Consider the following 106,996-nt stretch of genomic DNA (forward strand, 5'->3'; position numbering starts at 1 on the left):
GGTGATGCGGTGAAGATGGAGTCGCTAACGCTCGCCTTCGCCCAGATGTCTTCGACTGGCAAGTTGACTGGTCAGGATTTGAACCAGATGATTAACGCCGGTTTCAACCCTTTAGAGGAGATTTCCCGTAAGACCGGTAAAAGTATCGGTGAGCTCAAAGAAGAAATGGCTAAGGGCGCGATCAGCGCTGACATGGTCGCTGACGCATTCGCCAGTGCTACTGCTGAGGGTGGGCGGTTTTATGGGGCGATGGATGCCCAGTCCAAAACCTTCTCTGGTCAGCTCGCTACGCTCAAAGACGGGGTCGATAACCTAAAAGGTCTATTGGCTGGAGGTTTGACCACGGCTTTGGCTGGCACGGTTATGCCGATGGTTAATGGTTGGGTCGATGAGCTCACGAGCGCTTTCGAGACCGGTGGCGCGCCAGCCCTGATCGAGGCCTTCGGGCAAATCCTGAAAGAAGCACTGGCATTTATCGCCGAACAGCTCCCACAGGTGGTTGAGACCGGCATGAGCATTTTGACCGCGCTCCTTGATGGGATTATCAAGGTGTTGCCACAAGTAGCTGAGACGGCGGTGACGCTGATTATCGCGCTGGTCGAGGCAATCATCGAAGCGTTGCCGTCTTTGTTGGAGGCGGCGATTCAGATCATCGCCACCCTCGTCTCTGGGATTGGCGAAGCGCTACCTGAGTTGATTCCTGCGGCGGTGGAGATGCTTATGGCTTTGGTGCAGGGCCTGGTCGATAACCTCCCGTTGCTTCTTGATGCGGCGTTGCAGCTCATCACCGGACTTACCGAAGGTTTGATCGCAGCCATCCCCGTCATTATCGAAGCCCTCCCGCAGATCATCACCGGCATAGTGACCTTCCTCGTCGGGGCGATCCCGCAAATCATCGAAGCAGGAATCCAGCTACTGACCGCGTTGATTGGCGCGCTGCCTCAGATCATCACAGCGATTGTGGCGGCTTTGCCCCAGGTTATTACCGCAATCGTGGGCGGTGTGGTCGGCGCGATCCCACAGCTCATCGAAGCAGGAATCCAGCTACTGACGGCGTTAATTGGGGCGTTGCCGCAAATCATTACAACGATCGTTGCCGCGTTGCCGCAGATCATCGGCGCGATTGTGTCGGCGATTGGTGGGGCGATTCCGCAACTCGTCAAAGCAGGCATCCAACTCTTGACCGCGTTGGTGCGAAACCTTCCGCAGATCATCTCCACGATCGTCGCCGCAATCCCATCGATTATTTCTGGGATTCTGTCTGCTGTTGGTCAGGGCGTGTGGCAGATGGTGGAGGCGGGCCAGAACCTCGTCTACGGCCTGTGGAATGGCATCCAAGGCTTGGCGGGCTGGTTGTGGAATCGGGTCTCGAACTGGGCAAGCGGGATTTGGGACTCCATCACCGGTTTCTTCGGCATCCACTCACCGTCTCGCAAGATGGCGTGGGCAGGACGGATGCTCGTCGAAGGCCTCGCCGGCTCGATCAAAACCGATGGCAACAAAGCCGTCACCGCAGCTACTGGTTTGGCTAGGGACACGATGGATGCCTTTGCCGATCTCGAAGACGGGCTGAGCATCCCGATCGAGGCGGTGGCGGATCTGCAGGTACCGGCCGTTGATCTCACCCCACAACCCATAGCTATCAATCGCGATACTAGTGGCGGTGCTGATAGTGAGCGTGTGGATGTCGCGAGCATCGTCGATGCCACAGCAAAGCACATCCTGTCCTCGCTGGACATTAGCGTGACGCTCTCGGATGGGACGCTGGTTGGCAAACTCGCACCTGCTCTCGACAAACAACTCGCGCGCCTTGATCGGCGGCAGGCCGTGATGGCAGGAGGCTACTGATCATGTTTGGCTTCACTCTGAACAACACAGTGACTTCCGTATCGCTTGGGCTGCGACTCGTCGCGCCGGTGGCGATTCCCGCTGCTGTCCGTGCGGTGGATGATATTGAGGTCGAAGGCCGAGCCGGGACCCTGACCAGGTTCACGGGCTGGGAGGATACCGAGATCGAGCTTGAGCTCGCCGTTCCTATCCGTGACGGGCTCCACCAGTATCGAAAAGCCGCTCACGAGCTGACGGGCGCTTCGACGATCGCGTTGACTGCCGAGCCTGGTGTTTACCGCAAGGTCAAACACTGCGAAGTGAGCGAACTACGGCGTGAGTTGTCGGGGTGGGGTTTCTTCACTGCGCGCCTGACCTGCCAGCCCTTCAGCTATTTGTCTGAGGGCTTGAAGCCGGTAACGATGTCGGAGTCGGGGACGATCACTAACCCCGGCCTACTCGATGCGGATCCGATCATCACGGTTACTGGTACCGGGGCGTTGTCTTTGACGATCAATGCGCGTGTCTATCACGTGAATTCGCCAGCAGGCTCTATCACGCTCGACAGCGCGCGTCTCGTCGCACACGTATCTGGTCGTGTGCAGACGGATGCGCTCAGTGAAGCATTCCCAACCTTCAAACCTGGGGTCAATCGGATCACGCTCGGTGCGGGTATCTCACAAGTGGCCATTGTGCCGAATTGGCGCAACCCCTAAACCGCTCTCACTCATCTCACTTTGATGGCCGCCCCTTTGTATGGGGTGGTCATTGTCTTGTCTGGAAGGCACCCTCATGATTACGGTTCACGACCGCACCGCCACGACATTTACCACCACCGGGCTAGGAGTCTTGGATCGGGAGATCATCAGCCCGATCGTGGTCGAAGAACTAGGTGGCGAATTCTCCCTGACCTTCACCTACCCGGCAGACGACCCTTCAGCCGCGTACCTCGTAGTGGAAAACATTGTGGCCGCACCCGTGCCAAGGCTGGAGCAACGTCAGGGTTTCCGCATCAATGAGGTTGTCACTACGCTCGACGGCTTTCTCGAAGTCACCGCGTTTCACGTGTTCTATGATCTGGCGGCGAACCTCATCGCCGACACCTACGTGGTCAACAAAACCGCGAAAGGTGCACTCACGCAGATCCTTGGGGCGGCAAACACTAAGCACGGGTTTACTGCCACCAGTTCGGATACGGTGACGCGATCATCGGCGCGAATGGTGCGCATGCCCATCGCCGTCGCGCTCATGGATGCGGGTGAGGATAATTCGTTCGCTTCGCGTTGGGGCGGCGAACTGGCCCGCGATAATTTCCATATCCATCACGCGTCCATGCGCGGAGCCAACCACGGGGTGGTCATCCGTGACCGCAAGAACCTCACTGGCTTCGAATCATCCATTGATTTTTCGACGGTGGTGACGCGGATTTTGCCGGTCGGCTACGACGGCCTCTTACTTCCTGAACTCTATGTGGATTCGCCTAAGCTCAGCGATTATGTGGTGCCTCGTATCCGCGTCATCCGCTACGGACAAGTCAAAGCCATCACGGATAAAGACAACCCGCGTGAAGGCGGGCTTCCGCTCGACCAAGCACACGCGCAGTTGCGCCATCTGGCAGCAGCAGAATTCAGCGCCAAGCATGTGGATGAGCCGTCCGCTTCGTACAAGATACGCTTCACTGACCTTTCACAAACCCGTGAATACGCTGATCTCGCACGCCTGGAAACCGTCGAACTCGGTGACACCGTGACCGTCCGCCACGCTGATCTTGGTGTCGCGCTTACGGCACGGGTAGTGGCATACGAATACAACCCGCTCACAGGCCAGTACATCTCGGTCGAACTGGGTTCTACTGCTCGGAAGTTCACGTCCGTCACCCGGCAAGTCAAAACCGCCACCGATACGGCGGTGGCTGCATCGGATACGGCAGGGTTCGCGTTGGCTAGTGCGGATGGGAAGAACACCAACCACTACGGCACCACCCAGCCCGCCAATGCCAGGCTGGGTGACACATGGTTCAAGAGCAACGGCGAAACAACCGAAATCTGGATCTACCGGCTCACCGACACCGGGCAGCCTGGCTGGGTGGCACTCGCTACTGACCTGAACCATGCCCAGATCAGCGCGGAACTCGACGCCGCCCGCGCAGAGGTCGACCACGCCCTCGCCGCTGCACACGACGCACAAACCGCCGCCGATGCTGTCGCCACTCAGATGGCTTCGGCGCAGGTGGAGATCGACCAGGCCAAGACCGCTGCCGCTGGTGCTACCCAGTTGGCGCAGGATGCCCACGACGTTGCGATGACTTCGGATGGGCGGCTCACGGTTGCCGTTGTTGACCCGAGCGTGGCGGACGCGGCTGGCCGACCGGAGGGCGCGCTATGGCAAGTGCGTGTAGACGGCGTGATTGCCCGCCAATACATCCTCACCAACCACCAATGGGAACAGACACCGGTGGGTGCTGCGATGATCGGGTCGAAAGCGATCAGCCAAGCACACATTGCAGACGCCGCCATCGGCACCGCACACATCGCGGACGCCGCGATCACCGACGCGAAAATCGGGTCGCTCTCGGCCTCGAAGATCACCTCCGGGTATTTAGCTGCTGGGCGGATTGCCGCCGGATCGATCACGTCCGACAAGTTGACGATCGCCAACGGGTTTATTACGAATGCGATGATCAAGGACGCGGCGGTCACGTCGGCGAAGATAGCTGCGCTGGATGCTGGCAAGATCACCACCGGCTACCTCAACGCCGCTCGGATTGGGGCGCGGTCGATTACGGCCGACAAGCTCGCGACCAACGCCATCCAAGTAGGCCTGGCAGGTTGGACGCAATCTATCCGCATCACGCCCACGCAGATCGCTTGGTATGACGGGACCACCCTGGAGGGCAAGATTACGAGCGCTGGTATGCAGTTTTGGTACGGCACTAGGTATATCGGTGAGTTCGCGCGACGGGCTCATAAGGACAAGCCGAATGTGCAAGGCATCGTGAACCAGCTTGCTTACAAAGGCGACTACGTGGCCTGGACCTACCAGAAGGCAGACGGCGGCACCTACTACACCTGCCTGACGTTGGATCCGAAGGGATTGTTTTACGGGCAGGCAGGTATCCACCTCGGCTCCGATCTGCGTACTGGTGGCTATAAGTTCTACACGACCGGCTCACGATATGTGACCTTGCAGGACTGCACGCTGACGGGCAAGGGAACCTATTCGGGCTGGGTGGGACAAAGCGGGCTGTCGAAAATCGTCTTCCACACCTATGACCTGATGGTGGTCACTAACGGCTCGTATTACAACATGACCCGTCTCTTTGATCGCACTAAGGATTTGATGTCGCGAATGAACGCGATCCTGAGCCTGCTCAATCAAGGCTGGATCACATCCATCTCCGGAACCGGGTCGAACATCACGTGGCGGTACTTCTCCAACACTGGCTTATCGGCCATGTCCACCAACCTCGCATAGAAAAGGAAACACTGATGAAGATCATGCTCGCCAACCAGTATTTGCAACCCATCGCAGACCTACTCACCAATATGCCGCTCAAGGCCGCTCAGTCCCGTGCTCGCTCCAAACTCCTCACGCTAGTGAAGGAAGCGATTGCACGGTTCGGGGAAGACGAATACGACCTCGTCACTCACTACGCGACCCTCGGCGAGAACGGCCGCCCCGTCTTTGCGGACGATGGCACGTTCGTCCTCGCTGACCCTGACAAGGCCAGTGAATTCCTTGACGCACGTACCGAGTTGCTGGCCTCGGTTGCGGAAGTCTCCGGCCCAACCTACGACGGCCACGAAGCAGACATCCGCCAGCTTCTTGATGGCTATGAGGGTGAGCTTTCTGGCGAAGCGGCTGAAGCCTACGACGTCCTTTACGACGCCATCACCAAGGACAACCAATGAGCATTGAAAACGAGAAAACAGAGCTGACCCAACCCTCCGCTCATGAATCCTCTTCCGGTGATGAGGTTCAGCTTCCGATCGTCCCAGTTGAGTCAGATGCCACGCCCTCACCACCAGCAGAGACCATCGAAGCCCAAGAACTCCCAGCGCCCAAGGCGGCGTCCTTCGACTTGAGCCTGCCAATTCTCGAGGTCCTCACCGACCCGACCATGTAGCCCAGTACTACACCAATTTTTAGATGCCTTCACCCCAGATGGGTGTGGGCAATTTTTTATGCCCACGAAAGGAATCATTCCCATGTCTCTTCACGCCATCTGGCACGCCATCCAAACCGGGATCGCTGGTATTGGTGCCTGGCTCGCCGCTTATCTTGGAGGCCTCGACGGCCTCGTCTATGCGCTGATCGTCTTCGCGATCGCCGACTACATCACCGGGGTGCTCGCCGCCATCAACGAACGCCGCCTCAGCTCATCGGTTGGTTTTAGGGGTATCAGCCGAAAGATCCTCATCTTCACCCTCGTCGGACTAGCCCATTTGATCGACGTCCACATCCTCGGTGCACCCGGCGTGCTACGTGCGGCGGTCATCTTCTTCTACCTATCCAACGAAGGCATCTCACTGGTCGAAAACGCCACCCGCCTCGGCCTACCCGTCCCATCCCAAATGCGCGGCGCGCTCGATGCGATCGCCAACCGCGCCGAAACCAGACCCTCACTGACCGAACCACCAACCACTGAAAAGGAGATTCACTGATGAAGAATTGGAACACGCTTGAGGCCGACATCGACCTCATCATGAACACACACTACACACCCGGCCGCAACGGCAGGCGGATCGATAAGGTCATCATCCACCACAACGCAGGCAACCTCACCATCAGGGGCTGCTACGACGTGTGGCAGTCCCGTCCTGCTTCCGCCCACTACCAAGTCCAAACCGACGGCACAATCGGCCAGCTCGTATGGGACCGCGACACCGCTTGGCATGCGGGCAACTTTGCCGCCAACACCACCAGTATCGGCATCGAACACGCCGACATGGCCAGTGATCCATGGACTGTATCCGAGGCCTGCCTTGATAACGGAGCGCACCTCGTCGCGGCCGTTTGCAAGTTCTACGGTCTTGGCCGACCGGCCTGGGGTAAGAACGTGTTCGGACACAAGGACTTCTCTGCAACTGCTTGCCCAGCGTCTCTTGCTGGTTCCCAGCATGCCGCCTACATGGCCCGCGCACAGTCTTGGTATGACCAGATGACCGGCACTGCTACTACACCTGTACCTGCGCCTGCACCCGCTCCTGCAGCACCGAACATCGACGCTCTCGCCGATGCAGTGATTCGCGGCGAGTACGGCAACGGTGATGAACGTAAGCGACGTCTCGGAACCAACTATGCCGCTGTTCAGGCTCGCGTGAACGAAAAGCTCTTAGGCAACGCGCCCGCCCCGAAGCCAGCAGGGCCCAACATTGATGCCCTCGCTGACGCCGTGATCCGCGGCGACTATGGCAATGGTGAGGAACGTAAGCGCCGCTTGGGCAACCTCTACAGCGCCGTCCAGGCACGAGTCAACGCCAAGCTCGGCTATTAACCCCACGTTGCTCCGGCGAAACTTAGCCCCGCTGCTACCCGTCATGGGCGGTGGCGGGGCTTTTCGTCGTCTCTGGGGAGGTTGCTCTCAGCCGTCCGGATTCGGCGGGTGTCGGGGGCGTATGGGTGAGCAGGTGTTCGCGGCCCGTCCGGCTTCACGGCCGCTGGTGCCTGACAGATGAAGCCGCCCGCCTGGGTGGTTCGGATGGAAAGGAGCCAGCCAATGACTGCAGTGACATCAACCCAGCAGGAACGGATCACGATGATGCGCCGAGCCGGGGTGACTTACGCGAACATCGCCACTCACATCGGTATAAACCCCAACACGGTCAAGACGTGGTGTCGCCGTGCCGGAATTACCCCCGACACGTCTGTTCCGCAGGTCGTTGATCCAGTCGGGGTGTGGTGCCTGTCGTGCGGGGCACCGATTGCGTCTGCCCGTCCGGCGAAGTTCTGCTGTGAGGCGTGTCGGCGTTCGTGGTGGCACGCTCACCCCGAAGCAGGGCAACGGAGCGCGTTCTATGAGTTCACCTGCCCCGAGTGCGGGCAGGGATTCGCCGCCTACGGCAACAAGACACGCGTGTACTGCTCTCACGCTTGCTACATCCGCCACAGGTTCGGCACCCGAGGTGGCCGCCGATGACACCTACCCAACTTCGTGCCGAAACGACAACGGCACTCGCGCTCGCCCGACTCGACAACCTCACACGATCCGGTGTCCTCACGCCAGCGCAGGCGGCCAGTGTCGCGACCAGGATCGCTGCTGATGCGGGTGCGGAAATCGGGGCGTTGAAGGCACAAACCTTGGTTGACTTCGCGGTCGATCAGAGTGATGTATAGATGTGCAAAGGATACAAAATCCCTAGTCAGACAAGGAAAAGCAGTCCATGGTGATGATGGAGCGGGTGACCCCGCCACCCCAGAGAGCAGGGACACGAAAGGTCGCGGCGTATGCCCGGATTTCGATGGAAACCGACCGGACCCCGAAATCACTGTCGGCACAGATCTCCCACTACTCCGAACTGATCCAATCGACACCCGGCTGGGAGTATGCCGGCGTGTTCGCCGACTCCGGCATCTCGGGCACCACCACCAACCGACCCCAATTCCAGTCCATGCTCGACTGTGCCCGCACCGGAGAGATCGACCTGATCCTCACAAAGTCAATCTCTCGGTTCGCCCGCAACACCGTCGACCTGTTGGAAACCATCCGCGAGTTGAAAACCCTCGGCGTGGAAGTCAGGTTCGAAAAGGAGAACATCTCCACGTTCTCCGCCGACGGGGAACTCGTGCTCACCCTGCTCGCCTCCTTCGCGCAAGCCGAATCCGAGCAGATCAGCCAGAACGTGAAATGGCGGGTGCGCAAAGGCTTCGAGCAAGGCAAAGCCAACGGCTTCCACCTCTACGGCTACACAGACTCCGCCGACGCCACCGATGTGGAGATCGTCGAGGCCGAGGCCGAGGTGGTGCGTCTGGTCTACCGCAACTACCTAGCCAACATTTCCTGCGAACAAACCGCCGCTCAACTCGAGGCTGACGGTGTGCGCTCGCGCGCCGGTGAGCCCATCAGGCCTGAAACATTGCGTTCGTGGCTGCGCATGGAAACCTACACCGGAACCCTCACCTTGGGCAGATGGGTCAAAGGACGACTGGGAGAACACTCCAAACCCAACACCGGTGAAGCCGACATGTACCGGGTCGAAAATGCCATCCCAGCGATCATCGACCACGAGACCTTCCAAGCCGTCCAGGAAGAACGCACCCGCAGACGCTCCCTCGGCGCACGAGCAAATAAAGCGATCCCCACGACTACTTTCACCCACATGGTGTACTGCCTAGCATGCGAGAAGTACTACCGTTCCTCGGTCAATGTTGCCTATGACGGGTCGCGCCGACGTAAATGGGTGTGCGCGACGAACCGAGAAAAAGGGCACGGATGCGCCTCTAAACGCATCCCGCAACCCTCACTCGAACAAGTCGTCTGCGAAGCCCTCAACCTCGAAGCCTTCAACGAGGACGTGTTCGCCAAGCTGGTCCAGCGCATCGATGTTCCCGATTCGGACACCGCAATCGTGGTCTTGAAAAACGGCACCACCTCCACGCACACGCTGCATTACCCGTCGTATCGCAAAGACCACTGGAACACTCCCGGCTACAGAGAACGCCACAGCCAAAAACTACGCGCATACTGGGCAAACCTCACCGATGAAGAGCGCGCCACCATCAGTAAGCAGCGCTCCAAAACCAGGCAAGCAGAACCCGCCGAAAAGAAAACCTCACGGTCAAACAGGGCGAAGGCTGCATGGACGCCCGAGCGTCGCGCACGACAATCCGAGATCGCGAAACGGGTCAACGCCCAGCTGGGAGAAGAAGGCCGCCGGGAACGCTCACGCAAAGCCCAGCAAGCCATCGCTGCTGATCCTTCCGTGGCTGAGCGCAAACGACGGAAAATGCTCGACCACTGGGCCAATCCCGACTATCGCGCCTCAACCACAGAGGCGATGAAAGGCTCCAGGCGCACAACCAAGGTAGGAGAATAAGACGTGGTACGAACGATCACCACGATCCCAGCAACCCGCAAGCTCTACAGCGGAGCCAGCCTGAACGCACCAGCGATCAAACGCGTCGCAGGCTACGCTCGCGTGTCCACCGACCACGAAGACCAGGTCACCTCCTATGCGGCGCAAGTCGATTACTACACCCGCTACATCACCGAACACGCTGGCTGGAAGCTCGCCGGGATCTACACCGACGAAGGCATCACCGGCACCTCCACCAAACGCCGCGTCGGATTCCAAACCATGATCGCCGACGCACTCGCGGGCAAGATCGACCTCATCATCACCAAGTCCGTCTCTCGGTTCGCCCGCAATACCGTCGACTCGCTCACCACCGTGCGCCAGTTGAAGGACGCCGGAGTGGAGGTGTACTTCGAAAAGGAGAACATCTGGACATTCGACGCCAAAGGCGAGTTGCTGATTACGATCATGAGCTCGCTCGCGCAGGAGGAAGCCCGTTCCATTTCCGAGAACGTCACGTGGGGGCACCGGAAACGGTTCGCGGATGGGAAAGTGACCGTTCCATTCAGCCGGTTCCTCGGCTACGACCGGGGTGAGGACGGCAACCTCGTCATCAACGAGGAACAAGCCAAGCTCGTGCGCTACATCTACACCCTCTACCTCGACGGCGGCTCCCTCACGGGAATCGCCAAACAACTCCAAGCAGAGGGACACAAGACCGCGTCCGGGAACCCGAACTGGTCAGCCCGCCAGGTGCGCAGCATCCTCACCAACGAGAAATACAAAGGTGACGCGCTGCTGCAGAAGTCCTACATCGCCGACTTCCTCACCAAGAAGCTGGTCAAGAACGAAGGCGAAGTACCCCAGTACTACGTCACCGGCAACCATGAGCCGATCATCGCCCCAGCCGTGTGGGACTTCGTCCAAGCAGAACTGACTGCCCCCGCCACGGGCAGGCGCTCCACATCCCGGCAGCGGACGTTCTCGGGCAAGATCAGGTGCGGGCAATGCGGCGCCTGGTACGGGTCGAAAACCTGGCATGCAGGCTCGAAATACGAGAAACGCATCTGGCGGTGCAACCACAAATACGCAGGCCGCATCCCATGCGCCACGCCGCACGTCAGTGACGAGCAGATCACAACAGCGTTCCTCGACGCCGTCCACCACCTCCTCGCCAACCGGGACCAGGTCGACGAGCTGGTCGACAAGGCCGTGCGCGCCGAGCTCGACACCACCGACCTGCACATCGAAGCCGACCAACTCTTCGCCCGTGTCGGTGCCGCCGCCGAAGCGATCGACGCGCTGATCGCCCGCAACGCCCGCGTCGCCCAAGACCAGACTGAATACCAGCGCCGCTTCGACAAACTCAACACCGAACATGCCCGGCTACTCGCCGACTACGACAAACTCCTAACCCAGATTAGCGACCTTGAGAGCCGGCAAGCCGCCTACCGCCACTACCGGGAAGAACTCGACAAACTCGACATCGACCACATCGAGTTCACCCCATACCTATGGCACACCCTCCTCGACCACGCCGAAATGGGAACCGCCGGCGCAATCATGTTCACGTTCAGGGACGGGACGACCACGCACTGCTGAGAACTCGGCTCGATCCTCTGGGGAACGAGCCGGACTACGGGGCTAACTCTTGCTCGTGATCTTTTGGCTCGGCCATGATCTTCAGAAATTGAACCCCGCCCTGGTTAATGAGATCGCGCGCAAGATCGTTCACATGAGGGAGCATCTCTAGGGGCGCGGCGAGCGGGTCAAATTCGACAGTGACAGGTTGGAACATCGAAATGGGTTCTGCATACTCTTCCGACAGGAGAAGGTTTGTTCTGCCCTCCGTGGTTCGGATGCAGATTGGTTCATCGCTGGCACCAACAAGTCCAGCTCGGATTCTGAACCCTCCGTTGGCTTGGCGTTCCTCAGCATGCCCTCGAAGCAGTGTGATGAAGCTGATGACCGCCGACTCAACGTCCCGAGACATGCAGTGGTTTGGTAGCCCCACCGGGTAATAGGGTTTGGCACCTTCGCCATCCGAAAGGTTGCCGAGCCTGTATGCCGCAAGGACAGTGGAATCGTCGTATAGATAAGTCCGATACTGAGCGCGCTCATCCGGGTAGCTACGAACAATCCATTGACGCATGCCGATCTTTACCTGCCCTCGCTCCCACGTGCGAGGCTGGTTCTGGCCGAACACCAACTCGGGGATAGGTTGCCGAGTGGTGAGCTGGTAGATGGTCTCTTGTGTGGGAGACTTTGCGTGCATCGTAGGTTGCAGAGGTAGGGCGGCAATTGCGATAAACACACCGTCGCCTGGCGTCAAAGCCTGTGATGCACGCACGAACTTTTCTTGAAGGTTTCGTTCTTGATCATCGGCGTATTGAAAACGTTCGCGGAACCCACGTTCTATTTCGCGGTCGCTCATGAATACCGTGTGCGGACCATTACGACGCGGTGCGATGAACGCATCGTCGCCTTTTCGGGCGAAGTGAGGGGCGTCCGGCGAGTCGGGAACTCGCATAGCTACCACATTGCCACTCTCCGTGGCGAGGGCGTGGAACTCCAGCCCCAGGACAGGTGGGCCGATCTTTGCGTATGCAACCCGCAGAATTCGCTGCTGGATGTCAGCGGACCAGGGCACCGGCGTGAGTTCAGATGCAGCGTTGCGCTCTCCGTCTTCGGCAACCCCGAAAACGATCCAGCCACCACCGCTATTTGCCATAGCGGCGATGTCCTTCGCGGCTTCCTCGTCCCATTTGGGCTTCCTAGGATCGTAGAGCTGCTGCTTCCAGTCGAGATCGACGCTCTCCTCAACCCCGCTCTTAATTGCTTGTTCGATGAGGGGGAGCGAGAATTCACCAGACGGAAGGCCCAATGCACGGTGGATCGGCGAAAATACCATACTCATCCCTCCTGATCACGTGGCCGACGGCGCTGGAAGGTGCGACCGTGTGGGATGAACCAATCATCTCTCATTTGAACCACTCACGCAGCCAACGCGAGTGTGCCGCCATTTTGTATCCAAGTCGGGTTGAAAGCTTCAAGCACAACATCGTCAATTTTAATATCCAAAAGCTCACACATTAGATCTGTAATATGACGGGGTGTCAAAATGATACCGAGAGTCTGACCGTCACCGCCTGAATAGCTCATAAACTCGCCATAAAAGCGCCCTATGAAATCCTCTGAGGTTTTCTGGTACTTGATATTTTTGAAGACGCGCTCATAAAGGAACTCCGTGTAAAATCTTAACGGCGTCTTCTTGCCTAACGCGTCGTTTTTTTCGTTAAGCCTGAAACTAGTCTTTAGGATAGAAAACTCAGAAAGTAGTTTGTCCTTCTTTGCATCCGGCCCCACGTTGGAGCGGGTCAGACGTGTACGAATAGCCCTTATCAGCTTATCACCATCCCGATTGTCTGAAACCTCGTCACCCTTTAAAGAGTCAATACTGAATCCACCAAACTCGATTTCGTCAAGAGCTAGTAGAATACCGGCTACAACAAGTGGCTTGTCCTGGTCTTTAAGCGTACCGTACGTACGAAGGTATTCATGCAGCTCCGCTGCATCTTTGAGAATCTGTTCTGTAGTCTTCTCGACATCTGTTGCCTCTTCAAGCACATATCGCGTATAATATTCTCTAATGTTCTGTGATGAGAACGATACGAACGACTCGATGTCTGGCAATTGCTTGTATCCCTCGCGGTCATCTACCCAAAGCGGGGTGATTATATGGTGCTTCTCGTCTCCGGAAATGCCTAATGCGAACACTTTCTTAAACGAGCTGTTTTGCGCAATGCGTTTACCATAGAAAAACGCACCATTCACAGCGTAGTCTGTGATTGCCTTCGAATCCGTAGCGATAACACCATCGTCAGTAAGGCTCATATGCTTGCCAGTATCTGCCTTATCTTCGATGACTAGGACGAAATCCTCAACCACAGCCACATATTCGGGAAATCCGACCCTACCAGTTCCTCGCTTCGATGCACTTTTAAGTGCCTCTTTAATTCCCTTAATTTCACTACCCTGTGGTTCGTATTCAATCCCGCACTCGTCGAGCTGCGAAGCAACCCACAAATCAAGCTTAGCTTCTTTCTTTGCCATTTATCCCCTTACTTCCTTACCTAACATTCATGGTTCACAATGCGCCCTGCGACGATGGAACGGAAGAACACGCTGAGCCTTAGCACGAACAGCTTCCAACCACCATCTAGTGCTCCTTTTTTCTTTTCATCATAGAAAAACGAGATAGCAGCATAACCCTATCTTCGGCAGATTAATATGCTAAGGCTTATGCTTGTCTCACTTCATGCTCTCACCGCAACAGCGCAAAGCCGTCTAGCCTCGCCGCCGTACTCGATTTCTTCCGAGTCAGATTTGAATCATTTTAGAGACTCGCGCAACAGTTCTACGATAGCCACAAATTTACGTTCTATGGGAACCACACTCCTCTCTCACTCGCGACCCCCTGCCAGGCCCCAAGAACTACATTGGATGGCTTTTGCCTGCCTTGGGTCACCTTTTGATTCACTCCCTGTTTAGTATCCAATTTCCTGCAATGACTACAGATTTGCGACCCCTACGGTGTTTCATCTCGCCTCGTCAAGGCGTTCGCATGCCTCCAGGGCTTTGGCAGCGAACTTGTCGAAGTCGGACTGATAGCTGGCGTCTTGGATGACGCGGTATTTCTTTAGTTCATCTTTGGCGGTCTGCTCAGCGATTTTTTGAGATACTTTCCCGGCATTTGCCAATAGTTCTCGGCTATCGAGGGTGAGGACTTGATCCAGGAATTCCGCCCACTGTTCCATGGTGGTCGGAATCTGTCGTTTCGCCCGTGATTCCGCGAGATTTAGATAGGCCTCCACGATTCGCCCCAGGTCGGATAACTCCTCTTTGGTGAGGTAGTTCTTGGCGACAGTCGCGTCACTGGTCAGCACTTTCCCATCCGGCGAGTTCTTCCAGGTTTTCAGCCCCATGTGCGGCTTAGCGGCATCGGCGCGCTCCGCGATGAGCTCGGCAGCGGTATGCCCGTGCACAGCGTAATGCAGCTTATTTTGCACAGTGGCAAAGAACGTCTTGGTAGTGGGGACAGCGGGATTGTAATCTACAGCAGTGGCGTAAATGTCAGTAATCTTTTGGTAAAACCGGCGTTCGGAAAGCCGAATCTCGCGGACTTCTTCGAGCAGTTCCTCGAAATAGTCCTGTCCCAAGACTTCGCCCGATTCCATGCGGGCACGATCAATGACATATCCGCGCAGGGTAAAGTCGCGCAGAATCCCGGTGGCCCACTGGCGGAACTGAGTGGCGCGAATGGAATTCACGCGGTAGCCCACCGAGATAATCGCGTCCAGGTTGTAGTGCTGAATCTGCCGCGCGACCTGGCGAGAGCCTTCTTGGCGAACTATTGGAAAAATTCCAATAGTTGCTTCTTCGGTCAGTTCTTTAGACTCAAAAATCTGTTGCAGATGGTAGTTAATAGTGCTCACATCCACATCAAACAGCTGTGCCATCAGCTTTTGCGTCAGCCAAATCGTGCCGTCTTGGTAACGCACTTCAATGCCCTCGCCCGCCTCAACCGTGAAGACCAGGAACTGCCCGGAATCATGCTTTATCATTGTCTGAAACTCGGCGTTTCCCAAGCTCGTTTGAAGTTTAGTCGTCTGCACCATCGCGCTTCTCTCGGTCGTTCTTTGGTGGGGTTTTCCGCACTCAACGCATCACTCATGAGTCTAAACCAAACCCCTCACACAAAAAGAGACCCTCTTAACCCGAACGGCAGCTACAAGAAGTGATCCGCAGCAGGTTTGCGCATGATTAGAATTAAAACCCGCATTGAATAGCGCAACGGAGGGGCAACGATGGTCTTACAAATTGTCTTAGAAGGGCTCGTTTTGGGCGCGCTACTGGTTCTGGTCTGCGTCGTCGGCATCCGCAAAAGCCCGGTGGATATGGTGTATCTTTACCCTCCCAAAGTGCGGGAACGGTGCGTGAAGTTGGGACTGACCACGCCCGAGAGAATCAAGCGCGACCGCGTGATTTTCAACGCAACCTGTATTCCCGGCTACATCATTTACGCGCTGGTCTGCGTTTATGCAATCAACGGCGCCAGAGGGTTTCTGGCAGGATTCTGGCAGATAGCGGCAATATTGTTCATCATGGGCCTCATCGACCGTTTCTTTATCGATGAATACTGGGTGGGGCGTACCGATGCGTGGGTCATCCCCGGTACGGAGGATTTGAAGCCCTACATTAGCGCCCGCGACAAGTGCAAAAAGTGGCTGCTCAGCACGGTATGGGTAGTGTTTTTGGCGTCTGTCCTGTCCGGTATCGCCACACTCTTCACTCGCTGAAGCGGGGACCACACAGAACACCGAGAAAACCGTCGCGTACCTTTAATCGAATGTTGGCGACAAAATGGTCTCGCCAAACCAGCACAACATTTGATGATTGATGACGTGGTTCAGCTCGGGATTTAGTGGTTGAGGACGAAGTTGGCGATCAGGGAGTCAATACGGCGGACATCAATTTTCTTGCCGAGTTTGATTTTGATGTGTCCTGCACGTGTCCATAGTTCAACTTCAGAAGTTAAATCGAGAAGTTTTCCAGCGTTCTCGGTTGACCACATATTGATTACGCTATAAGGCAAGGAGTAAATCTCTACTTTCTTGCCTGTCATCCCCTGAGCATCTCGAACGATTAACCGCTTTGAAGTAAAGATTGCCGAATCTCTAAAGGTCTTAAATGCCGCATAAGGCTGTTCTCCTTGAATAAGCAGTTCGCCTACATCGGCGGGAATCGGCACTTCTTCAATGAACATCCACTCAGTAATCGCAGCAGTCTCCATCGGGCATCTCCTTAGTGTAAAAAGTGCTATTTATCAACCTGCATTTTCTCATAATCACGCAGGTAAAGTAGGGTAAAAACCATGGCTGAGGGTTTTGGTTTGAAGATTGGTCTGGATGGCGAGCGGGAGTTCATGTGCGCGATTACGGATATTAACCGTAAACGGGGTTAGGGCTAGAACGGCACACCAGTGCCGATTTCGATGTGGCGCGTAAGAGTATGAAGGGCTGCGGTGTCACTTTAGGAGCGTGGGGTATTGCTCACGTGCTTTCATGGCGTGAATAATCGGTTCGTTGCCGCTGCCGAAAGTCAAAACAACGACTTCCAAAACGCGCCCTTTGGTGTCGAAACCGAGGCGCAGTTTCCGCTGCGGGTTTTCCTCATCGAGGGGCTAAATCCCGTGTGGAAACGTGGCGACTTGCAGGATGTCATCGTCGTTGGTGCGCTGCTTTTTGGCGTGTTTGCGAGCGGTTTTCCAAATATTGAGGCTCACGCCAAGGCTGCCTCGCGAATCAGAGACGAACGAGTCACATGCCTGGCTTCGGCGCGGGCATCAAGCCTCGCCAGTTCTTCGGGTGTGAATCGAACCGCAACCACCAGACTCGGGGCTTCACCGAGCCCGGACGTCCCCGCCCCGGCTACTTCACCGTTCGCTTCATCGTGAGAGAAGCGAGAAAAAGAACGGCAAGCGAGACCACAAAGAGCCCTCCCAGGCGAATCCATTCCCCCCAGGCGAGAGCGTCGTCTTCAATGACGGTATTTACCACGTCAGCAGCCCAGGTCATCGGCAAGCACCGGGCAATCACCTCCAACACATCGGGCATGGAGTCCACGGGGGCAAACAGTCCGCAGAGCAGCAGTTGCGGACCGATGAAAACCGGCATGAACTGCACTGCCTGGAACTCGGTGGTGGCAAAAGAGCTCGCCAACAGACCGAACGACACGCCAAGCAGAGCGTCACCCACCGCTACCAGGAGCAACGTCCACCAGCTGCCTTCAATCTCCACCCCGAACGTGCCGAGAATCAACACCTCGAGAATAACCGCTTGCGCCAACGCCAGCAGCGAAAATACCAGCGCATACGAGCCTATTAGATTCCACCTGCTCACCGGCGTGGTCAGCAATCGTTCCAAAGTACCCATGGTGCGTTCCCGCAGCATCACCACCGAAGTGATGATGAACATCATCAACATGGGAAGCACTGCGAGCATAATCGACCCAATCCGATCAAACGGTGCTGGCGCTCCCGGGGGCACTTGAACATCGACAAACACGAAATATAGCAACGTCAAGAGGAGTGCGGGTACGACCAGCACAAGCGCGACAGTGCGCGGGTCATGACGCAACTGGGCGTTAATCCTCGAAACGGTAGCGAGTTTCATCGGTTTGCCTCCTCGTGGTCTTGCTGTTTCACCAGCGCCAAGAAGGCGTCCTCCGCGTTGGTTGTTCGGGTTCGTTCTTGCAGGTGAGCAATAGGTTCGTGGGCGAGGAACTCCCCATCGCGCATCAGCAACACGCTGTCGCAATGCCGCGCTTCGTCCATCACGTGGCTCGAAACCAGCAAGGTCACCCCGCGATTGGCAAGATTGCGAAGCGTGGTCCACAGGGATTCACGAGTGAGCGGATCGAGGCCAACAGTCGGCTCGTCCAAGACTAACAGCTGCGGCTTTCCCACCAGGGCGCATGCCAGGGAAGTGCGCGAGGCTTGACCGCCCGAAAGCGTGGACACCAGCTGGTCGCGTTGCTCGTCGAGCCCCACCGTTTCGATAGCCTCAGTCACGCTGGAGCTGCCCGCCCCCGCCAGCCGGGCAAAATACGTGACATTATCGGCTACCGAGATATCCGGATAAATCGAGAGATTTTGACTCGTATAGGAAACCAGACGGCGCAGCCTAGGGGTGCCGGCAGACTCGCCCAGAACCCTCACGCTGCCCGAAGTGATGTGCTGGGCACCGACAACCGTGCGAATCAACGTCGTTTTGCCGCACCCTGACGGACCGAGCAGCCCCGTTATCGACCCGGTTGGCAGCTCACAAGAGATGCCGTGCAAAATTTCTTTGCGAGCTTTGCCTTTGCCGCGGGTAACCACTAAGTCATCCACGACCACAGCTGACACGACAGGTGTTTCACCGGTTTTCATTGCTGTCCTCCCCGGAATTAGCGCGTAATGCCCCAGCTAGTGCGCGCACTACGCCGCGCACACGGAAGTTTTCAAGTTCAGCGAGTGTGGCTCTGAGCGACACCAAAACCTCCATTGCAGACACGGAACGTTTCTTACTAATCATAACAGATTTAGAAACGATGCGTATCTATGTAGAAAAATCACCTACAATCGAGGTATGCAATCCAAACGCCGCACCGGAGAGGAACTGCTTGACGCGCTAGCCGCAGCAATCATGGCAGAACTTACCGAACACGGTTACCAAAACCTCACCTTCGAGGGAGTGGCACGCCGCGCGAAAACCAGCAAACCCGTCCTCTATCGGCGATTCACTACACGGTCGGAAATGGTGACATTTGCAGCAGTTCGCACCGCACCCACCTTTCTGACCGAATTACAGGGTTCTACATCGCTGCGCAAGGACTTCCAAAATCTAGTCAACGTTTTACAGCGCTGGATGGAACATATTGAAATCGTCACCGTGCTGGGCGTTCTTTCGGAGGCAAGCCCGCAACAACGTGAGCATTTCTCTGCCGTAACAGTTCACCCCGGATTAGTAGCTGTCACCCGTCTCTATCGGGCAGCAATAGCGCGCGGCGAACTGAGCGAAGCGGTGTTGGATCCGTTTTACGTTCGATTCCCGATGCTGTTGCTGCTGGCGGACATCCTGACGCGCGGCAAAGTCGACAAAACCGAGTTGATGAAACTGGTAGACCGCGTCATCATCCCCCGGCTCACAACTCTTTGACTGCACCCAGCGGCACCGCACAAGGATAACTAGGAGCAACCGAGCGGCGCGCTCCTCTACAACCGGAACTGGTCGAAAAGGGCATAAAAATCCCTGCTGAAGTTGTTTTGACTTCAACAGGGGCGTGGTGGAGGTGGGGGAACGAGCGCGCAAGCACGCTTAGAGGCGCTCTGGCGGTGAAGGCAAATCGTTGCCTTCGCTTAATCGCCTCCGCACTGTTGCGCGGTGGCTCACGCGGCTTACCGCCACTGCCATCGCGCTACGGGGGTTCAATTCCCCGAACTAAAACGTTCAAAACCTCAGCAAACGCTGAGGTTTTGAACGTTGTTACTTAGACGTTCATTTTGATACAAGTTCAGTTTTGGGTGCAGAGATGCAGTTTTGGGTGCAGGGGCATCTTTTTGGGTGCAAATTGTGTGGGCGTGGGTGCAGCTGAAAGTTCAGTTTAGTTGCATATTGATTTCCCAAATGCTCAGCTGGCGCTCTTCGCTCTTGGAGAGTACAGAAGACGCTAATCGCGCGTGTCTAGTAGTCCGGCTTTCACGAAGTGTTTTTTGAGTAGGCGTAGGGCGAATAGAGATCCGATGAGTGCGGTTATTGTGGTCAGTGCCACCATTGCGCCGTAGAGCGGCCATGAGAACAGGTTGAGGTATTGGTTGAGCATTTCCTCAGATAGGTGCAGCATTTCTTTTCGGTCGGTTAGGTATTCAACACTCGAGTAGTACATGGGGAAGGTGAAGCCGGCCGATTGGATGGTGCAACCTACGGTGTAGGCTGCCACTAGGGTTTTGGTGCTTGCATATTTTCCTGCTGTGGCTACTGCTTCTGCTATGACCCATCCAGCAATGCAAAGGACCACACCAATCAAGTTTCCTACCATGAGTCCGGGCAACACGTTTATTGTCCCCATGATTAGGAAAGTGCCCTTCTTTTTTACTTTGCCTGCGAGCAGCAGGTAGGGAATGGCTGTGAAAAGGCAGACGATGGGGATATTGGCTACGGTTCCGAAGATGGTCATGCCTGCGATGCCACCTATGATGATGAATATTGCTAGTGAGATTGCGGCGAAAACACCTACGGTGACTAAATCTTTGACACCTATGAAAGCTGTAGTTTCATTGTTGTCTGGCATTATTTCCTCTTTTCATTGGGTTATTTTGTTGTGTTAACTGGATTGCATTTGCAGCCACCCGACAGCAGCTGTCACTAGCAGGACGCAGGTTGATAGGGCAAGGTCCGCGATGGTGAAACCCATCGAGTAGATGATTGCGGGATTTTTGGTTTTCCCTAGTCCTCGGGTGAGTGCGGACGCGGTGAGTTCGTCGGAAATCTTGGTTGCGCGCATCAGTAGAGGGACAGCGACTAGTTCTATCCATCGCAGTGGATGGATAAATAACTTCAGCGGTGAATCGATGATTGCGCGGGTTTTGAGGCTGTCCGTTAGTGCGCGTATGTCGCTGCGGATGGTTGGCAGGAAACGGAACATTACCATCAGCGGCAAGGTGATTGTTCTAGGTGTTTTCATTTTCGCCAATGCTGCCCCGATACCTTCCAGGGTGGTTGTTTTAGATACAAACGATCCCAGTAGGACCAGTACTAAGAGTTTTTGTGTCATGTAGGCCAGCATGACAAGGGCTACGGACGCGGGGCCTCCCAGAAGCCAGGCAGCGTGTGAAAGGGATTGTGCCACGAGGTAGATTACTGCTGTGATGAGCGCGGTACGCCAGGTACCAAAAGCGAGCGCTAGCAGTGTTGCGAAAGCGAAAGTTATGTGAGCCGAGGTGGGGTGATTAGCGAAAACGGATAGGCTGCCGATAATGGCTGCGACGATTAGAACTGTGCGCGGATCGAGGGTTTTAGTCACGACAGCCCTCCTGTTTTCACTTTTTCGTTCCACTGCCCACGAAGCACAGCCATGGCCTGGTCACTCATAGATTGGTCTTTTATGATTTTTCCCTCGTGCATGACCCAGATTCTGGTTGCGCACGCGCAGAGGAACTCAAAGTCGTGAGATATCAGGAACACTAGGCGTCCGCTACTGGCCATGTCTTTGACCAGTTGTGCCACTACTGTCATGTTGTGTTTGTCTAGTCCACTGGTGGGTTCATCCAGGAAAAGGATTTGCGCCTGGCTGGCTATTGCGCACGCAATAGTAAGGCGTTGTTTTTGGCCACGAGAAAGCGCTTGCGGGTGGGTGTCGGTAAATTGTTCTAGGCCGAGCTGAGCCAGGATTTCTTGCCGGGTCTTTGTTAGTTTCTGCGTTCCCATAGATAATTCATCAGCAACAGAATCTGAGAATAGTTGGTAGTCGGAGTCTTGAACTACCAGTGTGGCTTTCCCTAGCCGATGGGTGGGAGTGTGGTGTTTGCCGTTGATGAGTATTTTTCCGTCGGATTCTTTTTCTAGACCGCAGCAGATTCTTGCCAGTGTTGTTTTCCCGGCTCCGTTATCACCAACAATGGCAATGACCTCACCGCTCACTGCTTTAGCGTTTATCGGCCCGAGTGTGAACGCTCTTGGTTTGTTGCTTCGCTGGGCGCGAGAAAAACGTAGATTGTCAATTCCGATGCCGTTTGCTTCGCTTGATAGTTGTGAAGTACCGGTCTGGGATTTAGAGGTTTTACAAGATAGTTTCCGAAGGTCAAAAATCCGCAATCCGTGATTCGCTAAGGATTGTTCGTCTAATGCGTGAGTCTGGGTGCGGGTATAGGTGGCTGAGATACCTCCGTGGTTAAACACGATGAACCTATCGAGCAGGTCAGTGAGATAAAACAGACGGTGCTCGATGACGATTATGGTTTTGCCTCTGTTTTTTAGGGTGCGTAAAACTTCGGTCAGTTTCTTTGTCGCCCCAAGATCAAGGTTGGCTGAAGGCTCATCAAACAGGTAAATATCCGGATTGGTTGCGTAGCAAGACCCGATAGCGATTTTTTGTAGCTGCCCACTGGAGAGCGTGAACAGGCTACGGTTTTTGAGATCTTCCATTGCCATTGTCTGATAGGCGGCGGCAACCCGCGTCAGCGTTTGTTCCCGGCTCATGCCCTGGTTCGCGCAGCCGAACGCGATTTCGCTGTCTGTGTTGGTCATGAAGAATTGCGAGCGCGGATCTTGGAACACTGTGGCTAACCTGGCACCAATTGTTCCAATATCTAAACTCGCGATCTCGTGCCCGTTGAGGCTAATGGTGCCAGAGATTTCACCTTCCCAGAAACGGGGAGCTAAACCGTTCAGGCAGCGGGCAAACGTGGTTTTTCCTGACCCGCTAGGCCCGGATATGACAATGAATTCACCTTTTTTGATGTCCAGGTTTATTCCTGAAATAGTGCTGGTCGATGAGTTTGCGTAACGAAACTCCAAGTCTTTACATGAAATTGCCAAAGCCTCGCTCATCGGGCACTCCCCAAGTTTTGGGGTTCTAAGGGTGCATGCTTGCCTGTGCGGGTTTTGTCCCACAGAAGACGGTAGGGTCCGTTGGGTGAGGCTAGGAGTTGTTGATGGGTGCCTTTTTGTATGATGCGTCCATCGTGAAGAACCAGTATCTGGTCTGCTGACTGAACAGTGGAAAGACGATGGGTGATGACAAGAACGGTTCGGTTTTTTGTTAAAGCAGTAATCGCTTCTTGCATCAAGGCTTCATTGATTGGGTCGACGTTGGCTGTGGGTTCGTCTAATACAACTATGGGAGCGTCTTTCAAGAAGGCTCTGGCCACGGACAGGCGTTGTCGTTGACCACCGGAAAGCCCCACCCCGTTTTCACCCAGAACCGTGTCATAGCCGTCAGGTAGGGTTGTAATGAAGTCATGTAGCCGAGCTGCCTTTGCTGCCTTGACAATATCCTCATCGCTTGCATCCGCCCTGCCGATACGAATATTGCCTGCCACCGTGTCGGCGAAAAGTTTCACGTCTTGCATGACAATGCTGGTCTGTTCAAGCAGGTCGTCATAGCGCATATTTCTCACGTCTACGCCACCTATTTTGATTGCACCAGCATCGACATCCCAGAAACGAAGCAGCAGATTCGTTATTGTTGTTTTCCCTGCCCCAGACTCACCAACCAAGGCGCACAGGCTTCCTTCCGGCACCGTGAAGCTCACGTCTGCTAATGTCGGAAGATTCTTTCCGTCGTAAGAAAACGTGACGTGGTCAAATTCGATATCGAAACTGTGTGGTTTAGTCGGGTTTTCAACCTCGCTCACGGCTGGAGCCTCTGTTACTTTCAAGATTCTTGTAAAAGAGTCAACAGCTTTCAGATAGTTCATCCAATGGCCTTCTAAGGCAAAGAACGGTTTGTACAGTTCAGGTGCCACAACGACGAAAACCAAGAAAGAAAAAATATCCAGTTTCCCCGCTAGTGCCATAAATAACCCGCCTGTGATGGCGATAACGAAGGATACGTCAACAATAAGGTTGTAGATGGAGAGCACGAAGACCCGATTACGTGCCGCACGGGTGCTGGCCACCCCGAAATCGGTTACAGAACTCGATAGCAGCTCATCCAAGCTACGGCTTCGTGAAAATGCTTTCAGCACGGGCATACCCCGCACGTATTCAACGAACAGACTAGCTACGTTTGCCCCAGCGTTGCCCACTTCTTTTTCCAAACGTCGTGCATGATGCAGCCCGACCACTAGCCAGACTATGCCCACCGGCAGCGCCGCAATCATAAGTAGCGTCATGCGCCAGTCAAAATAGCTAAGACCGGCAAGAATGGTTATGAAGACGATAATGTCGGCAAACATTCGCGTCCATAAATGCCCGACGACTAACTCCATATTGTCCACATCTTTGTGGATGATTTCGCTGATTTCTCCTAGTCTGCTTTTCGTGTAATACCCCAGGGAGAGTTTTTTGAGTTTAGCGACGATACGGCAGCGAATTTGGAAAGTTAAATCGAACCCAGCCTGATGTTTTTGCTTATCTGCAACGATTCCAGCACCTGTTTTTATTACAAGTAATCCCGCTATAATTGCGCTAATTATGGCAAGATTCATGGTGTCATCTAATGCTGATTTGATGGCGATAAGAGCGGTGAGCATAATCGCTACACCACACCATGCATAAATCACAAAACCTAAAACACTGCGGATGATCATTGCTCGTCCGCTGGCACTCATTGTTTGGAATATGCGTCTGACCATCATCGCACCTGCTTAATGTCCCAGGTATCAACAAGATGCTGAGCGGAAACCAGTTTTCGGTATTGCCCACAGTGCGCCAACAAATCTATATGAGTACCCGTAGCAAGTACCCGCCCAGCATCCATGACAACTATCTGATCTGCTGTTGCTACCGTGTCCAGATGGTGAGCGATGGTTATAATCGTTTTCTGTTTACCTAATTCGTCGATAGCCTCACGAACCAATGCCTCGTTATCGCAGTCAAGGGCGCTGGTTGCTTCATCTAAGATGATGATTGGGCAGTCTTTCAGTATCGCCCTAGCAATAGACAACCGCTGTTTTTGCCCACCAGAAAATCTGTTTCCTGCCTCACCTGCCAAGGTGGCATATCCCTTAGGCAAGCTTTCAATGAACTCATGAATCCGGGCCTTTTTAGCTGCCGCAACAATCTGGTCAAAAGTTGCTGCCTGATTGCCGATACGAATGTTGTCCTCCAAAGAGAGGTTAAACATGAACACGTCCTGCTGCACGATAGCGAAAAGAGCCGACCAATCCTGCTGACTGGTTTGAGTACAATCGACTCCACCGAGCGTGATTCTCCCCTGGGTTGGATCCCAAAAGCCCATTAAAAGATGAGCTAACGTGGTTTTCCCAGACCCGGACGCCCCCACCAAAGCCGTGGTGGTTTTACTAGGAAAAACCAGGTTCACGTCACTCAAGGATTCAACGTCTTTGTTCGGGTAAGTAAAACTCACTCCATCAACAACCAGATCACCGTAGCAAGCAATCTTGGTTACTGTGGGGCGTTGACCGACAGGTGCCTCCACTATGGAGCTAATCGCTGACATCGCCTGGTTGTACATCACCCTATAATGCTGAAGCGTGGCCGTTTTAGCCACAGAGGAAGTGAAGGCACCAGCAAGCATTATCGCAACAATCAGGCTCTCCACACCAATGTGACCGTTTTGTAACAGCCAGGCACCTACAGCCACCACAGCCGCCAGCCCCGATTCCATACACAAACCAATAAGCCCCATCGGAACGGAAATCGTGTTCATAGACCTGGTCACCCAAGTCACGTAATCATCTGAAGCCTCAATAACCTTTGTTGTCTTATCCTCACTCTTAGAAAACGCCTTAATGACCGGGATGGTAGAAACGTATTCGGTTAAACGTTCTTGCAAGGTGGTGTTATATTTAGCAACTATTTCAAACCCTTTAGCCCACTTCGCAGCCGAAACCTTCTTGATGAACATCATGATTGGCAGACCACACACCATCGCTAGTGCTAACCGCAGGTCCAGCACCAACATCGCAATAGTCACCGCCACCGGAACAGCCATGGCCGACGCTGTCTCAGGCAGACCGTGAGCTAGATAAACCTCGACCTGTTCAACATCATTTTTCATCACAGTGGCAAGATCGCCGACTTTTCTAGTCTGGAAAAACCCCAGCGGCAACCGACGAAGATGCGAAAGAATCTCTTGTCGCAAATCAGTCAAACACCCATATGCAACCCGGTGTGCCTGCCACGTGGCCACAAACGTCACCAGCGCTTTTACCAGCAACACAAGTAGCAACACTCCAGCAGCCATCCACAGGTCAGGCGTGCTTAACTGCGCGCGCCAAAGCCTACCAATCAAATACACAACCGCAACTGCCGGGACAAGACCAAGAACCGTACTGACACAGGTCAGCAAGTTAGACAAAAGACTCTCAGAGCGAACCCTGTCAACTAATTTCTTGCTAGCAGACATACCCCACCCCTCAATAATGAATTAATATTCAGTTTTGAGGCAAAAAAATAAATCCTCCCACCATAGACAAGAGTTAAACACTTCAAAGGGAGTTCACCCCTTTGTAATAGCAGCCAATAACCAGCCCTAAAAGTTCTCTCGCCTGCTCAGGACTCTCGTAATGCCGAGCAATCTCTAGCAGCCCTGCAACAAAATTGCTAGCTAATATGTGGGGTAGCAGCGCCGGATAAGGCCCCTTTTTATTCTTTATGAACTCACGCTCAATATGTGACTGCACAGAAGCAATTAAAGATTCTTTAGCACCCTCGTAAGCCGTGCCCTGACTTTTGTCAATCAAAATTACAAACTCTCGATGGTGACGAAGAATAGTCTCGATATACCCTGCGGCTACCTCTTTATATTTATCGAAGGGTGAACCTTTTTCAATGGCTTCTTCCTCATGTGCTATTGCCTCAAAATCAAGCGGCAGCGGTGAGATAACAGTTTGGAACAGCGCCTCTTTATTCTTAAAATAAGAATAAGCCAGCCCTGTCGAAACTCCAGCCCTACTCGCAATGTCAGCAAGGCGCGCCCTAGCGAAACCTTTGGCGAAAAAGACTTCAGAGGCAGCAGCAACCAAGCCGTCACGCACCTCTTCCTTCAACACCTGTGGCACATACACCTCCTGACAATCTTGAATCATCGTTCAGTATTATAAGGCACGCCTTACCTAACTTGTCAAGGCGTAATAGCCACCGACACAACCTCAACATTTACGAGCACCACAAATGGCGATCTGTGCTTTGAACTGGAACTCACTATCCAAAGCCGCATAAACCGACGCGAGGATGCGAAACTACCGCCACAACCCCGTCAAACACCCCGAAACACGCTACAGTGACGCGCCGAACAGCACCCTAACAAGCACAAACACCGCTAACACAACAAAAGACGCCCACCTCGATACTTTGTATCAAAATGAGCGTCCTAATGGTGGAGGTGGGGGGAACGAGCGCAAGCGCGCTTAGAGGTGCTCCGGCTAAAACGGCACACCAGTGCCGTTTTCACGCCTCCGCACTGTTGCGCGGTGGCTCACGCGGCTTACCGCCGCTGCCATCGCGCTACGGGGGTTCAATTCTCCGCTGCCCTCACCTTAAACGGCTAAACCCGCAGGTCTTTGACCTGCAGGTTTAGCCGCTCGTGGAGGTGGGGGGAATTGAACCCCCGTCCGATCGGGAATACTTGCTTCTTCTCCGGGTGCAGTCTGTATTAGATTCTCGACCCCATGCCGCCCACAGACCGGGCTACATCGGGCTAAAGTTACCTAAAAATCTCGAATCAACCTAAGTAACCCAGGCGATTCCAGTGGCTCTAAAAACGACGCCAGGATCCGCAGCTAGAGCAACTGCGGGCTGACGGAATCAGTTCCCTTGGGTTAAGCAGCCAAGGCGAAGGATTCAGTACTGTTACGTTCAGCACTTATTGTTTCGTATCCGTCGTTTACGAGATGAGGACACCTCCTCGACCCGCTTCTCTCAAGACACTACCGACCGTCGAAACCGATCACCCCCGCTATTCAGTTATCTCTGCCAAAGGCAAGTATCCCATTGTATCTCCAGCGCGGAATTCTGTCCATCGGTCGGCACACCCGGCGCATATATGCCGCCACGATTCTCTGTATGTGCACGAACGACCGATTTCATTTCCCAGAATTCTCCTATTGTCACTGGCAAAATGCCCCTATCTGCACATACACAATTTGCAATCAGGAAAAATTCTGCCTGAACACTCTAAAATCGGTCACTCGTGCAACCAACTCCACCAAGAAACCCCGGTCAGGCGGCGCCACCAGCGCGAAATGCCCCCAGTGCCGTCTGCATCAGCTAGGCTTTTACCATGAGTTCCGTCACCCGCCTGCACGCTGACCTCGTTGTTATCGGGGGTGGCGCTACCGGTGCGGGGGTGGCTCGCGATGCCGCAATGCGCGGCTACGATGTCATTCTGTTGGAACGAGCCGATATAGGGCAAGGAACGTCTGCCCGTTATCACGGACTACTGCACTCGGGTGGACGCTACGTCATCTCGGACCCCGAATCTGCGACTCAATGCGCCGATGAAAATGCTATTTTGCGACGTATCAATGCTGATGCGCTGGAAGACGTCGGTGGTATGTTCGTGCTGACCCCCGACGACCCCGAAGACTATGCAGACCGTTTCCTACCAGCCGCCCTCAAAGCAGGGGTAACCTGCGAAGAAATCCCACTCAACACCGCTTTTAAGATGGAACCGCGACTCAATCCACAGATTAAACGCGCTTTCCGGGTCAATGATGGCGCAGTTGACGGATGGAAACTCATCTGGGGAGCCCTGGAATCCGCCCGGGAATACGGGGCAAAAATTCTGCCGTACCATCGAGTCCAGACAATCGTCGTTAGAGACGGCGCAGTCTGCGCGGTGTCAGCACGAAACGAAAAGACCGGCGCGGAGGTTCACGTTGATTGTCGCTTCATAATTAACGCCGCCGGTCCCTGGGCTGGTCAGATTGCTAAACTGGCAGGTGCCGATAATATAGAAATTATACCCGGTCGGGGTATAATGATTGGTTTTAATCAACGCTTGGTACATCATGTCATCAACCGTTGTGCCCTCTCCGGTGACGGCGACATCTTGGTGCCAGCTCACCCAATCTGCATCATTGGCACCACCGACCAGCCGGCGGCTAAACCAGATTTCCTGGACATAAAGCCGGAAGAAGTCCAACAAATGCTCGACAAGGGTGAGCAGTTGGTTCCTGGTTTGCGTCAAGCTCGCGCCCTGCACGTCTGGGCAGGAGCTCGCCCGCTGCTGCGTGATAGTCGCGTCAGCGCTAATGACACTCGGCACATGACGCGGGGTATGGCTATCCTCGACCACCAGGAACGCGATGACATCCGCGGTTTCCTGACCATCGCGGGTGGCAAACTCACGACTTACCGCCTGATGGCGGAAAAAGTCGTCAACATTATGTGTCACCAACTGCACGATAATCGGGTCTGCACCACTGCCCAAGAACCAGTTCCCTCCGCCCAAGCGCGCCGCTTCAGTCACCTGTCTGACCGGCTGCAAGCCCGAGAGACAGACCGCCACGACGACCCCATTATTTGTGAATGCGAATTGGTAAACCAGCGGATGATTCTGGAGACCCTGGCTGAAAATCCTTTGGCTAACATCGACGATTTACGCCGCCATCTGCGCATCGGTATGGGACCTTGCCAAGGCAGTTTTTGCGGGGCACGCACCGCGGGCATTATCCACGATTTTCGCTTGCAGAATCTCCCAACACCGCCCACTTCTGCGGTGGCAACTCCCCCAGATTCTCCCACTTCCAATACCGTTATCCCTGCCGCTACCACCTGCCCCGCGGCACTGCGTGCCGACGTCAGCACCACCATGCTGAACCTGTTCCTGTCCAACCGCTTGGGAGGAATTACTCCTATTCTCTACGGAGCATTGGCGCGTGAAATGGCTCTGCAGAGATGGATTATGGGAACCTTAGACTTGGAGCATTTGCCCGGTCCCACCTCGGAGTCTAGTCGAGCCACTGGCGACCTGGCTTTGAATCACGGCACAGATCATGCCGAACCGACAGGAGGTGCCCGATGAAAATCGCAGTAATCGGTGCCGGCTTGGCAGGTTTAAGCGCCGCGCTAATGGCTCGAGAAAAGGGATACCAAGTTACGGTATACACTAAAGGTATCGGCGGAATGGCGCTTTCTGCTGGTACCGGTGACTTATTGGGTTACCTCCCTAATGCCCCCCACTCAATCGTTGACAACCCCTACCAAGCCGTTACGAATCTGCCAGACAACCATCCCTATCACCAAATCGGAACACCGCACTTGCGCGCCGGGATGGAGTGGTATCGTCAAGCCCTGCCCGATTTTTGGGCTGCTGCCAACACCGCGAATGCAAACACGTTCTTAGCTTCTGCCCTCGGTTCCGTCCGACCTACTTACTTGGTTCCCCAAACCTGCGCCGCGGGGGCGCTGCACGACCAGATGAAACTGCTGGTAGTAGGCTTGAAACAGTTCAAAGACTTTCCCGCAACTCTCATCGCAGACAACCTCAATCGTGCTGAGCGGTTCTCACTTTCCGCCCGCGCCGTGACCCTGGACTTCAGCGGTCGCGGAGATGAAGCCGATGTCACTGCCACAGACTATGCCCGAAACTTGGACATCGCTGACCTAGATCCGCAGCGAGCCGGTAAACTGCGTCAAAAATTTGCGACCCTGCTGAATAACACGGTCAAAAGCGGAGAAACAATCCTCATTCCTGCTCTGCTGGGATTGAACCCGCAAACTTTTCGCGAATTTCAAGCCCTGGTTCACGCGCCGGTCGCCGAAGTTCCCACCGTTCCACCGTCTATCTTGGGTCGGCGCGCCTACGACATCCTGGTAAACAGCTGTCGCGAGGCTCGGGTGGACATCCGCACCAACTGCGAGGTTTTGTCAGCAGCCAGTAAGAACGGTACTGTGTCCGCGCTGCGGGTCGCACGCGCCGGGGGCGTGGACGAAGTCAAAATTGACGCGGTTTTGGACGCAGCGGGTGGGCTGACGTCGGGCAACTTTGAGCGAGACTCACACTTAAATATCCAAGAAAAGGTCTTTAATCTTCCTGTATTCACCCCCGTTCCAGAGGCTACCGGCTACATCAATTCCATTCACCAAATTGACCGAATAAATCGCCAGGAGCTAGAGAGAATTCTGATGTCAGGAGTAGCGGTCGACGCCACGATGCGTCCCGTTGACGAATCCGGGCACCGACTTTACGAAAACGTGTTTTGCTTGGGAGAAATGCTAGGAGCCTGCGCTCCGTGGCGCGAGCTGTCCGGGGAAGGTCTCGCCTTAGGCAGTGCCTGGGCAGCTGTGCAAGCTTTGGCGTCCCCTGAGAGGAGCCATTCATGACGCACCACACTGCACTCGACTATGCCAAAGCGAACTTAGCGCGCACTTCTCTGGATCAGTGCCTGAAATGCACCATCTGCGAGACGCAATGCCCGGTCCTGCGGGTTACTCCGAACTTTTCCGGACCCAAGTTCGTGGGTCCGCAAGCGGAACGGTTCCGCAAGGGGCAGTCAGTGGATAAGTCCCTCGATTACTGTTCCGGCTGTTCCATCTGCACCACCGTCTGCCCACAGGGGGTGAAAATTGCCGAGCTCAACGCCCAGGCTCGTGCCGTCATGAAAGCTGATCACATGCCTGTACGCGACCGCCTGATTACCCAAACGGAACTGGAAGGCAAACTGCTAACCCCGCTGGCCCCCCTCGCGAACGCTGCACTAGGGAACCGCCCGATTCGCAAGCTTGTGCAAGCCCTCATTGGGGTTCATGCCGACGCACCCACCCCGGTCGCTCAATCCACCAGCTTCTTGACCTGGTGGAGGAAACATGAAAAGGCGGTCTATGGCGGCCCCTATGTCCCGCATCGTACCCAGTCAACCAGGTACCTGCCTGCTGAAGCCCGGTGGCATCGCGGTCCTATCGTGTTCTTCCATGGTTGCGCCGGAGCGTACTTTGAACTGTCAACTTCCATCGCGACAGTCGAGGTGTTGGAATACCTGGGTTATCGCGTCATCGTCCCGAAACAGGGTTGCTGCGGTCTGGCATCGCAGTCCAACGGACTGTTCAATGAGGCTTCACGCAGCGTCTTGCAGCTGGCACGCCAGCTGCAGCGCGTCGGGAAACACCTGCAAATTGTTTCTTCTTCCGGATCTTGCGCGGGAATGCTGCGCCACGAAGCCCGCGAAATCATGGGACTAAACGATGCCGTGTTACAAGACGTGGGCGCGCGCCTGTTTGAAACTTCCGAATTCATCGCGCACCTGATGGACGAGGGAGAATTCCCGGAAGCAGACTTGCGACCGCTGAATCTGACTCTGACCTATCACCAGCCCTGCCAAGTGAAATCCCAGGGCATCGGCAAACCTGCGATACGGATGCTGGAAACCATTCCCGGTGTACACGTGGTGGACTCTGGACAGCCCTGCTGCGGTATCGCCGGAACCTACGGTCTGAAAAAAGAAAAATTCGCCGTGGCGCAAGCCATCGGCAAGCCGTTATTTGCAAAAATTAAAGCCGTCAATCCCCACCTCGCGGCTTGCGACACCGAGACGTGCCGCTGGCAAATCCGGAAAGGCACCGGTGCCGAAGTCGTTCACCCCATCGAGATTCTCGCACGTGCACTGGGATTGCCGAGTCAGGGCGCAAGCGGTTCTCCCTGAATGCTCCCCCAAAACGCCTCAGTCTGACGAAAAAACAATATGAAAGGAAGACAACGATGTCTCAGAAAAAATATGTGATGGCGATTGACCAGGGCACGACTTCGTCTCGGGCCATTATTTTTGACCACTACGGTCGCATAGTTTCGGTCGGTCAGATGGAGCATGAACAGATTTTTCCATCTCCCGGTTGGGTCGAACACGATGCTTCCGAAATCTGGTTCAACGTGCGGGAAGTCGTGGGGCGTGCCCTGGCTAACGCCACGAAACAAACTGGAATGGAGCTCAACCACCACGACATCGCTGCCCTGGGCATCACGAACCAGCGCGAAACCACGATTGTGTGGGACAAAAACACCGGTCAGCCCATATATAACGCGATTGTGTGGCAGGATACTCGTTCCCAAGACCTGGTGGACCGGTTGGCAGCAAACGGTGGACCGGATCGGTGGCGTCCGATAGTGGGCGAAACCCTGTCCACCTATGCGTCTATCACGAAAATTATGTGGATTTTGGAAAATGTGCCCGAAGCGCGGGAGCGTGCCGAACGAGGCGAGTTGCTGTTCGGCAACCCGGACACCTGGGTCATCTGGAACATGACCGGAGGCATTAACGGCGGTCTGCACGTCACCGACGTGACCAACGCTTCGCGCACCATGCTGATGGACCTTCACACTTTGCATTGGCGCGAGGACATCTGCCAGGAGGCCGGGATTCCCTTGAGCATGTTGCCTGAGATTCGTTCCTCGTCAGAAGTTTACGGTCAGTGCCGTCAGGATGGTTTACTGGCAGGAGTGCCGGTCGCCGGAGATTTGGGGGATCAGCAGGCCGCGACCTTTGGTCAGGCATGTTTCGAACCAGGAATGGCAAAGAATACCTACGGCACCGGTTGTTTCATGCTGATGAATACCGGCACCACCCCGATGCCCTCGGAAAATGGCATGATCACCACGGTTTGCTACAAGATTGGCAACGAGCCGACCGTCTATGCGTTGGAGGGGTCCATCGCCGTGACCGGCTCGCTGATTCAATGGCTGCGCGACAATCTGAACATTATCGCGGCTTCCGATGACGTGGAAGATTTGGCTTCCTCCGTGAAAGACAACGGTGGAGTCTATTTCGTGCCGGCATTTTCCGGGCTGTTCGCGCCTTACTGGAAGGGCGATGCTCGCGGGACGATTGTTGGCATGACTCGCTATAACACGAAAGCACACTTGGCACGTGCCGCCCTGGAAGCCACCGCATTCCAGACCAGGGAAGTCTTGGACGCGATGGAGTCAGATTCTCAAGTGCGCCTCGGCGAGTTGCGTGTTGACGGCGGGATGACGGCAAACAACCTGCTGATGCAGTTTCAGTCCGATATTTTGGGCGTACCGGTGGTGTTGCCCACAGTCGCCGAAACAACGGCTCTCGGAGCAGCCTACGCCGCCGGTATCGCCGTCGGCTTTTGGAGTGGTACCGCGGACGTCACCAATAACTGGCAGGAACACTACCGGTGGAACCCCACTATGGACCCGACAGAACGAGACCGCACCCTGCGCTTGTGGAAGAAAGCCGTGACCCGGACTTTTGACTGGGTTGACGAGGACGCTCGGTAAACCTCGACGGCTACCGAAAGAATCGCTTACCAGTAGTAACGCTGGACGATGGCGTCCACGAAGTTGTCCACGGCTTCGCTCGTTGATTCCAGATACAGGTTGCCTTCTACCAGCGATATTTCCATGACATAGTAGGAGCCTTTGCCGTCTGCTACCAGGTCAACACGACCATAAAGTACTTGAGTATCGTGCTCTGAGGTATGCTTAATGTAGTCGTGGACATAACGGCGCACCCGTTCGCCCCATCCCCATTCTTCCTGACTGGGATAACGAGCGGTGACAATCTGTTCCGGTTCGGGACCATCGCAGGCGGCGTGCAACATAGCCGTCTTTTGTACGGTGTGAGAAATGACCCCGTTGTAGTACACCAGGGAGACTTCGCCTTGCGTATCGACTTGCTCCAAGTAGCGTTGAATCATCACACCCGAACCGCTCGCCAGCAGATCCATAGCATGTTCGATAGCTTCGCGTCGGGAATCGGCGGAAGTCGAAGTGTAGCGCCCCACCCCGCGCCCCCCGCTAGAGATGGTCGGCTTCACCACGAAGTCACCAAAGGCGGGGAAACGGGAGTGCACCTGGTGTTTAGTTAAGTTCTGTTCAGGTTCCAGCCAAATAGTCGGGATGATGGGCATTCCCAGCTTTTCCAGCTCACGCAGATAATGCTTATCTATGTTCCATTCCAGGATTTCGGGGCTGTTCAGCAACTTTGGCACGGAATGCGCCCACTTCAGGAATTCCTCATGGCAGTGCGAATAGTTCGGTGTCGAACGCAACACAGCGAAACGACCTTCTGACCAGTCCACGCTGGGGTCGTCCCAGTTGCGCAAGACGGGTTCGATACCGTGGTCACGCAAGGCATCGCACAAGTACTGGTCACCTTCCAGCCCGTGGGGAGTCTCGGAGCTCATTACCAAAATGACTTTATTGTCTGACATCGTTGTCCTTTCGATTTACATTCATTCTATCTGTAGTTTTGGTTGACGGGTCCCCTCCGGGCGGGACAATAACTGGACCGCGGCTCACCGCAACCCTTGCGGATGAGCCAAAGCCAGCTCGATGAGTTCGGTAACCAGGTCTGTGTAGGACAGCCCGACGTTCTCCCACATTCCCGGATATAGGGAATAGGGCGTCATGCCGGGCATAGTGTTGACTTCGTTGAGGATAATTTCCCCGGTATCAGGCACATAGAAAAAGTCCACTCGACTCAGCCCCTCGCCACCCAGAATCTGGAAAGCCTGGCGGGCGTAGCTCTGAATTTGCGCCGCAACCCCGGCGGGAATCTGGGCGGGAATCTGCAGCTGCACCGCCTCATTCGCGAAATACTTGGATTGGAAATCGTACATTCCAGGGGTGGAAACCATCACGACCTCCCCCGGTGGAGTGGTTCGGGGGGCTCCTCCGGCACGACCTTCCAACACGGCACACTCAATTTCACGAGCGCCCTGCACCGCGGCTTCCACGATAACTTTCGGGTCATGACGGCGTGCCGCGACGACCGCAGCCTCAAAGTCCTGCCACGAGTCCACCCTGGTGACCCCCAGGGAAGACCCGGCACGTGCCGGCTTCACAAAGACCGGCAAACCCCAAGACAAAATCGGGGTCGGGACTTCGTCCGCACGGTGACGCCAATCGAAATCGCTGATGACGTGGTAGCGCCCCACCGGAATTCCCCCGTGCTCCAAGAGGACTTTCGCACACCCCTTGTCCATACCGTTAGAGGAGGCTCCCACCCCGCACCCGGTATAGGGCACGCCAACCATCTCACACAGACCCTGAATGGTCCCGTCCTCCCCATAAGGTCCGTGCAACAGTGGCATCACCACGTCAATGCGCCCCAGGTCCTTAATGGGAGAGCTGGGGGTGCGGGAATCCCAAAAGAATAGATGCTGGTTTTGTGGCACCAGCGCCACAAAAGTCCCGTTATCCTCAATTTCAGCGCCCTGACCATCCTGCAGACGCAGCGAATCGGACTCATCGGGCATCAACACCCACGCTCCGGCCTTAGTGATTCCAATCGGTACCGGTTCAAAACGTGTGCGGTCGATATGGTCGAGTACTCCCGCTGCGGTGGCGCAAGAAATCGAGTGTTCCCCGCTGCGTCCGCCAAAAATAACCGCTACCCTGGTCTTTTGTTCGCCTTTACTCATGGGTAAAACTTTAGTCCTTTCAGTGGATTTTCTTGAATTTCTCTAGGCTGGCTCAGTGACGGTAGGCGTGGGAGCCGGTTTGGGGGCAAAGTTTTCCAGCCAGCCGTCCAATTTAGATTCCTGTTTGGGACACAGGGACATCGCCGCGGATTGCTCGACCCCGATCCAGAATTGCACCTGCGTTGCGGGCATCGGCAGCTTGTCGGAGTCAAAGCCGCTGTCACTTTCGGAAATAAACGCCAACACCTGGGTCGGATTCCAACCGGATTCCAGCTTTCCGCACGCCCGCCACCCCATTTTGGTGACCTCTTTGCGCAGTTCGGGTGGGAAACCGGGGTTCAGGAAAGTAATCTGTTTCCAATAGGTCTGTTCCCGAGCGGAAACATCGGCGGAGCGCTGCTCTGGATGGTTGCCATTGAGATGACCAAATTCCCACGCCAGCAGCAATCCGGCAGCAAAGAAAACGAAAGCCCCTATCATGGTTTTTTTCATTTTCCGGTCCCAGATAGCCTCGTCGGCGTCATCTTCGGAGTCTCGCAACACTCGCCCCCTTTCATCTCCGGGTGTTTAGCAAGGTCAGGTCTAACGCGATTTTTTCCCACTCTTAGCGCGATTTTTCTTACGTCCGTAGCGGTCGCCGTCAACCTTCATATCCCACACTTTCGCGGGAGGTTCTTCACCAGGTCGCAGACTCCGCAACAGTCCCGTCAGGTCTGCCATAATCCGCCGGGTCGCCTCAGTAACAGCCTCGGGCTCGTCATGTTTCCCGTAGAGGTCGCTCAAGTCGACGGGGGAACCTGCCACCAGCGACACCCGACCACGAGGTGGCCAGTGCAGTTTTCCATAAGGCGCCAAGGTCTTATGCGATCCCCACTGGGCGACGGGCACGACCGGGACGTGAGTTTCCAACGCCAAACGCGCCGCGCCGGTATGTCCTTTCATCGGCCACAGTTCGGGGTCACGAGTGAGGGTACCTTCCGGGAACATTCCCACGCACTCTCCCACTTTCAGGGCAGCTTTGGCGGCAATCAAGGAATCCGCCGCATGGGAGGTCTCCCGAAACACCGGAATCATCCGGGAATGTCGGGCACAAAAACCCACCACCGGCCAGTGCATCATTTCTTCTTTCACCAACATGCGCGGGGAATAGTGATTAGCCACCAAGAATTGCGCAAACGTGACCGAGTCGATTTCCGTAACATGGTTGGACACAGCGATGAAACCACCGCTCTCAGGCAGGTGTTCCACCCCCGCATAGTGCCGCTTCATCAGCGCTATCAGCGCTCCGCGCACCGGCAGCGAAGCCCAAAAATACACCCACCCCATCGCGGGACGACCCGCCCGGTTCAGCCGAAAAGGACGGGAAAACTGCGCGACCAGCCTGGTGCGGTCAGGACCAGAAAATTTCGTCATGAGTGCAGCTCCACCCGTGCGTCCAACGCCCTGAGCTTGTTCATAAAGTTTTCATAGCCACGATTGATGATGTCCACCCCGGAAACATTCGATACGCCCTGCGCCGCCAAAGCTGCAATCAGGTGCGAGAAACCGCCACGCAAATCCGGAACCTCGATATCTGTGCCATGCAACGGGGTCGGTCCCGAGATGACCGCGGAATGGTAAAAGTTCCGTGCGCCGAAACGACACTGCAGTCCGCCCAAGCACTCGCGATAGACCTGAATATGCGCCCCCATCCGACGCAGCGCTTCGGTGAAACCGAAACGATTTTCATACACTGTCTCGTGCACAATCGACAAACCCTGAGCCTGCGTCAGCGCCACCACCAGAGGCTGCTGCCAGTCAGTCATGAAACCGGGATGGACATTAGTTTCCAGCACAATCGATTTCAAATCGCCCCGGGTACCGTGACGGAACCGAATCGAATCCTCAGTAATGTCGAAATCCCCGCCAACCTTGCGGAACGTGTTGAGGAAGGTCATCATGTCAGCCTGGCGGGCACCCTTGACCGTGATGTCTCCCCCAGTCACCAGTGCCGCGGAGGCCCAGGAAGCCGCCTCAATCCGATCCGGCAGGGCGGTATGGGTAAATCCGCGCAGCTCATCAACTCCCTCGATGCGGATGACTCGATCGGTGTCCACGGAAATAATTGCGCCCATCTTTTGCAAGATAGCAACCAAATCCATAATTTCGGGCTCTACCGCTGCCCCGCGCAGCTCAGTGATGCCCCGTGCCCGCACCGCGGTTAGCAAGGTTTGTTCGGTAGCTCCCACGCTCGGGTAGGGCAACTCGACTTTCGTACCCTCCAACCCGTTGGGGGCGGAGAGGTGAATGCCATTAGGGAGTTTCTCTACTTCTGCCCCGAAAGCCCGCAACGTATTCAGATGAAAATCAATGGGCCGCCCGCCGATATTGCAGCCGCCCAGATTAGGAATAATCGCCTCGCCCAGCCGATGCAGCAGCGGTCCGCACAGCAAAATGGGGATACGCGACGAACCGGCGTGCCGGTCAATGTCATGCACAGAAGCCGCGACGACCTGGGCGGGATTCATCGTCAACACGCCCTCGGTCTTGTCAAAGTCGACGGCAACCCCGTGCAAGTTCAGCAGTTTCGTGACCACTTCAACGTCACGAATGTCCGGCACCGACGCCAGCTGGGATGTTTCCGGGGAAAGTAACGAGGCCACCATAGCTTTGGGGACCAGGTTCTTGGCTCCCCGCACGGTTATCTCGCCCTGCAGCGGTCGCCCGCCATTCACCTGCAAAACCGACATCGGCTTCCTTCCGTCAACTCAATAGGGTCCTCCTATTTTACCCCGTGACGCTCGCCCCCCGTGTTAGGGGCGCCGCGTCCGGCGCCTAGTTCACGGGGCGAGCAGACTGAACCGGCTGCGGCGGCAGGTGTTTCGCCGGCAGGGTCTGAGGTTTAAAGGACGGACGGCGCGCTTCATAGGCAGCGATGGCGTCCTCATCGCGCAGGGTCAGCGAAATATCGTCCAGACCTTCCATTAGACGCCAGCGCGTGTAATCATCAATAGCGAAACTGCAGGTGAAATCGCCGACGCTGGCGGTACGTGCCTCTAAATCTACGCAGACTTCCGCCCCCGGACGCGCTTGCAGAAGCTCCCAAAGCCGGTCGCAGTCATCCTGGCTGATGACCCCGGTCACCAAACCTTGTTTCCCGGCATTGCCGCGGAAAATATCAGCAAATTTCGGCGAGAGGATGACTTTGAAACCGTAATCGCGCAGCGCCCAGACCGCGTGCTCGCGGCTGGAGCCGGTGCCAAAGTCTTTTCCAGCCACGAGGACGGTTCCCGGTCGGTAAGCCTCTTGGTTCAGCACAAACTTCGGGTCTGTGCGCCAGGCGGCAAACAGCGCATCATCAAACCCGCTCTTTGTCACACGCTTCAAATAAACCGCCGGAATGATTTGGTCGGTGTCCACGTTCGTGACCTGCAGCGGAACTCCCACACCGGTATGCTTCGTAAACTTTTCCATTTGTTTCCCTCTTTTCCAGGCTGTTTCTATAGGTCGTTGGGGGCACTGAGCGTGCCACGAATCGCGGTAGCGGCAGCCACCAGCGGACTCACCAGGTGGGTGCGCCCGCCTTTGCCCTGCCGTCCCTCGAAGTTGCGGTTGGATGTCGAAGCTGAGCGCTCACCGGGTACGAGTTTGTCCGGGTTCATTGCCAAGCACATGGAACACCCCGCGTTACGCCACTCGGCACCGAAATCGCGGAAAATTTGATCCAGACCTTCCCGTTCTGCCTGCAGCCGCACTCGCGCCGACCCCGGCACCACCAGCACCCGCACGTCCGGGCTCTTGTGACGACCCTTCACGACCTCGGCAGCGGCACGCAAATCCTCCAAACGCCCGTTCGTGCACGAGCCGATAAATACCGTGTCCACTTTCACGTCACGCATTTTTGTGCCCGGCCGCAAATCCATGTATGCCAGGGCTTTCTCCGCAGTCAGGCGTGCGGTTTCATCACTTAGAGTGGCAGGGTCGGGCACTTCCCCGCTCAACGCTACCCCCATTCCGGGGTTCGTCCCCCAAGTCACAAACGGCTCCAGGGCGTCGGCATCAATCTCGATTTCCGCATCGTAGACCGCGTCGGCGTCGCTCGGCAGGGTTCGCCAGTACGCTACTGCAGCATCCCAGTCTGCTCCCGCGGGGGCGTGCGGGCGACCCTTCAGGTAGGCAAAAGTCGTGTCGTCCGGCGCAATCATGCCGGCACGCGCCCCGGCTTCGATAGACATATTGCAGATCGTCATCCGCGCTTCCATCGATAAATCCTCGATGGCGGAACCGCGGTATTCCAGGACGTAACCTTGCCCACCGTTTGTGCCAATCTTCGCAATAATCGCCAGTATCAGGTCTTTCGAGGTCACACCCGGTTTCAAATGCCCGGAAACATTGATTGCCATGGTCTTAAAAGGCGCTAGTGGCAAGGTTTGAGTCGCTAACACATGCTCGACTTCCGAGGTGCCGATTCCAAAAGCCAGCGCCCCAAAAGCCCCGTGGGTAGACGTATGCGAATCGCCGCAGACGATGGTCATTCCCGGCTGGGTCAGCCCCAGCTGCGGACCAACCACGTGGACGATGCCCTGGTCAGCGTCTCCCAGAGAGTGCAGGCGGATTCCGAACTCCGTGGCATTTTTCCGCAAGGTTTCAAGTTGCAGTGCGGAAGTCGGGTCGGCGATGGGACGGTCGATGTCTTGTGTCGGAGTGTTGTGATCCTCGGTCGCGAGCGTCAGTTCGGGGCGGCGCACCTTACGTCCGGCTTGGCGCAGCCCGTCAAATGCCTGCGGACTGGTCACTTCATGGCACAGCTGCAGGTCAATATAGAGCAAGTCTGGTGCTCCGTTTTCACCTTTTTTCACCACGTGGTCGCGCCATACTTTTTGTGCAAGCGTCTCACCCATTTTGCCTCTTTTCGTCGCGCAGCTCGAACCGTTCGCCCGTTGGGGACGGCGCGGGGGTTCCGCTGGTTTTCCTCTTGTTACCAATATGTACCCGGCATTACCAGCCAACTTGCATTTCACAATGTGAGATGGCAATATCAAGGTATGGACAAGTCTAGCGCAAATTCCGGAGTAGGGGTACTCGACAAAGCAGTACTGATTCTTTCAACGTTAGAGGCCGGTCCCGCGACCCTAGCGCAACTGGTAGACACTACGCATCTGGCGAGACCCACGATTTATCGACTGGCGGTCGCTTTGGAGCATCATCGCTTCTTGACCCGCGATATCCAAGGTCGCTTTACCCTGGGTCCCCGTCTAGCGGAACTGGCAGGAGCAGCCGGGGACGACAGACTGTTGAGCGTCGCCACACCGGTGCTGACTGCCCTACGGGACCACACTCACGAGTCTTGCCAACTGTATCGACGTCAAGGCGACCAACGAATTTGTGTGGCTGCCGCCGAACGCCCCATTGGTTTGCGCGACTCGATTCCGGTGGGAGCCACCCTCACTATGCAGGCTGGATCAGCTGCCCAAATCTTGCTCGCGTGGGAGGAACCGGAACGCCTGCACCGCGGACTGCGGGGAGCGGCGTTCAACGCCACTATGCTTTCAGAAGTGCGTCGGCGCGGCTGGGCACAATCGGTGGGAGAACGCGAACCAGGCGTCGCCTCCGTGTCCGCCCCGGTACGCGGTGCGACCGGTCGCGTGGTTGCTGCCGTGTCTGTCTCGGGACCTATCGAGCGCTTGGGACGCCAGCCCGGTCGTGCCCACGGCACCGCCGTTGTCGCCGCCGCCAACCGCTTGAGCGAATTCCTGCGCCGCGACGAGGAATAACCCGGTTAATCCACCCAAAATACATGTAGACGTCTTTGCAACACTGAATTATCTTCTGTCTATTCAAAGACGATACGCCTGCGCAGGTTTAATAGTTTCAATCAGTTTCCATGCTGCTGTGCCGGGAGTGGACGAAGGAGTTCTAACCAAAAAACTGCGCGATTTCCGCGCAGTTTTGGCAAACATCTATGCAGTTTGAGACCTCTTAAGAGGTGGTACCCCCAACCGGATTTGAACCGGTGTTACCGCCGTGAGAGGGCGATGTCCTAGGCCGCTAGACGATGGGGGCGCTGGGGTACCAGGATTCGAACCTAGACTGAGTGAACCAGAATCACTAGTGCTGCCGTTACACCATACCCCATAACACTCGATACAAAAAACTCTGACGAGCTTTCCGCACCGAGTGTCAAGGTTACCCTAATAGCTAGGCATTTGGCAAGTCGTCAGATTTGCCTTTCTTTTCATAGACCAACGACGAGATGCTGTCATACATTCCTTGCGAGGCTTCCACCAGTTCGTCCGAAGCGTGCTGGAGGGTTTCCACGCCCTTGCCGGCTTCCTGGGCAATCTGCTGGTACTGAGAAATGGTTTCCGCAATAGAAGCCGAACCAGTCGCTGCTTCCGCAACAGAACGGCTCATTTCGTTGGTCGTGGCAGTCTGTTCTTCCACGGCTGCTGCGATAGTGGTCTGGTAATTGTTGATCTGATTGATGATGTCAGAAATCTTTTCGATTGCTGCCACCGCTCCATCCGTATCCGCCTGAATAGCCGTAATCTTGGCGGTGATGTCATCGGTGGCTTTACCAGTTTCCTGAGCCAAATCCTTAACCTCACCCGCTACCACTGCAAAGCCTTTGCCGGCATCACCGGCACGTGCCGCCTCAATAGTGGCGTTCAAAGCCAGCAAGTTGGTCTGCTCAGCGATGGCAGTAATGGTGTTTACCACGTCCCCAATCTCACGTGAGGAGACCCCCAGCTTAGAAACTGTTTCACTGGTCCGCTGCGCCACTTCGGTAGCCTCTCCAGCCACCCTGGCAGCTTCGTTAGCGTTGGAAGAAATTTCTCGAATCGAGGCACCCATTTCTTCCGCACCGGCAGCCACAGTCTGAATGGACTGGGTCACATCCCCGGCAGCGCCAGCCACCACCTGAGTCTGGGCGATGACTTCCTCAGTTTCCTTGTGCCCCTCGTCGATACCGTCTCCGACTGCTTTCGCCACCGAATTGACCTTTTGAGCCGTCGCGGCGGCAGAACCGACAATCTGACGCAGATTTGCCAAACTCTCATTGAGCTTCATCGCTATGTCGCCGAGTTCATCATTCATCAGAATCTCGGCTTCATCCGTCATGTCGCCCTTAGACAGAGACTCGATAGAATCGCCGGTATTAGCCACGGTCTTACGCAAGATACGGCGCACAAATACCCCAATCAGCAGCGCAATAGTCAGCACCACCAGGTAAACGACTGCCATAATAATCAAAACAGCAGTCGCCATCGTCTCGGACTGTTCGTTAGCGTCATCCATCTTGGATTTCAAAGCGTTGACAATCTGCGGGACCAGGTCGTTGAGTTGATTAACCAAGTCCCGCGCATCAATAGCCGCGGCTTCTTCGCCCTTGCCCTGGTTGACCAGTTCGTTCATCTGGTTGGCCTTAGCTGTAAACTTCTTCGTCACATCTGTGGCCTGAGCCACCAGCGGCGCGATAGTCTGATCGTCAATCTTTGACATTTCCTCCATTCTCTGATTCGTCAGCTCCGTGAAGTGCTTAATGTCCTCGGTAGTCGCCTTCATCAAGCCCTCGCGCGCTTCGGGACTGATGGTCTGGGACGCGCCGATCTGTTTGAGCTCGCGTCCCGAGGCAATCAAACGCGTAATGTCATAGTGCAACGCTTGAGCTGACTCGACTTGAGCCTGTTCAGCTACAAAGGCTTGCGTGGAGTTGCCATAGAAGCGCACCCCCACCACGAAAATCAGCAGCATCACCAACAGACCAGCGACACCGGATGCACCGATGGCACCAATTTGGACTGCCAGAGGCAGTCGCGGCATTTTCTTTCCTTTGGCGTTAACCCGCGCTTTATCTGCTTTCTTAACCGCCGCATCACTCATTTTCTTTTCTCCAGTATTCGCGCTCACTGTACTTTCTAAATCCGTAGTCACAGTCGTCCTCCCTAGTACTTGAACTCATTGAGTCGGGTCACCAGGTCGTGTGACTCTGTAGCCAGTACGCCCATCTTTTGATCCACATCAGCGAACCGTTCCGCCAAATTGTTGGTGTTGCGTGCGATATCCGCAACATTTTCCGCGATGGTGGTGGAACCGTCAGCAGCCTCCGAAACCGACCGGCTCATTTCGTTGGTCGTAGCGGTCTGTTCCTCAACCGCCGCCGCAATAGTGGTCTGGTAATCATTGATGGAGGCGATGATGTTAGAGATTTCTTCGATGGCGGCTACCGCGGCCTGAGTATCTGTCTGAATCTGCTCGACCTTCACGGCGACTTCCTCAGTGGCTCGCCCCGTTTCTGCCGCCAAGTCCTTGACCTCGCTAGCGACCACGGCAAAGCCTCGTCCGGCGTCTCCCGCTCGTGCGGCCTCAATAGTGGCGTTCAGAGCCAGCAGGTTCGTCTGTTCCGCTACCGCCGTAATCGTCTCGATAACCTCACCAACCTCGCGGGAGGACTCCCCCAGCTTAGCCACGGTTTCATTCGTTTGCTGGGCGACTTCCGAGGCTTCCTTGGCGACTCCGGCAGCCGCGTTGGCGTTAGAAGAAATCTCTTTGATAGAGACGCTCATTTCCTCCGCACCGGCGGCTACGGTTTGAATGGAGCGAGAAACCTGCTCTGCCGCTGCCGCTCCGCTGTTGATGTAGTCAGTAGCCTTCTGAGTCGCAGCCACCGCGCCGCGCGAGCCTTCCCCAATGCCTTCGGTAATCTTGCCAACATTCTCAGCCGTCCCTATGGTTACGGTGAGGCTTTGACGCAAACCGCTCATAGCATCGTTGAAGTGGTCGCCCATATCGCCGACCTCATCGCTGCTGTAACGCTGCACCTCGGCTGTAAAGTCGCCTTGCGTCAGTTTTTCCATCCCCGCAGAAAGAGCGTGAACAGACTTAATCATAGGAGCTACCAGCATACGAACCAGCATGAATACTAACGCGGCCCCAATGGCGAGAATAATGATGGAAACAACGACGGTGGTGCTTTCGGTAGTCGCCTGCGCCCGCGCGGAAGCCTCACTTTCGGCTTCGTAAGTGTCCAACAGAGCGCGGGACTTGTCCGCAAAAGTGAAACCGTTTTCTTGCTGGAACTGCGCAAAAACGTGTGCAGCCTGCAGAGCTTTAGCTTTATTCCCAGATGCGTTTCCAGTGAATTCACCCCAAGCAGCGGTATAGTTTTCCACTGCGCCATGCATATCCGCAAGCAGGGCTTTTTGCTCACTACTAAAAGAGGCTTTTTCCATTTCGCTGAGACGATCATTAACTTTCCCCAGCAGTTCATTGACCTCGTTGATAGTATCGCCAGAGCCGCTCAAGTTATCAATCTTTCCGGACTGAAGCTGAGTGAGCAGCATAATGTCCTGGGACCGGAGGTTGGACCAGTTAATCCTGGCGTCTTCCACCATCTCTACTTCATCGAAACTAGCAACTTCGGTTTGGAATATCCCCCGATATGCCTGCAGAGATATAATCATGTAGATGAGCATCAGACCCAACAGCACTGCCGCGAGCAGCGCTATAATGTGGGTCTTCATCGAGACAGAAAGCTTCTTTGTTTTCACTTGTAACTCCTGATTATTCACATTTGTGTCAATCGGATAGTGCCAGACTATCGGAGTTAAGTATATTAAAATGTTAGTGAAAATTCGGGCTTTTTAGAGATTTACCAAGAAAAATCCCCATTGTGCGTGAAGCTAACTTAAGAAATCGGTAAATTTTTTGATTCTTCGCAGGGTTTCTTCATTCCCCAAAATACACATGGAATCAAAAACTGGAATAGATACGTTAGTCCCGGTTATTGCCACGAACAGCGGTGCGAAAGCCACGCGCGGCTTGACACCCAAGCCGTCAATGAGAGCCGTGTTCAAGACCTCGTGAATCGTCTCCGCATCAGCAAAGGCAGGTGCGCCGGCAGTTTCCAATGCCTGCGCGGCTGCCTGCAGAATCGCAACAGGCTCACCTTTCAGTTTAGCGACAGCCTTTTCGTCGTATTCCACATCATCCCGGAACAGGAATCCAATCAGTGCGGGAAGTTGGTCTAGCTGCTGGACACGGGTTTGCGCCAGGGGGGCTGCCTGATCCAGCACAGCACGCTGCTCCGAGGTCAGGGAATCATATTCTGCAGCGTCGACCACACCCGCTTCTGCCAAGAAAGGCACCGTCCGACGGGTGAAATCGTCAGCATCCAGCAGGCGAATGTGCTCGGCATTAATCGCGTTGCATTTCTTAATGTCAAAGCGCGCCGGATTCGGGTTGACCGCGCGGATGTCAAAAGCCTGAGCCATTTGTTCACGGCTGAAAATATCGTTGTCCGCAGCGTAAGACCAGCCCAGTAGCGCCAGATAGTTGACCAAGCCTTCGGGAATGATGCCGTGCTGTTTGTGCAGCAGCAGGTTCGATTCCGGGTCTCGCTTGGAAAGCTTCTTGTTGCCCTCCCCCATGACGTACGGCAAGTGCCCAAAATAAGGCATGAATTTCGCCACTCCGAGAGCATAAAGCGCCCGATAAAGCACAATTTGACGCGGCGTGGAAGACAGCAAATCCTCACCACGCAGGACGTGAGTAATCTCCATCAGCGCATCATCGATAGGGTTCACCAGGGTGTAAAGCGGCTCTCCATTGGCGCGCACAATGACGTAGTCAGGTACGGAGCCAGCCTTAAAGGTAATGTCGCCGCGCACCAGGTCAGTGAAGGTAATATCCTCGTCCGGCATCCGCAGTCGCAGCACAGGTTTACGACCTTCCTTGAGATAAGCCTCGCGCTGGGCAGCGGTAAGGTCGCGGTCGAAGCCGTCGTAGCCAAGCTTCGGGTCCTCACCACGTTCCCGGTGGCGTGCCTCCACTTCTTCGGGCGTCGAGAAAGATTCGTAAGCAAAGCCAGCCTCTAGCAGTTGACCAGCCACTTCGCGATATATATCCATACGCTCTGATTGACGGTAGGGACCATGCGGACCGCCCACGTTGACGCCTTCGTCCCAATCCAATCCCAGCCAGTCCAAGGATTCCAGAATCTGATTGAAGGATTCTTCGGAGTCTCGCGCCGAGTCGGTGTCCTCAATGCGGAACACGAAAGTTCCCCCCTGAGAACGCGCATAAGCCCAGTTGAACAGGCAGGTGCGCACCATGCCGACGTGGGGGGTGCCGGTCGGAGAAGGACAGAACCGCACGCGGGTCTTCGGTCCGTCCGCAGGCGGCACAGGGATTGCAGAGACTTCAGGCAAATCAGTATTCATCACAGAGTCAATCATATATCCCTGTGTCAATGCTTGTTTCAGAGCAACCCCAAATCGCGGTTCCGAGTAATTTTGACGGTTGCCGTTTGGTGACTTTCGAGGCATCTGTGGATTATAGGGTGGGATTTGGGCAGTAGCTGCCATTATTGGCAGCTACTGCCCAAATCCCACTGTTTATTTACGCTCAAGGCAAGTATCAGCCGCGTTCCGCGATTGATAAACTACCCTCATGCGAGTTATACGTTTTGATAAAGGCGACGATACCTACGGTTTTGGTGTGATGGAGGACGACTCCGATCGGATTACGGTTCTGGCGGAAAATCCCCTGTACAGTCCCGACAAAATCACTCCAACTGGTCAGATTCTGCAGTTAGAGGACGTGCGCCTGGTCGCCCCGGTCATTCCCGCCTCGAAAGTCGTGTGCGTGGGGAAAAACTACCTGGAACATATCCGCGAATTCGGCTCGGCTGTGCCTGATGCCCCGATTCTGTTCATCAAACCCAACACCTCGGTGATTGGTCCTGGCGCTCCTATCGTCCTGCCGAAGTGGTCCAACCACGTCGATCATGAAGTCGAGCTCGGTGTGGTCATCAAGCACGTCGCGAAAGACATTGACCCCAAGCACTGGAAAGACTATGTGTTTGGCTACACCATCGGTAATGACGTCTCCGCTCGCGACGCCCAGAAAGCCGACAAACAGTGGACCCGCGCCAAAGGCTTTGACACCGCTTGTCCGCTGGGACCCTGGATTACCGTGAACCCTGACCTCGACGTACAAAATCTGCGCATCCGCAGCGAAGTCGACGGCGAGGTCCGCCAAGACGACACGACTGCCAATATGATGCACCCGGTGGGCGAACTGGTGACGTATATTTCCCAAGCCATGACCCTGCTGCCCGGCGACGTTATCCTCACCGGCACCCCTGCCGGGGTCGGTCCGCTCACTGCGGGCTGCACTGTGACCTGCGAAATCGAGGGCTTGGGACAGCTGAGCAACCCGGTGCGCCGCTGATGGAGGCCCTCAATCAACTGCTGGATGACCTCGAGGATCGTGGCGCGCTCACGGACCCTGTCGAGGTCTTGCTCGCGTTTCAGGAATGGGCAGAGTCCACCGGTCGTCCCCTGTATCCTCACCAGCAGGAAGCTGCCGAGCGCCTGATTTTGGAGGATAAGCACCTCATCGCTCCCACACCCACCGGTTCAGGAAAGTCCCTGATTGGGGTGGCTGCGATTTTGTGGTCACTAGCCAGAGGCGGTGTTTCCTATTACACCGCACCTTTAAAAGCACTGGTCAGCGAGAAGTTTTTCGACCTGGTGGACCTGTTTGGTGCCGCTAACGTGGGTATGGTCACGGGCGATGGCTCAGTCAACGCCGATGCGCCAATTATTTGCGCCACAGCGGAAATCCTCGCGAATCAGGCGCTGCGCTGGGGAGACGACCTCAACGTCGATACCGTGGTGATGGACGAGTTTCACTACTATGCTGACCCGGAGCGGGGCTGGGCGTGGCAGGCTCCCCTGCTGACTCTGACGAAAACTCGGTTTGTGCTGATGAGCGCCACTTTGGGGGATACTTCGTGGTTTGCAAAGAATCTGCGGGAAGTCACCGGGCGCGAGGTCGCGGTTCTCGATTCTGCCAAACGCCCCGTGCCACTGGAGATGTCTTACGCGGCTGAGCCACTGGAAAAAATCCTGCAGGGGCTAGCTAATCAGGACCGGCTACCGGCTTACGTGGTGCACCCCAGTCAACGCGCCGCAGTGGAAGAAGCCGAGCGAATCGCCAGCCTGGATTTGCGCCTGGGACTGGATTCCGACACCGCCGCCCGGCTAAAAGACCAGGTGAACACCGTGCGGTTTCATTCCTCGTTTGGAAAGACATTAAAACCACTGCTGTTAAAAGGTATCGGAATCCACCACGCAGGAATGTTGCCCCGCTACCGCCGGCTCGTCGAAAAACTCGCTCAGGCCGGGCTCTTGCGCGTCATTTCAGGGACCGACACCCTCGGGGTCGGTATCAACGTCCCCATCCGCACTGTCGTCATGACCTCCCTGGTGAAGTTTGACGGAAACAAGGAGCGTCACCTGAATTCTCGTGAGTTCCACCAGATTGCCGGGCGGGCAGGTCGCGCCGGGTTTGACACCGTGGGATACGTGGTGGCACAAGCCCCGGAGTGGGAAATCGACAACGCTATCGCGCTCGCTCGAGCGGATGGGAATGCGAAACAACTTGAGAAAATCAAGAAAAAGAAAGCCCCGGAAGGTCGCACTTCCTGGACGGAAGGAACGTTCCACCGCTTGGCGGAATCGCAACCCGAGGCGATGGTGCCGCGGTGGAAAATCACGCACGCAATGGTGCTGAATACCCTGCAAAGACCCGGCGACCAGGCAGAAAACCTCAACGCTTTGGCGTACCGCAACCACAACGTGCTTCGCGCCACCGGACCCGCAAAGGACCGCAATCGTTTTGCAGACACGCTGCAGCACATCCTGGAATCCCTAGAGGATTCCGGGGTCATTTCTGAGAGACAGCCTGTGCACGGAGACAGCAGCGAATCAGGTTCTGGCTCCGCTGGCGGTGAGGGGCATCCGCAGCACGGAAACTGGACTTTAACCGCGGATTTACCCGAGACTTTCGCCCTGAATCAAGACTTGGCGCCGTTTGCTCTGGATTATTTGCAGGCGTTTACATGCCGCACAGGCTCCTCCAGCGCGGATACGCCCGCTGTCGAGAGTGCTTTCGGAGACACCCTCGATGTTATTTCCGTGGTGGAGTCCGTTTTGGACAACCCCAACGCTATCTTGCGCGCCCAGGAACGCGCCGCCAAAGACCGGGTATTTTCGGAACTGAAAGCAAGCGGGGCGGACTATGACGAACGGCAAGCTGCCTTGGAAAAGACGACTTACCCAAAGCCCTTATGCCAGGAACTTGAAGCCGCGTTTGCAACCTACGTGAAAGCGAACCCGTGGGCGCGCGGATATTTCATCTCCCCGAAATCCGTCATCCGCGAGATGGTAGAAACGGGCCAAACATTCCAAGCTTTTGAAACCAGCTTAAAGATTGAGTTTTCCGAAGGCGTACTGCTGCGCTACCTGTCAGACGCGTGGCGCGCGCTGACCCAAATCGTGCCCGAACCGTTGAAAACCGAACGGTTTATCGAAGTTCTCGATTGGCTCAATGATACTATCGACAGAGTCGACTCATCCCTGCTGGATGAATGGAAATTCTTGGAAAACCCGGAACTGCGCAAAACGGCAAATCTGGACGGGACTACCTCCGCCAGTGGGCAGGACGAAACCGAACGGGCTTTTGGCGAACGTCCCGACGGAACTTTTGACTACCGCCTCAACCCCGCCAAACTCGGCACAGAGCTGCACCGAGAACTGTTTCCCTGGCTGGATATGCTCGGTGGGGATGAGTTCGAGCGGCTCAGTGCAATGGAGACGAAACTGCGCTCAACTCAGGGTGGCGTGTCTCGACCACTGGCAGAAATTCCTCCGATTACCGAAGCTGGCTGGGATCGGCAGTTGGGAGCCTATTGGGATGCCCACGACTTCATGGAAACCGTCGGGGAAGCACGTCACCAGAGCAACTTCCGCATCATCACCCATCCCACCGAGGCTGACCTGCCCGCGGAGGCGAGCATTTCACCCAATGGTATCCCGGAAAATCTCTGGCTGGCAGAGTTAACCATCGTCGATGGAGAGGGCGACCGAGACTTTGGCTTTTACGCACTGGTAGATCCGGAGGCCTCCAACGAGGCATTTCATCCCATCTGGCTGCCGCTGGGACTGTGGGAACGACTCTGAACGACTACCGAACCCGGAACTAGCGCCGTGGTAATACCGAACTAGCGCTGGTTATCGTAATCGCTGAGCTGACCGATGCGCCGAGAGTGGCGTTCTTCATCGGAAAAGTCCGTAGTCAGGAACACTTCCACGAAACGTTCGCAGTCCTCAACCGAATGTTGGCGGGCGCCCAAGGAAATCACGTTGGCATTGTTATGCTGGCGGGCAAGACTCGCGATTTCTTCGTTCCACACCAGCGCCGCGCGGATACCTTTTACCTTGTTAGCAGCGATTTGTTCACCGTTGCCCGAGCCGCCCAACACGATACCCAAAGAGCCTTCGTCAGCTATCACGCCTTGGGCACAAGCAATGCAGAAGCCTGGGTAGTCGTCATCAGGGTCGTAGGCGGCAGGTCCGTGGTCAACAACTTCATAGCCGCGTTCCCGCAGCCAAGTAACCAGATGCTGCTTCAACTCGAATCCGGCGTGGTCGGTACCAATGTGTACGCGCATAGCTTTTCCTTTCGTGTCGAATCTGGCCCGCCTGGGCACAGCCAAGAACATTTATATCCTAGCGAGAATCTTTGGAGGCCACCTAAAACAGCTCAAATCACTGCCAAACCCCCTAATCGCCAAAGATTTCCCGCAATTCCGGGTAAAATCGTCCCTTGAAGTGTGTATGCGCAAAATCCGGCTCTGTTTGGAAAGCAGCCGGCTACGCTGCTGACAGTGAAGAATGGAAAGGACCGGCACATGAGCGAGGCTACCCCGCAATTGCTGACCAGTGAAGATATTTTTTCTGCCCAGTTCCCTGCAACAAAATTTCGTGATGGGTACGACCAGAATCAAATCGACGACTACCTTGATGAAGTAGTGCGTGTCCTTTCGTACTATGAAGCGTTAAATGCTTCTCCAGAAGCCGAGGTGGATTTGGCTTATATCACGGTCCGCGGTCGAGACGTGCGCGAGGTCGATTTCGACTACACCCGGATGCGCGTGGGATACGACCAAGATGCCGTGGACGACTACTTGGACCAGGTCGCAGCTACTTTGGAGGCTTACGAAAAACTCTACGGCATCCCCCCTTCAGACCAGCGTTACCAGGTGCTACAGGTGGATGGAGCAGCATTAGAGGCGGAAGCCGCCGAACAAGCCGCTGCCTCTGGCGAACTGCCCAGCAGCAGTGCGCCTAACGAAGATGCAGCTGTGACTCCTATTGAGATTGCGGCTGAAACTCCCCCGAGCCAACCCGCAGAGCAAACCGTTGCTAGCGCAGCCCCGCTCCCCGTGACCCCCGCTGCAACTCCGAGTGAGGACTTGGGGGTAAGTTCCTCTATCCTGGGTACTCCCACCGGGTCGATTCCCGTGACGCAGCCGGTTCCTTTCGAGCATGCAGTGCTAACTAATCACGAGGACGGGTCGCCGGCTGGTCATGATTTTGACGCCACCAGCACGGCGAGTTCCCCCCTGTTTCCTCCCCTCAACGCGGCGATGTCACCCCAGTCGCAAATGCCCGAGACTGGTACAAATGCGTCCCCGATCGAAAGCATCCCCGAACAGAATTTCGCCAGTGCCGCCCTGCCCGAAACGGAGACTCCGATAGCACCATCTGTCGCAGCCAGCGGAGAAACCGCTCCGGCAGTTCCCCTCCCTGAGCCTGACGATGAATGGGGTGAAGTTCCGCAGTATCCTGTAGACGCGCCGGAGCCACAGACCCCGGACGCAACCGCTGCGCAAACCTATTCTGAGCCCGGATACGACCCTTACCAGTCCTACGAATATGACGCTTACGACCAACCGATGAGCACGACCCCCGCTGAATATCAGGGCAGTTCCGAGCCATATCCGGAGGCTCCTGCCGAAGCTGGATACCCCTCGCCCTATGGCACGGCAACACCGGAAAGCTACGACTACCCGCCACAGGCGGAGGGAGAAAACCAGGCGTTCATTCCCGAAGACACCACGATGGTGATACCGGTCACTCCCGCTGCACCGGTTGATACTGCACCCCCTACCGAGGTCCCGTCTGAGTATGCGCAAGACTATGAACCGGGAGAATACCCGGAAGGAGACGAATCATCCTCGGAGGAGACCCCTGATTACGACTCGACCTTTGCTGTGGATCAAGAAGAACCCTACGACCTAGAAGAATCTCTGGACGATGATTATCCCGAGGAGATCACGCTGGACGATGCCCCGGATTTACCGGTAGAAACGACCGACGTTCAGGCTGATTCCACCGCTTTGCAAGAGGATTTTTATGCTCCTGCTACCCCGGAAGAAACGCCGGTCGCCCCCGTCGCGGCGGAACCTGCCGAATATTATGCCCCAGAATCTGTACCCGAGTCGATGTCTCAACCCTATGTTGAACAGCCGCAACCCCCTTATGCGACCCCGGAGTCACCCACGATTGACCCGTTAACTTATGCGACCCCGGAACAGCCTGCCACCGCGGACTCGTGGCAGACACCAAATCCCTACCAGGCAGAGGGCTTAACCCCGAGTGAGTGGGATGGGACCCCGCAACCGACGGCTTACGAGCAGCTCGATGAGCAACCCAGCGTGCAACCCACCGTGCAACCCGACTTGCAGCCTACCGAACAGTACGGCGTCCCGGACTTTTCGGCAAATGAACCAGCCTATGCCACTGCCGCTCCGGAAATGCCGGAGGAACTCGCGGTGGAACAGCCTGAGCCGACGAGTGAAACTCTCGATGCCCCGACAGAACTGTCTGAGCCTGTTGAAGCTGCCGAACCCGCCGAGCCTAGCTTTTCGACTTTCCAAATGCCCCAGCTCGAAGCCGTGGAACTGGGCAAGGACGAAGTCGCACCCGTGGAAGTTAACGATGCAGAGTTCGCCCCTGCTGATTACAGCACTCCAACAGAAACTCCGAAAGCCCCACTGACCGACGTGGTGGCTCCTCCGCTGCCGACCCCCGGAGTGGGGCTGGATTTGGGTCAGATTCGCGAAAAACTTGCCCCTGAACAGGCAGATTCTTCGGCGGAATCGGAACAAAAGCTGGCTGATGTGCCGGGTGTGTTGATGACTCCCACCCGCAGCGCTACGGACTTTCCGCCTACCGAGTCACCTACCGAGTCACCCGCCGCGGGAGCACTGACCGAACCGGAACCGACCGGGACTGTCACGGAACATCTTTCGGCGACGCGGCTAGAGGAACTGGCAGCGCAGAATGCTGCGTCGGTCCCTGAAACCGCAGCGGACATCCCCATGATTGATACCCAATCTGAGAATAATGAATCTACAAAGGGTCAACCGACACCGATTTTCCCTGATGATTCCAACCCGCGCCCCATGCTACAAGGCGAGGAGCCTCTGGCGGAAGTCGATCCGGACGGACGTTTCATCCCGCACTTCTTGGCTGGGTACCGCTCGAATTTGGACACATTCACTTCTGTGTATGGCTCCCTCGACGAGAGCGGTTCGCGGGTAAAACCGGCTTCTATTGCGAAACTCGAAGCCCAACAGCACCGTAAATCGATTACCACGGGATACCTGGTAACAGTAGCCACGTCGCGACCCCTAGGCGCGGATGATCAGGTCTTTGTGCGTCTCCCGGATGGACGCGAAGTCCCTGTAACCTCGGCGTCTTCGGACTTTGACGGTGTGCATTTGACCATTCCAAAAATTTGAGAGTTTGCCTATCTGATGTCTTACACCCCGAAACATTACAATCCCTATTACGATGCCGCCAGCGAGCAGCGGCGCCGAGTCCGGCGCGGCTTAGTGGCACTAGGGATAACCCTGCTGACCGGGGGTCTGGTAACGGGCGCGGTAGCCGTGACCGTTACCCAGCTGGCTCGTCAGCCTCAGGTGAGCGCCTCGCCAAGCCCTTCCCTCACCTCGCAACGCCCAGGGGATTCTGCGGGTTCAGACACTAATTCAGCAGGAACTAATCAACGCAGTTCCGATTCGACCTCCGCCCCAGGTGCAAGCCCGAGCGATTCTCCCGCACCCCAGACTCCTGATGGCGCCCAAGTCCAGGGCTGTGATGGCACGGTGCTGACGTCTCCCGCCGCCGGGCGACTCAGCAGCCAAGATTTGCGCGCGACATTCGAAAAAGTCGGTCGAGACACGGGCGCGACCATTTCTGTGGCTTGGTTTGACCCGACCAGCTCCAAGATTGAAACTGCCGGATCTGCACAAGCGTGGGTGGCATGGTCGACCTCGAAAGTTCCAGTTTCCGTGGCAGTCTCTCAGGCGGGGAAGGCGGGTGCTATGGCTGGTTCCATGTCAGCAGCTTTGCGTCACTCGGATAATGGTGCCGCCGAGGCACTGTGGAAATCTTTGGGCACAAACGATGCCGCTCGGGCTCAGGCCACCACGCAAGTTTTACGTCAAACCGGGGATAACTCGACCACGGTTCCTTCCACACGACTGCGTTCCGGGTTCACAGTTTTTGGGCAAACTCCCTGGACCACCGCATCCCAAGTAGGTTTCATGATGAAACTGCCCTGTTTAGCAGGTTCAGGTCCGGTTGTGTCCAATATGGGGCAAGTCAGTGGCGACCAGCGCTGGGGAATGGGTCGGCTACCCGGCGCGACCTTCAAAGGCGGTTGGGGACCGGGCGTCAGCGGAGGCTACCTGGTTCGCCAAATGGGATGGTACCAAAACAGTGAAGGCAAGCGGGTACCCCTGGCTATCGCCGCCCAAGCCGGCTCTTTTGAGGGCGGTATCGGCGTGTTGAACAAGCTCGTCGCCGCCGTAGGCTGAGCTACTGTTGGATATAAACCACCGCGTTCTTGCCGCCGGTGCAAACCACCACGCTGGCCTGGGAAAGCTGGCAGTTCATTTTGTATTCTACGTTGGTGACTGGGCTGTACGCATAGACGGCTCCCGTACCACTTGACCGGTATGCGTCCGCCACATTTTGCGCGAAATCGCAGCTGGTCACGTTGTTTACCGCGACAGTCGAGCCACACGTGGCGGTAGCGCCGCTGGGCGGCCAAGGAATCTGCCCCCCGCTCACATATTGGGTTTGGGTGGGTTGCTGCTGCACGGTTACGGTCGGCGCCGGGCTAACGGTAACAGTAGACGTTGGTTGGCTCTGTGGCTGTGCCGCATTAGTTTCAGCTCCAGACTTGTTGTGTCCTCCCAGAATTAGCACGACGAGGAATACTGCCAACGCCACGATGATAATTCCCAAACCGGCGGCAATACCGATTAAGACGGGGTTCGTTGAGGATTTTTGTGGCGTCGGGTACGCCATCGGCTGTTGAACGGGATATTGAGGAGGATTAGGGTACGTCATTGCTTTTCTCCTTCGGTATATCTCAGGAAAAATCGTACCACCTGAGTCCTCGCGAAATTGCCCTTTTACATACCGAGCCGAGCCAGCAGTCCTTTCACGTCACGAGCTGCGCCTTTATCGGCAGAGAGGGCGGTGGCTCCATAGAGCTTGAGAGCATCGGAGACTTTCCGATCCCGGTGAGGTTGCCACGGGTGCGGGCTTGCTTCCATCGCTGCGCGACGGCGCGCGATTTCATCGTCCGGCACGTCCAGGGTCAGTTCCTCTCGGTTCACGTCAATAATGATCTTGTCGCCGTCCTCTATCAGACCAATTAGCCCGCCCGCGGCCGCTTCGGGGGAAATGTGACCAATGGAAATCCCGGAAGTGCCGCCAGAGAATCGACCGTCGGTAATGAGCGCGCAGGTTTTGCCCAGCCCCCGACCTTTCAAAAAGGACGTAGGATAGAGCATTTCTTGCATTCCGGGACCACCCGCGGGACCTTCGTATCGAATCACGACCACGTCTCCGGGCTGCACGGTCTTGTCGAGGATTTTTTCTACCGCTTCTTCCTGGGATTCCATCACGATGGCGCGACCTTCGAAGTGGAACAGCTCCGGGTCGATACCTGCGGCTTTCACGATAGCACCGTCTGGAGCGAGGTTCCCGCGCAGCACCGTCAGCCCGCCTTTCGCTACGTAGGCGTGCGCCACGTCGCGGATACAGCCCGTAGCCGCATCCGTGTCCAACGTGTCAAAGCGCGCGGTGGCAGAAAACGCGTGGATAGTGCGCTGGTTACCAGGCGCGGCGTGGAACAATTCGAGGGCTTCCGCGCTGGGGGTGCCGCCGCGCACGTCCCAGTCTGCCAACCAGGTGGCAAGGTCTGGATAGCACACGGAGTGAACATTGTGTTGCAAGAGACCGGCGCGGTCGAGTTCGCCCAGTAGCGCCGGTACTCCGCCGGCCCGGTGGACGTCCTCCATGTGATAGTCGTTGTGATTAGGGGCAATCTTTGCCAAGGTCGGTACCGTGCGACCAATCTGGGCAATGTCTGCCAACGTGAAATCTAGTTCGGCTGCCTGGGCAGCTGCCAGCAGGTGCAGCACCGTGTTGGAGGAGCCGCCCATCGCCATATCCAGGCTCATCGCGTTGGCGAACGCCTCCTTAGTGGCAATGGACCGGGGCAGCACGGAGTCGTCCTCGTCTTCGTAATAGCGCTTCGCGAGTTGCACCACGAGCTGCCCAGCGCGGGCAAAGAGTCCCCGGCGCGCCACGTGAGTCGCGAGGGTGGAGCCGTTGCCCGGCTGCGCTAAGCCCAGCGCCTCGGTCAGGCAGTTCATCGAGTTTGCGGTAAACATTCCTGAGCAAGATCCGCAGGTCGGACACGAGATTTCTTCCACCCGGTGCAGTTCCGCATCGTCGATGTCGTCATTCGCGGTAGCGTTCATCACGGTAATCAGGCTCCCCCGACCTCCTCGTGACGGTCCGACGATGTCTTCCGCCGGGACGCCCTTGCCGGCTTCCATCGGACCACCCGAGACGAAGACGGTGGGAATATTGAGTTTTAGCGCCGCATTGAGCATTCCGGGGGTGATTTTATCGCAGTTAGAGATGCACACCAGGGCATCCGCGGTGTGCGCACGCACCATGTATTCCACTGAGTCAGTGATGATTTCGCGACTGGGCAAGGAATAAAGCATCCCCCCGTGACCCATCGCAATCCCGTCATCTATGGCGATGGTGTTGAATTCGCGCGGCACGCCACCAGCTTGGCGCACCGCTTCAGCTACGACCTTCGCAACCTCGCGCAGGTGAATATGACCGGGCACAAACTCAGTAAAGGAGTTCGCAATCGCGACAATCGGCTTGCCAAAATCGTCATCTTTCATGCCGGTAGCGCGCCACAGGGAGCGAGCGCCTGCCATGTTCCTCCCGGTAGTAGACGTTGCGCTGTTGAGTTTGCGAGTCATGGTGTCTCCTTAACGAGTTGCTTTAATACTCGGAGTTATTTTAATTATCCGGCGCGTATTCGGCGAAACCAGAGGGGTCTTTGCCCACATAGTGAGCACAATGCGAGAGAAATAATTATACAGATTCAGGTATAGTCGTGCCGCAAGGGTACGGAAACTCAGCTCCGCCCCTGATAAAATCTCACGTAGCAGCGCGATAGGACGTTAGAAACCCAGACGGTTCAACATTTTTGGATTGCGCTGCCATTCTTTAGCGGTCCGCACATGCAAATCTAAATACACGTGATGCCCCACCAAGGATTCAATTTGCGGACGAGCCTTTGTACCGATTTCTTTGAGCCGCGCACCCTTACGTCCGATGACGATGGCTTTTTGGCTGTCACGCTCCACAAACAGATTGACGTGAATCTTCCAGAATTCCCCATCCCCGGAGCGTCCGGGTTGCTTGATAATCTCCTCCACCTGCACCGCGAGAGAGTGAGGCAGTTCCTGGCTCAGGCTTTCCAACGCAGCTTCTCGAATCAGCTCGGAAATCATCGCGGTGTCGTCCTCATCGGTGACCTGGTCTCGGGGATACAGTGGCGGTGACAAGGGCAGGCGCTGCCCCAGCAAGTCAATCAGTGTTTGCACCTGGGTACCCTGGTGGGCTGAAATGGGCACGATTTCGGCGAAGTCGTGCAATTGTGAAACTGCCAATAGTTGTTCGGCAATCTGTTCTCGGGAGGCGGCGTCGGTTTTGGTGACGACAGCAATAGCGGGAAAATGCGCAGTTTTCAGTTGGGTTTCCACAATGCGCCGGTCGCCCGGACCGATAGGCTGGTCTGCAGGAACGCAAAAGACCGCGACATCGACTTCCGAAAAAGCGTCGTCCACCATGTCGTTCAGACGCTGTCCCAGCAGGGTGCGAGGTCGGTGAATGCCGGGGGTATCAACCAAAATCAGCTGAAAATCCGGGCGATGCACAATTCCGCGCGCCACTCGCCGCGTCGTCTCCGGACGGTCGGAAGTGATGGCAATCTTGCGCCCCACCATCGCGTTAATCAAAGTGGACTTGCCCACATTGGGTCGCCCAATCACCGCGGCGAAACCAGCACGGAAATCCTCGGGCCAATCTCGAGTGAAGAGACCCGAAGCTGCCAAATCAGATGTATCGTTGTCTCCCATGGTATCCATGGCATCCAAATCCGGGAAATTTATCTGATTCATGGTTTAAATCCTCTTGCCTTTCAAACTTTGGTTTTGGTAGCTATTCTTCATCCGGCGCTGGAGGGACGAGCCGAACGGAGATAGCTGAGACCTGGCGGCGGCGCCCTTCTGCCTCGACCGCACACAGTTCCAATCCCTCAACAGTGGCACTCGCCCCCACCAGTGGCACCACTCCGACGGCTTTGGTCAGCAGACCGCCCACGGTATCCACGTCTTCATCGTCAATCTCGGTGCCCAGCAAATCGTTGAGGTCGACCAGAGGCAGCCGCGCCGGGACAATCCAACTGCCGTCGGGCTGCAATTCGGGTTCCTTCTCTGCGTGGTCATGCTCGTCCGAGACTTCTCCAATGACTTCCTCGACCAGGTCTTCCAAAGTGACCAGACCCGCGATGAGACCATACTCATCCACCAGCACCGCCATGTGATAGCTGTTCTGCTGCATGTCACGCAGGGTGTCATCCACCAGGTTCATCTCGGGAATGAACTTGGCTTCGCGCATAGCCTGTTCCGCGGTCATCTGTCGAGCCGCCGAATCTGAGTTGACGCGACGCAATACATCTTTTAGGTATAGGATTCCGCGGATGTCATCCGCGTCTTCACCAATGACCGGCACTCGCGAATAGCTGGAACGCACAAACAACGTCAAAGCCTTGTCCAGGGTCTTTTCCGATTCAATCGTAACCATGTCTACTCGCGGTACCATGACTTCGCGCACCAAAGTGCGCCCCATCTCGAAAACAGACCAAATCATCTCTCGGTCCGCATCCTCGATGGTGTCCGGCTCTCCCATTTGATCCACCATTTCGCGCAGGTCTTCGGCGACTTCATCGCGAGCTTCCTGGTCGGTCTGGCTGGAAGGACCCCGCGCGATACTCAATAGCATCCCGAAGGGTTTCCCTGCATTCCATGCCGTCACCAGGAACGGCGCCAGGTAACGCACTGTCACGTTCGGATAGCGCCGCCCCAACCGATTCCAGGGCAGAGTCATCACCACCAGCAACAATGTCCCCACACCGACGACCAGAATCGCCACCAGCCACCAGCTAAGAGGCAGCTGTGACCCCAGCAACGCTCCGCATCCCACCGCCGCGGTCGTCACGAAAGCACGGCAAGCCCGCAAGGATGAGAGCACTACCCGGCGATTCTCCGCCAGCAGCTCTATTTCCCTAGAGTGCTTCGCGCCTTCTTCAGCTAAATCTTCCGCCGAGGCGATGCTGAGCCGCGACACGGCACCTTCTCCCAAGCTCAGTGGCATCGCCAGCCCGAAAGACACTGTCGCGATAAGTGTGAGCACCACCCCAGCTATGTAGGAAAACTGCATGAGTGCCCCTACCGATTCGCCAGAAAGTTCAACAGCAGCTTGCGTTGCAGGGTAAACATGGTTTTTTCTTCTTCCGGCTCGGCGTGATCGAATCCCAACAGGTGCAGCAATCCGTGAACCGTCAACAGCAACATTTCTTCAATAGGAGCGTGACCGGCGTCGCGGGCCTGTTCCGCGGCGACGTCAGGGCACAGCACAATGTCCCCCAGCACCCCGGCGGCACTGGGCACCCCCTCGCGCCCCGGTGTTAGCTCGTCCATCGGAAAGCTCAACACATCGGTGGGACCGGGCAAATCCATCCACTTGACGTGCAGGTCAGTCATGGTCTTAATATCTACAAACATAATGTTGACCTCAGCGGCGGGAGACACATAGAGCTGTTCCAGGCAATACGACACCAGGTCTACGAACTCACTCATCTCCAGTTCCCACGCGGTTTCGTTATTGATTTCCACACTCATGGTTATTTCCTTCCCAAGCCCTGTGGGCTGCGCAATACGGTTTGGCTTTCATAGGTGTCATAAGCGTTGATGATTTCCCCGACCAGCGAGTGACGCACCACGTCGGCTGCACTGAGGTAGCTAAACGCAATGTCAGGAACATCGCTGAGGATTTCGCTGACCTGTTTTAGACCGGAGAGCTGACGAGACGGCAGGTCTATCTGAGTGATGTCCCCGGTCACGACCATCTTGGAGCCGAAGCCCAGGCGGGTCAGGAACATCTTCATCTGTTCACTGGTCGTGTTTTGAGCTTCGTCAAGGATGATGAAACTGCCGTTCAAGGTGCGTCCGCGCATATACGCCAGGGCAGCGACTTCGATGGTGCCGTCGCTCATCATGCGACTAATGGTGCCCGTATCGAGCATTTCGCGCAGAGCATCATAGAGCGGGCGCAGGTAAGGATCGATTTTGTCAGTCAAGGTGCCGGGCAGGAACCCCAGGGTTTCCCCTGCCTCCACAGCCGGGCGGGTTAATATGAGTCGGGTCACTTCCCCTTCCAGCAGCGCTTTTACGGCGCGAGCCATTGCGAGGTAGGTTTTTCCTGTCCCTGCCGGTCCGATACCAAAAGTGATGGTGTGGGAGTTAATGTCGTTGACGTAGCGGGCTTGACCCTCCGTTTGCGGACGAATGACTTTTTCTCGGCTGACGAAAACCGCTCGGTACCGGGCGTCTGCAGCCCGTGCGGGCAGCTCCGAAAGTGCCGGAGCGAGCCGAGCGCGTTGATTAGTTTGAAAACCATAATCCGGTATAATTCGTTTTATATTGTTAGTCTTAGTGAACTGTGTCTGCACAGTCCGCACCGCCAGTTCCAGGTCCACGTCCGGACCTTGAATAAAAATCTCATTCCCGGCAACCCAAAAGTTAACCATGGGAAACTCGTCTTCCCATTTGTGCAGGTTGGCATCATTCACCCCGAGGACTTGAATCATCGGGATTTCCTCCGGAACTTCAACCGTGACTCGTTTCTGGACCATAGTCACCTACTCTCTGGCGGCGTTCCCCGCCAAGATCCCAGCTGGGATTGAATAACCGCCAGCGCCGCAGGTCCGGCGGAAGAACAGCGCAAAACAGTCGGTCCCAGCAGTGCTGGACGCGCCCCCGCTGCGGTGAAAGCCGTCAACTCCGGAGCGGTAATACCACCTTCTGGTCCCACAATGACCGCAATGTCCTCCGGGGTCTGACCTGCCCGTGCCAGAGGAATCAGCATTTGCGCCAGGTGCTCCGTGGCGAGCTCGTGTAGGACGAACACTGCGGTCCCGCCCTGCACCATCGCCTCGACTTCAGAAAAAATCGTGTTCGCAGCCGGTTTCACCGACTGAGTTTCTGCCCCCTGAGGTTCCGGCACAATGTCCCCGCCGCTTTCCAGGTACTCTGACACTTCTGCCAGCCTCGCCTGACGTGATTGTTTCATAGCAGAAACCGCCAGATTACGCCACTTTTCCCGACCTTTGGCACGCTTCGTGACGGTATCCCATCGGGAAACCGAGCGCGTAGCCCCCCAGGGGATGACTCGCCACGCACCCATCTCCACTGCGGATTCCAGCGCCTGTAAATCGCGTTTTTCCTTGGCTAATGCCTGAATCAGGGTGAGACGCAAGGGCGGCACGGGGTCTGCCACCGCATCCGCAAGCAGACGCAACCGCAACCTCGAATTCTGAGCCGCAACGACTTCTGCCCCAGCGCGCCAGCCCAACCCGTCGACCACATCGACGACCTCACCCAACCGCAGTCGCTTGACCGTAGCATGATGAGCCTCCGCGCCAACTATAGAAATTTCCTCCCCCTCGCGATAACCGCGCAAACCCGCAAATTCAGTGGCTGGTGATGTGCCCGCTTCCCCCGCGCTATCACCCGAAAACCAGAACGTTTGCCGGGTCATTTCCGACCCTTCCGGTGCACTCCGCCAGTGTTCCCGGAGGAGCTGTCGGCAGGAATCGGGGATTCCTCGCCACGCAACCGCGCCAGTTCGCTGAGCAGCTCACGCTGACGTTCATCCAGCCCGGTGGGGACCTCGATATTGAGGTGCACATACAAATCACCACGACCTTGGCGGTGCAGCCTACCGACCCCCAAGCCTTTCATAATGATGACCGACTCGGGCTGAGAACCAGCCTCGACAGTGATTTTCTTGGTCCCGTCCAGGGTCTCCAGGGAAAATTCCATGCCCAGTGCTGCTGCAGTCATGGGAATTCGTAAGGAAGTGTGCAGGTCGTCGCCACGGCGCTGCAGGACTTCGTGCGGCAGCTCGTGAATTTCCACGTACAAGTCGCCTGACGCACCCCCGGCAGGTCCCGCTTCGCCTTCACCAGAGAGACGAATCCGCGTGCCGTTTTCCACCCCGGTTGGAATTTCCACCTTAATGTTGCGCGTGGCGCGCACCCGTCCTTCCCCGGAGCAATCCGCACAAGGGCGTTCGATGATGGTGCCGTGACCTTTACAGGTTCCGCACGGGGCGGTAGTCATTACCTGCCCCAGGAAAGACCGCGCCATACGTTGCACAGAACCGGTCCCGCCACAGGTAGAACAGGTTTTAGGGCGGGTTCCCGTCGCGCAGCAGCTACCTTTGCAAGTCTTACATTTCACAAAGGTATTAATCTTAATTTCCCGCTCGGTGCCAAACGTGACGTCTTTCAGCTCCACGTCAATCGTGGTCAGGATGTCTTGCCCGCGCCCCCCGCGCGGTGTAGGTCCACTGGTGGACGAAGCGGCACTAAAGAACTCATTGAGGATGTCCGCAAATCCAAATCCGGCAGCGTTGGCTCCATTGAATCCACTGAATCCGCCCCCACCGAACCCGGAACCACCCAGGTCATATTGCTGGCGTTTCTCTGGGTTGCCCAACACATCGTAGGCAGCACTGACTTCTTTGAATTCTTCCTCGTGTTCAGGACCAGCCACGTCAGGGTGCAGTTTACGCGCTAGTTTGCGGTAGGCACTCTTAATTTCGTCCTGTGTAGCGTTACGGCTCACGCCGAGGGTTTCATAGTAGTCGCTCAAAGTTTTTCTTTCCTGCTTGTCTCTATTTTCGTCCGCTTCTCTCGGTTACTGGTCCGGATAGCTTTGGTTTACTGGTTTAAGATTCGTGACAGATACCTAGCTACTGCCCGTACCGAACTCATCGAGCTAGGATAGTCCATGCGAGTGGGTCCAATCACCCCCACGTGGGCTTGACCGGCTCCTGCTGGAGCGTAGCTGGAAGACACGATGGCGGTATCTTTCAACACCTCGTGACCAGATTCCTCACCGATAATCACGCTCACCGGTTCGGCTTCGCGCATCTCACCGAACAGTTTCAACAGCACGACCTGTTCTTCCAGGGCTTCAACCAAAGCGGTCAGGGTTTCGTTAAACGCACCTGAGCGCGACAGGTTCGCCATTCCTGCCATCACGATTCGCGTCTCTACCGCACCTTGCTCCAAGGCCGCCGCGATGTTTTGTGCCAAAATAGTAGCATTTTCTCGCAGGGCTTGATTGCCCACAGTAGCCAGCCATTCTTGCAAAGCAGCCTGTTGGGCAGGAATATCCGACTGTGCAAACACGGAGGTGAGCGGAGTGCCGATAGAACTGAGGTCTGCCTCGCTAACCTCGTGAGGAAGGTTCACCAGAATCTGATCCACCCGTCCCGTTTCGGAAATAATAATCGCCAATACTTTGCAGTCCGGTCCCGCCCCCAAACGCACCAGCTCCAAATGGCGCAGCCCGGAAGGATTGAACGCCGGAAACTCCACTACTGCCGTCTGGTGCGTCATCTGCGCCAAGAGGCGCACCGTACGCTCCATCACGTCCTCCAGTCCCACCGCGGAAGTAAAGAATTCGGTGATGGCTTTTCTCTCGGGTGCGGAAAGTGGTTTGATGGCCTCGATTTGATCCACAAAGTAGCGGTAGCCCTTGTCGGTGGGGATACGACCGGCAGAAGTGTGGGGCTGGCGAATCAGACCTTCTTCCTCCAGCTGCGCCATGTCGTTGCGGATAGTCGCGGCGGAAACTCCCAGTGAGTGCCGTTCTACCAGAGACTTCGAACCGACCGGTTCTTGGGTTTCAACGTAGTCAGAAACGATGGCTCGCAGCACTCCCAGACGCCGATCCGCCGCCTTGTCTGCCATCGTTCCTCCTGTTTCTCTCTGAGCTTGCCAGACAGTCGCCATGCTGACTCACGAGCCTTAGCACTCACAACCTCCGATTGCTAATCTTACCCCGCTTTGGCGCAAAACTCCCATCCCAGACCCCTGCCAACCGACCAAGCCCAGACTTTCCTGTGCCCGGTCCGACCTCACTAGTGCAAAGGAGAGACAGTCAACGGCCACGGCGATGTCCGCGGAGGCAGAACTCGTGCGAAAATGCCGCCGATGACGGCAGCGACAGCGAGCATAGTCAGCAAGATACCGGACACGGAGGTCGCTATGGAGGTGGCGTTAACCCCTGCTGTTAGGAACGGACCCAGCAGCGTTACCGTCATGACTGCACCAGCTTCAGAGCCGAGGACTGCACCCAGCAGCAAAGACAACACTGCCGCCCCCAACAGTAGCCAGATGATAGCAGAGCCGCTGGAGACAGCTTCGGCAGGGATGACGCCCGCGGTGTTAATGAGCTGAGCCATCCACAGGGCAGAAGCGGCGGTAGATGCCACGTAAGCGACATTCAAGACCGCCTGCAAGCCGGCATCTGCCAACCACTTATATCCACTGGTAGACAGCGCCATAACCATGACTACCACCCACACGATTCCCCCCAAATCTGCCAAACCAATCGGCGTGGAGAGAGTCAAAACGATGGAAATGAGAACCAGAAGGAAGGGAGACAACAGGATGAGGGCAGCGTGAGTCTTTGACGAACTGCGATGAACGGTGCCTTCCGCCGTCACTTCCGCGGTAGCTTTGGCAGTTTGTTTCCAAGATTCCCCGTCCGCGGAACGCATTTTTTTCATGGTCATTTGGCTGACCTGTGGCGCAGAGAGAATCGCGACCAGTCCCGCGAAAATCGCCAAAATTATCAGCAAAACCAGCATCAGTAACAGCAGGAAATGGTCATCGACTAACCCTGCTCCCGCTACTACCAGCAACAACGCTACGGTGGTCAGAGGCAGACCGTGAATCGAAACGGACCAGGCCTCCCGTCGCTGCCAGGTGACCTGGCGTCCCAGCAGAGTGTGCAGAGCGGACAAATACCGCTCCATCAGCCCGGATTCCACCATGATTCCGCCGATGATCATCCACAGGATGACCCCGGAAAAAGAATACAGATTAAACGCCCCCACCAGGGACCGCAGTCCCACTCCCGTTACTTGGTTACCGGTCATGAGCGCCAGATTTCCGAGCAATGCCGGCACCCCCAGGGCAAACATGATCGGTACTCGGATAGCCAGGAGCAGCACCGCTATCAGGACAGCTAAAACGACGATTACGGTTGCTGTCATTTCGCGCCGCCTTTCGCAGAGCCCGATTTGCGCGGGACGTTTCGACCCGTCGCCTGCACTCGAATGACTTTCGCTGTGTTGCTGGGCGTTTTGCCTCGCTTTGTGGGTTGAGACTTCTCGGTCTTTCCCCGGCGAGTCGCAGAAGGCCGGGGGGACGGTTTTTTGGTGGCGGGAGCCGGGGAGGGCGTGGGGTTCTCTGCTTTAAGTACCCGATATGCCCCGATAAAGGAACGCAGCGTGGTGTACAGCATCCCTATTCCGCCGATAAACACCGGTATGACCAGCACCGACATCGAGACACCGAGAGACTTTATTTCTTCGCTACTGACGCTGATGGTGGTGACAAACCCTACCACCGTAGCTAACAGAGCAAATAGCACTCCCATCGCCTCCCCAATCAGATTTTGCAGGGAGGTGCGTTCTTTTGGATCCCCCAGACGCGGTAAGCCCCACACCGTAAGCGCGACGAACAAACTCAGATAGGTGACCCATACCGCCAGGACTCCGCCCCACACTTCGACGGCAAAAAGCGAGATTTTGACAGGATCCGCAGCGGAACCTAACCAGGCTTGCGGCGACGGAAGCTGAAAACCGCCCCACCCGAGGACGGCGATACGGCTCGCTCCATGAAAAATGGAGATTACTGCCAGCACCGCGGACAGTAACATCACGACGAGTCCCGTGAGACGCAGCCACAGCGAACCCGGCACAGCGGAATCTTTCGCGGCTGCGCTCGAGACTGGTACGGTTGGCTGATTTTCACTCACCTTTCGAGTCTATCCGGAAAGCGGATGCCATTACTAGTATTTGAACCCAGTACTGGATTGTGGCGTAAACCAAGGAGGCGACAGCCTGAACGCTGCCGCGTCCGGTGGTGATTGAATTGTGCCAGTTTTATTTCTTTTCAGGGACAGGGTTCGCCTTACCGCTTAATGCTTTAGCCAGGGCATCCAAATCGGAAACTCCCAGCTGACTCATTACGGTCTTGAGAGAATCAGTGTCCTTAATCATGCCCCTGACGCGGTTCAAAGCATCTTGCTTCGCCTTTTCTTCCGCAGCCTTGGTTTGCGCTTCCAGGGCGGCTGATTCTGCCAGGGAGCCTTCCACGACCTTGGAGGCATCGTTGTTCAGTTTGGCACCATTCACCAGTTCAGCGACCTTCGGGCTAACCGCGGACGGACCGCCCACCACGATGGTCTTTTCCGAACCGTGACGGCGCAATGCCTGGTAGGACGGCTCCGGTAGTTCCTTGGCACGAGTCAAAATCAATGCCGCATTTTGATCAGCTGCCAATGCTCCGCCAGAAAGGGCATCGGGGAATGTCTCGCCGCTGACCAGTACCGCAGCCGTGCTACCAGGCTGCGACGCTGCCAGATTTGCCGCGGTTTCATAGCGGTCCCTGCCCATGATCGGTTTGATATTCACCGACATAGTCGTGGGCCAAGGGGTATTTTGCACCGCGCGCACTGCCGGTCCGCCGACCGCAGTAATCTGCAGCGGGCGGGTCTGACCCAACTCTGAGATATAGCTGTAGGTGGCAGGATCCAAGGTGTTGCCTTTGCTCAGCAGCATCAGCGAACCAGTGCGACCAGCTGCTGCCCCGGCGACTAATGCGTCCGGGAAGCCGACGCCATCGGCAATAAACAGGTTCAGCGGCTTGTGCGGGGCTGCCCCGATGAGAGGTTCCGTAGCACGGTTGACCGCCACTGCGGTGTTGAAACGGTCCGGTCCGGCAATACGGTGGATGTTTACCCCGGCATCGCGCAGTTCAAACTCGTCGTAAGGCGTCATCGGTACCTGACCGCCCACCAAGTACAGGTTCTTCTTGCCCGAAGCCTTAATTTGGTCCATAACTGCGGGCTCCAAGCCGGTCTTCCAAGTGGTCAACAGAATCGGCGCGTGCAACCCGGCAGCAAACGGCGTGGCAGACAAACCGTCAGCAGCCACATTCCCATCAACCAGGACGATGGAATCCCCAGGGAATTTACCGAGCTTCCACGCCGCAATCGCAGTCAGCACCCGGTTGCTACCCTCAGCACGCAGGGTATTCTTCGACAGGGCCTTGGCCAGGCGCTTTTCGTCCGCCTTAGCTTTCTTGTCCCGCTCCGCCTGGGCCTTCTTAGCTTCGTCCGCGACCTTCTTAGCGGCAGCCTCAGCGGCCTTCTTCTTGGCTTCCTCTTCCTTCTTCTTCTGAGCCTCGTACTTCTCCTTTTCCTTGGGGGACATGCCCGCAGTCGGGTCGTTCGGGTCGGGTTTGACAACTTTATCGTTGACTAACTTTCCGTAGGAGTTGAGATTTTTCATGTCCTCGGAGGACTTGATAATTTTATTCAGAATATCCGTCAGGTTAAAGAAGGCCTTATTGGTCTTGTCAAGCAGACGGTCCATATCCTGAGCCGTTAAGTTTGGATCAGCCAGTTCATCACGAACTTCGCGCAAATTTTTCTGGTCGCTCTCTGCACCGTTATAGGCCAGGTTTGCGTTGTTATAATCCTTGATTGCCTTCTCATAGCCTTGGTCATGCATCATCTTTTTGAAGCTTTCCGGCATAGCTTCATACATCTTTACCAAGTCGGAATGATATCCCTGCATCTGACCGTATTCATTGGAAATACGCTTCATCAAATCCGCCTGTTTCGCCAAGATGCCCTTGATTTCCTGACGCATAGCCTCACGGTCAGCATCATTAAGGGTCCCACCCTTCTTGAGCAGTTCCGTCATCCGATTCATATTCCAAATCTGATAACGTGCCTCCAACATAATTGGCACAGTTTCGTTGAGCGCCTTGTAGTAGGAATCGAGTTTGCGCGGTACTACTGATTCGGCGGCACCTTTGGTCAGGTAGGTGTTATAGGGGTTATTATCAAGAATAGTCTGATTAACTGGAACAGGCTTCTTTGGATACCCAGCATCACAGACAGTCTTTGACGTTACTGAATCAACATGGCAGTGAGCCGCATTGTCCGCTTTGAGAGCCACATTGTCTGCTTGCTTTTTCAGCTCCTTGAGGTAGTTGGTCATTGCTTGGGCGTATTTAGTCCGAAAGGCATCGTCTTCCTTCAGCCAATTATTCTGAGCAGTTTCCACCTTGTCACGCACTTCGTTAAGACCTGATTTAACGGCTCCCACCGCATCACTCACAACCGGATCGAGATGCTTGACTATTTGTTCCTTTATCTCAAGTTGTACCTTGTAGGCCTTAATCTTGCTATCTAGGTCTTCCTTGGCTTTTTTCTCCTCCTCAGCAGCAACTTTCCACGCGTCACGGTTCGCGGCATCCGCGGGATCCGCAGTATAAATCGCCTCAGCTTTCGCAGTAGTTGTCTTAGCCTTGTCGTAGGTAGTTTGGGCTTCGTTCTTGGCATTTTCAGCTTCGTCTATTTTACTCTGGACTGCAGCACGCTCTGTGTCATAAACCTTTTGGTCAGCTAAGGCGCGCTGGTACATAATCGACATGTCCAGAGGATTAGCACCATCAGCAGAGGTGCACATTGCCAACAATTCAGCCGGTTCTTTGGCGATATCCTTGATGTATTTAGGGTCTAGATACCCCGGAATTTCATAATTTGGAGCCAAAGTCGTAGGGGATTTGTAAAGCGATTGATTAATTTCGCCCGCGACGGTCGGATACGCACCAGCAAGCTTAGTGATGTACTCGTTGTGAGAAATGACCGAGTTCTTCGTATCAGACTGGTTCGTTTCAGCGTAGTGCTTAAAATCGTCTATCGGACCAGCTGGCGGCGGAGTCACTTGAGAACAGAGTGCATCCCGCAAATCTGTGTACTGCTTGACTAAATCTGCCTCACTGGACGCTTTAGCTTTCTTTTCCAGAACACGCTGCACGTGTTTACGATAAATCCAGTCCGAGACATTAGCTTCACCAGTGTCCATGAATACTGGAGCACCCTCCGTGGAATACCCCACCAAAAGACCTTGCAGCTTACCGTCTGCAGTGATGACCGGAGTACCCAGTTCTTTCACAGGGTCCTTGGATACGCGAGTCCCGTCAATCTTGAAGGCCGGGACAATATCATTCTTATCGCTAGCGCTGGGAATGTCGAGCCGAGGAATTGCCCCGGAGGTTTCCTGGAAATGTTCCCAGGTCATCGGGGACACCTCGTACTTGCCCGTGGCTCGGAAAGCAATCTGTTTGTCCTTCGTATTTATAGTGATGGCAGAAGCACCGGGAGCGGGTACGAAATCTGTGGTTTCCCAGCCCACCATGTTCACTCTGGTTCCGTCTTGCACGACTCCCGTAGCCTTTGTAACTGGCGAGATTCCCTGTACGTCCCGGTCAAGTTGCACAATGGAAAGCCCGTAAGTGGTTTGCGTCGGAGTCTCCACCCGGACAGAGAAATAAACCCGCTTATCCGCATCAGTCGTGCTTGTGGCATCTTTGCCGAATGTCACCCGGGCAGTTTTTGTAGCCAAATCTTCCATTTTGGTCTTAGCGCGGTTGAAGATATCTCCATACGGATCGTTAGAAAAGGAGAAACAGTCAGAGGAAGTCAACACCTCATTTTTGGATACCAACACACCGGTACAGGTCTTGTACTTTAAATCTTTCCCCCCTAGGGGCACTGCGATCTGAGCCACCGCTGCGCCATTTTTCCCCAAGTCACTGGTCTGCCAGTCTGGTCCACGCAGAGCGTTCGCCGGGGCGACGCCCGCAAAAGCTAAACCGAGCGCAAATAGACCCACGATGCCCGCGCGGCGCATTTTCTTCACAACGACGTGACCGTATGTTTCCACTTTTTCCTCCTCGAATACCATCCATGGATTCGCTCGCTGCACCCTCCGGATGATGACAGCATAGTATTCCGAATACTCAGGCGTTTAGTTCGGCTAGCTACCTTTAATTGTGAGACTTTTAGCATCATTTCAGCGAAACCTCGCACACATCCCAGCGATTTTCCATAATTGCAGGTCAGCACCTCAAAGCGCAGGTCATACGACTGCCAATGCGCAAATCTTTTCCTCGCTTTACTAAATCTTGACCACCATGTCCGAACAAATCCTGTCCGTTGCCCCACGCCCCACCAGGCGGGGCTTCGTTTCGCAGGACCACAAGAGGGACGACCACAACCCCATCCGCCCGGGTGTGCGCGACATTTCCGGTCCCACTCGACAGCGCTAATCCTGGTAGTGTCCTCGGCACTGCAGAATCTCTAAAGTATCTCCTCTAAGACGATAGACCAGCCGGTTTTTCTCATCTATACGCCGACTAAAACACCCTGACAGCTCTCCTTTGAGCGGCTCGGATTTTCCCAATCCAGAAATTGGATCCCGCTGGGTATCCTTCACCAACTTATTAATTCGGCGTAATGTCTTGCTGTCTTGGGTTTACCAATACAGGTAGTCCTCCCAAGCCCCTTCAAACCAAACGAGACGCACCTCACGCCTCGATCAGGTTGCGTTCCACGCCTTCACCGGCATCCAGCGCAGACTTTGCATCGCGCAGATTGCGCAGGTTCGACTCACTATAAAACGGGTCGGGACGTGAGACCTCGAACGGGATGCGGTTTTCCCCGGTCGCTTTCTTTGCGAAAATTGTAAATGCGGTGGTCATGTTCATTCCCAAGTCGCGGCAAAGTTCTTCCATCGCCGCTTTCAACTCCGTGTCCATCCGAATCGTCACATTTGCTGTAGCCATTGCACTCACCTCGCACACTATTATACAACTAACGCACCACTAATTCACTCATGAATCTGTGCCAAGTCTCAGCACCACGCGGGGCTTAGTTTCGCAGGGCCGCAAGGGGAACAACCATCACCCCATCCGCCCGGGTGTGCGCGACCTGGCTATACAGAGTTTTTCGCTAGTTTTATCCAGGGTTTTTCGCCGAACGCGGTAAGGACAAGTGGGCAACTGCACTACCCCAGACGCCATAAGACCAGGTAAACCGACCTCTGGCTCCCCTTGCACCGGGTACTTAACCCGAACTTCCCACTCAACATAACACTTGGGGAAGTTAAGTGGGAAGTAAGTGGGAAGTTTCACAGCGCGCTTTTGCCCCATGCGCTCCGCTCAACGCACCGAGAGGGTTCGATAGCGCTGTTTAGGGCTGCGCGCCGGTTCCATCGGTTCCACCAACCCTTCCTCAATCAGCTGATTGACTGCCCGCTGTACAGCAGTGCGACTTAGCCCCGTAGCCTGAACAATCTCGGTGGTGCTGCCAGTCGTGCGCGAACTCAAAATAGCGAGCACATGGTCCTTTGCACTCGCATAGGTCTCGGTCTTGGCAACATGACGCCGCTCAAAAATAATAGTGAAGCTGGTCAGACTCTCGCGAACTTTTGCTGGAGGCATCAGCGCATCAGCTAGGGACTGCTCGATGACGGCGAAACCCGTGCCGCGGTTCTCGGCTACCAATCCCCCATCGGGAGTTCTCACATTTTCCAAAAAAGTCGCCAACCACTGATTTCGAGTCGAACTCAGTCCATCTTTACCCAAGGAATCCACCGTAACACCCCCGAACAGACCACCCGGACTTGTGATTTCCAACCTGTCTACAAACATATTGACCTGCACCTGCGTCCCCCTCGCGGTCGGAGAGTAGTCCCGGTGCAACAAAGCGTTGACAATAGCTTCGCGCACCGCAACCAGGGGATAATCGGGCAGCTCCTTACGAAAAACGTCATTGATGAGCGCACCCGTGCGCATATTGGCACGCACTTTTCCGATAACCGCCTCCACTAATTCCGGAATAGAGCCCGTGAGATTAGCGCTTTCCAGCAAGCGTAAACCCTTGGTGACATCGCCTTTGGAAGTGCCCGGATACAGTCCAAAAGTCACATTGAGACGCGGGAAAAATTCCTGCGGATACTCCCCCATAGCCAGCAGCGCAGCCAACGACGGGTGACCGTCCTTGGCAACGTGCAGACGCGCATAGGCGGTTTCCGCACCTTGTGCAAAAGTCTTGGGACGCAAAGACTTTTGCCCCGTCAAGAAATCCCGTAACGCCACCGAGTCGAGGTCCTCGATGCCCGCAAGCTCCACATATTCGGTGTCCCACAGCGGTTGATGCTGTTCCTCTAACAGCCGGTCAACTTCATAGTTACGCATCATTTGGTCGGCATCACCGACCCGCAAATAACTGCCCCGATACACGCCTTTCTCAGTCACGTATGCGGGACGTTCACTAGCCAGCACCGGCTCGATGGTGGCGACCAACAACTGGATATTTTCAAAAGGGACGATGTCGACCTGCGGGCGCAGGCACGGGGTAATCTGCGAGCACCGATCGATTAGCGCGTTGCGGGCAGCCAGAGCATCGAATTTGTCTACGGGGGTAAAACCGTCCGCTTCGGAAAGTCCGAAAATCAGCAGCCCTCCACTCGCATTGGCGAAGGCGCTGAGGGTCTCTAAAACCGACTTGCCCACCCCGGTCTTGACTTCGACATTTTGTTGATCTGCTCCGATTAAACGCAACTGCGTGATGATTCTGGCGAGTTCTTCCGCGTCCATTTTTGCCCCTTTACGCCCGACACTTAACCCGAACTTCCCACTTAACATAACACTTGGGGAAGTTAAGTGGGAAGTAAGTGGGAAGTTCGACCGCAACAGTCGCGACGGTCACAGCTTGAACCTCTCTATGACACCCCTGCCAAGCGCTGAATTACCGTGTCAGCCAGCAGCCGTCCGCGCCGGGTCAGCACCGCCCGGCCCGTGTTGCTGGTCAGAGAGTCAGTTGCCGAACCATCCTGATGCAAAAGCCCGTCCTGGTGCGAAAGTCCGTCCACCTGCGAACACAGTCCGACCGATAGCGAACCGTCCTTTTGCGCCAACTCACGGTCCCCCGACGTGGCATCTTCGGGCAGCAATGCGCCGTCCAGCAAGCCCTCCTGAGCTAACTCGTGCGCCTCAGAAAGTAACGCTGCCTGGTCAACCCCGAATTCGCCGGCATATTCACCCAAATCCAGACCCTGCCGCAGACGCAAATTCAGCAGGAGTCTCTCCAGACGGGCGCTTTCCCCCGTGACGATTTCCCGACCGTCAACAGGTCGGTACCCCGCCTGCAGGGACTGCATCCACTTTGCGGGGTGGCGCAAGTTCCAAAAGCGCGTACTACCCAGGTGTGAGTGGGCGCCGGGACCGAAACCATACCAATCTTGGTCACGCCAATATGCCAGGTTGTGACGGCATTCGTGGCCCGGGCGCGCCCAGTTGGAAATCTCGTACCATTGCAAGCCTGCCGCGCTGAGCGTCTCATCAGCCAGCTCGTATTTATCTGCCTGGTCGTCGGGGTCCACCGGAGGGATGTCACCCTGCGCGAGGGCACGCCCCAGCGCGGTCCCCGGCTCGATAACTAAGGCGTAACAGGAAACGTGGTCCGCCCCAAGCTCCAGCGCCGCATCCAGCGAGGCCCGCCAATCCGCCAAGCTCTCTCCCGGCGTGCCATAAATGAGGTCCACGCTGACCTCCAAGCCCCGTGAATGTGCCGCCTGCACGCCTGCCACCAGGTGCTTTTGTTGATGCGTCCGATTCAAAGTCGCCAAGACAGCAGGAACCGCCGACTGCATCCCAAAAGACACCCGCGTAAAACCGCCTGCCGCCAGGGCTTCTAAATACTGCGGCGTCACCGTGTCGGGGTTTGCCTCGGTCGTTATCTCCGCGCCCGGCACCAGCCCGAAAGTTTCGCTCAGGCCGCGCAAGACTCGTACCAAATCAGTTGCCGGCAAGACTGTCGGGGTTCCCCCGCCGAAAAACACACTGGTCAGGGCGCGACTGTCTTGGCGACCGCCGCCCTTGTGACTGCCGTCCTGGCGACCAGCGCTGGCACCAGCGCCACCAGCACCGCCCTCGTGACCGCCACCCTTGTGCCCCCCGTCCGGGCACACCGCGACCGACACGGAACAATCCGGTGCGTACAAACCGATTTCACGGAGCAACGCCGCCGCGTAGCCCCCCACTCCGGGACCCAACGACAGATTCGAGTAAGTATTGAAATCGCAGTAGCCGCAACGCCGCAAGCAATAGGGCACATGCACGTAAGCGGAGAGCGTGCGCGGCGAACCCATCAGGCTTCGTCCGCCCCATACCACGGCTCACGCGGGACGAACCCGGACTCGACGGGCTTCTCCGTCTCGCTAACCCGTCCCAAACGTGCCGTCACTTGGAACGAAGCTGTCTGTTCACGTTCTGCCGCCGAACCGCGCGCCAGGCGCACCACGCACAAATCGTGCACACCGCGACCTTCACGAGCCGCCCGGCGTTCAAACGCCGTCACCACCCGACCGTCGAAACGTGGCGCAAACCCGCCGCGCTGACCTTGTGGATCGCTGACATCGGGACGCTGTCCACCATGCGGATTGGACAACCCGAGGGTGGACTCAACCACGTCACGCTGCTGCCAGGCGTAATCGTCCCAGTCAGTCGCCAGACGCCACCGTCCCCCATCCTCCAGCAGGTCAGCCACGATTGCCGCAAACTCCGGCGCCACCAGACGCCGCTTGTGATGGCGAGTCTTTGGCCACGGGTCGGCGAAAAATGTCCACATTTCGTGTACCGTCGCCTCACCGAGCAAAATAGGCAGGGCTTGCAGGGCGTCGACATCCACAACTTTCAGGTTGGGCAAGCCGTCATAGTTACGCACCGCCGAGGACACGATTTTTGCCACTCCCGGCAGCCACACTTCAAATCCCAAGTAATTGTTTTCCGGGTGCAGCGCGGCTGCGTGGGTGATTTGTTCGCCGTTACCGCAGCCGACCTCGACAATGAGAGGAGCCTCGCGACCAAATACGACGCGAGGATCCAAGCGTTCCCCTTCGGCTACCATCGTCGGTCCTGCCCCACGTTTCACATCCAGCAGGTAGGCGTCTTTGTACTTTTCAAAGGTCTTTTCCAGAGTTTGGCCCATGCGGTCCCCGCGCCGAGCAAAAGTTCTGACCCGCGGGAAAGGACGTTGACGGTCAGGCATTTCATCGTCACTGCCGGACGGGACGTCGGCTCGAAGCGTTTTGCCCATTATTTTTGCGTCTCCTCGTTGGATAGCGCGGCGATGAAGGCTTCTTGGGGAACCTCGACTCGCCCGATGGCTTTCATACGTTTCTTGCCGGCCTTTTGTTTTTCCAGCAGTTTGCGTTTCCGGCTGATGTCACCGCCATAGCACTTGGCAAGCATATCTTTACGCAGCGCCCGAATGTTTTCCCGAGCGATAATGCGGGTGCCGATAGCTGCCTGAATAGGCACCTCGAATTGTTGGCGCGGAATGAGTTTACGCAGTTTCGTCGCCATCGCCGTCCCATAACTGTAGGCATTGTCCTTGTGAACAATGGCAGAAAATGCGTCGACCTGTTCCCCGTTCAGCAAAATGTCCACCCGCACCAGGTCGGCAGGAGCCATCCCATCCAGGTGGTAGTCCAGCGAGGCGTAGCCTTTGGTACGGGACTTTAGCTGATCAAAGAAGTCGTAAACAATCTCGCCCAACGGTAGGGTGTAGTGCAGTTCCACCCGGTCCGAACTCAAGTACTCCATGTTCTTCATAGTGCCGCGTCGATCTTGGCACAGTTCCATGACCGGACCGACAAAGTCCGAGGGGGTCAGAATCGTCGCGGTTACTACTGGCTCGAGGACTTCCTTGACTTTGCCTTCGGGGAACTCAGAAGGGTTCATGACGTGAGTTTTACTGCCGTCCTCCGACACCACCACGTATTCCACATTCGGGGCGGTAGAAATCAGCACCAGGTCAAACTCGCGCTCCAGACGCTCGCGGATAATTTCGAGATGCAGCAAGCCCAAGAAACCGCAACGGAAACCTGACCCCAGGGCGGCTGATGATTCCGGTTCGAAAGTCAACGACGCATCGTTCAGCTTCAGCTTGTCCAGTGCGTCACGCAACACCGGGAAATCGGTCCCGTCAATCGGATACAGTCCCGAAAACACCATCGGCATCGGGTCGCGGTAGCCCGGCAAGGGCTCGTCGGCGCCCTTTTCCGCAGCAGTAACGGTATCGCCCACGCGAGATTGGCGCACGTCCTTTACCCCGGTAATGAGGTAACCGACTTCACCTGCCCCGATTCCTTTCGTAGGAATCGGTTCCGGGCTGATGACCCCGAGTTCCAGCAGCTCGTGGGTGGTGCCGGTGGACATCATGTTGATTTTTTGACGGGCTGTGAGTGAGCCGTCCATAACACGCACATAGGTCACGACCCCGCGATACGTGTCATAGACCGAATCAAAAATGAGTGCGCGGGTCGGGGCGTCGGGCTGTCCAGCGGGCGGCGGGACCTGGGAGACGATTTCGTCCAGCAGCGCCTGCACGCCTTCTCCGGTCTTGCCCGAGACTCGCAAGCAGTCCTCGGGCTGGCACCCGATGAGGTTCGCCAGTTCTTCGGCGTGCTTTTCCGGCATCGCGCCGGGCAGGTCGATTTTGTTGAGCACCGGGATAATGGTCAAGTCCCCTTCCAAGGCTAGGTAGAGGTTCGCCAGGGTTTGCGCCTCGATGCCTTGGGAGGCGTCCACCAGCAGCACCGCTCCTTCACAAGCCGCCAGGGAACGCGAGACTTCATAGGTAAAGTCCACGTGACCAGGGGTGTCAATCATATTTAGGGCATAGGCTTTGTCGCCCACCTGCCAGGGCATCCGCACGGCTTGGGATTTAATGGTGATACCGCGTTCGCGTTCAATGTCCATCCGATCCAAGTATTGGGCACGCATCTCGCGTTCCGAGACGACCCCAGTCAGTTGCAACATCCGATCCGCCAACGTCGACTTCCCGTGGTCGATGTGGGCAATAATCGAAAAGTTACGAATCAGGGACGGGTCGGTGGCGGCGGGCGCAATCGACTGTAACAGGGCATCACCAGGAATGGGCATGGATTTCCTTATCTTTCTCGCTAGACATTCCATTTTGTCATTTTTCCCCCGTTTGCCCAATCTATTTCCGGGGGACAATCATCACCGCTGCTAATTCCGCGCCGAGTGAGACAAACTGACGGACCAGAGGACCGCGCCCTCCCCTCCTGCTAATTTGCGAATGTGGCATAAATTGACGTAGGATATTACCTTGTGTGTCGCCAAAACCGGCGAAAATCAATACTTTTGAGGGAAGAAAATTGGCAAATATTAAGTCTCAGATAAAGCGGATTCGCACCAACGAAAAGGCGCGCCTGCGTAACCTGTCCGTGCGCTCCGAGCTAAAGACCCTGGTGCGCAAGACCCGCGAGGCTATTGAAGCTGGGGATAAAGCCGCAGCCGAAGCCAACTTGAAGGTGGCTACCCGTCACCTCGACGTGGCAGCTTCCAAGGGTGTCATCCACAAGAACCAGGCGGCTCAGCGTAAATCTAAGCTCGCCACCCGCGTTGCCGCCATGCAGTAACCGGTTTCTCTAAGCTATTTGAAAACGTCCACCTCGGTGGGCGTTTTCCTTTTGCCCACTGACCCTTTAACCCCAATGCACTTGCACGAACAACCGATTTCACTTTGCTCCGTGCCGATTCTGCGCAACTGAAATCGCTATAACCTGTAAGTTTAGTAAACCAGGTGTCAGCAAGGACGCGTATTCTGGGTTGAAATCGGTCGCTCGTGCAACCACTCCAAAAACCAAGCACCCAGCTGCACTGAAATTCAGAAAATTAATAAAAGCACGCTGACGGAAACCAGCCCCGCGCCAAAACCGGCATCCAATTCCCCAGGCAGGGGTCATTGATGTTCAGGAGCGGGCAACTGCAACGTAAAGGCTGCCGCTCAGCCTTGTTCATGGCAAACTACGTACACGGAAGAAGTGTTGCACTGTTTACGCGCTTTGGACACGAATCGCTCTTCGTTGGTAAATCCACCGCCAAGGGAAACCTTCTTGCCGATTTCCAAAACAGTTCCATCCGGCAGAGTTACAGATTTGTCTGAGATCTGGCTTCCTTTGGGCAATAAAGGCATTATCGCGGGAACCTCGTCATCCCCTGCGAGAACCAAACATCCTTGCTCATCAACCTGCAGTGTTCCAGTTACCAAAGCTTCCATACACATATCACTAGACATGTCATTCACGATGGTAAAGAAGTCCACAGTTGCGCTGGGAGACGGGCTTGCCGGCTGCGTTGTCGGGCTGGCCGTCGAGGCGTCATTTGCGGGCTGTGTGCCGGACCCACCGCAAGCCGACACACCAAATGCGAGAGCTGTCGCTGCAACTATCCCCGACGCACTATTGCGAATGAACGTGTTCATGATATCTCTCCTGGAGTCCGAATAACTGTTGAGAAAAAACCTAGCTTGCCGGCAATTTTATCAACGTGGATATTTGGTGTAAATGAATCAAATCCGCCGATTACAGCATCGCATGGTCGCCTCGACACCGATTTAATACCCTCTGGGTCACTACTTTTTCGCCCGTAGGTCCCCTGGTCTAAACTGGATACGTTGATTGTCGGAAAGAAGAGGAATAATGGCTGAAAACACCCCGGATACCCCAGACACCCCGCAGTACCGCTACACGGCTCAGATGGCAGGGAATTTGGAAGCAAAATGGCAACGGATTTGGGACGAGACAGGCGCTTTTAACGCTGATAACCCCAGCGGTCCCCTGGCTGGTGACCTGGCAAAACGCGAAAAATACTTCATTCTCGACATGTTCCCCTACCCTTCCGGCAAAGGTCTGCACGTGGGACACCCGCTGGGCTATATCGCCACCGACGTGGTCGCCCGCTACCAACGCGCCCAGGGCAAGAACGTGCTCTACACCATGGGTTACGACGCATTTGGTCTGCCCGCCGAACAGTACGCCCTGCAAACCGGCCAGCACCCGGCCATCACCACGCACGACAATATCGCCAACATGAGCAAACAGCTGGCACGCATTGGCTTGTCCCACGACCGGCGGCGTTCTTTCGCCACGACCGACCCGAACTATTTCAAGTGGACCCAGTGGATTTTCCTGCAAATTTTCAACTCTTGGTTTGACCCCGAAGCTCCGCGCCGCGACGGCTCCGGGAAGGGCGCGGCCCGGCCGATTACCACCCTTGTGAAGCAGTATGAGGACGGCACACGCCCCACCCCGGATGGACGGGCTTGGACCGAACTTTCCGCGGTGGAACAGGCAGAACTCATTGATGCCGAGCGTTTGGCTTACGTGGCATACGCGCCGGTGAACTGGGCACCGGGCTTGGGCACGGTGCTGGCTGATGAAGAAGTCACCGCCGAGGGACGTTCCGAACGTGGCAACTTCCCCGTGTTTAAGACGAAACTGCGCCAGTGGATGATGCGCATCACCCGCTATGCAGACCGTCTGGATGCCGACCTGACCACGATTGACTGGCCCGATAAGGTCCGCACCATGCAGCACAACTGGATTGGCAAGTCTTTCGGCGCCACCGTAAACTTCCAGGTCGAAGCCGGTCAAGGGCCGCAGCCGCAGACTTTGCAGGTCTTCACGACCCGGCCCGACACCCTGTTCGGCGCGACTTTCATGGTCATTTCCCCGGAACATCCGCTGGTGGGGACCGAGGACTGCGCGGACACGGAACTGCAGGTACCGGACGCTTGGCCGGAGGGGACCCGACCGGAGTGGACCGGCGGATACGCTACCCCGCGTGAAGCGGTGGCGGCATATCGGGCACAAGCCAGTGCCAAGAGCGACAGCGAACGGACTGCGGAAACCGACTTCACCGAAAAGACCGGCGTGTTTACCGGCATTTTCGGGACGAATCCGGTCAATAGTTCCCTGGTGCCGATTTTCGTGGCGGATTACGTGTTGATGGGGTACGGCACTGGCGCGATTATGGCTGTGCCCGCTCATGACGAGCGCGATCATGCCTTTGCTCAGAAGTTCAACCTGGACATTATCCAAACTATTTCCGGCCCGGAAGGTCTCGATGTGCAAGAGGAACCTTGGACCGGCGACGGCGTTATCGAGAACTCTGCCAACAGCGAAATCAGCCTGAACGGGCTGGGCAAGGCTGAGGCTATCGCGAAAATCAGCGACTGGCTGGCGAAAACCGAGCGGGGCGAAAAGACCGTGACCTACCGTCTGCGTGACTGGCTGTTTTCCCGGCAACGCTACTGGGGCGAGCCTTTCCCCGTAGTTTACGGCGCTGACGGTCGGGTTCACGCCCTGCCGGAAGAGATGCTGCCCCTGGAGCTGCCCGAAGTGTCGGACTTCCGGCCCCGGACTTTTGACCCTGATGACGCCCACTCCACCCCGGAGTCCCCGCTGGGGCGCGCTACGGACTGGATGACCGTCGAACTGGACCTGGGCGAAGGCAAGCAGACCTACACTCGTGACCAAAACACCATGCCGAACTGGGCGGGCTCGTGCTGGTACGAGCTGCGCTACACCGACCCGGACAACCCCACGGCTTTTGCCAGCACCGACAACGAAGCCTACTGGATGGGTCCGCGCCCCGCAGCGGGCAACCTCAGCGGCGGTACGGATTTGTACGTGGGCGGCGTGGAGCACGCGGTGCTGCACCTGCTGTACGCGCGTTTTTGGCACAAGGTCCTCTATGACTTGGGATATGTGTCCAGTTCAGAGCCGTTCCATCGCCTGTTTAACCAGGGCATGATTGAGGCTTACGCCTATACGGATTCGCGCGGGCAATACGTCCCGGCCGACGAAGTGGAGGGCAGCGAAGAGGACGGCTTTACCTGGCAGGGTCAGCCGGTCAACCGCGAGTTCGGCAAGATGGGCAAGTCGCTAAAGAACATAGTCACCCCTGATCAGATGTGCGCGGATTACGGCGCGGACACGTTCCGGGTTTACGAAATGTCGATGGGACCGCTGGATATGTCCCGCCCGTGGGACACTCGCGCGGTGGTCGGTTCCCAGCGTTTCCTGCAGCGACTGTGGCGCAATATCGTCGATGAAAACACCGGCACGCTCACCGTTACCGATGACGCCCCGGATTTGGCGACCGCGAAAGTGCTGGCTCGCACCATTCACGATGTCACCGTGGAGTATGACAATCTGCGCGTGAACACGGCTATCGCCAAGATGATTGTGCTGAATAATCACCTCACCGGTCTGCCGCAGGTGCCGCGTAAAGCCGCAGAAGCACTGGTCGTGATGGTCGCCCCCATCGCTCCGCACATTGCGGAGGAACTGTGGGAACGTTTGGGTCACCAGGGCGGAATTGCCCGTGCTACGTTCCCGGTCGTGACCGATGAGTCGCTGTTGGCTGCCGAGGAGGTCACTTGCGTGGTGCAGGTGGCGGGCAAGGTGCGCGCGAAAGTCTCGGTAGACCCCGAGATTTCCGAGGCGGATTTGCAGGCAAAAGTCCTGGCGGAACCGGCGGTGGTGAAGTTGCTGGACGGGCGCGAACCGAAACGGATTATCGTGCGTGCTCCGAAGCTCGTATCCTTGGTTTTTTAGGATTTGTCAGTACAAAAAAATCGCTAAATTACGGGATTTCAACGGTTTCGGGCTTGCAAAGTTAGGTATGCCTAACTTAGGCTATACCCATGAAGAGAATTAAAAACAAGCAAATTAAAGAAACCTTGACCGTAGCTGCGCTTTTGTGCCTGGGAGCCTCTCTCAGCGGGTGCGGCGGGACCCCCAGCTCCAGCTCGGATTCAGCCGCACCAGGAAAACCCCTGGTTCTCACCACATTTACCGTGTTGCAGGACATGGCTCAAAACGTTGCCGGAGACCATCTGGAAGTCCGCTCTATCACCAAACCTGGGGCGGAAATCCACGATTACCAACCCACGCCCTCGGACTTGAAGTCGGCGCAGAAAGCGAAACTGATTTTAAATAACGGGCTGGATTTGGAACGCTGGTTCACGAAGTTTACCGCCGATCTGGATGCCAAAAAGGTCAATGTTTCGCAGGGCGTAGAGCCCATTCCGATTACCGAAGGCGACTACAAGGGTAAGCCCAATCCCCACGCTTGGATGAGCCCGAAAAACGGCGCCCTCTACGTGAAGAATATGGCAAAAGCCTTCTGCGATTTAGATGCAAAGAACTGCTCCGAGTACCAGGAAAATGCCAAACAGTATGGCGCCAAGATTGAAAAAGTCGGCGAGGACATCACTTCCACACTTTCCCAGCTCGACCCGTCACAACGTACTTTGGTCAGCTGTGAGGGAGCATTCTCGTATCTGACTCGCGACTATAACCTCAACGAGAAATTCTTGTGGGGCGTAAATGCCGAAGGAGCCCTCACTCCCTCTCGCGTAGCGGAAGTGGAAGACTACGTGAAACAAAACCACGTTCCCGCAGTTTTCTGCGAGTCCACCGTGGGAGACAAAATGCGACCCGTTGTGGAAGCCACAGGGGCGAAATTTGGTGGGGAATTGTATGTTGATTCCTTGTCAGACGCAGATGGAGACGTTCCGACCTATCTGGACCTGTTGCGCTACGACGCAGATTTGATTACCCGAGGATTGACTCAGAAATGAGCGATGCTCTCGACAACCGCATAGAGCCAGGCGGGGCTGAAGCTGAGTCCAGCTCAAATTCAGCCCCGCCTATATTAGAAGTCTCAGATTTGCATGTTCGTTACGGAGCTAATGTGGCACTGGAGGGTGCCAGTTTAACCGTGTCGCGCGGTCAAATTTGTGGTCTGGTAGGGATGAACGGATCGGGAAAATCAACGCTGTTCAAATCCATCACCAACAGTGTTTCGTATCAAAAGGGCAGCATTAAAGTTGCCGGAATTGACGCGAACCAAGCCCGGAAACAACGGCTGATTGGTTATGTTGCCCAAAACGAGGAAATCGATTGGGACTTCCCGGTTAACGTAAACCAAGTCGTCATGATGGGGCGGTATGGATTTATGGGACCGACCCGTCGTCCCAAATCTGCAGACGTGGCAGCGGTGCAAGCCGCGTTAGAAATGGTTGAATTGCAAGATTTGCAACAGCGCCAAATTGGGGCGTTGAGCGGCGGTCAAAAGAAAAGGGTATTTATCGCCCGCGCGATTGCCCAAGGTGCCCCGCTCCTGCTCCTCGATGAACCGTTTGCCGGAGTAGACAAATATTCCGAAACCAATATCGTCGATTTGCTGCGCAAAATCTCGGCAAAAGGCACCACGGTGGTGGTTTCAACCCACGATTTGGCTTCTTTGGAAAAGCTCTGCGATGAAGTGGTTTTGCTGTATCGCCGCGTAGTTTATCAAGGTGATCCCGCTGGCGCCTTAGACCCGCAGAACCTCGCGAAAGCGTTTGGATTAAATCCCGCCGCGTCAGGAGGTGGACAGTGAATTTTTATGAAGCTTTCATCGAAATGTGGACGCAACAGTTTATGCTCCGCGGCATCATCGTCACCGGAGTCGCGGCGGCAGTTTGTGCCGTGTTGTCCTGCTGGCTGGTCTTAATTGGCTGGTCACTGTTAGGTGACGCCCTGTCCCACGCAATTCTTCCCGGAATCGTCGTGTCCTACCTTTTGGGAACGCCCTTCGCAATAGGCGCCCTCGTGGCAGCTTTGCTGGTGGTGGGATTGATTGGCGCAGTGCGGGGGCGCGGACGAGTCAAAGAAGACACCGCTATTGGGGTGGTATTCACGACAATGTTTGCCTCCGGTCTGGTCTTAATCAGCCTGTTCCCCAGTCACATTGATTTGCACCACATTTTGTTTGGCGACATGCTCGGCATTACCAGAGCCGATATGTGGCAGGTCTTGATATTGAGTCCGCTCGCTCTGGTGCTGTTGTTATACAAAAAACGGGATTTGGTGCTGTATGCCTTCGACAAGACTCACGCCCACGCTATCGGCATCTCTACAAGCTGGTTGGCGACTCTGTTGCTGGTAGCTCTGTCTTTGACAGTCGTGGTGGCGATGCAGGCAGTGGGCGCAATCCTCATCGTGGCACTGGTGATTACCCCTGGCGCAACCGCCCGGCTGCTCACAAACCGGTTCAACGCTATGTTATGGATAGCTCCCTTGCTTTCCGTATCCTGTGTCGTGCTGGGAGCTTATATTTCTTACTGGTTCGATACCGCGTCAGGAGCCACAGTCGTGCTGCTTGAAGGCGTATTGTTCCTGATCGTTTGGCTGGTGGATTTGCTTCGTCAACAGCGTCTGCAGCGCTATCATGGCGCGCAGTCTGCCGCCCCCGGTCCTGACCCGGAACCTCAACAGGTTGCTTCTTGAGGCACCCCTCTAGGGCAGGCCGAGGTAGCGCAACACTGCCTTGGCACTGCCCTTGTTGAGGTCACCCAGCTGCGCCAACTGACCCAGCCCTGACCCCAGGACAAACGTATCCCCGGTGGTGGCAGCTCCTTTCAATGGTGGCGCGATGCCTTCCCAAAGGAATTTCCCGTCGACCACCCCGTAACTCAGCAGTCCCCCGTTGCCCTCGGTAAACACGGCTTTTGTCGCGTCGGAGGTCAGCGGAGTCCCCGGAGCTTTCAGATTGATGGTGACGCCGTCCCCGGTGGTCCAAGTTTTGGCAGCGCAGCCGGGCCAGGACGCACAGGTTTCCCCGCGGTCCGCCAAAAAATACGTCCGATTGGGCATGAGGACAGGGATTTTCCCAGATTTTAGAGCTGCCATAGCACTGTCAGTGTCTAGCCGAAGTCCGGCGCGCAGTTGGGTGTGCAAGGCTTGTGCCGCCAGCGCGGGGCACTTGCCCTCCCCCACTATCGCACCGTCAGAACCGTAGACCTGCCAATCAATCTGCCCGTCGCCCTGCGGATATGCGGACGCGAAAAATCCGGCTTCCAGCATTGACATCTGTGCGGCAGTACCAAGTTTAGAGGTGTCCAGGGAACCGATTTTCGTATTGATAATCTGAGAATAGCTCCAAGTATTTTGCCGGTTAGACCCGTCTTGGTTCGAAGTCGTCACCCCCAGCAGGGTCACTGACCCCCGAGTTTGCACCGATAGGGGCTGGGCAGCCTGCGCATTCGGCACCATGAGCGGGAATTTTCCTTTCCAGGCAAAGTCTGGCGTGATGTAAACCGCTTGTGCCCCTGCCGAATTTCCCTCTCCAACCGCGATAGGAACCACCAGGAACTGGTCAAAAATTGCCCCCAACACGTGCTCGCCGGTCGCTAAATTCCAAATGTCATTAGGTAAATCCCCCACCGCAACATTGCCGCTAGGGTCAATCCGCACCACCTTTTTGGCTTTATCAGATTCACAGGTAATCGAGCTCTGCCACAGTTGTTTCAGGCAATAGTCCAGGGGCAGGTCATCGTAAGTTTTCGACCATTTGGCGGTGCCGGTGGTTTCGTCTATCAGCGCAATAGCCTGGGTTTGGGCTTTCCCATCAGTGCCCTTGACCAGCACCAGCTGTTCATTTTCTGCCAGTTTAGCCGTCACACCGGTAGCGGCATCCTGGGCAGCCAGAGAGTCTTGCGCATCCTGATAGCCCCACACTTGTGCCGTGCGCGGATCTTTCATTTTCGCGGGCATCGCCAGGGTCCAGGCTTCTTTCAGCGGCGCCACCGTGGTGATTTTTTTCACTTCCGCTTTGTTGCGAATCCGGGCGGTATCACCAAACCACTGCATCGTAGCGGTCACCAACACCACCACTGCCAGGACCAAAATAGCTGCGCCAATAATTCGTTCGACCAGGCGAGGCTGGCGCACCGCGGCCGCAGAATTACTTAAATCCGGTTTCTGTTTTCTCACTGCTTTAGTTTATCCCAGCGATAGCAACGAAAAACTACCTTTCGAGATGTTTTCCACAAGGGAAGGCAATTCCGGGTTTTCCACAGGTAAATCTTTTTGGAGTTTTCGCGCCGGCTGGTCGCGATTAGTTTCACAAGGGAGGGTCGCACAGTTCCCGGTGTGACGGAGGAGGCAGCCAGGATGCTAAATAAGTTTGGGCAAACAGACCGTGACCGACTCACGGCCGGGGTGTTTGAGCGAGCCAGAGCCGCGGGGGTGGGTTATCTGGACGACGCCGCGCCGGATTACCCCTCCGCGCGCCGCTCCACACCATCATCCGAATACAGCACGGAGGGGATGCCATCGGCTCGTGGCGCTCTGACGGGGCGTGCCGAAGACCTGGTGCACGGTTTTGAGAATAGCCTCCAGGTCAGACCCGTAGCACAGCGTGAACAGCGGTTACGCCTGGCTCCCAGCCCGCGGGTGGCGACCTTAATTGCAGTATTTATGCTGGTATGCGGGCTTTTAGTGGTGGGTTGGCAAGTCTTGGCCGCTCCCCCCGCGGCTCCGCCTGCCGGGGTGCTGTCCGGGGACGCCACGGGAAAACCGGATTCCAAAACAGGCAGTTCCGCCGGACCGGGGGCGGCGCTGGCAGCTGTGGAGAGAAAATCTGGAACAGCAGGGGTCCGAAAGGACGGTGGTGCTTCCTCACCGGGCGCTGCCCCGCATCTATATCTTCCTGGCGCAAACGGCGCCGAAGTGGTGGTTCACGTGGCAGGAGCGGTGAGCCGCCCGGGCGTGGTTCATCTGGCAGACCCGTCACGGGTAGCGGACGCTCTGGAAGTGGCGGGGGGAGCCTTGCCCGAAGGGGATTTGAGTACTCTGAATCTGGCTCGTCCCCTCACGGATGGGGAAATGATTTATGTGCCTCGACCTGGAGAGACTCCTCCGCCGAGCGTGGGTGGAAATGCGAACAGTGCCCCGGACGGAGGCACAAAATCAGCGGGAGGCGCAGGCGACAAGGTGAACTTGAACACCGCCGACCTGGGAACTCTGCAGACTCTGTCCGGTATCGGTCCCGCCCTGGCGCAACGTATTTTGGATTACCGCGAGTCTAACGGGCGTTTTGCTTCGGTGGATCAGCTCGACGAGGTTAGCGGTATCGGTCCGGCATTGATGTCGCGTCTGCGCGATCACGTGTGCGTGTGAGGATTCGCGATGACTGCGCCGAGTGAAACATCGCTGATTATCCGACGGTTGCGCACCGATCAGGACTACCGGGCTGCCCCGTTGGATTTACGGTTGGCGATTCCGGCAGTGAGCCTGTGGGGGGCGCTCTTAGTGGCAGGAAGTCGTGGAGAGTGCGTCGCCCTCGCGGTGAGCCTCGGATTTGCTCTGGTTGCGGTCATTTCAGCGGTTGCGTTGGGGCGGTTCAATCGTTCACAAGGGCGGGGAGGCAGTCGTCCCGACCACGCATCTGTCCGCGTGGGGACACGCGGCACCAACACCCCCACCCGCCGGCGTCATCGCCTGTTTCCGCGCGGCTCCGGGCTGGCTACACTGCTGATTACTGCCCTGGTGATTGCCATCGTTTTTGGCACCCTAACGCTGCGTTTAGAGCTGATCTCGCGTGATTACCTGGCGGTAATTGGTGCGCATCCAACCGCCCGCTTTGACATAAAAGCCCAGGTTATTTCCACTCCGAAACCGAGCTGGGGAGACAGCTACCGCGTTGACTTGAGAGCGACCCGTCTGACTTGGCACGGCTTTACTTACCCCACCCGCGCCCGGTTGCAGGTCAAAGGTGCCGGCTGGGACGAAGTCCCGCTCGGCTCATGGGTACGTCTGCGTACCGGTCTGGCTGGTCGGGACCTATCCACTCAATACTTGGGCTATGCGAAGTCTCCGACCACCCCCGAAGTTATCGGACCTCCCACCGGACGGTTTGTGTTTGTCAATGCGGTGCGCCAGCGTCTGCGCCAGGCTACGTCTGGTCTCTCAGAATCAACGGCGGGAATGATTATGGCGATGAGCTTGGGGCTAACTGTCGCCCAAGATCCCCTAGATCAGGAGTCTATGCAGGTGGCAGGATTATCGCACCTGACCGCTGTTTCTGGAATGCACCTCAGTGTCCTGTTGGCCCTGGCGCTGGGATTGACTGCCCGGAAACCTCGTGGCGTGCAAGTCGTGGCGGCGGCAGGGATTATGGGAACTTTCCTGACCATGTTGGAAGGCTCTGCCTCCGTCACTCGCGCGGCGGTCATGGGGGTGTTAACGCTGGTGGGGTTGGGGATAGCCCGCCCCTCCCGCGCGGTGTCCTCCCTGTCCGCGGCGATTATAGGAATGCTGCTGGTACAGCCGTTCCAAGCAACTTCCTGGGGTTTTGCCCTGTCCGTAGTGGCGACGGGCGCTATCGTGACCGGCGGACCTTACTTGTCTGCCTGGTGCGCTCGGTTTTTGCCGCGCCTGCTGGCGCTGCCACTGGCTGTTTCCCTGAGCGCGCAGCTGGCTTGTGCGCCGCTGATGTTGGTGATGCGCGGGAAACTGCAAGTTTATTCCCTACCCGCGAATCTCTTAACCGGAGCGGTGTCCTCCCTGGTGACCGTGGGCGGTTTGGGGCTGGTTGCCCTAGCGGCACTGGCGGGACTCCCGACCGGTCCGTGCGCTATTTGCGCCCTGCCGGTACGGTTATTGGAACAGGGGGCGGCGCATTTCACCGGGTGGGCTGCCGCATGGATTTCGGGCGTGGCGCGATTCTTTGCCAGTCGCCCCGGAGCGGAAGTTGATTGGTTAGAAAACCCGGTGGCAGGAGTGGGTGGACTGTTGATAGTGGCACTCAGTTTCGCGTGGGTGGCATCCCAACTGGCTCACGCACGCCGCTGGCGTATCGGCACACTGCCAAAACCATGGCTTCCAGGGCATATTCCGGATCCCGCGACGCCCCTTTCACAGCTTCGTCCGCGCGGGCTACTGCCAGGATGGCTAGCCCCAGCCGCTCGTCATCCCAGCGCGGTGCGACCGCACGGATTCCCTGAGCAATCCGTCCAAACAGGGGTTTAGGCGGGTCCACCAGGTCCATCGCCGCGATCGCGGGGGGCAGCGAGGGGGAAAGGGACGTCAGTATCTGGCGGATTTTCGTAGCCATCGCGGAGACAATCAATACCGGCGCCACCCCGGTCGCTAAAGCGTGACGTAACAGGCGCAGCGCTTCGCCAACATTGCCGGTCACCGCCGCATCAGCGACGTTAAACCCGGTCGCCTCCACCCGCCCTTGCAAATACTGATCGACTTCAGCCAGACTCAGCGGCTGAGACGGATCTCCCACCGTTTGCAGCAGCTGGGTGGTCACGGCGAGCAATTCCTCGAACTCGTCCCCCAGCGCCGCCACCAGAGCCGCTACCGCGTCCGGGTGGAGAGGACGCCCCAGCCGTCCCGCTTCAGCCTGGAGGAACTGTGCTTTTTCTTCCGGCCAGCGCAGTTCGTCACAGGCATACACCTTTGCGGCACCCTTTTTGCACAAGTCCAGGACCTTTTTCCCGTGATTTCCCCCCGCGTGCCACAGCACCAGCGAAGCGTCCGCCGTGGGCTTTGCCAAGTAAGTTTCTAAATCCTGGAGCAGCTCCGGGTTCGCTTGTTCCAGTCCGGGAATGATAATCAGCGGCATTCCTCCAAAGAGAGAAGGAGAAGTCAGTTGGCTCAGACGGGATGATTCATAAGTCCGGGGGTTGACCTCGGTGATTTCCGGGGGTTCCATCGCCCCGGCTCTCTCTGCCGCGTCCAGGGCCGCCGCACGCAAGCTGGCTATGGCACGCTGCGCGAAAACCCGTTGTTTTCCCAGCAGCAATACCACCGGAGCCAAAGCTGCACGCGACCAGGGTTCAAAAGCCGACTTGGAGCCTCTCGGAGCGTTTTTCTTTGTTGCCACGCTTTAACTCTACATGCCCCCTCGGAGACAAAATTCCCCTACTATAAAAGCGGGACGACGCCGGGAAGTCTCTCCGGTCCCACCCGATGCGCCCGTTCCGCGGAAAAACTGCCCGACCGGACTTTTGCAAGCGAAAGGAAAACTTGATGGCCAGCGTATTTACAAAAATTATCAACGGTGAAATCCCCGGCAATTTTGTCTGGCAAGATGAACAATGTGTCGTGTTCGCCACCATTGAACCGCGCAGTGACGGTCACATGCTGGTGGTGCCGCGGGAGGAAGTCGACAACTACCTAGATGCCGACCCGGATTTGATCGCGCATCTGTCCCAAGTTGCGCAAATTATCGGGCAAGCCGGACGCGATGCGTTTAACGTGTCACGAGCCTTGATAGTCGTCGCCGGTTTTGATGTCCCCCACCTGCATATTCATGTGATTCCGACCGATTCTATGCAAGTACTCAATCCCGATGCCAAAGCGGCGGGAGTGGCGGATGGCATCAAAGCCAGCTGTGAAAAACTGCGCAGCGCCCTGGTGGAAATGGGTTATAGCGCCAATGTTCCCGCATCTTTGGAGTCCCTGGGATAACCGTGTCGCGCCGAGCGGCGCGTTAGTTCCGTCGCGCAGATTCCTAAAATCGCCGCAAATAAGCAGGTAAAAGCCAGTTCGCCAGATTTGCCTCCACGAATCTTAAGAATTGTGGCTCGTTCAATTTGTGAATCTTCCCTCGGAGCGTTAACATTGTTAACCGCGCCTGAAGCGCATGCACCACTAGCTCAATTGGCAGAGCAACTGACTCTTAATCAGTGGGTTCAGGGTTCGAGTCCCTGGTGGTGTACCACTCAGAACATCGCGATTTCAACAATTTCTCTCGCTAGTTTCCGATATTTTACCCCGCTCAATCGCGCGCAGATTAAAGATTAAGCGCGACCTCTCCCTCGTGCCCCCTCGCGGATTCCCGGCGCAATCAGCCAGCCTTCCCCGCCAGCTTTGAGAGTTCAGTTCCGCACCTCCGGCTGGACTAAAAGCCAAGTTTAACTGCGGCAGCTGATGAGATGCCCCAGCCCGGCTTACGAACAAGCCTAAAAACCCCGGTGGGCGCGGGATGGAAATCCCGCGCCCACCGCCAAGCCTCAAGAATCAGTCGATTTTGGTGACCTGGTTGAAGTTCAACTCCACCGGAGTCTCGCGCTCGAAAATAGTGACCAGCACGGTCAGCTTCTGAGTTTCGGCGTTGACCTCGGCAATCGTCGCGGAGAGCGTCTCGAACGGACCGGAGGTAATAGTAACCGACTGACCCACCTCGAAATCCGCCGCCACCGGGGCAGTCCGCTGCGTCGCTTGTGAAATCTCGACCTGACCGTCTTCCACCGCCACTTTCGCGGCTTCCTTGGCGGTCGGAGCCAGCATATTGACCACTTCCGTAAGCGTCAACGGCAGCGGATCTTGCTGGTTACCGACGAAACCGGTCACAGCCGGGGTGTCCTTAACCAAACGCCAGGAGTTCTCATCCATGTCCATACGCACCAGAACGTATCCGGGGATGCGCGGACGCTGCACCACCTTGCGACTCTTGGGCTTAACCTCGACGTGTTCCTCCATCGGAATCTCGACCTGGTAGACGTAATCTTCCATGCCGGGATTATTTGCCACGCGCTGTTCGATGTTCTGTTTCACACGCTTCTCATAGGAAGAGTACGTGTGTACCACGTACCACCGGCCTGGCAGGGCGCGCAGCTCGACTTCGAGGGCCTGTTTCGGGTCGAGTTCTTCCGTCTCGGTGTCCGCAGTATCCGCGGCGTCCTCGATGATTTCACCAGTTTCCGGGTCCACATTGGCGGGAACTTCCTCCAAAGCGTCCTCGGCGGGCTGAGTGTCCTCAACCGGCTGGCTAGGTTCCGGCTGGGCTTCCTCAGCCACAGCGGCGTTTTCTTGCAATTCATTTTCGTCTGACATTCTGTATTCCTCGTGGGGTAACGATGTTGAAAAGACCAAACTGGTCTAGCTAAAGATGACGTCGGTGAGGGCTCCGAAACCCAGATCCATCAACCCGACCGCGGTCATGATAATGGCCACAAATACAATCACGACCAAGAAGTAGCGCCACAGTTCTTCGCTGGTGGGATAGACGACCTTTTTCATCTCATCCACGACTTGGCGGAAAAACTGCACGATACGTGCAAAAAAGCCAAGATCTTGCTCAGCGCTAGGGGTCGGCTCGGCTTTTTTCGCCGGCTGAATGGCACCCTCGGTTTCTGCCATTATGTGTTCCTCCTGTAGGCAATTTTTCCCCGCCCAGGGCACACTTCACCCTAAGCAAATTAACGGGGGGATGAGTCAAATTATAGTCGAAAACCCTGCCTAAAGCTAATCGTCCGGGGCTCACCGACCAGACTCGATTGCTCAACATGGTCGATTTCAGCTACTGGCAGGGAAGACAGGACTCGAACCTGCAACCTACGGTTTTGGAGACCGTTGCGCTACCAATTGCGCCACTTCCCTAGGTTGAATCTCGCTTTCACACCGTCAGGTGGAAACGAAAAACACAGCGTCCTCAATGATAGGGCAAAGCCCCCCTAACTTTCAAGCGCACCCACACTGAACCGAACCAAACCAAGTCAAACCCAAAATTAAACCGGGGGCAACGCACTAATGCGCCACCCCCGGTGAAATCCAAAAAACCTACTTCACTTTTGCCAACAAATCCTGCACCCGGCTGACCCCTTCGACCAGGTCAGCGTCGGAAAGGGCATAGGACATGCGGATGAACCCGCTGGGACCGAAGGCTTCGCCGGGAACCACCGCGACCTCAGCCTTGTCCAAAATCATGGCTGCCAACTGGGAAGAGGACTCGATACGCTCCCCGTCCAAGCTGCGTCCAAACAAGCCCGTCACATCGGGATACACATAGAACGCGCCACGCGGCACGGGTACCTGCAAGCCGTCAATCTCGCTCAGCATCCGCACGATGGTCTGACGGCGCTGGTCAAAGGCTTGACGCATCTGTTCCACCGCATCCATCGGACCGGTCAATGCCGCAATGGCAGCCCGCTGGGCGATGTTGCACACGTTGGAAGTCAGGTGGGATTGGAAGTTAGTGGCAGCCTTGATGACGTCGGTCGGACCGTTCATCCAGCCCAGACGCCACCCGGTCATGGCGTAAGACTTCGCCACGCCGTTGACGATTACGCAGGTGTCTGCCAGTTCCGGAACCAGCTTCAGGATGTGGGCGGGCTGAGCACCGTCATACAGCAGGTGTTCGTAAATCTCATCACTAATGACCCACACGCCCTTTTCCACAGCCCACTGACCGATAGCGGTCAGTTCCTCGGGGGTATAGACCGCACCGGTCGGGTTAGAGGGGGAACAAATCAGCAGGACCTTGGTCCGCTCCGTGCGTTTCGCCTCCAAGTCCTCGGGCGTGACTTTGTAGTCCCGATCAGCACCGGCAAAGACTTCCACCGGAACGCCTCCAGCCAGGCGAATTGCTTCGGGATAGGTGGTCCAATAGGGTGCCGGCAGCAACACTTCATCGCCGGGGTCGACGGTGGCGGCAAAAGCCTGGAACACGGACTGTTTCCCACCGTTGGTGACGATGACGTTATTCGGGTCAATTTCGTAGCCGGAGTCGCGTAAGGTCTTGGCAGCGATAGCTTCGCGGGTAGCCAGCATCCCTTTACCTTGAGTGTAGTAGTGGTTGGCGGGGTCTTTACACGCCGCCACGGCAGCTTCCACAATGTAATCGGGAGTCGGGAAATCCGGTTCACCAGCGCCGAAGCCGATGACAGGCTTTCCGGCAGCTTTTAGTTCTTTAGCTTTACTATCGACAGCGAGGGTCGCGGACGGGGCAATGGCGGCAAGGCGCGCAGAAACACGATTTTTACTCATGACCCCATTCTTGCACTTTTCATCAGGGCGACGCACCCTCTCGTCGCGCCGGGCAGGTCGGGTGGCGGGAAACGCGCGCCCGGAATAACCCTATTTCCGCAGTTCCGGGCAGGATTCTAAATCCTGTTTTACCGACCGGGCGGTCCTGACGTAATAGAGCACCGCCGCTGCCACCATCACGAGGCTGACCACGATGGAGGGATAGTCTCGATGCGCCGTGAGGGCAATCACAATCAGCGTGACCGCTGCCACCACCGTGAACCCCAGCACCACGCGTGCCAGGAAAATGACACGTTCGTATTCTTCACGAGTGCTGTGGGGTCTGCCTTGCGAGTTACAGGCAGCGTCTGCGCCTACCTCGCTGTCTGTCGACTGACCGTCGGGCAGTCCACCGGTTCCTGCTAAAGGTTCATTCATGGCTTTAGCCTATCAAAGCCGATGAACAGAATCGGAACGAAAGCTCCCCCTGTTCCCGCTGTTTCCACAGGTTATCCACAAGGGGTGGGGACGGGTTAGTGCTTTTGGTGCGGAAAACCGCCAGCGGCTCTGCTTCACCGTGACCCCTCCCTTAACACCACCCTGAACTGCGGCTTTGTAATGCTTTACCTGAGATTACGCCATTTTTTCGCCCCCCCTTATCAACCTGGACTTTACCTGCACATTTCCACCGTAGACTCACTAATCCACAGTTTTTCCACAAGCCGTGTGCATAACTCGTTCGCCCTAGGCAGCGGCTCGACGCAGGGTGCTCTGGCGCATCCGACTCAGCGCCCCGGCGACATCTCCCAAGTCCGGTTCAAACAAGTCTGCGTACACATCGAGGGTCAGCGAAGCTGACGAATGTCCCAACATCCGCTGCACCGATTTCACATTCGCGCCTGCCGAGACTGCCAAAGTGGCGGCAGTGTGACGCAGGTCGTGTATGTGCAATCCGGCTTGTCCGACCGCCAAGGCTGCCATGTCGAAGTGTAAGCGCAGGTTAGAGGCTCGCAGCGGGGTGCCATGTTTGGTAGCAAAGAGAAAGTCGTCACCCCCGCGGGTCGCCCTGGTCAACACCCGCAAGTCCCGCCGCAAGAAATCCGGAATCGGCACGACTCTGGTGCGACCGTTCTTGGGAGTGCCAAACACCTGCCGCCCCGACACCTCCGACACTGCCCGCTCGATTCGCATAATGCGCCGATCTAAATCGAGGGCAGCGGGGGTCAGCGCCAGGGCTTCCCCGATACGCAAACCGGTGTAGCCCAGCAAGCGCACCAGAATCTCCAGCTGGTTGCCATCCCGTGCGGGAGTCTGTCCACCGCGCACCCTACCCAGCGACGCCAAACCGGTGTCAATCGCCCCGGCCCGAGACTTGCGACGTGTCAGGTACCCGGCACGCCCTTTCTTGCGCAAGAACACCACGTTTTGTCCCCACCCGACGGGCAGACTGACCCCAGCGAGATCGCGGGTCAAACGCCACCACCCAATCTCTAGCGCCAGAGATTCCAGCTGCAACACGCTCAAGTACCGATGGCGTCCGGTACGGCACACTGTCGGCAACGGCACTCCGGCTGCCACGTTGCTTTCTATCTCCCCCAAACGGTTCGCCAACGCCAACACCTGCCCCACGATTTGATACGCCTGGCGCACCCCGGTGGGGCTGACTCCCTGTTCCGCAAGCGTTGCGACCCAAGAAACGACCTGCAGATAGCTGACCTGTTTCGGGGACAGTTCCCCAAATTCCAGATTGACCATGTTTAGCATCGACCGATAGCAAGCCCTGGTGGTCGGCTTTAAATCGACCCGGCTCTCTAACCAAATCCGACCAAAATCGGAGAAAGTCTGCGGTTCCAGGTGCGAGCGCGAGTCGGTGATTAGCTGATTTTCCATTGTTTTTCCTTTCAAATAGGCATCTTCCCGAGGTGTCGGGACCGGCGAGTGCCAGCTCAATGGGAAACGGTAGAATGTGAGGTCATTGAGGAGGAAAAACTTGGCAAAAATTTTAGTGGGACTATCCGGCGGCGTGGATTCGGCAGTGGCAACCGCGCGCCTGCAGGCTGCCGGTCACGAGGTTTCGGGATTCTTTATGCAATTGGAGTCTCCCTCCCGCCCGTGGTCGCGACCAGTCACCTCCGCCGAGCCGGTGGACGCCCTGGCTGACGCGCATCGAGTCGCGGATTTCCTGGGGGTCGAGCTGCAGGTGTGGGACTTGGCAGAGCGTTTCAACCGGGTCGTGATGGATTCGTTCGTGCAAGCCTATCGTGACGGTCTGACCCCGAACCCCTGCGTGCATTGCAACCGTTTCATCAAGTTCGGCTATGTCATCGAACGCGCTCGCCGGGAGGGCTTCGATTATGTCGCGACGGGTCACTATGCCCGGCTGTGGCGTCCCGGTCAAGCAGGCTTGATTCCGGTGGGAGTCCCCCCGACCGTCACGGAGGGAGCGTTCCCGGACTTCGCCCTGCTGCGCGGGTCAGCGATAGGTAAGGATCAAAGTTACGTTTTGGCAGGGGCACGAGCGGAGGCGCTGGCGCGAGCCGTGTTCCCGCTGGGGGACGTGACGGACAAAGCCGCCACTCGGGCAGAAGCGGAGGCACTGGGAATCCCGGTGGCGGGCAAGCGCGATTCTTTCGATATCTGTTTCATTCCCGACGGAGACACACGTGGCTTTTTGCGTGGCTGTATCGGGGCAGCCCTCGGTCAGATTGTGGATGAGGACGGGGCGGTGGTCGGCTCTCATGATGGCGCGTTCCAATACACGGTCGGACAGCGTCGCGGCCTGCACATTCCCCGCCCTCACCAGGACGGTGCCCCCCGTTACGTGGTAGGCACGGATGCGGAAACGAACACGGTGTTCGTGGCTCCCCGTCAAGCACTGACAGTCACGGAAATTCAAGCCGGTCCCGCAGTGAACTGGTTGACAGACCCCACCAGACTGGGGCTCGGCGCAACTGGTGAGGGCAAGTTGGACCCGGTCGGGTTGACTATCCAGTTCCGCGCCCACGGACAGCCCGTCACACCCCAAGCCGTGCATCTGGAATCCGGCACGGACGGAACCAAACTGCAGGTGGCGCTGCCGCCCACCGCCGGAGTCACCGGAGTGGCACCGGGACAGTCTCTGGTGCTCTACCAAGACAGTCCCCAGGGGGACCGAGTCATCGCCCAGGCGACCATCACCGCTACGGATTGCGGACCGGACTTGTGACCTCGGAAATCATTTACGAAAAACTCCAGTGCCTGAAATCGGGCGACCGTGGGGAATTCCGGACCTGAAAAAGCCCGATTTACCAGCCACAAGTTAGGCAAAGCTGATAAAATCCGGCAGGTGAAGCGTTTTCCCGGTAGTCTCGACTCTATGACTGTCCAAGAGAAAGGGACGACGCCGACATTTGCCCCAACTGACGTGATTGCGGAGGAACCGAAACTCGACCCGCATCATTTGGGGCCCACGATTACCCAATCCGGGGTCGCCTTTTCCGTCTATGCCCACCAAGCCACAGCGGTAGAGCTATGCCTGTTCGACGCTCCCGACGAACACGGGCACTACCAGTCCGAACGGCGGATTCGGCTGCGCGGACCATTCCGTGGGATTTGGCACGGCAACATTCGCGGTGTGCGCCCCGGTCAAGTGTACGGGTATCGGGCATACGGACCGTGGGATCCCGACGCGGGATTGTTTTTTAACCCGCAAAAGGTCCTGCTCGACCCTTATGCAAAAGCGATTACGCGGACCCCTATTCTCAGCCCGCAGCTCTACGCCCACCAGGTCGATGCCGAGCTGAAGCCTGTAACCCATGAGCTGACTATGGATTCGCTTGATTCCGCGGATTACAACGCGCTCTCAGTCGTAGTAAACACGCATTCTTTCCCGGTGGCGGACCACCCGCGCACCCCGTGGCCGCGCACCGTCATTTACGAAGCGCATGTCAAAGGTTTGACCCGGCAATTGCCCGGAATTCCCCCCGAGCTGCAGGGCACCTATGCCGGTTTAGCAAACCCCGTCACCATTGATTACCTGAAAAACTTGGGCGTGACCGCGATTGAGCTACTGCCGATTCACGCGAAGATGCCCGAACCGTTCCTGGCGGAACGTAACCTGACTAACTATTGGGGCTACTCAACTTTGAGCTATTTTGCGCCCGAGCCGACCTACGCGACCGAAGCTGCCCAGCGGCAAGGTCCGCAAGCCGTGTTGGACGAGGTCCGTGGCATGGTCTCGTTGCTGCACCAAGCCGGTATTGAAGTCCTGTTGGACGTGGTTTATAACCACACCGCTGAGGGCGGTACCCTGGGTCCCTCCCTCAGCTTGCGCGGTCTGGATTCGCAAGCTTACTACATCTGGAATCACTGCTACCCCAACGAAATGGTGGACTTTACCGGCTGCGGTAACACGGTTGATTTCACGTCCAACCGGGCGGTGGCACTGTTGCTGGATTCGCTACGGTATTGGGCTGGAGAAGTCGGGGTGGACGGTTTCCGTTTCGATTTGGGGGTCACGTTGGGACGCAACCGCGAGCAGTATGCCCTGCGCCACCCCTCTTTTGTCGGCATGGCGACCGACCCGGTCCTGGCGGGCTGCAAACTCATTGCCGAACCGTGGGACATGGGACCGAACGGGTGGCAGACCGGCAATTTCCCTACGCCTTTTGCGGACTGGAACGACCGCTACCGCGACGGTATCAGGGGATTTTGGCTCACCGACGCGGCAGCGTTAGCGCAGGAGCGTCACGCGCACGGTCCGCACGAGCTCGCTACTCGCGTCTCCGGGTCGGCTGACCTCTACGGTTCCAACATCACTGAATACAACCGCGGACCGGGAGCTTCCATCAACTTCATCGCCGCCCACGACGGCTTCACGATGGCAGACCTGGTGACTTTTGACCACAAACACAACGAAGCCAATCTGGAAGGCAACCGGGACGGGACAAACAACAATAACTCGTGGAATCACGGTCACGAAGGTCATGTTCTCAGAGGTAAAGAACTCGGGGATCTACTCTCGCTCGAAACAGCGACACCAGACGACCCCACCCCGCAATCCGGGGAAGGTCTCTCCCCCCGGTTCAGCCGGATGGATCCCACGACCCCGTTCCAGGGGGATCCCCTGGAACGATCCGAGACGGTCGAAATCGCGACCAGCCGGCTAAAGACCTTACGAAACTTGTGGGGAACCCTGGCAATCAGTTCCGGGACACCCATGATTTTGGCAGGGGACGAGTTTGGGAACTCGCAGAACGGCAACAATAACGCCTACTGTCAGGATGGGTCGATTTCCTGGTTGGATTGGCATTGGCAGCCTTGGCAAAAGGGATTGTTCGAAACTGCCCGCTACCTGCTACGTTTACGTGCTGAGCACCCGGTCATGCGTCCCGATGAGTTCGCCTCCGGGATGCCTCAAGACGGGGATAAACTCCAGGATCTGTCTTGGTACAACCGCGAAGGCGAACCTTTAACCCCCGGCGCCTGGCACGATCCGAGTAACCGCGTGCTCCAGATGTTGCGTTCCGGTGCCCCTTGGGATGACGTAGATTTGCTGGTCATGATTAACGGAACCAGGGATGAAGTCCAGATTAATCCCCCGCGGGCGCGTTCCCGCGTGTTTAGGCTGGTATGGGATTCCACCTGGCCCGATCCGAGTGCTCGCGAGGGCAACGCTGCGGAAAAGCTGCAGTTGTTGACCGGTTTGAACTCTGCGGTGCCTTCACCGCAGTCTCGCGACACGAATGACCCGGTCGCGCTGTTTGCCGAGGAGGTCGGAGTCACCCCCGGGTCCGGGATTCGTCTGGCAGAAGTCATTTCTGAGCTGCCCGTGACGGTACGCGGGATGAAGTCCCAAATGGAGCCGTTCTCGATGCGGATTTTCTTTGCGGAAGTGCCGGATAACCCCTCCGGGAACGAAAAAATCGATTTGCTCAACACCCTGCGCAAAGTCCAAAAGCGCTAAGGCGACGCCCCGCCCTTGTGAACGCGACTACTCGTCTAACAGATAGTCGCGACGCCCCAGCCTTTGCGGCGTCGCTTTCGCCAGCGAGGACGGGTAGGGTTTGTTTTCCCCTGCTGCCCCCGGACGCCCTTTGAACTCGCCGGCGCGGAAAGAATCCTCCCCGACTTCATATGCCCATTCCAGCAGCATGTCAGTAGTTTCTTCGACCAGCTCACCGCGGGTTTCCGGGCTGACCGACGCGCCTTGATGATCCAGATTGATAATCCACAGGGCGCGCTCTACCATGCGGTCTGCCACGGCCTGAGCATGGTCGCGACGCCGAATCAAGTCCTCTGGCTTCTTGTGATCGTCTTGCGTTTCCATCAAACCCCGTAGTTCATTCCCATAGCGACTTTCATTTCGCGCAGCACGTCGTTGGCTTCATCACGGACTTTTTCGTTGCCGCGCGCCAGCACACTCCACAAGTATCCTTCGTCGCGCATCAGCTCGGCGCGACGTTGACGCAGCGGGCGCAAGTGTTCGTTCAGCGCCTCCGTAACCAGGGCTTTCAGCGCCCCACCGCCACCGGCACCAATCTCCGCGGCGATGTCCTCGGGAGCCTGCCCGGTACACAGCGAAGCAATGAGCAACAGGTTTGACACTTCCGGACGCTGGACAGGATCGAAAGTAATCTGGCGATCAGAATCAGTCACGGCTTTTTTCAGGACTTTCGCGGTGTCGTCCTCGCTGGCACGCAACTCCACCGTATTGTGCCGGGACTTACTCATCTTTTGACCGTCAGTGCCCAGAATCATCGCGCCCTGACCCAATAGTCCCTGCGGCAGGGGCAGCACGCCATGCCCGGTCTTTTTACCGGTCTGTGGGTCGCGTTGCGGATAACGTTTGTTGAACCGTTTGGCGAGCACCCGCGCTTGTTCCAAGTGCGGCAGCTGGTCCTGCCCCACCGGCACCAGGTTCGCCTTGGCGCACAGGATGTCCGCCGCCTGATGTACCGGGTAAGTCAGCAACAGCCCAGACATGGGACGCGCGGCGGCTTCCAACTCGGCTTTTACGGTCGGGTTACGGTGCAGTTCCGCCTCAGTAACCAGGGACAGGAAAATGACCAGCATTTCGTGAATGGCAGGAATCTGAGAATGGCAGAAAATCGTGGATTTTTCGGGGTCAATCCCCGCCGCCAGGTAATCTGCCACCAGGTTTAACACGTATTCACGCACGTTGCCGAGGTTGTCCCGGTCAGTAATGACCTGGTAATCCGCGATGAGTACGGTGGTGTCAATGCCAAGGTTTTGCAGGTCCACCCTGGTTTTCAAGGTGCCAAAATAGTGCCCGATGTGCAGGAATCCGGTGGGTCGATCCCCGGTCAGGATGCGGTACTTTCCGACATTTCCCGCCGCGATGTCAGCTGCAATCGCTTTCGAGGTTTCCTGAGCCGCCTTCAAGGTAGCGCGTACTTCCGTCTCGCTGGGCACCTTATTTTCATCCTTAGTCATTTCTTCACTCACCGTTTAAGTCTAACCCACTAACCACGAAAGGCATTTTCAAAAATCCCGGCATGTTACAGTTAATGGTGTCTGTAAGAATCCCCACTTTTGAAACGTATTAGGGGTGTAAGGACTTCACCATCCCATGCGAGATGCAGAAGTAATAAATAGGATGAGTACGGAATTCATCCACCCAACAAGTTAGGAAACACAATTATGAAGAAGTCTGTTTTGACTTTCGGGGCGGCTGCAGCTGCCCTGGCTATGACCGTGCCGATGAGCGCGGTTGCGGCAACCGATTCCGACCGTTACGCTGGCGCAGACCGTTACAACACCGCGATTTCGGTGGCCAGCGCTTTTGGCACCTCCGACGTGGTTTATCTGTCTCGTGGCGACTCCCAAGCCGACGCAGTCGCCGGCGGCAAACTGCCCAGCGGTCCCCTTTTGCTGGTCAACGACTCCCCCAGCGCGCAAAAGAACGTTGCCGAAGCCATCACTAAGTTAAAGGCCACTAAAGTTGTGGTGCTGGGTGGCACTGGCGCGGTTAGCGACGCCACGGTAAAGGCAGTTGCTGGGAAAGCCACCGTGACCCGAATTGCGGGCGCGGACCGGTTTGGGACAGCAGCTGAGATTTCCAAGAACCTGTTCCCCGAGGGCAAGACCAGCGCCAAAGTTTACTTGGCTAACGGCATCACCTTGGTCGATGCCCTGGTTGGTGGCACCATGACCGATGGTGCCCCGGTTCTGTTGACCAACGGCTCCGGCACTTTGCCTGCCGCAACCCTGAATGAAATCAAGCGCTTGAAGCCCTCCGAGGTTGTCGCTTTGGGCGGCGAAGGCGCGGTTCTGCCCGCCGAATTGAACGCGGCAGCGACTGCTAACGGTGCTGGTGGCGGCTCTGGGATGACCAAAGATCAAGCGAAAGCTAAGCTCCAAGCTAATCTAGATAAAGCAGCTCGTGAAGCCGATATGAAACTCGATGGCTGGTACACCCTGGCTGACGGTAAGACCGCGAAAGACTTCGTGAAATCCAATGTCAATAATAGTGGTGTCGAAAAAACTATCGAACTCACTGCACCCCGTGTTCTTAAGAGCGAGGTAAAAACGGCAGGCAATGACAAAATTCTGAAGTCTGACACCAAGACGGGTGCAGTTGCCCCCGCCGATGCTCCAGCCCAGCAGACTGAAAAAGATGCTAAGGGCAAGCTGGTGGCGACCTATGTCGGTATCAAGAACGTCAAGACAAAAGAGGACTTGAAGAAAGATTTCGATACTGCCAAGGCTGCTTACGAAGCCGATAAGACCAATAATGCAAAGAAGGAAGCTTATGATAAAGCTCAGGCTGCCTACGATGCCGCCCCTCTCCAAGCAGAGAAAGATGTTTTGGTCGCTCAGGCTAAATTGGAAAAGAAAAAGGCAGATGACGCAAAGACTGCCGGTCCGACCGATGCCGCCATCCAGGCTTACTTGGGTGGAGCGGGAGCCAAGGCTTCTCGCATCGCCGGGGCGGATCGCTACCTGACCGCTCTCGAGATTGCCAAGACGCAGTACCCGAACGGCACTAACGCCAAGGCTCTGTACTTTGCTAACGGCATGGCTTCGGCAGATGCCACCGTCGCTGGTTTCATCGATAATAAGGCTGAACTGGCCGGTCCGGTTCTGCTGATACAAAAAGACTCTGCCTCCGCGGAGGTAACCGCTTTTGCCAAGGCGGCTCGCACGGCAAATGCGGCGCTGGCTGGTAAATTCAAGGCTTTGGGTGGCGTAGGCGTAATCTCTGATTCCCTGGTTGACCAGTTCAAAGACTTGCTGAAGTAAGTTCTTCGGGCTTTTTTTGGGGGGGGCGGCTACGGCCGCCCCCTTCGCTTATCCGCATCCATTTCGCGCCCGGTCCCACCCAAAGCTCCCCGCACCCCACGGAGACGCACACCACACTTGTGCCCCTCGCAGAACCCGCGTGCGCTTGTGACCTCGCTCATGAGACACGAAAAACCGGCGTCACCATAACGGCGACGCCGGGAAGCTTGTGAAAAAGCCCTTAGCGGGTTTCCTTATGCGACGTGGACTTCCGGCAACGCGGGCAGTACTTGTTCAGCTCCAAGCGATCCGGGGTGTTGCGCCGGTTCTTCTTGGTGATGTAGTTGCGCTCCTTGCACTCAGAGCACGCCAACGTAATCTTCGGGCGAATGTCTTTCGATTTTGCAGCCACTGTTTTACTTCTTTCTAATCGCTTATCCCCTGCGGTTATCCGGTTCGGGTTCGTAGCGGGGGAGGGATTCGAACCCTCGACCTCACGATTATGAGTCGTGCGCTCTCACCAACTGAGCTACCCCGCCTCGCTGCTCAGCGGCGCGAACCGTCAAGCGTGAAGCGAGCCCCGGCAGAGAATCGAACTCTGGACCTTCTCCTTACCATGGAGACGCTCTGCCGACTGAGCTACCGGGGCAACGAAAGTTTAGTTTACAGGATTCTGGCGCTCGTGACAAACTGAGCTCAACGCGCAGCTCTATACGTTTTTCCGTGAGGTTTTCGGCTGGTTCTTTCACCGGTCCGTTTAGTTTCGCGCGCAGCAGGGAATTGTGGGGGTTTCAGCGTTTTTGTACCGGTTTCAGGCGTGGGGTGAGTGCTGGGATTTTTTGGGCGTCACGCCCCGACGAAAGTTGGCGAACGGGATTGGCGGGGCAAAGTCGGCGAACGGGATTGGTGTGGCAAAGTTTGCGAGCGGGATTGCCAACTCCCCAGTCTGGTCCCATTTCCGCGCCGTACCGGCACACCAGGACCAGTGTGCAGACATAAAAGTTAGAATAACCCTCATGAAGCAAGAACCCGACGACGGGACGACCCTGAACGACTGCGCTGGTCGACCCACCACCTCCACCCTGGTGCTGCTGATAGTGCTGACGTTCATCGCTATGGCAGCGAGCGCGGAACTGGTGCTGTCCGAAATTCAGACGCTGAAACACCCCGCGGAGCATCTCGGATGCGATCTGAACCCGCTGATTGGCTGTTCGGCTTCGCTCACGACCTGGCAGGCTCACCTATTGTTTGGCATCCCGAACGCGCTGGTCGGAGTCGGGTTATTCGCTGGTTTGGCAGGTGTGTTCCTGGCTTGGTGCAGCGGGCAGATACCGCGCTGGCTGGGGGTGCTGATTGAAGCGGGGCTGACCGGAGGAATGGTGCTGATTGCGTTTTTCCTGCATCAATCCATTTTCGAGTTCACGAAACTGTGCCCGTTCTGTTTTATCGTCTGGACCTGCACGATTATCTTGTGGGTGCAGCTTGGGGCGGCACTGATGCGGCTCGGCTGGTTGTTTCCCGGCACCGGGTTTGCCCGGATTTGGACGGCGCAGCGTTGGCTTATTACCGCGATTATCTTGCTTTTGATAGTCTTGGTCGTAGCAGTGACGCTATCAGACAAACTTGTTTACTTATTCTGACCGAAAGGCGAATGCGGTGCGGAGAGAACTGACCGACGATGAGGAACAATTTTTAGAGACTATCCGCACGATGCTTTTGGCTCGACCGCGCGCCCACGCCGATGCCAGTCGCGAAAACATGCACTGCTTGGCGCGTTTGGCCCAGGCTTTTCTGGCGTCGCCAACGTCGCTCAATAACCTGGTGGGACCCGTCTGCCGGACCGGTAATGTTTGTGACTGGCTGGGCGTGTCTCGCCAAGCGATTATGAAAGCCGTGCGGGACGGGCGTTTGCTGGGATTTCGGACTTTGGATCGGAAGTGGGTTTACCCGGCTTGGCAGTTTTCCTCCGCCCAGGCTTACGCGAACTGTGTGCGGATGTTACCGCCCGTAGTGGATATTTTGGGTTCGCGAGGTTTGAATGATTTTGACCGCGCCAAGTGGTGTTTTACGCCGAATGCGCTGTTGGCGAAGGCGGCAGCAGGTTCGGATCAGCCCGGTCCGCAATCTGAATGGCCTTCTCCCGAGGGGTGGATTCGCAATGCAAAACCGCTGGAGGATTTGATTCTGGCTGCCAAGAAAGCAACCCCGGCTCCCCCGGATTCTCCCCAGGCGCTGCCGACACCGCGGCTGTCGGACATCGCGCTCGCAGATTTAGCTTGAAATCCGCTACACTATAGTGGCGCCAGGGCGAGTGGCGGAATTGGTAGACGCGCAGGATTTAGGTTCCTGTGTCTTTGACGTGGGGGTTCGAGTCCCCTCTCGCCCACTTTTGTTT

86 protein-coding genes, 7 tRNA genes, 1 other RNA gene and 2 pseudogenes are annotated in these 106,996 nt (G+C 56.4%); 37 read left to right on the plus strand and 59 right to left on the minus strand.

What is annotated here, in order from left to right; genetic code table 11:
• From HMPREF0574_RS03020 to HMPREF0574_RS03065, 11 genes are all read left to right on the plus strand, one after another.
• Positions 1-1,848 (plus strand): phage tail protein (locus HMPREF0574_RS03020; protein ID WP_004007212.1); only part of this gene is annotated, 1,848 nt, incomplete at its 5' end.
• 2 nt (positions 1,849-1,850) lie between these two features.
• A complete protein-coding gene (locus tag HMPREF0574_RS03025) occupies positions 1,851-2,543 on the plus strand; it encodes a hypothetical protein (RefSeq protein ID WP_004007213.1) in 693 nt (230 codons plus the stop codon).
• A gap of 76 nt (positions 2,544-2,619) precedes the next feature.
• Positions 2,620-5,301: a phage tail spike protein gene (locus tag HMPREF0574_RS03030; RefSeq protein ID WP_004007214.1), complete on the plus strand. Its 2,682-nt coding sequence runs from the start codon at positions 2,620-2,622 to the stop codon at positions 5,299-5,301.
• 14 nt (positions 5,302-5,315) lie between these two features.
• The gene (locus HMPREF0574_RS03035) at positions 5,316-5,738 is read left to right on the plus strand and encodes a DUF1617 family protein (RefSeq protein WP_004007215.1); all 423 of its coding nucleotides are present in this window, start codon (positions 5,316-5,318) and stop codon (positions 5,736-5,738) included.
• Positions 5,735-5,953, plus strand: coding sequence for a hypothetical protein (locus HMPREF0574_RS03040; protein WP_004007216.1), 219 nt, complete (start codon positions 5,735-5,737; stop codon positions 5,951-5,953). Before HMPREF0574_RS03035 ends, HMPREF0574_RS03040 begins: the two co-directional genes overlap by 4 nt.
• An 82-nt stretch (positions 5,954-6,035) precedes the next feature.
• The gene (locus tag HMPREF0574_RS03045) at positions 6,036-6,491 is read left to right on the plus strand and encodes a phage holin family protein (RefSeq protein WP_036324861.1); all 456 of its coding nucleotides are present in this window, start codon (positions 6,036-6,038) and stop codon (positions 6,489-6,491) included.
• Complete coding sequence (locus tag HMPREF0574_RS03050; RefSeq protein WP_004007218.1) at positions 6,491-7,324, plus strand: N-acetylmuramoyl-L-alanine amidase; 834 nt, start codon at positions 6,491-6,493, stop codon at positions 7,322-7,324. Before HMPREF0574_RS03045 ends, HMPREF0574_RS03050 begins: the two co-directional genes overlap by 1 nt.
• Positions 7,325-7,546: 222 nt before the next feature.
• Positions 7,547-7,966, plus strand: a complete 420-nt coding sequence (locus tag HMPREF0574_RS09385) for a terminase gpP N-terminus-related DNA-binding protein (RefSeq protein ID WP_115255760.1) — start codon at positions 7,547-7,549, stop codon at positions 7,964-7,966.
• A complete protein-coding gene (locus HMPREF0574_RS03055) occupies positions 7,963-8,163 on the plus strand; it encodes a hypothetical protein (protein ID WP_004007219.1) in 201 nt (66 codons plus the stop codon). The genes HMPREF0574_RS09385 and HMPREF0574_RS03055 overlap by 4 nt, the downstream gene beginning before the upstream one ends.
• Positions 8,164-8,210: 47 nt before the next feature.
• Complete coding sequence (locus HMPREF0574_RS03060; RefSeq protein WP_004007220.1) at positions 8,211-9,863, plus strand: recombinase family protein; 1,653 nt, start codon at positions 8,211-8,213, stop codon at positions 9,861-9,863.
• Between the two features lie 3 nt (positions 9,864-9,866).
• Positions 9,867-11,444, plus strand: coding sequence for a recombinase family protein (locus HMPREF0574_RS03065; RefSeq protein ID WP_004007221.1), 1,578 nt, complete (start codon positions 9,867-9,869; stop codon positions 11,442-11,444).
• A gap of 34 nt (positions 11,445-11,478) precedes the next feature.
• Here the strand turns inward: HMPREF0574_RS03065 and HMPREF0574_RS03070 are convergent, their stop codons facing one another.
• The 3 genes from HMPREF0574_RS03070 to HMPREF0574_RS03080 all read right to left on the minus strand — a co-directional run bounded on the left by HMPREF0574_RS03070 (position 11,479) and on the right by HMPREF0574_RS03080 (position 15,466).
• Complete coding sequence (locus HMPREF0574_RS03070) at positions 11,479-12,753, minus strand: AlbA family DNA-binding domain-containing protein (protein WP_236585837.1); 1,275 nt, start codon at positions 12,751-12,753, stop codon at positions 11,479-11,481.
• Between the two features lie 83 nt (positions 12,754-12,836).
• A complete protein-coding gene (locus tag HMPREF0574_RS03075) occupies positions 12,837-13,955 on the minus strand; it encodes a hypothetical protein (RefSeq protein ID WP_004007223.1) in 1,119 nt (372 codons plus the stop codon).
• 485 nt (positions 13,956-14,440) lie between these two features.
• Positions 14,441-15,466: a virulence RhuM family protein gene (locus HMPREF0574_RS03080; protein ID WP_036325040.1), complete on the minus strand. Its 1,026-nt coding sequence runs from the start codon at positions 15,464-15,466 to the stop codon at positions 14,441-14,443.
• Between the two features lie 243 nt (positions 15,467-15,709).
• Between HMPREF0574_RS03080 and HMPREF0574_RS03085 the strand changes: the two genes are divergently transcribed.
• Positions 15,710-16,201, plus strand: a complete 492-nt coding sequence (locus HMPREF0574_RS03085; RefSeq protein ID WP_004007225.1) for a hypothetical protein — start codon at positions 15,710-15,712, stop codon at positions 16,199-16,201.
• A 122-nt stretch (positions 16,202-16,323) separates the two neighbouring features.
• Here the strand turns inward: HMPREF0574_RS03085 and HMPREF0574_RS03090 are convergent, their stop codons facing one another.
• The 4 genes from HMPREF0574_RS03090 to HMPREF0574_RS03105 all read right to left on the minus strand — a co-directional run bounded on the left by HMPREF0574_RS03090 (position 16,324) and on the right by HMPREF0574_RS03105 (position 18,834).
• Positions 16,324-16,695, minus strand: a complete 372-nt coding sequence (locus HMPREF0574_RS03090; protein WP_004007226.1) for a PH domain-containing protein — start codon at positions 16,693-16,695, stop codon at positions 16,324-16,326.
• A gap of 488 nt (positions 16,696-17,183) precedes the next feature.
• Positions 17,184-17,417, minus strand: coding sequence for a ribbon-helix-helix domain-containing protein (locus HMPREF0574_RS09910; RefSeq protein WP_081439149.1), 234 nt, complete (start codon positions 17,415-17,417; stop codon positions 17,184-17,186).
• The gene (locus tag HMPREF0574_RS03100; protein WP_004007228.1) at positions 17,333-18,076 is read right to left on the minus strand and encodes an ABC transporter permease; all 744 of its coding nucleotides are present in this window, start codon (positions 18,074-18,076) and stop codon (positions 17,333-17,335) included. The genes HMPREF0574_RS09910 and HMPREF0574_RS03100 overlap by 85 nt, the downstream gene beginning before the upstream one ends.
• Positions 18,073-18,834 (minus strand): ABC transporter ATP-binding protein, encoded by a 762-nt coding sequence (locus tag HMPREF0574_RS03105; RefSeq protein WP_004007229.1) that lies wholly within the window; start codon positions 18,832-18,834, stop codon positions 18,073-18,075. The genes HMPREF0574_RS03100 and HMPREF0574_RS03105 overlap by 4 nt, the downstream gene beginning before the upstream one ends.
• Positions 18,835-19,033: 199 nt before the next feature.
• Here HMPREF0574_RS03105 and HMPREF0574_RS03110 point away from each other — a divergent pair, with 199 nt between their 5' ends.
• Positions 19,034-19,603 (plus strand): TetR/AcrR family transcriptional regulator, encoded by a 570-nt coding sequence (locus HMPREF0574_RS03110; RefSeq protein ID WP_004007230.1) that lies wholly within the window; start codon positions 19,034-19,036, stop codon positions 19,601-19,603.
• A 511-nt stretch (positions 19,604-20,114) separates the two neighbouring features.
• On the opposite strand, the gene HMPREF0574_RS03115 is transcribed toward HMPREF0574_RS03110, so the two are convergent.
• The 7 genes from HMPREF0574_RS03115 to ssrA form a co-directional block, all read right to left on the minus strand.
• Entirely contained in the window at positions 20,115-20,735 is a 621-nt protein-coding gene (locus HMPREF0574_RS03115) for an MptD family putative ECF transporter S component (protein ID WP_004007231.1), read from the minus strand.
• Between the two features lie 33 nt (positions 20,736-20,768).
• Positions 20,769-21,467, minus strand: a complete 699-nt coding sequence (locus HMPREF0574_RS03120; RefSeq protein ID WP_004007232.1) for an energy-coupling factor transporter transmembrane component T — start codon at positions 21,465-21,467, stop codon at positions 20,769-20,771.
• A complete protein-coding gene (locus HMPREF0574_RS03125; RefSeq protein WP_004007233.1) occupies positions 21,464-22,993 on the minus strand; it encodes an ABC transporter ATP-binding protein in 1,530 nt (509 codons plus the stop codon). Before HMPREF0574_RS03125 ends, HMPREF0574_RS03120 begins: the two co-directional genes overlap by 4 nt.
• Complete coding sequence (locus HMPREF0574_RS03130) at positions 22,990-24,717, minus strand: ABC transporter ATP-binding protein (protein WP_236585836.1); 1,728 nt, start codon at positions 24,715-24,717, stop codon at positions 22,990-22,992. Before HMPREF0574_RS03130 ends, HMPREF0574_RS03125 begins: the two co-directional genes overlap by 4 nt.
• 23 nt (positions 24,718-24,740) lie before the next feature.
• Positions 24,741-26,477, minus strand: a complete 1,737-nt coding sequence (locus HMPREF0574_RS03135; RefSeq protein WP_004007235.1) for an ABC transporter ATP-binding protein — start codon at positions 26,475-26,477, stop codon at positions 24,741-24,743.
• A gap of 82 nt (positions 26,478-26,559) precedes the next feature.
• Complete coding sequence (locus HMPREF0574_RS03140; protein ID WP_004007236.1) at positions 26,560-27,159, minus strand: TetR/AcrR family transcriptional regulator; 600 nt, start codon at positions 27,157-27,159, stop codon at positions 26,560-26,562.
• A gap of 495 nt (positions 27,160-27,654) precedes the next feature.
• Positions 27,655-28,027: a transfer-messenger RNA gene (gene ssrA, locus HMPREF0574_RS09400) on the minus strand.
• 325 nt (positions 28,028-28,352) lie between these two features.
• On the opposite strand from ssrA, the gene glpA reads away from it, so the two are divergent.
• The 4 genes from glpA to glpK are packed head-to-tail and all read left to right on the plus strand — an operon-like array spanning position 28,353 to position 34,310.
• Positions 28,353-30,098, plus strand: a complete 1,746-nt coding sequence (glpA, locus tag HMPREF0574_RS03145) for an anaerobic glycerol-3-phosphate dehydrogenase subunit GlpA (RefSeq protein ID WP_004007238.1) — start codon at positions 28,353-28,355, stop codon at positions 30,096-30,098.
• Positions 30,095-31,399: a glycerol-3-phosphate dehydrogenase subunit GlpB gene (gene glpB / locus HMPREF0574_RS03150; protein WP_004007239.1), complete on the plus strand. Its 1,305-nt coding sequence runs from the start codon at positions 30,095-30,097 to the stop codon at positions 31,397-31,399. Before glpA ends, glpB begins: the two co-directional genes overlap by 4 nt.
• Positions 31,396-32,715, plus strand: coding sequence for an anaerobic glycerol-3-phosphate dehydrogenase subunit C (locus HMPREF0574_RS03155; protein ID WP_004007240.1), 1,320 nt, complete (start codon positions 31,396-31,398; stop codon positions 32,713-32,715). The genes glpB and HMPREF0574_RS03155 overlap by 4 nt, the downstream gene beginning before the upstream one ends.
• Positions 32,716-32,771: 56 nt before the next feature.
• Positions 32,772-34,310: a glycerol kinase GlpK gene (gene glpK / locus HMPREF0574_RS03160; RefSeq protein WP_004007241.1), complete on the plus strand. Its 1,539-nt coding sequence runs from the start codon at positions 32,772-32,774 to the stop codon at positions 34,308-34,310.
• A gap of 26 nt (positions 34,311-34,336) precedes the next feature.
• On the opposite strand, the gene HMPREF0574_RS03165 is transcribed toward glpK, so the two are convergent.
• From HMPREF0574_RS03165 to leuC, 7 genes are all read right to left on the minus strand, one after another.
• Positions 34,337-35,245, minus strand: a complete 909-nt coding sequence (locus HMPREF0574_RS03165; protein ID WP_004007242.1) for an ATP-grasp domain-containing protein — start codon at positions 35,243-35,245, stop codon at positions 34,337-34,339.
• An 84-nt stretch (positions 35,246-35,329) separates the two neighbouring features.
• Complete coding sequence (locus HMPREF0574_RS03170) at positions 35,330-36,457, minus strand: D-alanine--D-alanine ligase family protein (protein ID WP_004007243.1); 1,128 nt, start codon at positions 36,455-36,457, stop codon at positions 35,330-35,332.
• Positions 36,458-36,499: 42 nt separating this feature from the next.
• Complete coding sequence (locus HMPREF0574_RS03175) at positions 36,500-37,000, minus strand: DUF732 domain-containing protein (RefSeq protein WP_004007244.1); 501 nt, start codon at positions 36,998-37,000, stop codon at positions 36,500-36,502.
• A gap of 39 nt (positions 37,001-37,039) precedes the next feature.
• Positions 37,040-37,870 (minus strand): lysophospholipid acyltransferase family protein, encoded by an 831-nt coding sequence (locus tag HMPREF0574_RS03180; protein ID WP_004007245.1) that lies wholly within the window; start codon positions 37,868-37,870, stop codon positions 37,040-37,042.
• The gene (gene murA, locus HMPREF0574_RS03185) at positions 37,867-39,186 is read right to left on the minus strand and encodes a UDP-N-acetylglucosamine 1-carboxyvinyltransferase (protein WP_004007246.1); all 1,320 of its coding nucleotides are present in this window, start codon (positions 39,184-39,186) and stop codon (positions 37,867-37,869) included. Before murA ends, HMPREF0574_RS03180 begins: the two co-directional genes overlap by 4 nt.
• 85 nt (positions 39,187-39,271) lie before the next feature.
• A complete protein-coding gene (gene leuD, locus HMPREF0574_RS03190; RefSeq protein ID WP_004007247.1) occupies positions 39,272-39,910 on the minus strand; it encodes a 3-isopropylmalate dehydratase small subunit in 639 nt (212 codons plus the stop codon).
• 26 nt (positions 39,911-39,936) lie between these two features.
• Positions 39,937-41,337, minus strand: a complete 1,401-nt coding sequence (gene leuC, locus HMPREF0574_RS03195; RefSeq protein ID WP_004007248.1) for a 3-isopropylmalate dehydratase large subunit — start codon at positions 41,335-41,337, stop codon at positions 39,937-39,939.
• Between the two features lie 144 nt (positions 41,338-41,481).
• Here leuC and HMPREF0574_RS03200 point away from each other — a divergent pair, with 144 nt between their 5' ends.
• Entirely contained in the window at positions 41,482-42,210 is a 729-nt protein-coding gene (locus HMPREF0574_RS03200; protein ID WP_004007249.1) for an IclR family transcriptional regulator, read from the plus strand.
• A gap of 213 nt (positions 42,211-42,423) precedes the next feature.
• Here HMPREF0574_RS03200 and HMPREF0574_RS03205 read toward each other — a convergent pair.
• The 5 genes from HMPREF0574_RS03205 to gltX all read right to left on the minus strand — a co-directional run bounded on the left by HMPREF0574_RS03205 (position 42,424) and on the right by gltX (position 47,658).
• Positions 42,424-42,499 (minus strand) — tRNA-Glu (locus tag HMPREF0574_RS03205).
• Between the two features lies 1 nt (position 42,500).
• Positions 42,501-42,571: transfer RNA gene (locus tag HMPREF0574_RS03210), tRNA-Gln, on the minus strand.
• A 63-nt stretch (positions 42,572-42,634) separates the two neighbouring features.
• Positions 42,635-44,320 carry a methyl-accepting chemotaxis protein gene (locus tag HMPREF0574_RS03215; RefSeq protein WP_004007250.1) on the minus strand — a complete coding sequence of 562 codons (1,686 nt, stop codon included), beginning with the start codon at positions 44,318-44,320 and terminating at the stop codon, positions 42,635-42,637.
• 62 nt (positions 44,321-44,382) lie between these two features.
• On the minus strand, positions 44,383-46,008 hold the full coding sequence (locus HMPREF0574_RS03220) for a methyl-accepting chemotaxis protein (RefSeq protein WP_004007251.1): 1,626 nt from the start codon (positions 46,006-46,008) through the stop codon (positions 44,383-44,385).
• Positions 46,009-46,119: 111 nt separating this feature from the next.
• Positions 46,120-47,658, minus strand: a complete 1,539-nt coding sequence (gene gltX / locus HMPREF0574_RS03225; RefSeq protein ID WP_370446372.1) for a glutamate--tRNA ligase — start codon at positions 47,656-47,658, stop codon at positions 46,120-46,122.
• A 229-nt stretch (positions 47,659-47,887) separates the two neighbouring features.
• Here gltX and HMPREF0574_RS03230 point away from each other — a divergent pair, with 229 nt between their 5' ends.
• A complete protein-coding gene (locus HMPREF0574_RS03230) occupies positions 47,888-48,670 on the plus strand; it encodes a fumarylacetoacetate hydrolase family protein (RefSeq protein ID WP_004007253.1) in 783 nt (260 codons plus the stop codon).
• Positions 48,670-51,465 (plus strand): DEAD/DEAH box helicase, encoded by a 2,796-nt coding sequence (locus tag HMPREF0574_RS03235; RefSeq protein ID WP_004007254.1) that lies wholly within the window; start codon positions 48,670-48,672, stop codon positions 51,463-51,465. Before HMPREF0574_RS03230 ends, HMPREF0574_RS03235 begins: the two co-directional genes overlap by 1 nt.
• Before the next feature lie 41 nt (positions 51,466-51,506).
• Here HMPREF0574_RS03235 and HMPREF0574_RS03240 read toward each other — a convergent pair whose 3' ends face one another.
• Entirely contained in the window at positions 51,507-52,007 is a 501-nt protein-coding gene (locus HMPREF0574_RS03240; RefSeq protein WP_004007255.1) for a ribose-5-phosphate isomerase, read from the minus strand.
• A 111-nt stretch (positions 52,008-52,118) separates the two neighbouring features.
• Between HMPREF0574_RS03240 and HMPREF0574_RS03245 the strand changes: the two genes are divergently transcribed.
• Together HMPREF0574_RS03245 and HMPREF0574_RS03250 are read left to right on the plus strand one after the other, a co-directional pair.
• On the plus strand, positions 52,119-55,094 hold the full coding sequence (locus HMPREF0574_RS03245) for a DivIVA domain-containing protein (protein WP_004007256.1): 2,976 nt from the start codon (positions 52,119-52,121) through the stop codon (positions 55,092-55,094).
• A gap of 15 nt (positions 55,095-55,109) precedes the next feature.
• Complete coding sequence (locus tag HMPREF0574_RS03250) at positions 55,110-56,174, plus strand: hypothetical protein (protein WP_004007257.1); 1,065 nt, start codon at positions 55,110-55,112, stop codon at positions 56,172-56,174.
• Between the two features lies 1 nt (position 56,175).
• Here the strand turns inward: HMPREF0574_RS03250 and HMPREF0574_RS03255 are convergent, their stop codons facing one another.
• The 18 genes and pseudogenes from HMPREF0574_RS03255 to lepA form a co-directional block, all read right to left on the minus strand.
• Entirely contained in the window at positions 56,176-56,712 is a 537-nt protein-coding gene (locus HMPREF0574_RS03255; RefSeq protein WP_231294121.1) for a hypothetical protein, read from the minus strand.
• A 65-nt stretch (positions 56,713-56,777) separates the two neighbouring features.
• Positions 56,778-58,658, minus strand: coding sequence for a dihydroxy-acid dehydratase (gene ilvD / locus HMPREF0574_RS03260; protein WP_004007259.1), 1,881 nt, complete (start codon positions 58,656-58,658; stop codon positions 56,778-56,780).
• 204 nt (positions 58,659-58,862) lie between these two features.
• Positions 58,863-59,864 carry a GTPase Era gene (gene era, locus HMPREF0574_RS03265; protein WP_004007260.1) on the minus strand — a complete coding sequence of 334 codons (1,002 nt, stop codon included), beginning with the start codon at positions 59,862-59,864 and terminating at the stop codon, positions 58,863-58,865.
• 40 nt (positions 59,865-59,904) lie between these two features.
• Positions 59,905-61,185 carry a hemolysin family protein gene (locus tag HMPREF0574_RS03270; protein ID WP_004007261.1) on the minus strand — a complete coding sequence of 427 codons (1,281 nt, stop codon included), beginning with the start codon at positions 61,183-61,185 and terminating at the stop codon, positions 59,905-59,907.
• A gap of 8 nt (positions 61,186-61,193) precedes the next feature.
• A complete protein-coding gene (gene ybeY, locus HMPREF0574_RS03275; protein ID WP_004007262.1) occupies positions 61,194-61,646 on the minus strand; it encodes an rRNA maturation RNase YbeY in 453 nt (150 codons plus the stop codon).
• A gap of 2 nt (positions 61,647-61,648) precedes the next feature.
• Entirely contained in the window at positions 61,649-62,659 is a 1,011-nt protein-coding gene (locus tag HMPREF0574_RS03280) for a PhoH family protein (RefSeq protein WP_004007263.1), read from the minus strand.
• Positions 62,660-62,661: 2 nt separating this feature from the next.
• Positions 62,662-63,564: an RsmE family RNA methyltransferase gene (locus tag HMPREF0574_RS03285; RefSeq protein WP_004007264.1), complete on the minus strand. Its 903-nt coding sequence runs from the start codon at positions 63,562-63,564 to the stop codon at positions 62,662-62,664.
• Positions 63,561-64,682 carry a molecular chaperone DnaJ gene (dnaJ, locus tag HMPREF0574_RS03290; protein WP_004007265.1) on the minus strand — a complete coding sequence of 374 codons (1,122 nt, stop codon included), beginning with the start codon at positions 64,680-64,682 and terminating at the stop codon, positions 63,561-63,563. Before dnaJ ends, HMPREF0574_RS03285 begins: the two co-directional genes overlap by 4 nt.
• Before the next feature lie 68 nt (positions 64,683-64,750).
• On the minus strand, positions 64,751-65,830 hold the full coding sequence (gene hrcA, locus HMPREF0574_RS03295) for a heat-inducible transcriptional repressor HrcA (protein WP_004007266.1): 1,080 nt from the start codon (positions 65,828-65,830) through the stop codon (positions 64,751-64,753).
• 128 nt (positions 65,831-65,958) lie between these two features.
• Positions 65,959-67,098: a hypothetical protein gene (locus HMPREF0574_RS03300; RefSeq protein ID WP_004007267.1), complete on the minus strand. Its 1,140-nt coding sequence runs from the start codon at positions 67,096-67,098 to the stop codon at positions 65,959-65,961.
• On the minus strand, positions 67,095-67,865 hold the full coding sequence (locus tag HMPREF0574_RS03305) for a hypothetical protein (protein ID WP_236585834.1): 771 nt from the start codon (positions 67,863-67,865) through the stop codon (positions 67,095-67,097). The genes HMPREF0574_RS03300 and HMPREF0574_RS03305 overlap by 4 nt, the downstream gene beginning before the upstream one ends.
• Before the next feature lie 127 nt (positions 67,866-67,992).
• Positions 67,993-71,850 (minus strand): cell wall-binding repeat-containing protein, encoded by a 3,858-nt coding sequence (locus tag HMPREF0574_RS03310; RefSeq protein WP_236585833.1) that lies wholly within the window; start codon positions 71,848-71,850, stop codon positions 67,993-67,995.
• Positions 71,851-72,231: 381 nt separating this feature from the next.
• A pseudogene (locus HMPREF0574_RS09405) lies at positions 72,232-72,426 on the minus strand (Txe/YoeB family addiction module toxin); the annotation flags it as partial.
• A gap of 67 nt (positions 72,427-72,493) precedes the next feature.
• Complete coding sequence (locus tag HMPREF0574_RS03315; RefSeq protein WP_004007272.1) at positions 72,494-72,751, minus strand: type II toxin-antitoxin system RelB/DinJ family antitoxin; 258 nt, start codon at positions 72,749-72,751, stop codon at positions 72,494-72,496.
• A gap of 375 nt (positions 72,752-73,126) precedes the next feature.
• Positions 73,127-74,566 carry an ATP-binding protein gene (locus tag HMPREF0574_RS03320; protein WP_036324865.1) on the minus strand — a complete coding sequence of 480 codons (1,440 nt, stop codon included), beginning with the start codon at positions 74,564-74,566 and terminating at the stop codon, positions 73,127-73,129.
• Positions 74,567-74,691: 125 nt separating this feature from the next.
• A complete protein-coding gene (gene hemW / locus HMPREF0574_RS03325; RefSeq protein ID WP_004007274.1) occupies positions 74,692-76,119 on the minus strand; it encodes a radical SAM family heme chaperone HemW in 1,428 nt (475 codons plus the stop codon).
• The gene (trmB, locus tag HMPREF0574_RS03330; protein WP_004007275.1) at positions 76,119-77,066 is read right to left on the minus strand and encodes a tRNA (guanosine(46)-N7)-methyltransferase TrmB; all 948 of its coding nucleotides are present in this window, start codon (positions 77,064-77,066) and stop codon (positions 76,119-76,121) included. The genes hemW and trmB overlap by 1 nt, the downstream gene beginning before the upstream one ends.
• Positions 77,066-78,916, minus strand: a complete 1,851-nt coding sequence (gene lepA, locus HMPREF0574_RS03335) for a translation elongation factor 4 (protein WP_036324867.1) — start codon at positions 78,914-78,916, stop codon at positions 77,066-77,068. Before lepA ends, trmB begins: the two co-directional genes overlap by 1 nt.
• Before the next feature lie 239 nt (positions 78,917-79,155).
• Between lepA and rpsT the strand changes: the two genes are divergently transcribed.
• The gene (gene rpsT, locus HMPREF0574_RS03340) at positions 79,156-79,419 is read left to right on the plus strand and encodes a 30S ribosomal protein S20 (protein ID WP_036325044.1); all 264 of its coding nucleotides are present in this window, start codon (positions 79,156-79,158) and stop codon (positions 79,417-79,419) included.
• Positions 79,420-79,787: 368 nt separating this feature from the next.
• On the opposite strand, the gene HMPREF0574_RS03350 is transcribed toward rpsT, so the two are convergent.
• A complete protein-coding gene (locus HMPREF0574_RS03350) occupies positions 79,788-80,264 on the minus strand; it encodes a hypothetical protein (protein WP_036324870.1) in 477 nt (158 codons plus the stop codon).
• Between the two features lie 217 nt (positions 80,265-80,481).
• On the opposite strand from HMPREF0574_RS03350, the gene HMPREF0574_RS03355 reads away from it, so the two are divergent.
• The 4 genes from HMPREF0574_RS03355 to HMPREF0574_RS03370 all read left to right on the plus strand — a co-directional run bounded on the left by HMPREF0574_RS03355 (position 80,482) and on the right by HMPREF0574_RS03370 (position 86,124).
• Positions 80,482-83,403 carry a leucine--tRNA ligase gene (locus tag HMPREF0574_RS03355; protein WP_004007280.1) on the plus strand — a complete coding sequence of 974 codons (2,922 nt, stop codon included), beginning with the start codon at positions 80,482-80,484 and terminating at the stop codon, positions 83,401-83,403.
• 89 nt (positions 83,404-83,492) lie between these two features.
• Positions 83,493-84,431: a metal ABC transporter substrate-binding protein gene (locus tag HMPREF0574_RS03360; protein WP_004007281.1), complete on the plus strand. Its 939-nt coding sequence runs from the start codon at positions 83,493-83,495 to the stop codon at positions 84,429-84,431.
• On the plus strand, positions 84,428-85,234 hold the full coding sequence (locus tag HMPREF0574_RS03365; protein ID WP_004007282.1) for a metal ABC transporter ATP-binding protein: 807 nt from the start codon (positions 84,428-84,430) through the stop codon (positions 85,232-85,234). Before HMPREF0574_RS03360 ends, HMPREF0574_RS03365 begins: the two co-directional genes overlap by 4 nt.
• Positions 85,231-86,124: a metal ABC transporter permease gene (locus tag HMPREF0574_RS03370; protein WP_004007283.1), complete on the plus strand. Its 894-nt coding sequence runs from the start codon at positions 85,231-85,233 to the stop codon at positions 86,122-86,124. Before HMPREF0574_RS03365 ends, HMPREF0574_RS03370 begins: the two co-directional genes overlap by 4 nt.
• A gap of 9 nt (positions 86,125-86,133) precedes the next feature.
• Here HMPREF0574_RS03370 and HMPREF0574_RS03375 read toward each other — a convergent pair whose 3' ends face one another.
• Positions 86,134-87,609, minus strand: coding sequence for a hypothetical protein (locus tag HMPREF0574_RS03375; RefSeq protein WP_004007284.1), 1,476 nt, complete (start codon positions 87,607-87,609; stop codon positions 86,134-86,136).
• Between the two features lie 96 nt (positions 87,610-87,705).
• Here HMPREF0574_RS03375 and HMPREF0574_RS03380 point away from each other — a divergent pair, with 96 nt between their 5' ends.
• Positions 87,706-88,797: a ComEA family DNA-binding protein gene (locus HMPREF0574_RS03380; protein ID WP_004007285.1), complete on the plus strand. Its 1,092-nt coding sequence runs from the start codon at positions 87,706-87,708 to the stop codon at positions 88,795-88,797.
• An 867-nt stretch (positions 88,798-89,664) separates the two neighbouring features.
• A pseudogene (locus HMPREF0574_RS09810) lies at positions 89,665-90,381 on the plus strand (ComEC/Rec2 family competence protein); the annotation flags it as partial.
• 43 nt (positions 90,382-90,424) lie between these two features.
• Here the strand turns inward: HMPREF0574_RS09810 and holA are convergent.
• Complete coding sequence (gene holA, locus HMPREF0574_RS09815) at positions 90,425-91,513, minus strand: DNA polymerase III subunit delta (RefSeq protein WP_004007287.1); 1,089 nt, start codon at positions 91,511-91,513, stop codon at positions 90,425-90,427.
• Positions 91,514-91,599: 86 nt separating this feature from the next.
• Here holA and HMPREF0574_RS03395 point away from each other — a divergent pair, with 86 nt between their 5' ends.
• Both HMPREF0574_RS03395 and HMPREF0574_RS03400 read left to right on the plus strand, forming a co-directional pair.
• The gene (locus HMPREF0574_RS03395) at positions 91,600-92,100 is read left to right on the plus strand and encodes an HIT family protein (protein ID WP_004007288.1); all 501 of its coding nucleotides are present in this window, start codon (positions 91,600-91,602) and stop codon (positions 92,098-92,100) included.
• Positions 92,101-92,277: 177 nt separating this feature from the next.
• A tRNA-Lys gene (locus HMPREF0574_RS03400) sits at positions 92,278-92,353 on the plus strand.
• Positions 92,354-92,652: 299 nt separating this feature from the next.
• On the opposite strand, the gene nusG is transcribed toward HMPREF0574_RS03400, so the two are convergent.
• The 6 genes from nusG to HMPREF0574_RS03430 form a co-directional block, all read right to left on the minus strand.
• A complete protein-coding gene (gene nusG / locus HMPREF0574_RS03405) occupies positions 92,653-93,468 on the minus strand; it encodes a transcription termination/antitermination protein NusG (RefSeq protein WP_004007289.1) in 816 nt (271 codons plus the stop codon).
• A 45-nt stretch (positions 93,469-93,513) separates the two neighbouring features.
• On the minus strand, positions 93,514-93,774 hold the full coding sequence (secE, locus tag HMPREF0574_RS03410; protein WP_004007290.1) for a preprotein translocase subunit SecE: 261 nt from the start codon (positions 93,772-93,774) through the stop codon (positions 93,514-93,516).
• Positions 93,775-93,938: 164 nt separating this feature from the next.
• A tRNA-Trp gene (locus HMPREF0574_RS03415) sits at positions 93,939-94,014 on the minus strand.
• A gap of 180 nt (positions 94,015-94,194) precedes the next feature.
• The gene (locus tag HMPREF0574_RS03420; protein WP_036324875.1) at positions 94,195-95,400 is read right to left on the minus strand and encodes a pyridoxal phosphate-dependent aminotransferase; all 1,206 of its coding nucleotides are present in this window, start codon (positions 95,398-95,400) and stop codon (positions 94,195-94,197) included.
• A 90-nt stretch (positions 95,401-95,490) separates the two neighbouring features.
• Positions 95,491-95,817: a hypothetical protein gene (locus tag HMPREF0574_RS03425; protein WP_004007292.1), complete on the minus strand. Its 327-nt coding sequence runs from the start codon at positions 95,815-95,817 to the stop codon at positions 95,491-95,493.
• 306 nt (positions 95,818-96,123) lie between these two features.
• The gene (locus HMPREF0574_RS03430) at positions 96,124-97,269 is read right to left on the minus strand and encodes a tyrosine-type recombinase/integrase (protein ID WP_004007293.1); all 1,146 of its coding nucleotides are present in this window, start codon (positions 97,267-97,269) and stop codon (positions 96,124-96,126) included.
• An 85-nt stretch (positions 97,270-97,354) separates the two neighbouring features.
• Between HMPREF0574_RS03430 and mnmA the strand changes: the two genes are divergently transcribed.
• A complete protein-coding gene (gene mnmA / locus HMPREF0574_RS03435) occupies positions 97,355-98,584 on the plus strand; it encodes a tRNA 2-thiouridine(34) synthase MnmA (RefSeq protein ID WP_004007294.1) in 1,230 nt (409 codons plus the stop codon).
• Positions 98,585-98,734: 150 nt separating this feature from the next.
• Complete coding sequence (locus tag HMPREF0574_RS03440) at positions 98,735-101,323, plus strand: glycogen debranching protein (protein WP_036325049.1); 2,589 nt, start codon at positions 98,735-98,737, stop codon at positions 101,321-101,323.
• Between the two features lie 27 nt (positions 101,324-101,350).
• On the opposite strand, the gene HMPREF0574_RS03445 is transcribed toward HMPREF0574_RS03440, so the two are convergent.
• Positions 101,351-101,686, minus strand: a complete 336-nt coding sequence (locus tag HMPREF0574_RS03445; RefSeq protein WP_004007296.1) for a hypothetical protein — start codon at positions 101,684-101,686, stop codon at positions 101,351-101,353.
• On the minus strand, positions 101,686-102,813 hold the full coding sequence (gene trpS, locus HMPREF0574_RS03450) for a tryptophan--tRNA ligase (protein WP_004007297.1): 1,128 nt from the start codon (positions 102,811-102,813) through the stop codon (positions 101,686-101,688). The genes HMPREF0574_RS03445 and trpS overlap by 1 nt, the downstream gene beginning before the upstream one ends.
• 207 nt (positions 102,814-103,020) lie before the next feature.
• Here trpS and HMPREF0574_RS03455 point away from each other — a divergent pair, with 207 nt between their 5' ends.
• Positions 103,021-104,622, plus strand: a complete 1,602-nt coding sequence (locus tag HMPREF0574_RS03455; RefSeq protein ID WP_004007298.1) for a cell wall-binding repeat-containing protein — start codon at positions 103,021-103,023, stop codon at positions 104,620-104,622.
• A 220-nt stretch (positions 104,623-104,842) separates the two neighbouring features.
• Here the strand turns inward: HMPREF0574_RS03455 and rpmG are convergent, their stop codons facing one another.
• The 3 genes from rpmG to HMPREF0574_RS03470 form a co-directional block, all read right to left on the minus strand.
• Entirely contained in the window at positions 104,843-105,013 is a 171-nt protein-coding gene (gene rpmG / locus HMPREF0574_RS03460; RefSeq protein ID WP_004007299.1) for a 50S ribosomal protein L33, read from the minus strand.
• 53 nt (positions 105,014-105,066) lie between these two features.
• Positions 105,067-105,140 (minus strand) — tRNA-Met (locus HMPREF0574_RS03465).
• Between the two features lie 37 nt (positions 105,141-105,177).
• Positions 105,178-105,250 (minus strand) — tRNA-Thr (locus HMPREF0574_RS03470).
• Positions 105,251-105,617: 367 nt separating this feature from the next.
• On the opposite strand from HMPREF0574_RS03470, the gene HMPREF0574_RS03475 reads away from it, so the two are divergent.
• The 3 genes from HMPREF0574_RS03475 to HMPREF0574_RS03485 all read left to right on the plus strand — a co-directional run bounded on the left by HMPREF0574_RS03475 (position 105,618) and on the right by HMPREF0574_RS03485 (position 106,987).
• A complete protein-coding gene (locus HMPREF0574_RS03475) occupies positions 105,618-106,241 on the plus strand; it encodes a vitamin K epoxide reductase family protein (RefSeq protein WP_236585831.1) in 624 nt (207 codons plus the stop codon).
• Positions 106,242-106,257: 16 nt separating this feature from the next.
• Positions 106,258-106,881: a hypothetical protein gene (locus HMPREF0574_RS03480; protein WP_004007301.1), complete on the plus strand. Its 624-nt coding sequence runs from the start codon at positions 106,258-106,260 to the stop codon at positions 106,879-106,881.
• A 25-nt stretch (positions 106,882-106,906) separates the two neighbouring features.
• Positions 106,907-106,987 (plus strand) — tRNA-Leu (locus tag HMPREF0574_RS03485).
• Positions 106,988-106,996 lie beyond the last annotated feature (9 nt).

It is taken from the genome of Mobiluncus curtisii subsp. curtisii ATCC 35241, assembly GCF_000146285.1.
Lineage (GTDB): Bacteria > Actinomycetota > Actinomycetes > Actinomycetales > Actinomycetaceae > Mobiluncus > Mobiluncus curtisii.

What these genes read in the sequence shown, in the direction of transcription:
- HMPREF0574_RS03040 (WP_004007216.1), top strand. Translation starts at nt 5,735, where the DNA reads ATGAGCATTGAAAACGAGAAAACAGAGCTGACCCAACCCTCCGCTCAT.
- HMPREF0574_RS03140 (WP_004007236.1), bottom strand. Translation starts at nt 27,159, where the DNA reads ATGATTCAAGATTGTCAGGAGGTGTATGTGCCACAGGTGTTGAAGGAA.
- hemW (WP_004007274.1), bottom strand. Translation starts at nt 76,119, where the DNA reads ATGGGTTCGCCGCGCACGCTCTCCGCTTACGTGCATGTGCCCTATTGC.
- trpS (WP_004007297.1), bottom strand. Translation starts at nt 102,813, where the DNA reads ATGACTAAGGATGAAAATAAGGTGCCCAGCGAGACGGAAGTACGCGCT.
- HMPREF0574_RS03315 (WP_004007272.1), bottom strand. Translation starts at nt 72,751, where the DNA reads ATGGCTACAGCAAATGTGACGATTCGGATGGACACGGAGTTGAAAGCG.
- HMPREF0574_RS03055 (WP_004007219.1), top strand. Translation starts at nt 7,963, where the DNA reads ATGACACCTACCCAACTTCGTGCCGAAACGACAACGGCACTCGCGCTC.
- HMPREF0574_RS03430 (WP_004007293.1), bottom strand. Translation starts at nt 97,269, where the DNA reads ATGGAAAATCAGCTAATCACCGACTCGCGCTCGCACCTGGAACCGCAG.
- HMPREF0574_RS03420 (WP_036324875.1), bottom strand. Translation starts at nt 95,400, where the DNA reads ATGAGTAAAAATCGTGTTTCTGCGCGCCTTGCCGCCATTGCCCCGTCC.
- HMPREF0574_RS03440 (WP_036325049.1), top strand. Translation starts at nt 98,735, where the DNA reads ATGACTGTCCAAGAGAAAGGGACGACGCCGACATTTGCCCCAACTGAC.
- HMPREF0574_RS03240 (WP_004007255.1), bottom strand. Translation starts at nt 52,007, where the DNA reads ATGTTCTTGGCTGTGCCCAGGCGGGCCAGATTCGACACGAAAGGAAAA.
- glpA (WP_004007238.1), top strand. Translation starts at nt 28,353, where the DNA reads ATGAGTTCCGTCACCCGCCTGCACGCTGACCTCGTTGTTATCGGGGGT.
- HMPREF0574_RS03070 (WP_236585837.1), bottom strand. Translation starts at nt 12,753, where the DNA reads ATGGTATTTTCGCCGATCCACCGTGCATTGGGCCTTCCGTCTGGTGAA.
- HMPREF0574_RS03475 (WP_236585831.1), top strand. Translation starts at nt 105,618, where the DNA reads ATGAAGCAAGAACCCGACGACGGGACGACCCTGAACGACTGCGCTGGT.
- HMPREF0574_RS03365 (WP_004007282.1), top strand. Translation starts at nt 84,428, where the DNA reads ATGAGCGATGCTCTCGACAACCGCATAGAGCCAGGCGGGGCTGAAGCT.
- ybeY (WP_004007262.1), bottom strand. Translation starts at nt 61,646, where the DNA reads ATGAGTGTGGAAATCAATAACGAAACCGCGTGGGAACTGGAGATGAGT.
- HMPREF0574_RS09385 (WP_115255760.1), top strand. Translation starts at nt 7,547, where the DNA reads ATGACTGCAGTGACATCAACCCAGCAGGAACGGATCACGATGATGCGC.
- HMPREF0574_RS03030 (WP_004007214.1), top strand. Translation starts at nt 2,620, where the DNA reads ATGATTACGGTTCACGACCGCACCGCCACGACATTTACCACCACCGGG.
- HMPREF0574_RS03445 (WP_004007296.1), bottom strand. Translation starts at nt 101,686, where the DNA reads ATGGAAACGCAAGACGATCACAAGAAGCCAGAGGACTTGATTCGGCGT.
- trmB (WP_004007275.1), bottom strand. Translation starts at nt 77,066, where the DNA reads ATGGGCAAAACGCTTCGAGCCGACGTCCCGTCCGGCAGTGACGATGAA.
- HMPREF0574_RS03110 (WP_004007230.1), top strand. Translation starts at nt 19,034, where the DNA reads ATGCAATCCAAACGCCGCACCGGAGAGGAACTGCTTGACGCGCTAGCC.
- HMPREF0574_RS03455 (WP_004007298.1), top strand. Translation starts at nt 103,021, where the DNA reads ATGAAGAAGTCTGTTTTGACTTTCGGGGCGGCTGCAGCTGCCCTGGCT.
- era (WP_004007260.1), bottom strand. Translation starts at nt 59,864, where the DNA reads ATGAATCAGATAAATTTCCCGGATTTGGATGCCATGGATACCATGGGA.
- HMPREF0574_RS03280 (WP_004007263.1), bottom strand. Translation starts at nt 62,659, where the DNA reads ATGGTCCAGAAACGAGTCACGGTTGAAGTTCCGGAGGAAATCCCGATG.
- lepA (WP_036324867.1), bottom strand. Translation starts at nt 78,916, where the DNA reads ATGCCCATTCCTGGTGATGCCCTGTTACAGTCGATTGCGCCCGCCGCC.
- leuD (WP_004007247.1), bottom strand. Translation starts at nt 39,910, where the DNA reads ATGGAAAAGTTTACGAAGCATACCGGTGTGGGAGTTCCGCTGCAGGTC.
- HMPREF0574_RS03075 (WP_004007223.1), bottom strand. Translation starts at nt 13,955, where the DNA reads ATGGCAAAGAAAGAAGCTAAGCTTGATTTGTGGGTTGCTTCGCAGCTC.
- HMPREF0574_RS03035 (WP_004007215.1), top strand. Translation starts at nt 5,316, where the DNA reads ATGAAGATCATGCTCGCCAACCAGTATTTGCAACCCATCGCAGACCTA.
- glpB (WP_004007239.1), top strand. Translation starts at nt 30,095, where the DNA reads ATGAAAATCGCAGTAATCGGTGCCGGCTTGGCAGGTTTAAGCGCCGCG.
- glpK (WP_004007241.1), top strand. Translation starts at nt 32,772, where the DNA reads ATGTCTCAGAAAAAATATGTGATGGCGATTGACCAGGGCACGACTTCG.
- HMPREF0574_RS03180 (WP_004007245.1), bottom strand. Translation starts at nt 37,870, where the DNA reads ATGACGAAATTTTCTGGTCCTGACCGCACCAGGCTGGTCGCGCAGTTT.
- HMPREF0574_RS03200 (WP_004007249.1), top strand. Translation starts at nt 41,482, where the DNA reads ATGGACAAGTCTAGCGCAAATTCCGGAGTAGGGGTACTCGACAAAGCA.
- HMPREF0574_RS03355 (WP_004007280.1), top strand. Translation starts at nt 80,482, where the DNA reads ATGGCTGAAAACACCCCGGATACCCCAGACACCCCGCAGTACCGCTAC.
- HMPREF0574_RS03115 (WP_004007231.1), bottom strand. Translation starts at nt 20,735, where the DNA reads ATGCCAGACAACAATGAAACTACAGCTTTCATAGGTGTCAAAGATTTA.
- HMPREF0574_RS03215 (WP_004007250.1), bottom strand. Translation starts at nt 44,320, where the DNA reads ATGAGTGATGCGGCGGTTAAGAAAGCAGATAAAGCGCGGGTTAACGCC.
- HMPREF0574_RS03080 (WP_036325040.1), bottom strand. Translation starts at nt 15,466, where the DNA reads ATGATAAAGCATGATTCCGGGCAGTTCCTGGTCTTCACGGTTGAGGCG.
- HMPREF0574_RS03425 (WP_004007292.1), bottom strand. Translation starts at nt 95,817, where the DNA reads ATGAATGAACCTTTAGCAGGAACCGGTGGACTGCCCGACGGTCAGTCG.
- HMPREF0574_RS03235 (WP_004007254.1), top strand. Translation starts at nt 48,670, where the DNA reads ATGGAGGCCCTCAATCAACTGCTGGATGACCTCGAGGATCGTGGCGCG.
- HMPREF0574_RS09910 (WP_081439149.1), bottom strand. Translation starts at nt 17,417, where the DNA reads ATGGATTCGCCTGGGAGGGCTCTTTGTGGTCTCGCTTGCCGTTCTTTT.
- HMPREF0574_RS03360 (WP_004007281.1), top strand. Translation starts at nt 83,493, where the DNA reads ATGAAGAGAATTAAAAACAAGCAAATTAAAGAAACCTTGACCGTAGCT.
- ilvD (WP_004007259.1), bottom strand. Translation starts at nt 58,658, where the DNA reads ATGACTCGCAAACTCAACAGCGCAACGTCTACTACCGGGAGGAACATG.
- HMPREF0574_RS03045 (WP_036324861.1), top strand. Translation starts at nt 6,036, where the DNA reads ATGTCTCTTCACGCCATCTGGCACGCCATCCAAACCGGGATCGCTGGT.
- HMPREF0574_RS03395 (WP_004007288.1), top strand. Translation starts at nt 91,600, where the DNA reads ATGCGCCCGTTCCGCGGAAAAACTGCCCGACCGGACTTTTGCAAGCGA.
- HMPREF0574_RS03135 (WP_004007235.1), bottom strand. Translation starts at nt 26,477, where the DNA reads ATGTCTGCTAGCAAGAAATTAGTTGACAGGGTTCGCTCTGAGAGTCTT.
- HMPREF0574_RS03285 (WP_004007264.1), bottom strand. Translation starts at nt 63,564, where the DNA reads ATGACCCGGCAAACGTTCTGGTTTTCGGGTGATAGCGCGGGGGAAGCG.
- HMPREF0574_RS03100 (WP_004007228.1), bottom strand. Translation starts at nt 18,076, where the DNA reads ATGAAACTCGCTACCGTTTCGAGGATTAACGCCCAGTTGCGTCATGAC.
- HMPREF0574_RS03090 (WP_004007226.1), bottom strand. Translation starts at nt 16,695, where the DNA reads ATGGAGACTGCTGCGATTACTGAGTGGATGTTCATTGAAGAAGTGCCG.
- HMPREF0574_RS03270 (WP_004007261.1), bottom strand. Translation starts at nt 61,185, where the DNA reads ATGCAGTTTTCCTACATAGCTGGGGTGGTGCTCACACTTATCGCGACA.
- HMPREF0574_RS03060 (WP_004007220.1), top strand. Translation starts at nt 8,211, where the DNA reads ATGGTGATGATGGAGCGGGTGACCCCGCCACCCCAGAGAGCAGGGACA.
- HMPREF0574_RS03320 (WP_036324865.1), bottom strand. Translation starts at nt 74,566, where the DNA reads ATGGACGCGGAAGAACTCGCCAGAATCATCACGCAGTTGCGTTTAATC.
- HMPREF0574_RS03300 (WP_004007267.1), bottom strand. Translation starts at nt 67,098, where the DNA reads ATGACAGCAACCGTAATCGTCGTTTTAGCTGTCCTGATAGCGGTGCTG.
- HMPREF0574_RS03050 (WP_004007218.1), top strand. Translation starts at nt 6,491, where the DNA reads ATGAAGAATTGGAACACGCTTGAGGCCGACATCGACCTCATCATGAAC.
- murA (WP_004007246.1), bottom strand. Translation starts at nt 39,186, where the DNA reads ATGTCGGTTTTGCAGGTGAATGGCGGGCGACCGCTGCAGGGCGAGATA.
- HMPREF0574_RS03250 (WP_004007257.1), top strand. Translation starts at nt 55,110, where the DNA reads ATGTCTTACACCCCGAAACATTACAATCCCTATTACGATGCCGCCAGC.
- leuC (WP_004007248.1), bottom strand. Translation starts at nt 41,337, where the DNA reads ATGGGTGAGACGCTTGCACAAAAAGTATGGCGCGACCACGTGGTGAAA.
- HMPREF0574_RS03130 (WP_236585836.1), bottom strand. Translation starts at nt 24,717, where the DNA reads ATGAGTGCCAGCGGACGAGCAATGATCATCCGCAGTGTTTTAGGTTTT.
- HMPREF0574_RS03255 (WP_231294121.1), bottom strand. Translation starts at nt 56,712, where the DNA reads ATGACGTACCCTAATCCTCCTCAATATCCCGTTCAACAGCCGATGGCG.
- HMPREF0574_RS03350 (WP_036324870.1), bottom strand. Translation starts at nt 80,264, where the DNA reads ATGAACACGTTCATTCGCAATAGTGCGTCGGGGATAGTTGCAGCGACA.
- gltX (WP_370446372.1), bottom strand. Translation starts at nt 47,658, where the DNA reads ATGAATACTGATTTGCCTGAAGTCTCTGCAATCCCTGTGCCGCCTGCG.
- hrcA (WP_004007266.1), bottom strand. Translation starts at nt 65,830, where the DNA reads ATGGCGACTGTCTGGCAAGCTCAGAGAGAAACAGGAGGAACGATGGCA.
- HMPREF0574_RS03230 (WP_004007253.1), top strand. Translation starts at nt 47,888, where the DNA reads ATGCGAGTTATACGTTTTGATAAAGGCGACGATACCTACGGTTTTGGT.
- HMPREF0574_RS03085 (WP_004007225.1), top strand. Translation starts at nt 15,710, where the DNA reads ATGGTCTTACAAATTGTCTTAGAAGGGCTCGTTTTGGGCGCGCTACTG.
- nusG (WP_004007289.1), bottom strand. Translation starts at nt 93,468, where the DNA reads ATGTCAGACGAAAATGAATTGCAAGAAAACGCCGCTGTGGCTGAGGAA.
- HMPREF0574_RS03105 (WP_004007229.1), bottom strand. Translation starts at nt 18,834, where the DNA reads ATGAAAACCGGTGAAACACCTGTCGTGTCAGCTGTGGTCGTGGATGAC.
- secE (WP_004007290.1), bottom strand. Translation starts at nt 93,774, where the DNA reads ATGGCAGAAACCGAGGGTGCCATTCAGCCGGCGAAAAAAGCCGAGCCG.
- HMPREF0574_RS03170 (WP_004007243.1), bottom strand. Translation starts at nt 36,457, where the DNA reads ATGAGTAAAGGCGAACAAAAGACCAGGGTAGCGGTTATTTTTGGCGGA.
- HMPREF0574_RS03165 (WP_004007242.1), bottom strand. Translation starts at nt 35,245, where the DNA reads ATGTCAGACAATAAAGTCATTTTGGTAATGAGCTCCGAGACTCCCCAC.
- HMPREF0574_RS03125 (WP_004007233.1), bottom strand. Translation starts at nt 22,993, where the DNA reads ATGAGCGAGGCTTTGGCAATTTCATGTAAAGACTTGGAGTTTCGTTAC.
- HMPREF0574_RS03025 (WP_004007213.1), top strand. Translation starts at nt 1,851, where the DNA reads ATGTTTGGCTTCACTCTGAACAACACAGTGACTTCCGTATCGCTTGGG.
- HMPREF0574_RS03155 (WP_004007240.1), top strand. Translation starts at nt 31,396, where the DNA reads ATGACGCACCACACTGCACTCGACTATGCCAAAGCGAACTTAGCGCGC.